101 protein-coding genes, 1 other RNA gene, 5 pseudogenes and 1 other annotated feature (2 of these 108 cut by a window edge) are annotated in these 115,343 nt (G+C 33.9%); of the genes and pseudogenes, 70 read left to right on the top strand and 37 right to left on the bottom strand.

Annotation, left to right across the window (positions count from 1 at the left end; translation table 11 throughout):
• The 4 genes from BW731_RS07585 to BW731_RS07600 form a co-directional block, all read right to left on the bottom strand.
• Window positions 1-98: the 5' end (the start) of a WxL domain-containing protein gene (locus BW731_RS07585; RefSeq protein WP_158080178.1), read on the bottom strand. Its footprint begins 703 nt before the window's first position; 98 of the gene's 801 nt are visible here — the first part of the coding sequence; its start codon is at window positions 96-98; its stop codon lies off the left edge, out of view.
• Window positions 91-378 (bottom strand): LPXTG cell wall anchor domain-containing protein, encoded by a 288-nt coding sequence (locus BW731_RS07590; RefSeq protein ID WP_079347051.1) that lies wholly within the window; start codon window positions 376-378, stop codon window positions 91-93. Before BW731_RS07590 ends, BW731_RS07585 begins: the two co-directional genes overlap by 8 nt.
• A 56-nt stretch (window positions 379-434) precedes the next feature.
• The gene (locus BW731_RS07595) at window positions 435-3,725 is read right to left on the bottom strand and encodes a pectate lyase-like adhesive domain-containing protein (RefSeq protein WP_079347053.1); all 3,291 of its coding nucleotides are present in this window, start codon (window positions 3,723-3,725) and stop codon (window positions 435-437) included.
• A gap of 80 nt (window positions 3,726-3,805) precedes the next feature.
• Window positions 3,806-4,336 (bottom strand): recombinase family protein, encoded by a 531-nt coding sequence (locus BW731_RS07600; protein ID WP_158080179.1) that lies wholly within the window; start codon window positions 4,334-4,336, stop codon window positions 3,806-3,808.
• A gap of 586 nt (window positions 4,337-4,922) precedes the next feature.
• Here BW731_RS07600 and BW731_RS07605 point away from each other — a divergent pair.
• The 4 genes and pseudogenes from BW731_RS07605 to BW731_RS07620 all read left to right on the top strand — a co-directional run bounded on the left by BW731_RS07605 (window position 4,923) and on the right by BW731_RS07620 (window position 9,797).
• Window positions 4,923-5,842: pseudogene (locus BW731_RS07605) on the top strand (tyrosine-type recombinase/integrase).
• A gap of 566 nt (window positions 5,843-6,408) precedes the next feature.
• Entirely contained in the window at window positions 6,409-6,864 is a 456-nt protein-coding gene (gene tnpA / locus BW731_RS07610) for an IS200/IS605 family transposase (protein ID WP_079345029.1), read from the top strand.
• Between the two features lie 195 nt (window positions 6,865-7,059).
• Window positions 7,060-8,336 (top strand): annotated as a pseudogene (locus BW731_RS13015) (ISL3 family transposase).
• A 156-nt stretch (window positions 8,337-8,492) separates the two neighbouring features.
• A pseudogene (locus BW731_RS07620) lies at window positions 8,493-9,797 on the top strand (ISL3 family transposase).
• Window positions 9,798-10,070: 273 nt separating this feature from the next.
• Here BW731_RS07620 and guaA read toward each other — a convergent pair.
• From guaA to BW731_RS07635, 3 genes are all read right to left on the bottom strand, one after another.
• Window positions 10,071-11,597 carry a glutamine-hydrolyzing GMP synthase gene (gene guaA, locus BW731_RS07625; RefSeq protein ID WP_071457884.1) on the bottom strand — a complete coding sequence of 509 codons (1,527 nt, stop codon included), beginning with the start codon at window positions 11,595-11,597 and terminating at the stop codon, window positions 10,071-10,073.
• Window positions 11,598-11,658: 61 nt separating this feature from the next.
• On the bottom strand, window positions 11,659-12,582 hold the full coding sequence (coaA, locus tag BW731_RS07630) for a type I pantothenate kinase (protein ID WP_071457572.1): 924 nt from the start codon (window positions 12,580-12,582) through the stop codon (window positions 11,659-11,661).
• A gap of 12 nt (window positions 12,583-12,594) precedes the next feature.
• The gene (locus BW731_RS07635; protein WP_079347057.1) at window positions 12,595-13,137 is read right to left on the bottom strand and encodes an acyl-CoA thioesterase; all 543 of its coding nucleotides are present in this window, start codon (window positions 13,135-13,137) and stop codon (window positions 12,595-12,597) included.
• Between the two features lie 92 nt (window positions 13,138-13,229).
• Between BW731_RS07635 and BW731_RS07640 the strand changes: the two genes are divergently transcribed.
• The 7 genes from BW731_RS07640 (at window position 13,230) to BW731_RS07670 (ending at window position 25,129) form a co-directional block, all read left to right on the top strand.
• Window positions 13,230-13,793: an SGNH/GDSL hydrolase family protein gene (locus BW731_RS07640; RefSeq protein ID WP_079347058.1), complete on the top strand. Its 564-nt coding sequence runs from the start codon at window positions 13,230-13,232 to the stop codon at window positions 13,791-13,793.
• A gap of 3 nt (window positions 13,794-13,796) precedes the next feature.
• Window positions 13,797-14,399 (top strand): class I SAM-dependent methyltransferase, encoded by a 603-nt coding sequence (locus tag BW731_RS07645; RefSeq protein ID WP_079347060.1) that lies wholly within the window; start codon window positions 13,797-13,799, stop codon window positions 14,397-14,399.
• Window positions 14,400-15,101: 702 nt separating this feature from the next.
• Entirely contained in the window at window positions 15,102-18,677 is a 3,576-nt protein-coding gene (rpoB, locus tag BW731_RS07650; RefSeq protein WP_079347062.1) for a DNA-directed RNA polymerase subunit beta, read from the top strand.
• 45 nt (window positions 18,678-18,722) lie between these two features.
• Entirely contained in the window at window positions 18,723-22,373 is a 3,651-nt protein-coding gene (gene rpoC / locus BW731_RS07655; RefSeq protein WP_079347064.1) for a DNA-directed RNA polymerase subunit beta', read from the top strand.
• Window positions 22,374-22,516: 143 nt separating this feature from the next.
• Entirely contained in the window at window positions 22,517-23,476 is a 960-nt protein-coding gene (locus BW731_RS07660; protein ID WP_079347066.1) for an IS30 family transposase, read from the top strand.
• A 68-nt stretch (window positions 23,477-23,544) separates the two neighbouring features.
• The gene (locus BW731_RS07665) at window positions 23,545-24,222 is read left to right on the top strand and encodes a response regulator transcription factor (protein ID WP_079347068.1); all 678 of its coding nucleotides are present in this window, start codon (window positions 23,545-23,547) and stop codon (window positions 24,220-24,222) included.
• A gap of 10 nt (window positions 24,223-24,232) precedes the next feature.
• A complete protein-coding gene (locus BW731_RS07670; protein ID WP_079347070.1) occupies window positions 24,233-25,129 on the top strand; it encodes a sensor histidine kinase in 897 nt (298 codons plus the stop codon).
• A gap of 20 nt (window positions 25,130-25,149) precedes the next feature.
• On the opposite strand, the gene BW731_RS07675 is transcribed toward BW731_RS07670, so the two are convergent.
• Window positions 25,150-25,935, bottom strand: coding sequence for an ABC transporter permease (locus tag BW731_RS07675; protein ID WP_079347072.1), 786 nt, complete (start codon window positions 25,933-25,935; stop codon window positions 25,150-25,152).
• Window positions 25,936-26,868, bottom strand: coding sequence for an ABC transporter ATP-binding protein (locus BW731_RS07680; protein ID WP_079347074.1), 933 nt, complete (start codon window positions 26,866-26,868; stop codon window positions 25,936-25,938).
• Between the two features lie 182 nt (window positions 26,869-27,050).
• Here BW731_RS07680 and BW731_RS07685 point away from each other — a divergent pair, with 182 nt between their 5' ends.
• Window positions 27,051-27,800 carry a hypothetical protein gene (locus BW731_RS07685; RefSeq protein ID WP_143592756.1) on the top strand — a complete coding sequence of 250 codons (750 nt, stop codon included), beginning with the start codon at window positions 27,051-27,053 and terminating at the stop codon, window positions 27,798-27,800.
• A gap of 48 nt (window positions 27,801-27,848) precedes the next feature.
• On the opposite strand, the gene BW731_RS07690 is transcribed toward BW731_RS07685, so the two are convergent.
• Window positions 27,849-29,663 (bottom strand): M3 family oligoendopeptidase, encoded by a 1,815-nt coding sequence (locus tag BW731_RS07690; protein WP_079347078.1) that lies wholly within the window; start codon window positions 29,661-29,663, stop codon window positions 27,849-27,851.
• A 96-nt stretch (window positions 29,664-29,759) separates the two neighbouring features.
• On the opposite strand from BW731_RS07690, the gene BW731_RS07695 reads away from it, so the two are divergent.
• From BW731_RS07695 to BW731_RS07745, 11 genes are all read left to right on the top strand, one after another.
• Window positions 29,760-30,272 (top strand): VanZ family protein, encoded by a 513-nt coding sequence (locus BW731_RS07695; protein WP_079347080.1) that lies wholly within the window; start codon window positions 29,760-29,762, stop codon window positions 30,270-30,272.
• Window positions 30,273-30,347: 75 nt separating this feature from the next.
• Window positions 30,348-31,070 carry a YebC/PmpR family DNA-binding transcriptional regulator gene (locus BW731_RS07700; protein ID WP_079347082.1) on the top strand — a complete coding sequence of 241 codons (723 nt, stop codon included), beginning with the start codon at window positions 30,348-30,350 and terminating at the stop codon, window positions 31,068-31,070.
• A 97-nt stretch (window positions 31,071-31,167) separates the two neighbouring features.
• Window positions 31,168-32,121 (top strand): competence type IV pilus ATPase ComGA, encoded by a 954-nt coding sequence (gene comGA / locus BW731_RS07705; protein ID WP_158080180.1) that lies wholly within the window; start codon window positions 31,168-31,170, stop codon window positions 32,119-32,121.
• Entirely contained in the window at window positions 32,075-33,124 is a 1,050-nt protein-coding gene (comGB, locus tag BW731_RS07710) for a competence type IV pilus assembly protein ComGB (RefSeq protein WP_158080181.1), read from the top strand. Before comGA ends, comGB begins: the two co-directional genes overlap by 47 nt.
• A gap of 50 nt (window positions 33,125-33,174) precedes the next feature.
• Window positions 33,175-33,420: a competence type IV pilus major pilin ComGC gene (gene comGC / locus BW731_RS07715; RefSeq protein WP_079348591.1), complete on the top strand. Its 246-nt coding sequence runs from the start codon at window positions 33,175-33,177 to the stop codon at window positions 33,418-33,420.
• Complete coding sequence (locus BW731_RS07720) at window positions 33,413-33,856, top strand: type II secretion system protein (RefSeq protein ID WP_158080182.1); 444 nt, start codon at window positions 33,413-33,415, stop codon at window positions 33,854-33,856. The genes comGC and BW731_RS07720 overlap by 8 nt, the downstream gene beginning before the upstream one ends.
• Entirely contained in the window at window positions 33,840-34,142 is a 303-nt protein-coding gene (locus BW731_RS07725; RefSeq protein WP_079347088.1) for a hypothetical protein, read from the top strand. The genes BW731_RS07720 and BW731_RS07725 overlap by 17 nt, the downstream gene beginning before the upstream one ends.
• Before the next feature lie 35 nt (window positions 34,143-34,177).
• On the top strand, window positions 34,178-34,552 hold the full coding sequence (locus BW731_RS07730) for a ComGF family competence protein (RefSeq protein ID WP_079347090.1): 375 nt from the start codon (window positions 34,178-34,180) through the stop codon (window positions 34,550-34,552).
• Window positions 34,530-34,856: a hypothetical protein gene (locus tag BW731_RS07735; RefSeq protein ID WP_079347092.1), complete on the top strand. Its 327-nt coding sequence runs from the start codon at window positions 34,530-34,532 to the stop codon at window positions 34,854-34,856. Before BW731_RS07730 ends, BW731_RS07735 begins: the two co-directional genes overlap by 23 nt.
• Window positions 34,857-34,982: 126 nt before the next feature.
• Window positions 34,983-35,996 carry a class I SAM-dependent methyltransferase gene (locus tag BW731_RS07740; RefSeq protein WP_079347094.1) on the top strand — a complete coding sequence of 338 codons (1,014 nt, stop codon included), beginning with the start codon at window positions 34,983-34,985 and terminating at the stop codon, window positions 35,994-35,996.
• A gap of 13 nt (window positions 35,997-36,009) precedes the next feature.
• Complete coding sequence (locus BW731_RS07745; protein ID WP_079347096.1) at window positions 36,010-37,194, top strand: acetate/propionate family kinase; 1,185 nt, start codon at window positions 36,010-36,012, stop codon at window positions 37,192-37,194.
• Between the two features lie 68 nt (window positions 37,195-37,262).
• On the opposite strand, the gene BW731_RS07750 is transcribed toward BW731_RS07745, so the two are convergent.
• The 4 genes from BW731_RS07750 to BW731_RS07760 form a co-directional block, all read right to left on the bottom strand.
• Window positions 37,263-37,718: a universal stress protein gene (locus tag BW731_RS07750; protein ID WP_079347098.1), complete on the bottom strand. Its 456-nt coding sequence runs from the start codon at window positions 37,716-37,718 to the stop codon at window positions 37,263-37,265.
• Between the two features lie 17 nt (window positions 37,719-37,735).
• On the bottom strand, window positions 37,736-38,035 hold the full coding sequence (locus tag BW731_RS12535) for a hypothetical protein (protein ID WP_143592758.1): 300 nt from the start codon (window positions 38,033-38,035) through the stop codon (window positions 37,736-37,738).
• A gap of 3 nt (window positions 38,036-38,038) precedes the next feature.
• Window positions 38,039-38,228: non-coding RNA, 6S RNA (ssrS, locus tag BW731_RS07755), on the bottom strand.
• 39 nt (window positions 38,229-38,267) lie between these two features.
• Entirely contained in the window at window positions 38,268-39,548 is a 1,281-nt protein-coding gene (locus BW731_RS07760; protein ID WP_079347100.1) for a replication-associated recombination protein A, read from the bottom strand.
• A 112-nt stretch (window positions 39,549-39,660) separates the two neighbouring features.
• Between BW731_RS07760 and BW731_RS07765 the strand changes: the two genes are divergently transcribed.
• The 6 genes from BW731_RS07765 (at window position 39,661) to BW731_RS07790 (ending at window position 45,970) form a co-directional block, all read left to right on the top strand.
• Window positions 39,661-40,134 carry a DUF3013 family protein gene (locus BW731_RS07765; protein WP_233120450.1) on the top strand — a complete coding sequence of 158 codons (474 nt, stop codon included), beginning with the start codon at window positions 39,661-39,663 and terminating at the stop codon, window positions 40,132-40,134.
• Window positions 40,135-40,149: 15 nt separating this feature from the next.
• Window positions 40,150-41,097: a 50S ribosomal protein L11 methyltransferase gene (prmA, locus tag BW731_RS07770; RefSeq protein ID WP_079347102.1), complete on the top strand. Its 948-nt coding sequence runs from the start codon at window positions 40,150-40,152 to the stop codon at window positions 41,095-41,097.
• Between the two features lie 2 nt (window positions 41,098-41,099).
• Window positions 41,100-41,855, top strand: a complete 756-nt coding sequence (locus BW731_RS07775; protein WP_079347104.1) for a 16S rRNA (uracil(1498)-N(3))-methyltransferase — start codon at window positions 41,100-41,102, stop codon at window positions 41,853-41,855.
• A gap of 118 nt (window positions 41,856-41,973) precedes the next feature.
• The gene (locus BW731_RS07780; protein ID WP_079347106.1) at window positions 41,974-44,190 is read left to right on the top strand and encodes a RelA/SpoT family protein; all 2,217 of its coding nucleotides are present in this window, start codon (window positions 41,974-41,976) and stop codon (window positions 44,188-44,190) included.
• 11 nt (window positions 44,191-44,201) lie between these two features.
• Window positions 44,202-44,639: a D-aminoacyl-tRNA deacylase gene (dtd, locus tag BW731_RS07785; protein ID WP_079347107.1), complete on the top strand. Its 438-nt coding sequence runs from the start codon at window positions 44,202-44,204 to the stop codon at window positions 44,637-44,639.
• Window positions 44,640-44,785: 146 nt separating this feature from the next.
• Window positions 44,786-45,970 (top strand): MFS transporter, encoded by a 1,185-nt coding sequence (locus BW731_RS07790; protein ID WP_079347109.1) that lies wholly within the window; start codon window positions 44,786-44,788, stop codon window positions 45,968-45,970.
• A gap of 202 nt (window positions 45,971-46,172) precedes the next feature.
• Here the strand turns inward: BW731_RS07790 and BW731_RS07795 are convergent, their stop codons facing one another.
• Window positions 46,173-46,604 (bottom strand): DUF3995 domain-containing protein, encoded by a 432-nt coding sequence (locus BW731_RS07795; RefSeq protein WP_079347111.1) that lies wholly within the window; start codon window positions 46,602-46,604, stop codon window positions 46,173-46,175.
• Between the two features lie 652 nt (window positions 46,605-47,256).
• Here BW731_RS07795 and BW731_RS07800 point away from each other — a divergent pair.
• Window positions 47,257-47,718: a DUF6891 domain-containing protein gene (locus BW731_RS07800; RefSeq protein WP_408645969.1), complete on the top strand. Its 462-nt coding sequence runs from the start codon at window positions 47,257-47,259 to the stop codon at window positions 47,716-47,718.
• Between the two features lie 301 nt (window positions 47,719-48,019).
• The gene (locus BW731_RS07805; RefSeq protein WP_079344899.1) at window positions 48,020-48,979 is read left to right on the top strand and encodes an IS30 family transposase; all 960 of its coding nucleotides are present in this window, start codon (window positions 48,020-48,022) and stop codon (window positions 48,977-48,979) included.
• A gap of 26 nt (window positions 48,980-49,005) precedes the next feature.
• On the opposite strand, the gene BW731_RS07810 is transcribed toward BW731_RS07805, so the two are convergent.
• Both BW731_RS07810 and trhO read right to left on the bottom strand, forming a co-directional pair.
• Window positions 49,006-49,353 carry a hypothetical protein gene (locus BW731_RS07810; protein WP_079347114.1) on the bottom strand — a complete coding sequence of 116 codons (348 nt, stop codon included), beginning with the start codon at window positions 49,351-49,353 and terminating at the stop codon, window positions 49,006-49,008.
• Between the two features lie 103 nt (window positions 49,354-49,456).
• Window positions 49,457-50,434, bottom strand: coding sequence for an oxygen-dependent tRNA uridine(34) hydroxylase TrhO (trhO, locus tag BW731_RS07815; RefSeq protein WP_079347115.1), 978 nt, complete (start codon window positions 50,432-50,434; stop codon window positions 49,457-49,459).
• 169 nt (window positions 50,435-50,603) lie between these two features.
• Between trhO and BW731_RS07820 the strand changes: the two genes are divergently transcribed.
• The 3 genes from BW731_RS07820 to BW731_RS07830 all read left to right on the top strand — a co-directional run bounded on the left by BW731_RS07820 (window position 50,604) and on the right by BW731_RS07830 (window position 52,376).
• Window positions 50,604-51,035, top strand: a complete 432-nt coding sequence (locus BW731_RS07820) for a NusG domain II-containing protein (protein ID WP_071457540.1) — start codon at window positions 50,604-50,606, stop codon at window positions 51,033-51,035.
• A gap of 41 nt (window positions 51,036-51,076) precedes the next feature.
• Window positions 51,077-51,982 carry an SGNH/GDSL hydrolase family protein gene (locus tag BW731_RS07825; protein ID WP_079347117.1) on the top strand — a complete coding sequence of 302 codons (906 nt, stop codon included), beginning with the start codon at window positions 51,077-51,079 and terminating at the stop codon, window positions 51,980-51,982.
• A 118-nt stretch (window positions 51,983-52,100) separates the two neighbouring features.
• On the top strand, window positions 52,101-52,376 hold the full coding sequence (locus tag BW731_RS07830) for a hypothetical protein (RefSeq protein WP_143592759.1): 276 nt from the start codon (window positions 52,101-52,103) through the stop codon (window positions 52,374-52,376).
• Here the strand turns inward: BW731_RS07830 and BW731_RS07835 are convergent.
• The 6 genes from BW731_RS07835 to BW731_RS07860 all read right to left on the bottom strand — a co-directional run bounded on the left by BW731_RS07835 (window position 52,364) and on the right by BW731_RS07860 (window position 56,121).
• A complete protein-coding gene (locus BW731_RS07835) occupies window positions 52,364-52,810 on the bottom strand; it encodes a GNAT family N-acetyltransferase (RefSeq protein WP_079347121.1) in 447 nt (148 codons plus the stop codon). The genes BW731_RS07830 and BW731_RS07835 overlap by 13 nt on opposite strands.
• Window positions 52,811-52,825: 15 nt before the next feature.
• Window positions 52,826-53,266 (bottom strand): DMT family transporter, encoded by a 441-nt coding sequence (locus tag BW731_RS07840; protein WP_079347123.1) that lies wholly within the window; start codon window positions 53,264-53,266, stop codon window positions 52,826-52,828.
• A gap of 257 nt (window positions 53,267-53,523) precedes the next feature.
• Window positions 53,524-54,156, bottom strand: a complete 633-nt coding sequence (locus BW731_RS07845; RefSeq protein WP_143592760.1) for an ECF transporter S component — start codon at window positions 54,154-54,156, stop codon at window positions 53,524-53,526.
• A gap of 12 nt (window positions 54,157-54,168) precedes the next feature.
• The gene (locus BW731_RS07850) at window positions 54,169-54,711 is read right to left on the bottom strand and encodes a phosphopantothenoylcysteine decarboxylase (RefSeq protein WP_079347126.1); all 543 of its coding nucleotides are present in this window, start codon (window positions 54,709-54,711) and stop codon (window positions 54,169-54,171) included.
• Between the two features lie 4 nt (window positions 54,712-54,715).
• Entirely contained in the window at window positions 54,716-55,474 is a 759-nt protein-coding gene (locus tag BW731_RS07855; RefSeq protein WP_158080183.1) for a phosphopantothenoylcysteine decarboxylase domain-containing protein, read from the bottom strand.
• A gap of 14 nt (window positions 55,475-55,488) precedes the next feature.
• Entirely contained in the window at window positions 55,489-56,121 is a 633-nt protein-coding gene (locus BW731_RS07860) for an NAD-dependent epimerase/dehydratase family protein (RefSeq protein ID WP_079347129.1), read from the bottom strand.
• Between the two features lie 146 nt (window positions 56,122-56,267).
• Here BW731_RS07860 and BW731_RS07865 point away from each other — a divergent pair, with 146 nt between their 5' ends.
• The 14 genes from BW731_RS07865 (at window position 56,268) to BW731_RS07935 (ending at window position 73,906) form a co-directional block, all read left to right on the top strand.
• A complete protein-coding gene (locus BW731_RS07865; protein WP_079347131.1) occupies window positions 56,268-57,068 on the top strand; it encodes a TIGR00282 family metallophosphoesterase in 801 nt (266 codons plus the stop codon).
• 18 nt (window positions 57,069-57,086) lie between these two features.
• A complete protein-coding gene (locus tag BW731_RS07870; protein WP_143592762.1) occupies window positions 57,087-57,473 on the top strand; it encodes a YlbF family regulator in 387 nt (128 codons plus the stop codon).
• A gap of 12 nt (window positions 57,474-57,485) precedes the next feature.
• Window positions 57,486-60,074, top strand: a complete 2,589-nt coding sequence (gene mutS, locus BW731_RS07875; protein WP_079347133.1) for a DNA mismatch repair protein MutS — start codon at window positions 57,486-57,488, stop codon at window positions 60,072-60,074.
• A gap of 15 nt (window positions 60,075-60,089) precedes the next feature.
• Window positions 60,090-62,015 (top strand): DNA mismatch repair endonuclease MutL, encoded by a 1,926-nt coding sequence (gene mutL, locus BW731_RS07880; RefSeq protein ID WP_079347134.1) that lies wholly within the window; start codon window positions 60,090-60,092, stop codon window positions 62,013-62,015.
• A 14-nt stretch (window positions 62,016-62,029) separates the two neighbouring features.
• A complete protein-coding gene (locus tag BW731_RS07885) occupies window positions 62,030-62,581 on the top strand; it encodes a Maf family protein (RefSeq protein ID WP_079347136.1) in 552 nt (183 codons plus the stop codon).
• A 6-nt stretch (window positions 62,582-62,587) separates the two neighbouring features.
• Complete coding sequence (msrB, locus tag BW731_RS07890; RefSeq protein ID WP_079347138.1) at window positions 62,588-63,013, top strand: peptide-methionine (R)-S-oxide reductase MsrB; 426 nt, start codon at window positions 62,588-62,590, stop codon at window positions 63,011-63,013.
• A gap of 111 nt (window positions 63,014-63,124) precedes the next feature.
• Window positions 63,125-63,742, top strand: a complete 618-nt coding sequence (ruvA, locus tag BW731_RS07895) for a Holliday junction branch migration protein RuvA (protein ID WP_079348597.1) — start codon at window positions 63,125-63,127, stop codon at window positions 63,740-63,742.
• Between the two features lie 15 nt (window positions 63,743-63,757).
• On the top strand, window positions 63,758-64,771 hold the full coding sequence (ruvB, locus tag BW731_RS07900; protein WP_079347140.1) for a Holliday junction branch migration DNA helicase RuvB: 1,014 nt from the start codon (window positions 63,758-63,760) through the stop codon (window positions 64,769-64,771).
• Between the two features lie 79 nt (window positions 64,772-64,850).
• Entirely contained in the window at window positions 64,851-65,885 is a 1,035-nt protein-coding gene (gene queA, locus BW731_RS07905; RefSeq protein WP_079347142.1) for a tRNA preQ1(34) S-adenosylmethionine ribosyltransferase-isomerase QueA, read from the top strand.
• Between the two features lie 17 nt (window positions 65,886-65,902).
• Window positions 65,903-67,048 carry a tRNA guanosine(34) transglycosylase Tgt gene (gene tgt / locus BW731_RS07910; protein ID WP_079347144.1) on the top strand — a complete coding sequence of 382 codons (1,146 nt, stop codon included), beginning with the start codon at window positions 65,903-65,905 and terminating at the stop codon, window positions 67,046-67,048.
• 83 nt (window positions 67,049-67,131) lie between these two features.
• Window positions 67,132-67,497, top strand: a complete 366-nt coding sequence (gene yajC / locus BW731_RS07915) for a preprotein translocase subunit YajC (protein WP_079347145.1) — start codon at window positions 67,132-67,134, stop codon at window positions 67,495-67,497.
• Between the two features lie 242 nt (window positions 67,498-67,739).
• Window positions 67,740-68,459 carry an AfsR/SARP family transcriptional regulator gene (locus BW731_RS07920; RefSeq protein WP_079347147.1) on the top strand — a complete coding sequence of 240 codons (720 nt, stop codon included), beginning with the start codon at window positions 67,740-67,742 and terminating at the stop codon, window positions 68,457-68,459.
• A 330-nt stretch (window positions 68,460-68,789) separates the two neighbouring features.
• Entirely contained in the window at window positions 68,790-72,602 is a 3,813-nt protein-coding gene (locus BW731_RS07930; RefSeq protein WP_079347151.1) for a Spy0128 family protein, read from the top strand.
• Window positions 72,603-72,805: 203 nt separating this feature from the next.
• Complete coding sequence (locus BW731_RS07935; RefSeq protein WP_079347152.1) at window positions 72,806-73,906, top strand: iron-containing alcohol dehydrogenase family protein; 1,101 nt, start codon at window positions 72,806-72,808, stop codon at window positions 73,904-73,906.
• Between the two features lie 47 nt (window positions 73,907-73,953).
• Here the strand turns inward: BW731_RS07935 and BW731_RS07940 are convergent.
• From BW731_RS07940 to BW731_RS07960, 5 genes and pseudogenes are all read right to left on the bottom strand, one after another.
• Window positions 73,954-74,190, bottom strand: a pseudogene (locus BW731_RS07940) (ATP-binding cassette domain-containing protein); the annotation flags it as partial.
• The gene (locus tag BW731_RS07945) at window positions 74,183-75,643 is read right to left on the bottom strand and encodes an ABC transporter substrate-binding protein/permease (RefSeq protein WP_079347156.1); all 1,461 of its coding nucleotides are present in this window, start codon (window positions 75,641-75,643) and stop codon (window positions 74,183-74,185) included. The pseudogene BW731_RS07940 and the gene BW731_RS07945, both read right to left, overlap by 8 nt.
• 164 nt (window positions 75,644-75,807) lie before the next feature.
• Complete coding sequence (locus BW731_RS07950; protein ID WP_079348599.1) at window positions 75,808-77,751, bottom strand: heavy metal translocating P-type ATPase; 1,944 nt, start codon at window positions 77,749-77,751, stop codon at window positions 75,808-75,810.
• 126 nt (window positions 77,752-77,877) lie between these two features.
• Window positions 77,878-78,447: a GNAT family N-acetyltransferase gene (locus BW731_RS07955; protein ID WP_079347158.1), complete on the bottom strand. Its 570-nt coding sequence runs from the start codon at window positions 78,445-78,447 to the stop codon at window positions 77,878-77,880.
• A 214-nt stretch (window positions 78,448-78,661) separates the two neighbouring features.
• Window positions 78,662-80,047, bottom strand: a complete 1,386-nt coding sequence (locus tag BW731_RS07960; protein ID WP_079345715.1) for an ISNCY family transposase — start codon at window positions 80,045-80,047, stop codon at window positions 78,662-78,664.
• Between the two features lie 248 nt (window positions 80,048-80,295).
• Between BW731_RS07960 and rplK the strand changes: the two genes are divergently transcribed.
• The 7 genes from rplK (at window position 80,296) to BW731_RS07995 (ending at window position 85,703) form a co-directional block, all read left to right on the top strand.
• Window positions 80,296-80,718: a 50S ribosomal protein L11 gene (gene rplK / locus BW731_RS07965; protein ID WP_071457521.1), complete on the top strand. Its 423-nt coding sequence runs from the start codon at window positions 80,296-80,298 to the stop codon at window positions 80,716-80,718.
• A 105-nt stretch (window positions 80,719-80,823) separates the two neighbouring features.
• Window positions 80,824-81,513 (top strand): 50S ribosomal protein L1, encoded by a 690-nt coding sequence (rplA, locus tag BW731_RS07970; protein WP_071457520.1) that lies wholly within the window; start codon window positions 80,824-80,826, stop codon window positions 81,511-81,513.
• Window positions 81,514-81,558: 45 nt separating this feature from the next.
• Window positions 81,559-81,686, top strand: a sequence feature (ribosomal protein L10 leader region).
• Between the two features lie 36 nt (window positions 81,687-81,722).
• Window positions 81,723-82,226 carry a 50S ribosomal protein L10 gene (gene rplJ, locus BW731_RS07975; protein ID WP_079347162.1) on the top strand — a complete coding sequence of 168 codons (504 nt, stop codon included), beginning with the start codon at window positions 81,723-81,725 and terminating at the stop codon, window positions 82,224-82,226.
• Window positions 82,227-82,292: 66 nt separating this feature from the next.
• Window positions 82,293-82,664: a 50S ribosomal protein L7/L12 gene (gene rplL, locus BW731_RS07980; protein ID WP_071457518.1), complete on the top strand. Its 372-nt coding sequence runs from the start codon at window positions 82,293-82,295 to the stop codon at window positions 82,662-82,664.
• 144 nt (window positions 82,665-82,808) lie between these two features.
• The gene (locus tag BW731_RS07985; RefSeq protein ID WP_079348601.1) at window positions 82,809-84,266 is read left to right on the top strand and encodes a nicotinate phosphoribosyltransferase; all 1,458 of its coding nucleotides are present in this window, start codon (window positions 82,809-82,811) and stop codon (window positions 84,264-84,266) included.
• Between the two features lie 18 nt (window positions 84,267-84,284).
• The gene (locus BW731_RS07990) at window positions 84,285-84,740 is read left to right on the top strand and encodes an ASCH domain-containing protein (protein WP_079347164.1); all 456 of its coding nucleotides are present in this window, start codon (window positions 84,285-84,287) and stop codon (window positions 84,738-84,740) included.
• Between the two features lie 261 nt (window positions 84,741-85,001).
• On the top strand, window positions 85,002-85,703 hold the full coding sequence (locus BW731_RS07995; RefSeq protein WP_079347166.1) for a winged helix-turn-helix domain-containing protein: 702 nt from the start codon (window positions 85,002-85,004) through the stop codon (window positions 85,701-85,703).
• A 140-nt stretch (window positions 85,704-85,843) separates the two neighbouring features.
• Here BW731_RS07995 and pgmB read toward each other — a convergent pair whose 3' ends face one another.
• Together pgmB and BW731_RS08005 are read right to left on the bottom strand one after the other, a co-directional pair.
• Window positions 85,844-86,527, bottom strand: a complete 684-nt coding sequence (gene pgmB, locus BW731_RS08000) for a beta-phosphoglucomutase (RefSeq protein WP_079347167.1) — start codon at window positions 86,525-86,527, stop codon at window positions 85,844-85,846.
• Window positions 86,528-88,807 (bottom strand): glycoside hydrolase family 65 protein, encoded by a 2,280-nt coding sequence (locus tag BW731_RS08005; protein ID WP_079347169.1) that lies wholly within the window; start codon window positions 88,805-88,807, stop codon window positions 86,528-86,530. It lies immediately after the preceding gene.
• Between the two features lie 213 nt (window positions 88,808-89,020).
• Here BW731_RS08005 and BW731_RS08010 point away from each other — a divergent pair, with 213 nt between their 5' ends.
• The 8 genes from BW731_RS08010 (at window position 89,021) to BW731_RS08045 (ending at window position 97,925) form a co-directional block, all read left to right on the top strand.
• On the top strand, window positions 89,021-91,192 hold the full coding sequence (locus BW731_RS08010; RefSeq protein ID WP_079347171.1) for a PTS transporter subunit IIBC: 2,172 nt from the start codon (window positions 89,021-89,023) through the stop codon (window positions 91,190-91,192).
• Between the two features lie 14 nt (window positions 91,193-91,206).
• Entirely contained in the window at window positions 91,207-92,031 is an 825-nt protein-coding gene (locus tag BW731_RS08015; RefSeq protein WP_079347173.1) for an endonuclease/exonuclease/phosphatase family protein, read from the top strand.
• A 21-nt stretch (window positions 92,032-92,052) separates the two neighbouring features.
• A complete protein-coding gene (locus BW731_RS08020) occupies window positions 92,053-93,060 on the top strand; it encodes a LacI family DNA-binding transcriptional regulator (RefSeq protein WP_079347175.1) in 1,008 nt (335 codons plus the stop codon).
• Window positions 93,061-93,152: 92 nt separating this feature from the next.
• Window positions 93,153-94,028 carry an AraC family transcriptional regulator gene (locus BW731_RS08025; RefSeq protein WP_079347176.1) on the top strand — a complete coding sequence of 292 codons (876 nt, stop codon included), beginning with the start codon at window positions 93,153-93,155 and terminating at the stop codon, window positions 94,026-94,028.
• 77 nt (window positions 94,029-94,105) lie between these two features.
• Window positions 94,106-95,185, top strand: coding sequence for a Gfo/Idh/MocA family protein (locus BW731_RS08030; protein WP_079347178.1), 1,080 nt, complete (start codon window positions 94,106-94,108; stop codon window positions 95,183-95,185).
• A gap of 8 nt (window positions 95,186-95,193) precedes the next feature.
• Entirely contained in the window at window positions 95,194-95,904 is a 711-nt protein-coding gene (locus BW731_RS08035) for a ThuA domain-containing protein (protein WP_079347179.1), read from the top strand.
• A gap of 18 nt (window positions 95,905-95,922) precedes the next feature.
• Window positions 95,923-96,891, top strand: coding sequence for a sugar phosphate isomerase/epimerase family protein (locus tag BW731_RS08040; protein WP_079347181.1), 969 nt, complete (start codon window positions 95,923-95,925; stop codon window positions 96,889-96,891).
• Between the two features lie 11 nt (window positions 96,892-96,902).
• On the top strand, window positions 96,903-97,925 hold the full coding sequence (locus tag BW731_RS08045) for a Gfo/Idh/MocA family protein (protein WP_079347183.1): 1,023 nt from the start codon (window positions 96,903-96,905) through the stop codon (window positions 97,923-97,925).
• Between the two features lie 34 nt (window positions 97,926-97,959).
• Here the strand turns inward: BW731_RS08045 and BW731_RS08050 are convergent, their stop codons facing one another.
• The gene (locus BW731_RS08050; RefSeq protein WP_079347184.1) at window positions 97,960-98,916 is read right to left on the bottom strand and encodes a LacI family DNA-binding transcriptional regulator; all 957 of its coding nucleotides are present in this window, start codon (window positions 98,914-98,916) and stop codon (window positions 97,960-97,962) included.
• 189 nt (window positions 98,917-99,105) lie between these two features.
• Here BW731_RS08050 and BW731_RS13120 point away from each other — a divergent pair.
• The 6 genes and pseudogenes from BW731_RS13120 (at window position 99,106) to BW731_RS08080 (ending at window position 106,920) form a co-directional block, all read left to right on the top strand.
• Window positions 99,106-100,745, top strand: a pseudogene (locus BW731_RS13120) (alpha-glucosidase).
• 22 nt (window positions 100,746-100,767) lie between these two features.
• A complete protein-coding gene (locus tag BW731_RS08060; RefSeq protein WP_079347186.1) occupies window positions 100,768-102,540 on the top strand; it encodes a glycoside hydrolase family 13 protein in 1,773 nt (590 codons plus the stop codon).
• Between the two features lie 81 nt (window positions 102,541-102,621).
• Entirely contained in the window at window positions 102,622-103,875 is a 1,254-nt protein-coding gene (locus BW731_RS08065; protein ID WP_079347188.1) for an extracellular solute-binding protein, read from the top strand.
• A 74-nt stretch (window positions 103,876-103,949) separates the two neighbouring features.
• Window positions 103,950-105,251, top strand: coding sequence for a carbohydrate ABC transporter permease (locus BW731_RS08070; RefSeq protein ID WP_079347190.1), 1,302 nt, complete (start codon window positions 103,950-103,952; stop codon window positions 105,249-105,251).
• 2 nt (window positions 105,252-105,253) lie between these two features.
• Window positions 105,254-106,102, top strand: coding sequence for a sugar ABC transporter permease (locus tag BW731_RS08075; protein ID WP_079347192.1), 849 nt, complete (start codon window positions 105,254-105,256; stop codon window positions 106,100-106,102).
• Between the two features lie 8 nt (window positions 106,103-106,110).
• A complete protein-coding gene (locus tag BW731_RS08080) occupies window positions 106,111-106,920 on the top strand; it encodes a DUF1189 family protein (protein ID WP_079347194.1) in 810 nt (269 codons plus the stop codon).
• On the opposite strand, the gene BW731_RS08085 is transcribed toward BW731_RS08080, so the two are convergent.
• The 5 genes from BW731_RS08085 to BW731_RS08105 form a co-directional block, all read right to left on the bottom strand.
• Window positions 106,910-108,271 carry a sensor histidine kinase gene (locus BW731_RS08085; RefSeq protein ID WP_079347196.1) on the bottom strand — a complete coding sequence of 454 codons (1,362 nt, stop codon included), beginning with the start codon at window positions 108,269-108,271 and terminating at the stop codon, window positions 106,910-106,912. The two genes, BW731_RS08080 and BW731_RS08085, sit on opposite strands and share 11 nt — an antisense overlap.
• The gene (locus tag BW731_RS08090; RefSeq protein WP_079347198.1) at window positions 108,268-108,951 is read right to left on the bottom strand and encodes a response regulator transcription factor; all 684 of its coding nucleotides are present in this window, start codon (window positions 108,949-108,951) and stop codon (window positions 108,268-108,270) included. The genes BW731_RS08085 and BW731_RS08090 overlap by 4 nt, the downstream gene beginning before the upstream one ends.
• Window positions 108,952-109,058: 107 nt before the next feature.
• Window positions 109,059-110,915 (bottom strand): carbohydrate-binding domain-containing protein, encoded by a 1,857-nt coding sequence (locus BW731_RS08095; RefSeq protein WP_079347200.1) that lies wholly within the window; start codon window positions 110,913-110,915, stop codon window positions 109,059-109,061.
• Window positions 110,916-110,933: 18 nt separating this feature from the next.
• Window positions 110,934-111,611 (bottom strand): DUF4956 domain-containing protein, encoded by a 678-nt coding sequence (locus BW731_RS08100; RefSeq protein WP_079347202.1) that lies wholly within the window; start codon window positions 111,609-111,611, stop codon window positions 110,934-110,936.
• Window positions 111,601-112,329 carry a polyphosphate polymerase domain-containing protein gene (locus BW731_RS08105; protein WP_079347204.1) on the bottom strand — a complete coding sequence of 243 codons (729 nt, stop codon included), beginning with the start codon at window positions 112,327-112,329 and terminating at the stop codon, window positions 111,601-111,603. The genes BW731_RS08100 and BW731_RS08105 overlap by 11 nt, the downstream gene beginning before the upstream one ends.
• 295 nt (window positions 112,330-112,624) lie before the next feature.
• On the opposite strand from BW731_RS08105, the gene adhE reads away from it, so the two are divergent.
• On the top strand, window positions 112,625-115,225 hold the full coding sequence (adhE, locus tag BW731_RS08110; protein ID WP_079347206.1) for a bifunctional acetaldehyde-CoA/alcohol dehydrogenase: 2,601 nt from the start codon (window positions 112,625-112,627) through the stop codon (window positions 115,223-115,225).
• A 22-nt stretch (window positions 115,226-115,247) separates the two neighbouring features.
• On the opposite strand, the gene BW731_RS08115 is transcribed toward adhE, so the two are convergent.
• A protein-coding gene (locus BW731_RS08115) for a hypothetical protein (protein ID WP_143592764.1) crosses the window boundary here: on the bottom strand, window positions 115,248-115,343 show its 3' portion. 351 nt of this gene lie beyond the right edge of the window; only the last 96 of its 447 coding nucleotides appear in the window; its start codon lies off the right edge, out of view; the stop codon is at window positions 115,248-115,250.

Below are 115,343 nucleotides of genomic sequence, written 5' to 3' on the forward strand. Positions count from 1 at the left end.
TTTCCAGTTGTATTTTTTGCATCTGCTGCATAAGTAAGTTTAGTAGTACTTTGTATTAAAGTTAAGAAGAGTAAGCCTGATATAATTTTTTTATTCAACCCTCTCACCAACTTTCTTCTTTTTGAAAAAGATTAGACCTATTATTACGGTTACGATTGCTCCTCCAAATACAACTGAATATTTAATAACTTTTTCTCCAGTTTTTGGTAATAGCCCTCCACTTTTCTTTTTAGAAGATTCACTCGTTTGTTCTTTTTTTGAAGATGTTTGAGTTGATGAGTCTACCGTCGAATTAAAAAATTCAATATCTGCTGTTACTTTACCTTCATTTGTTTTTGTAGCACCCTCAACTATTATTGGTAGTAATAAACCACACATTATAACAATCGAAATGATATACTTTACTTTTTTTTAATCACCATAATAGTCCCTCCTTAATTAGTTTTGACATCTTCTATTGTCCACTCTAATTTTCCTTTATATTCATTTGCAGTTGGGACTTTATTAGCTTTCATTTTTAATCCATCTTGTTTAGTATTATCTTGATTATTTTGTTGCCAAAAATTCTCTGATATTTTATATTCATCCTTAACTGTGTCATCTTTACTATCAAAAACAGTTACTGGAACATTAAGCCTTAATATATTATTTACATTTTTATAGGTAAAGCTTAAAGAATCAGTTAGCGTGTCGCTTGGTGTACTTTCACCTGGTTTGGTGTAATTCATTTCTTCTATTAAAGTTGCTGTCACTCGCCAATTACTTTTGATACCTCTTGTGTCTTCAACAACAAGTGGTATTACCGGATTTTCGGTCGATTTCATATCAACAGCTTGCACTTTATTAAAATCAGTTAATTTTACTTTACCAAAATCAAATTTTTCTGGAGCAGAAATTAAACTCAATACTCCAAACACAGTCCCTCCAGGATTATCAACGTTAGCATTGTTCTTTATTTCAATATTATTCGACGTATCATCATTAATATTCTCTAATCTTGGTGATTTGCCTATAATACTAGCTGTATTATTAATAACTTTTCCAACACCATCACGATTAACGATAGCTTTTATCGTTAATTTAATAGTATCTTGAGGTTGTAAGTCCTGAGCGGAATATGTCAATTTTCCTTGCTTATTTTTGGTCTGCTTTTCTTCCTCAGAATATTCAGTATATGTTAACGTATCTGTCGGTTGTTCAATATCATTTTTAGTAACCGTTACTTTAGATAAATCAAAAGTTAGTCCCATTGGAATTTCATCCTCTATAACAGTATTCAATAATACTTTGTCACTATTTTCTGGTTCTATATTTTGGGCTGTTATCGTATAAGTTAAGGTACTTCCAACTTGCGTTACTTGTTTATCTTTAGATACATTCTCTGGTGTATCAGATTCAACATCCTTTGTGATATTTGGTGTTCTTGGAATAATATCTTTAACTGTTACTATCAGTGCTGGTTTAAACACAGCATCTCGGTATGACGTTTCTTTATCTGGGTTAATATTCCCATTTTCATTATTTGTAGCTGGCACTTTCGGGTCTAACGGCACTGTGACTTTCCCCTCTACTATTGAATCAGGAGCCTTTCCAGATTTATCCTCCACATAAAACACTAATTTATCATTAAGTTCTAGGTAGCTATCTAGTTGATAACTCCATGATCCATCAGCTTCAACAGTAGCAATTTTCTGTTTTTCTTTACCATTTATTGACATATAAACAGAAGCGCCCGGTTCACCATTTTGGCCTTTAATCTGCCTATCTGAATTAGTTACTATATTGTTACTCTTTAGCTCAGCAGGATTTGGTGGTGTAACATCTATAACTCTTGTTTTCCTTAAAACACCTTCACGATATGTCCCTCCATTATTTCCGTTAACTCGAGAAGGCGTTGCACTCATTATCTCACCTGCTTTTTGAAATCCAGCTACTTTATGATCATTTTTTCTAAAATAAACATAATTATCTGATTCTGATACTCCTATATGCTCATTACCCAAAGTATCAGTAAATTTCACTTGCGCTTTTCTTATTTCATCAGCGTAGACAGGTTTTGTTTTTGCATCTCCGTATTCATCAAACGGGTCACTACCTCCGATTGGTATATCACCTAAAAACACCTTAGCTTTCTGTGTATAATCGGCATCAGTAACTGGATTCCACTCAACCTGAGGCACTGTGTTCATTCCAGATATTCTGCTGAAATCATCTATTTTATAAACTGTTTTTAATTCATCACTAGTTGTTGTAAAGTTTCCTTTTGTATCAACTTGAAATAAGCCTACCTCTGATACATCATAATCTGGGGAATGATTCAAATCTGTGTTGTTTTTCCATAAAGATATATCAGAATTTGAAACCTTAAAAATATGTCCTTCATTTTGATTTGATGCTGCCGTACCATTTGCGCCTACAAACCGATTTTTATTTGTATTTGTAATATCAAATGCTTCCAAACTCTCCAAAGATACAACGGCGTCTGGCACACTCCTATCATAAGCAACTACTCCATACCTATTGTTACCATAGACATATAGTTCCGAATCTTCCAACATAGTAAAGTTTACTTTTTTCATTTGACTAGTAGAAGGAGTTGGACGAGTCGACTGTGTATTGCTCATCAATATAGTTGCGCTTCCCGCTCTAGATAGAAGATTCACCTTAGACCCTTTTTTTCCTAAAAAAGTTGAGTTGTTATGATTAAACGCAACAGCAGTTCCTGGTACATTCACATTAAATGTAGCATACTCACCTACATTAATATTGTTGAAATGTTCATACACTCCAGGGAAAGATTCTCCATTTCCAGTGTTATGTAGATAAACAAAAGAATTGTCACCGATATCGAAATTTTCAGTCATAGTTAAGTTTTCTTCACCCGGAGAGCCATTGTAATTCTCACGTGAATTTAGAAACCATATTGTTGAATAATTATAATGAGCTATTTCGCCAATATAATACGTGAAAGGGTCATATGTTATTCCTCCAGTATAGAAATTTTCAGCAGCTGAAATAACTTTGTTATAACCCCAAATACTAATATGTCCACCATTAGCGTTTATTAAACGTCCGTTTATTTTCTGATTTCTTTGTCCATCACCATTAGTAGGTGTAATAAGATTACCTATACGATATTGCCATATCCCCCGTTGGGTATTACGAACTCCATCGCCTTCTAAACCTCTTCCGCCATTTAAATAAGCCCATCTTGTAGCTGCTTGGGTAGGATCGTTTGCATCATCCTGAACAGGTTTTATATCATGCATATGAAAAACTGGAACAGATGAAAACTTTTTTGTAAAACTCTCTATATTTGGAAGTGAGTCAACATTAATTGTGCCTCGATTCAGATGTAATTCATGACCTTGACCATCAAGCTCCATAGATTCCTGTCTGTCTAATCGTTCTGCGCTATTCGCTTTAATATCATTATTTAAAATAATTTTAGAAACATTATTATCTTGAAAGGCATTCTTAAACTCATTCCATGTTGAAACTGTTTTAACATTCGTTTCGGGTTTAAAATTATACTTAGCATTCCAATCGTCATTTTGTTGTTTGTTGAGTTCGGAATACGTCTTCTGATAATTGTCATTTGTTGTTTTACCTGTTAATTTATATTTTTCTACATATGGCGTATTTAGCTCTTCAGCATATGATATATTTGCTGTAATAAGCATTCCTATAAATATTAAAATTAAATATAAAATATTTTTTTTCATCCTTATCCCCCCATAAAAACTGTACTTATATACATATTGCTTTGGTATAAAATATTAAATGATTTTTTACTTATATTTATTTAAGAAACATATTTATGAACTGTCCCAATTGACACATCACATTTTTCAGCAATCTGACGTAAATTCAATTGTTTGTTTTTTCTGAGGAATTTAATCATATCAATTGTCCCTTGATCGACTGTAGGGCGTCCTAATTGTTTTCCATTTTCTCTAAGTCTCATTAATTGTTGTTTAATCTTTTTGCTAGTAACTTCTTTATTGACCATATCTAATAATTTTAAAACTGTTTGAAAAGAATAAGTCTGCTTCGTATTAATTTTTTCTTTAATACTAATCAGTTCAGCTTTTTTTTGTATGATGGAACTAATAATGTCGTGAAACTCACTACTTGATTTTCCAAATACTAAAAGACTTGATACCACTAATGTATCTCCTTGAGAAAGACGATTCATTAGTATAAATAATTCTTTATCTAATGTTAAATCACTATTTTCTATAAATAACTCATCACATCCATATTCCATGATATTCTTAACTTGTGATAGAGTTTCATCAGGATAATCCTTACGAACATAACCAAATTTTGTCATTTTAGATAACAGTCCCATCCTTTAACATTTTTTTATAATTACAAATAAATCCTTGACATATTACTTACTATAGTTATCGATATCTAGTAACTTATAAAATCATAATTTACTAATGCAGTTACATTAAAAACGTCTACACTAAATAATTAAACTCTAAAAATAATATCTTACAACCCAATACTAATTTCTTGGTATACTGAATACTAAGAAACTAATTTGTTTAACTATTTAAATTATACATAATGTATATTTAAAAAACAAGTATTTTAATAATTTTTTCATTTTTTTATTTATTTGAAGACATATATTACTTTTTAAGTAAAATAATAAAGCAGTTTTAGTCATATTTATTAATCGTCATTTAAGCCGTCAATTATAAAGGAGAAAACAGATGTCAAGAAAAGGAGAAAATATTTATAAACGAAAAGATGGTCGCTGGGAAGGTCGCTATAAAAAGGGACGAAAATCAAATGGGCAGTTGAAATATGGTTATGTATACGGTAAAAGTTATAAAGAAGTAAAATCAAAACTGTATTCTTACTGTTCATACTACGAAGATATTATTCACTCTAAAGGAGATTGTGCAATGGTTTATGAGGAGTGGTCAATGAAGTGGTTAAGGAAAAAAAGGCTTCAACTTAAGTTATCTACTTATAGTTCATATAGTTATAAACTAACACGATATGTGTTTCCTTTATTAGGGGATATCCCATTAAATCAGCTAACATCAGAAAATATTCAAAAGTCAATTAACCAATGGCTAGAGGAAGGATTACAACCATCAACTATTCGTGTATTGTACTATATTTTGAAAAAATCACTAATCGATGCTTGTGAACAAGGCTTGCTGTTACAAATTCCATGTCGCGGTATTATACTACCAAGAATTCCTAAAAAGTCACCACAATCTTTGTCGAGGAAGGAACAAGAACAATTAGAAATAGTAGCTAAAGCTAGCCCGTTATATCAAGGTCTACCAGTGTTGTTAGCACTAGATGCTGGCCTTCGAATTGGAGAAGTTTCCGCTTTACGTTGGAAAGACATTGATTTAGATAAGAAAATGATTTATGTGAGACAAACAGTTCAACGAATTCAACGAAAAAATGGAGGTGCAAAGACCGTTATAATAGTTGACTCCCCTAAAACTGATCAAGCTATTAGAGCTATTCCAATGAGTTTTACACTTTACAAATATTTAAAAAGATGGAAAAAAAATCTACTAGTTCATATGTTTGTTCAAACCATATGGGTCCGTCTGAACCACGCTTGATTACATATTACTTTTCTTGTCTAAAGAAAAAGGCCCAAATTACTCAGACTCATTTTCATAGTTTAAGACATACCTTTGCGACCAGATGTATTGAATCCAGTCCAGATGTTGCTTCTGTTAGCAGACTCTTAGGACACTCTTCTTCAAAGACAACATTAGATGTGTATACCGATTCTTTTTTAGAAGGTCGTCAACGTGTTATTATTCAGATGGAAAAAAATAAAAAAGCTAATTAAAAGAGTTTGTTTATTTCTAAATTGTAATTTAAAAATTTTTTTTAATAAAGTGACAATGTTTAGTTGTTATTTTAAAATGGAAGCGCTATCTTTTTTATGAGGTTTCTATTTACATGATTGTATTTATATCGATTGAAGTTAAAAATATTCCACTAATATAAAATAGTAAATATTTATTAGCCGTCACAATCGTCAAACGAATCAATAAACATTAATAAATAAAACAATAATCTTCTTATCTTAGTATTCAGTATACCAGGAAATAAAGTTCCTCTTATTCGCACAATCATACCAAGTTCTTTTTAATTTTATGAACTATAAATTTAGAAACTAAAAAGGGCTGGTGAATCGAATTTTGAGGCTGTACACTAAATCGTGTTGATAGATTAAATTCTATCAATGCGATTTTTTATTAATGACTTTAGTCAGTTGAGCACGAAATCGTGCGAAACAGAAAAACCACGCGTATTGCGCGTGGAAGAAATAGCTTTAGCGTTAAGAAACTCCTTTCGATATACTAAAAAGTGGCTATCAACCGCAATAAGAGTATCGAAAGGAGTTTCTTTATGTCTAATGACGATAAAAGTTTAGCACACACAAGGTGGAATTGTAAGTATCATTTAGTATTTACCCCCAAATATAGAAGGAAAGTAATTTATGGGGAGTTAAGGAAAGATATAGGAAAAATATTGAGAAAGTTATGCGAGATGAAAGATGTAGAAATAATAGAGGCACACGCAATGCCAGATCATATTCATATGCTAGTAAAAATACCTCCAAAACAATCGGTGTCAGGTTTTATGGGATTTCTTAAAGGAAGAAGTGCTGTCTTAATTCATGAGCAACACGGAAATTTGAAATATAAATATGGAAATAAAAGTTTTTGGTCTAAAGGATATTATGTGAGTACTGTGGGATTGAATCAGAAGACAATCCAAAAATATATTCGAGAACAAGAGTCTGATGATAGAGTAAGAGATAGTATAAGTAAACGTGAATACATGGATCCATTTAAAAAATAGAAAGTTTCTCGAATTGCGGTTGGCGGTCTTTTAAAAGGCTCTCTTTAGAGAGTATGTAGGTAATGAGCCCTTCTAGGGCTATTAAAAAGCCACCCGTTTTCACGGGTGGATATTTACTTTAGGCATAGAAAAAGGGGCATTCTTATTGGTAAAATTAAGTCGACTATAACTAACATTACAAAGGAGAATACCCCTATGGATAATAATACAAGAAAACTACTCAATTTAACAGATGATTCTCTTATTTTTAATGATGATTGGTTGTCTCGCGAAGCGAGAAACAACCGCTCAGTTAACATGATTACAGGAAGATTAGTGAATAAAGATAAGCAATGCCAGAAATGTGGATGTTATCAATCCGTTAAAAATGGAACGTATCAAACCATTAGTCAATTGCCTGAAGTTGAACGTCGCCCAACTTATCTGAAACTTCACAGAGAGCGTTACCTTTGTAGAAACTGTGGATCAACTTTCAGTGCTTCTACTTCTCTAGTAGATGACTATTGTCAAATTTCTAAACAGCTTAAATACCAAATTGCTTTTGACTTAAAAGGTAATCGATCACGTAAAGAAATCGCAGAATGCCACAGTGTCTCTGAAAATACTGTTAAACGTGTGTTAGTATCATTTACCAATAATCAGCAACCGAATTTTAACTTCTTGCCCACGGCTCTTTGTGTAGATGAGTTTAGCTCTACTTCTGATTGTCATGCTGGAATGAGCTTTATTTGTGCTGATGCGACATCTAAAAAATAATCGATATCTTACCTGATAAAAGATTACATAAGTTGGTTTCTTACTTTATGAAGTATTTCAGAAAATCACGTTTAAAAGTAAGATTTTTGGTCATGGACATGAATGCAAGTTACGGTCAACTATTAAAAACAGTCTTTCCAAACGCCGAAATTGTCACAGATCGATTTCATATCATTCAACATATTAACCGCTCTTTCAACACCTTAAGAATAAAAGAAATGAATCAATTAAAACGCCACAATCAAGAGGAAGGAAAGCAGTATCGAAGATTAAAGGGTTATTGGAAACTCCTTTTAAAGGACAGTTCTGAATTAAACTATAAACACTTTTATTATCGTCCTTTATTCAAGAGAAATATGTCATCTACCGAATTGGTAGATGAGTGAGTTTCTTATAGTTCTCTATTAAACAAAGCGTATCATTTTATCCAAGAATTGAAGTATGCTTATAGAACCAATGATTATGTCTTATTTTTAGAGTTATATTCAAAGATACCTGTTGAATTACCAAAGTATTTTAAAGATAAATTCAAGATATTTGGTAAGTTCTCCCAAGGAGTCATGAATGCCTTTAAATACTCCTATTCAAATGGTTTCTTAGAAGGCATTAACAATAAAATTAAAGTGATTAAACGTGTGGCCTATGGCTATCGAAACTTTCTACTATTCAAACGACGTATCTTTTTGATTCAAAATCAAGTTTTTCAGGTTAAATAAAAAAGCGAGAGAAATTTCGGCTCTATAATTTAAAAGACTGATGAATCAAAATTCGATTCATCAGCCCTTTTTAGTTTATTTTATTTAAAAACATGTCGTCTATCTAGTAAAATTTAAGTACCAAACAAAAACATTAGGTAGAAAGGACGACATGTCATGAACAATCATATCAAAAAAATGCTAAGAATAACAGATAATCATTTGAATTTAACTAGTACAGAAGAAGCTAACATTAATGGAAGAAACACTTTAATTATTAAAGGGACTTATTCCCCTATACCTTCGGCTTGTAAAAATTGCCGCTCAGCCGTTGTTGATAGTGATGGAAAAACAAATGTTGTGAGAAATGGGAAAAAAGAAGTCACTATTCGTCTATTACCTTATCAAAACCTACCTACCATTTTAAAGCTAAAGAAACAACGTTTCCATTGTAAAAATTGTAACCACAATTGGACTGCTGAATGCTCAATCGTTGAAAAAAATTGTCATATTAGTAAGTTTATTACTTTGCAAATCTTAGAACTTTTAACTGAAAAAATATCTATGACGTTAATCGCTAAATTATGCTAAGTCTCCTTAACGACTGTTTTAAGGGTTCTTAAATCTGTTGAAACTCAATTCCCTCACCAACTTAAACTCCTGCAGGTTCCTGAAGTTTTAATGGTAGATGAATTTAGATTGCATGCTACTAGTGAAGATAAAATGAGCTTTATATATGCCGATGGAAAAACAGGAGAATTAGTAGATATACTACCTAGTCGGACATTAAACAAACTCACTGTTTATTTTAATCGTACGCCCTTATAGGAACGACAGAAAGTAAAATTTCTAGTCACTGATATGAACGCTTCCTATTTTCAATTGACTAAAAGAGTCTTTCCAACTGCTAATATCATCATCGATCGATTCCATGTTATAAAGCATTTAAATACTGCTTTTAATGAATTTAGGGCACGGGAAATGAAAGTATTGATTCGCCAAAAGAAAAAATCAGAGGCTAATAAACTGAAATCAAATTGGAAATTTCTTTTAAAAAATCAACTTAATATTTCTATTTCTGAATTCAAAACTTGGAGAAGTTTTTCTTCTCCTAAGTATCCTCTTTTAACGGAATCAATGATGATTGATTGGCTACTATCATGCTCTTCAAATCTAAAAGAGGCTTATGATACTTTCCAACTACTAACGTATCATTTTAGGAATAAAGACGGTCAATCATTTTTTGACCTGTAAAAAAACTTACCTAATAACTTAGATAAGCTATTTAAAGACAAATTAGAGAACTTATTTGCCTATGAAACAGGTATTCGTAATGCCCTTCTTTATGATTTTTCCAATGAAAACATTGAAGCCAAGAATACTCCTATAAAAACACTTAAAAAAGTGTCATACGGATTCAAAACATTTCACAATATGAGAATAAGAATTTTCTTGATAAACGGCCTTATAAAAATAAAATAACTAAAAAAGATGATAAATGTGAGATTACTCTCACAATCATCATCTTACAAATTTAACTCATCAGTCCAATTTGACAAAGAGCCGGAATTTCTTCCCTCACTCCAATTAATTTTATTTCATTTTTGAGACTTTTTTATCAATATTATTGTCCATCAACACGATTTGACATAGAGCCAAAGTTTAATGTCATATTATGAAAATGACGTTTTAATTTTCATAAATATTGATATATAATCTATATTTTAATGCTTGTTAATATATAAAATAACAATTCTATTCCCACTCAACAGTTGCAGGTGGTTTACTTGTAATATCATACACGATACGGTTAACGTGATCGACTTCATTTACGATACGAACTGAGATTTTTTGTAATAAGTCCCAATCAATACGAGCAAAGTCAGCAGTCATACCATCAATTGATGTAATGGCACGGATACCGATAGTGTAGTCATACGTACGACCGTCTCCCATAACCCCAACAGAACGGATGCCTGGTAAAACAGTAAAGTATTGCCAAATGTCACGATCTAAACCAGCATTTGCGATTTCTTCGCGTAAGATAGCGTCACTTTCGCGCACGATTTCTAATTTTTCTTCAGTAATTTCACCTAAAACGCGGATTCCTAATCCAGGACCTGGGAATGGTTGACGCCATACGATTGAGTCTGGCATGCCAAGTTCAGTCCCTAACGCACGAACTTCGTCTTTAAATAATGTGTTTAATGGTTCAATTAATTTGAACGCCATATCTTCAGGAAGTCCACCAACGTTATGATGTGATTTGATCACTTCAGCTGTATCAGTTCCACTTTCGATAACATCTGTATAAAGTGTTCCTTGAGCTAAGAATTCAATCCCATCAAGTTTTGCTGCTTCATCATCAAATAAGTAGATAAATTCATTACCAATGATTTTACGTTTTTGTTCAGGATCAGAAACACCTTTTAATTTATCTAAGAAGCGATCTTTTGCATCCACTTTAATGATGTTTAAGCCGAATTTTCCACCTAAACTTTCCATTACTTGGTCTGCTTCACCTTTACGTAATAAACCATGGTCAACAAAGATACAAGTTAATTGATCCCCAATGGCGCGTTGTAATAATACCCCAACAACACTTGAGTCAACCCCACCTGATAAAGCAAGTAAGACTTTTTTGTCTCCAACTTGTTCGCGGATTTTAGCGATTTCGATATCGATAAAGCTATCCATTGACCAATCACCTTTACATCCACAGATGTCAAAAGCAAACTGACGTAGCATATCATTACCATTGATTGAATGACGAACTTCTGGATGGAATTGAACAGCATACATTTTTTTCGCATGATTTTCCATAGCAGAGATTGGACAGTTTTCACTTGTTGCTGTAACGGTGAATCCTTCCGGCACTTCAGTAACTAAGTCACCATGGCTCATCCAAACTTGTTGTTCTTCCGGTAGAGAATCAAATAAAGTTGATTCGTTTGTTAGAGATAATACAGCTTTACCATATTCGCGGCTATCAGCTTCAGAAACAACGCCACCTAATTTGTGTGTCATTAGTTGCATACCGTAACAAATACCTAAAATAGGAATGCCTAATTCAAATATTTCTGGGTCAATATTAAAACTTCCATCATCATACACACTGTTTGGTCCACCAGAGAAAATAATTCCTTTAGGAGCAATTTCTTTGATTTCTTCAGCAGTAATTTTGTGGCTCAATAATTCTGAGAATACACCCAATTCACGAATACGTCGTGTGATTAACTGGTTGTACTGGCTACCAAAATCTAACACTATAATCTTTTCCATATCTTTAAGTTCAGATACTTTCGTCACTTACTTCACCTTTTCTTTCTATATATTAATATTATTAAAACTTACGTAAATAAATTTCATCAATCTCGTGATTTTGTGCTTTGTGCAAGATAACATCTGCACGGCTACGAGTTGGCAAAATGAACTCATTGAGGTTTTTTAGATTGACATCTTTCCACACACGACGAGCCATCGCTAATGCTTCTTCACGCGGACCATTAGCATATTCATAATAATAATTAGTTTTATCATTTTTTGCAAGAACCAATAAATCTTCGAAGCGTTTTAAATACCAACTTTCAATCAGTTGTGGATCAGCATCGACATAGACTGAAAAGTCGAAGAAATCACTGATATAAATGTGTTGGTTAGCTGGAAGTTGTAGGACGTTAATCCCTTCAACTATCAAGATATCAGGTTGCGAAATTGTTTCAAATTCCCCGGGAATAATGTCATAAACTTCATGAGAATAGGTAGGGATTTTTAAATTATCTCCACCGTTTTTAACAGCATTTAAAAAAGATAATAATTTTTCCATATCATAACTTTCAGGGAATCCTTTTTTATTTAAAATACCTCGTTTGGTTAATTCATCAGTAGAATATAAAAAACCATCCGTTGTGATGAGTTGGACATGACGTCGTTTAAAAATACGAGAGAGCATCATTTGTAGTAAACGAGCTGTCGTGCTTTTTCCAACGGCCACACTACCAGCAACCCCAATGATAAATGGAGAAGGAGGTAAAAACTTCTGCATGAATAACCCCTTACTTAGGTGTAGTGATTCATATTCCTTCATATATATATTGATTAAATGAGTCAGTGGAATATAAATGTCCTGTACGTCTTGTAAGGAAATAGTATCGTTGTAACTTTTAATTTGTTGCAGTTCTTCATCCGTTAATGGTGCAGTACCATTACGATAAAAACCTTGCCACTCATCACGAGTTAAATGATAGAAATTTGTTTTTTCATCCATGAGTCGATTCCTCTACTTATCATCTTCAATCAGATTAGGTAATTGTTGAGAGATATATTGACCTAATTCTTTATTAAATGATAGTTCTCTTAGTCTATTTTCTCGTCGCTTATTGTATCCTTTATGAATCATTTTTTCTTCAATAGATTCAGGTATAATCGCAGGAACGCTTGTAAATGTCTCATCCACTTTTACAACAACAAATGTCATAAAACAGGTTGCAGCTAAATAATGTTGTCCTGTGTTTAAGTCTTCACCAGTTACTTTGACAAAAACTTCCATTGATTTTTTACCAGTACCTGAAACATATGCTTCAACCGTTACAGCATCATTTTCATAGATAGGATGTAAAAAATCTAAACTATCAGTTGATGCTGTCATTGTTGGAATACGGCAGTGGCGAGAAACAGCAATAGAAGCTGTGTCATCAATTAAAGACATTAGTTTTCCTCCAAATAAGGCACCGAATGAGTTAAGATCATTAGGAAATACGCGATGAGTTTGAATAGCGTAAGATTCCTTGCATTTTTTTTCATTTGGTAGTGATACAAACACGTTAAAAACTCCTTTTTTCGTGGTATGATATTATAAAGTCTAACTGATTATATCATAGATAAACGCTGAGATAATGAAATGAGGTTTGAAAGATGAAAAAAATAATATTATTTGGTGATAGTATTACTGCAGGTTATAAAAATGGTGAAATTGACATTATTTTAAATACAAAAATCGAACAGTTGTTAAATAAAAAAGTTACGATTATAAATGCGGGAATCCCTGGTGATACCTCTAAGGGTGCGATTAGTCGTTATCAAGATCATGTCGTGTCTTATGAGCCAGATATTGTGACGATTTTCTTTGGGGCAAATGATGCTGAAAAACTTTCAGGTATTTCATTATTACAATATGAAGAGAATTTAACTTACTTAGTGGAACAGATTGGGGCAAAAAAGGTCGTGCTGATTGGCCCACCTTATGCTCATCAAATGATGTATCGCAATGAACGCCCACTAGTTGATTTGATGCAATACAATAATGCGGCCCAACGAGTTGCTAAATTATTTAACATAAGCTACATTGATTTATTGGGAGAAATGATTGCCTCTGAAGCCCCAACACGTTATTTACAATCTGATGGTCTACATTTTTCAGAAGATGGGTATAATTTATTAGCAAAATTAATAGTAGATACAATTAAAGAAAGAGTGTGAAAAATGACAGCACATTATTATACAAACAAACCTGAAACAGCTCATGACAGAAAAACATGGACGTATCCATTATTAGGAAAAACATATCAGTTTATTACCGATAGTAATGTTTTCTCAAGAGATACAGTTGATTTTGGGTCACGCGTTTTAATAGAAGCTTTTTCAGAAGATGATTTGCCAGAGGGAGACATATTAGATGTTGGATGTGGTTATGGTCCTATTGGTTTATCTTTAGCCGATTCAACTAAACGTCATGTCCATATGGTTGATGTAAACGAGCGTGCGATGGAATTAGCAAGAGAAAACGCTGGATTAAATGGTATAAGAAATATTGAAGTGTATGAATCAAGTGTTTATGATTCAGTGACAAAAAAAGATTTTGCAGCTGTTGTAAGTAATCCACCAATACGTGCAGGAAAAAAAATTGTGCATGGAATCATAGAAGGCGCGAAAGAACATTTACAATCAAATGGGACGTTAACGATTGTTATTCAAAAAAAACAAGGGGCACCGAGCGCGAAGAAAAAAATGGAAGAAGTCTTTGGACAAGTTGAGGTGGTAACAAGTTCAAAAGGATACTCCATTTTTAAAAGTTATAAAATATAACGTTAAATCCGAACGATTTGATATATGAACAGCTATTCAAAAAAGATTTAACGAACATATTGCGTATAGATAGGAAAAAAGTGGGATAAAAAGATCAGTAAAAATCATTATAATGAAATAGCGGTTCCGTTTAGAGATGGTTTATTATGAGACTTATATTATGATTATGTATATAAGTCAGAACACGTGTTTAACACACTGTTTTAGTATGAGTAAGGGCATATGAACAACAGGTTCCAATATAATGAAAACAAAATAACATTTAGTTGTTTATCTAATGACTTATCTAGGGGAATAAGATTAGATAAACAGGGAACGCCAGTCCTGATTAATTAACTCATGTGAGTATTTTTTGTAGGGGAAAAATACTTTGCGGGTTAGTTTGTTATGATGGATTGTTTTATGGGGGAGAGGCTAGAAGAAATTCTAGCTTTTTTTTATTGAAAAATATTGACAAATAAGTTTTTTTACGCTAAAATGATTAGTTGCAGAAACCTTTATGTTTTGAATGTTGAAGGCGATGAAATATTGTCCATATGCCTTTCTTTATAGGAAACAAAAATAGAACGACCATATCAAGATATGTTCAACGTCTATTTTTGGTTTTTTTTTACTTTAAAACAGATAAGTAACGAAAATGTTATATGTTTTTAACATTTGTAACATAAGGTATTTTTGAAAAAACTCAGAGGGGTGACTAATTTGGTTGGACACGTAGTGAAATACGGAAAACACCGAGAAAGACGTAGCTATTCTAGGATTAGTGAAGTACTAGAATTGCCAAACTTAATTGAAATTCAAACTGATTCTTATAAGTGGTTTTTAGATGAAGGTTTGCGCGAAATGTTTGAGGACATTATGCCAATTACAGATTTTAGCGATAAATTATCATTAGAATTTGTCGATTATGAAATGAAAGAACCAAAGTATACAGTTGAGGAAGCTCGCGCACATGATGCTAACTACTCAGCTCCTATCCACGTAACATTACGATTGGATAATCAAGTGACAGGAGAAATTAAGTCACAAGAAGTGTTCTTTGGAGATTTCCCACTAATGACAGAGATGGGAACATTTATTATCAATGGTGCTGAGCGTGTAGTGGTATCACAGTTAGTAAGATCACCCGGAGTTTATTTCAATGAGAAGAAAGAAAAAAATGGACATGAGGGATTTGGAACAACTGTTATTCCTAACCGTGGCGCATGGTTAGAGCTTGAAACAGACGCGAAAAACCTTTCTTATGCTCGTATTGATAGAACAAGAAAAATTCCTTTAACAGTATTAGTTAGAGCATTAGGATTTGGTTCAGATACGACTATTACAGAAATCTTTGGTGAAAGCGAAAGTTTACAATTAACAATTGAAAAAGATATTCATAAAAATTCTAGCGATTCTCGTACGGAAGAAGCGTTAAAAGATGTTTATGAAAGACTTCGTCCAGGCGAGCCAAAGACTGCTGAAAGTTCAAGAAACTTATTGAACTCTCGTTTCTTTGACCCAAAACGTTACGACTTAGCAGCAGTTGGTCGTTACAAAGTAAATAAAAAATTAAGCCTTAAAACACGTTTGTTAAACCAAACGTTAGCTGAAACATTAGTTGATCCTGAAACAGGAGAAATCCTTGTAGAAAAAGGAACAGTTATCACGCATACAGTGATGGATGAATTAGAAAAACATTTAGATAATGGTTTAAACAACGAAACATACTATCCAAGTGAAGATGGTGTGGTTACTGAACCAATGACTGTTCAAATCATTAAAGTTGTGTCACCAAAAGATCCTGAACGTGTTGTAAATGTGATTGGTAACGGTCAACTTGATGCAGATGTACGCACAATTCGTTCTGCTGATATTGTGGCAACAATCAGTTACTTCTTAAACTTAATGGAAGATATTGGAAAAGTAGATGATATTGACCATTTAGGAAACCGTCGTATTCGTTCGGTTGGTGAATTATTACAAAATCAATTCCGTATTGGGTTATCTCGTATGGAACGTGTGGTTCGTGAAAGAATGTCTATCCAAGACACTGAGACATTAACTCCGCAACAATTGATTAATATTCGTCCGGTTGTGGCATCTATGAAAGAATTCTTTGGTTCTTCTCAGTTATCACAATTCATGGATCAAACTAATCCATTAGGTGAGTTGACGCATAAACGTCGTCTATCAGCCTTAGGACCTGGCGGTTTAACACGTGATCGTGCTGGATATGAAGTACGTGACGTACATTACTCGCATTATGGTCGTATGTGTCCGATTGAAACACCTGAGGGACCAAACATCGGGTTAATCAATAGTTTGTCAAGTTATGCGAAAGTAAATAAATATGGTTTCATCGAAACACCATATCGTCGTGTTGATCGTGAAACAAGACGTGTTACAGAACATATTGATTACTTAACAGCTGACGAGGAAGACCATTACATGGTAGCGCAAGCGAACTCTCCACTAAATGAAGATGGTACGTTTGCAGAAGACGTAGTTATGGCTCGTATTCAAAGTGAAAACTTAGAAGTGTCAGTTGATAAAGTTGACTACATGGACGTTTCACCTAAACAAGTAGTTGCGGTAGCGACAGCATGTATTCCTTTCTTGGAAAACGATGACTCTAACCGTGCGCTTATGGGAGCGAACATGCAACGTCAGGCAGTACCTTTGATTCAACCACGGTCTCCACTTGTAGGGACTGGTATGGAATACAAAGCTGCACATGACTCAGGGGCAGCACTTTTATGTAAACATGATGGTGTCGTTGAATACGTTGATGCACGTGAAGTACGTGTTCGTCGTAATGACGGTGCTTTAGATAAATATAATGTGATTAAATTCCATCGTTCAAATGCTGGTACAAGTTATAACCAACGCCCTATCGTTAGAAAAGGTGAAATCGTTGAAAAAGGCGATACATTAGCTGACGGTTCTTCTATGGAAGAAGGGGAAATGGCATTAGGACAAAACGTTTTAGTAGCATTCATGACTTGGGAAGGTTACAACTATGAAGATGCGATTATTATGAGTCGCCGATTAGTTAAAGATGATGTGTACACATCTATTCATATTGAAGAATACGAATCAGAAGCACGTGACACAAAATTAGGACCTGAAGAAATTACTCGTGAGTTACCAAACGTTGGGGAAGATGCACTTAAAAACTTAGACGAGATGGGTATTATCCGTATCGGTGCTGAAGTAAAAGATGGTGATTTACTTGTTGGTAAAGTCACTCCTAAAGGGGTAACAGAATTATCAGCAGAAGAACGCCTATTACATGCAATCTTCGGAGAAAAAGCGCGTGAAGTTCGTGACACATCTCTACGTGTTCCACATGGTGGAGGCGGTATTGTTCATGATGTTAAAATCTTTACTCGTGAAGGCGGAGATGAGTTATCTCCAGGTGTTAACATGTTAGTTCGTGTGTACATCGTTCAAAAACGTAAAATTCATGAAGGAGATAAAATGGCCGGTCGTCATGGTAATAAAGGGGTAGTATCTCGTATTATGCCAGAAGAAGATATGCCATTCTTACCAGATGGTACACCAGTTGATATCATGTTAAACCCATTAGGGGTACCTTCTCGTATGAACATTGGACAAGTATTAGAGTTGCATTTAGGTATGGCAGCTCGCTCATTAAACATCCATGTTGCAACACCAGTATTTGATGGGGCAAATGAAGAAGATGTATGGAGTACTGTTGAAGAAGCAGGACTTGCTCGTGACGCTAAGACTGTTCTTTATGACGGACGTACAGGTGAACCATTTGATAACCGTATTTCTGTAGGTGTAATGTACATGCTGAAACTTGCTCACATGGTTGATGATAAGTTACATGCTCGTTCTATTGGACCTTACTCACTAGTTACACAACAACCACTTGGTGGTAAAGCACAATTTGGTGGACAACGTTTTGGAGAGATGGAAGTTTGGGCTCTTGAAGCATACGGAGCTGCTTACACTTTACAAGAAATCTTGACTTATAAATCAGATGACGTTGTTGGTCGTGTGAAAACTTACGAATCTATCGTTAAAGGTGAACCAATTCAAAAACCAGGTGTTCCTGAATCATTCCGCGTACTTGTTAAAGAGTTACAAGCTTTAGGATTAGACATGCGAGTATTAGATGCAGACGATCAAGAGATTGAATTACGTGATATGGATGATGAGGACGATGATTTGATTACTGTTGATGCCTTAGCAAAATATGCTAAAGAGCAAGAAGAAAAAGCATTAGCAGAAAAATCGTTGAAAGATGCACAAGAAAACCAAGAATAATCCAGCTGAATTATTCTGACAGACAAAGAAACGGAGGGACATCTTTTGATCGATGTAAATAAATTTGAAAGTATGCAAATTGGACTAGCTTCTTCTGAAAAAATTAGAAGCTGGTCATATGGTGAAGTGAAAAAACCAGAGACAATAAACTACCGTACTTTAAAACCAGAACGTGATGGTCTTTTCTGTGAGCGTATTTTCGGTCCTACTAAGGACTGGGAATGTGCTTGTGGTAAATATAAACGTATCCGTTATAAGGGAATCGTTTGTGACCGCTGTGGGGTTGAGGTAACACGTTCTAAAGTTCGTCGTGAACGTATGGGTCATATCGAACTTGCAGCTCCAGTAACACATATTTGGTATTTTAAAGGAATTCCTAGTCGTATGGGTCTTGTATTAGATATGAGTCCTAGAGCATTAGAAGAAATCATTTATTTTGCTTCTTATGTGGTAACAGATCCAGGTGATACTAACTTAGAATTAAAACAACTTCTAACTGAACGTGAATACCGTGAAAAACGTCAGCAATATGGCCAAGCATTTAAAGCTGGTATGGGTGCTGAAGCAATCAAACGTTTATTAGAACAAGTTGATTTAGAAAAAGAAGTCGCTGAATTAAAAGAAGAATTGAAAAAAGCGTCTGGACAAAAAAGAACGCGTGCTATTCGTCGTTTAGATATCTTAGAAGCATTCCGTACATCAGGAAATGATCCTGACTGGATGGTAATGGACGTTGTACCAATTATCCCACCAGATTTACGTCCGATGGTTCAATTAGAAGGTGGACGTTTTGCAACAAGTGATTTGAACGACTTATACCGTCGTGTTATTAATCGTAATAACCGTTTGAAACGTTTATTAGACTTAAATGCACCAGGAATTATCGTTCAAAATGAAAAACGTATGCTTCAAGAAGCGGTAGATGCGTTAATTGATAATGGTCGTCGTGGCCGTCCAGTAACTGGACCCGGTAACCGTCCACTTAAATCGTTATCTCATATGTTGAAAGGGAAACAAGGTCGTTTCCGTCAAAACTTATTAGGTAAACGTGTTGACTACTCAGGCCGTTCAGTTATCGTTGTTGGACCTTTCTTAAAAATGTATCAATGTGGGTTGCCAAAAGAGATGGCAATTGAATTATTTAAACCATTTGTGATGCATGAATTAGTTAAGCGTGAAATTGCAAGCAACATTAAAAATGCAAAACGCCAAATCGAACGTCAAGAAGACGCTGTTTGGGATGTATTAGAAGATGTGATTAAAGAACATCCTGTATTACTTAACCGAGCACCTACTCTACATAGACTTGGTATCCAAGCGTTTGAGCCAGTTTTAGTTGAAGGACGCGCGATTCGTCTTCACCCATTAGTATGTGAGGCGTATAATGCCGATTTCGATGGGGACCAAATGGCGGTTCACGTTCCATTAAACGAAGAAGCTCAAGCTGAAGCACGCATGTTAATGCTTGCTGCTCAAAATATCCTTAATCCAAAAGATGGTAAACCAGTTGTTACACCATCTCAAGATATGGTCCTTGGTAACTACTACTTAACAATGGAAGAACCAGGACAAATTGGTGAAGGAATGATTTTCCGTGACTTAGACGAAGTTGTTTTAGCATGGAGAAACGGTTGTGTCCACTTACATACTCGTATTGGTTTACAAACAAGCTCAATGCCTGAGAAACCATTTACAGAGTGGCAACGTGAACGCATTTTAACAACAACTGTTGGTAAAGCAATCTTTAATGAGATTATGCCACCAGAATTCCCTTACTTAAATGAACCAACTGATTATAACTTGACAGTTCAAACACCTGATAAATACTTTGTTGAAGCCGGAGCAGATATTCCTGCATTTATCAAAGAACAACCAGAAATTGGACCATTCAAGAAGAAAAATCTTGGTAATATTATCGCTGAAGTCTTCAAACGTTTCAAAATTACTGAAACATCTAAAATGTTAGATAGAATGAAAGACTTAGGTTACAAACATTCTACTTATGCAGGTATGACTGTAGGGATTGCCGATATCGTTGTTTTACATGAAAAACAAGCAATGATTGAAGAAGCACATGATCAAGTAGAAAAAGTAACAAAACAATTCCGTCGTGGTTTAATAACAGATGACGAGCGTTATGAACGAGTTATTGGTATTTGGAATGCAACAAAAGATGCTATCCAAGAAAAACTGATGGAAAGTTTAGACGCACGTAACCCAATCTTCATGATGAGTGATTCTGGAGCTCGTGGTAACATCTCCAACTTTACTCAGTTAGCTGGTATGCGTGGACTTATGGCCGCTCCTAATGGTCGTATTATGGAGTTACCTATCGTATCTAACTTCCGTGAAGGGTTAACTGTCTTAGAAATGTTTATCTCGACTCACGGTGCTCGTAAAGGTATGACCGATACAGCCCTTAAGACAGCCGATTCAGGTTACTTAACTCGTCGTTTAGTTGACGTGGCCCAAGATGTTATCATTCGTGAAACTGACTGTGGAACTGACCGTGGTTTAGATATTTCAGTGATGAAAGAAGGAAATGAAATCATTGAAACTCTTGAAGAGCGTATGTTAGGTCGTTACACACGTAAATCAGTGATTCATCCTGAAACTAAAGAAGTGATTGTTGGTGCTAATGAAATCATTACAGAAGACATTGCAAGACAAATTGTTGATGCAGGGATTGAACAAATTACGATTCGTTCAGTCTTCACATGTAATACAAAACATGGTGTATGTAAACATTGTTACGGACGTAACTTGGCGACTGGTTCTGAAGTTGAAGTTGGAGAAGCAGTTGGTACAATTGCTGCCCAATCAATCGGTGAGCCTGGTACTCAGTTAACCATGCGTACATTCCATACGGGTGGGGTTGCCGGAGACGATATTACTCAAGGTTTACCTCGTATCCAAGAGATTTTTGAAGCACGTAATCCTAAAGGACAAGCTGTTATTTCTGAAGTAGCTGGTGAAGTCATCGAAATTACAGAAGATCAAGCAGATCGTACAAAAGAAGTAGTTGTAAAAGGAACAACAGATACAAGAACATATTCTGTGCCTTATACTTCTCGTATGAAAGTTGCTGAAGGTGATATTATTGACCGTGGTACTCCATTAACAGAAGGATCAATTGATCCAAAACAATTGTTAACTGTTAAAGATGTATTAGCTGTTGAAAATTATCTGCTTAAAGAAGTACAAAAAGTTTACCGTATGCAAGGGGTAGAAATTGGAGATAAACACGTTGAGGTTATGGTTCGTCAAATGTTACGTAAAGTAAGAGTTATGGATCCAGGTGATTCAGATATCTTACCAGGTACACTAGTTGATATTAGTGAATTTAAAGACCGTAACTACAACACACTTGTTTCTGGAGGAACACCTGCAACTGGTCGTCCAGTCTTGTTAGGTATTACTAAAGCTTCACTTGAAACAAACAGCTTCTTATCTGCTGCATCATTCCAGGAAACAACTCGTGTGTTGACAGATGCTGCGATTAGAGGTAAAAAAGACCACTTACTTGGATTGAAAGAAAATGTTATCATTGGTAAAATCATTCCAGCTGGTACTGGTATGGCGAAATACCGTAACATGGAACCAAAAGAAGTGGGTGTAGCAAGTGAAAATGTGTATAGTATCAGTGATATTGAAGCACAAATGGCTGCTGCAGAAGCGTTAAAAAATCAAGAATAAAATGTATTACTAGCATGAGTCAGATTAGACTTGTGCTAGTTTTTAGTACGCCGATTGTAAAATTAAGCTAGACAACTAAAAAATCATTTGTGATACACTCAAATTGTATTTCCAACCAAAGAAAACAAGGAGAGTGATCACAAATGACCTATACACATCTTACTACAGACGAGCTAGTTTTGATAGAAGCTTATTACCATCAAAATAAAAAAGGAACATACGTTGCGAAACAATTGAAACGAGCAAAACAGACTATCTATAATGTTTACAAAGCTTTTGATGAGGGATTATCTGCACTAGATTACTATAAAAGATACAAAAATAATAAAAAGAATTGTGGCAGGCGTCCTATTTCTTTATCTGATAATGAAACAGAATACATTCAAAAGAAGGTTGTTCAAGGATGGACTCCAGATGTCATTATTGGTCGTGCTGAGTTTCCTATCTCATGTTCTATCAGTACTCTTTATAGATTATTTAAGCAAGGACTGTTTGATTTGACCGCATTACCTATGAAAGGTAAAAGGAAAGCGAATGGTTATAAAGAAAAAAGAGATAAACAAGCCTTTAAAAGAACCATCCATCAACGTAATAAGGACTATCAACTCTTTAATAATGAATTTGGTCACCTTGAAGGTGACACAATTGTTGGAAAAGATCATAAAAGTGCTGTTATCACACTCGTTGAAAGACTATCGAAAGTGATTATTACGTTAAAACCAATAGGCAGACGAGCAATAGATATCGAAAATAGTTTAAATAATTGGTTTAAAAAGTTTCCATGCCATCTATTTAAATCAATCACATTCGATTGTGGTAAAGAATTTTCTAATTGGAAATCAATCAGCAATCTAAATGATATTGATATTTATTTTGCCGATCCAGGAACACCATCACAACGTGGCTTAAATGAAAACTCTAATGGGTTATTACGTAAAGATGGATTACCTAAACAAATGGATTTCAACAAAGTTGAGGAATCTTTTATCCAATCTATCGCTTCTAAAAGAAATAATATTCCTAGAAAATCATTAAACTATAAAACACCATTGGAAGTATTTTTGAGTTATGTAGACAACGATATTTTGTCTAGCTTAATTTGACAAATGAAAGTATAAAATTCTTTTAAAAGAAAAATTAAAAAAGATTAACTTATCTTAGGGAGATGTTCATGAAATGTATATTAATAATTGAAGATGATAGTGAAATTAATCAACTATTACAAGAGTTGTTGACAAGTAACTATGAAGTAGAAGTAGCTTTCTCTGGAACAGAAGGTCTATTATTATTAGAAATAAAACAAATAGATTTAGTTATATTAGATATGATGTTGCCAGGTATGAATGGTGAAGATGTATTAAAAAAAATTAGAATAAATAATCAAGTTCCAGTTATTGTTCTAACAGCTTTGAATGACAAAAAATTAATTAGTGAGACATTACTCAATGGAGCAGATGATTATTTAACGAAGCCATTTGATGTGGATGAATTACTAGCTAGAGTTAATGTCCAGTTAAGAAAGAGTACTCAGACAATTATGGATAATAGTAAAAATATTTTCTATAAAAATATTGAGTTAGATGTAGACTCTTTTAAATTGAAGAGTAACGATAAACAGATTGATTTATCAAGAAAAGAAGCTGAAATATTAAAGTTGTTGTTTTTATTTCCAAATAAGGTTTATACAAAAGAGGATATTTATAATACAGTTTGGGATGAATTATACTTTGGTGATGAGAATACGATAAACGTGCATATTAGTAATTTACGAAAGAAAATAGCAAAATTGGATGCTGATAATACATACATTGACACAGTTTGGGGAATCGGTATAAAATTAGCGGATTAAGGAGAAGGAAATGATTTATGTTTTTATCTTAATAACTATAGTGATATTGGGATATTTAGTTTACATTCATGTCATATTATCAAGACTTACAAAACGTTTAAAATATATTAATTCTATCCAAACCAATTTGATTATTGAATTACCAACTAAAAACTCAGTATTTTTACGATTAATTACACAAATAAATAAAATGATTGAACAAAATAAACAGAATCACCAACAGCTTGTAGAAATTCAAACTCAATTTGATATGGCTATCAACAATATTTCCCATGATATAAGAACTCCTTTAACTGTAGCTAGTGGTTATACCCAAATTTTAGTGAAACAAGTAGATACCAAACAGAAGAATTTGGTAAAAAAGATTTCTACAAATTTAACTGATGTTGAAAAAAAGTTAGATGATTTACTGACATATAATCGTTTGATGGAAGATAGAGTTGAAGTTGAATTAGAGTCTGTTAACGTGTCTTCTTTAATAGAATCAAAGATAGTTACTTATTATGAAGCTTTTAAAAAGAAACAAATCGAATTAGATATTATAATCGAAAAAAATGTACATATGATTAGTGATAAAGACATACTTAGTCGTATTATAGACAATGCACTTGGCAATATATTAAATCATGGAATAGATAAGGGAACAGTTAATTTATCAAAGAATGGACAGGTTGTTAATCTAGTATTTTTTAATCATACTGATCAAGTTATTTCAAATTATGAGAAGTTGTTTGAACGATTTTATACTGAAGATTTATCAAGAGTTAATAAGAATTCAGGTTTGGGTTTATATATCATTAAAGAACTATCAACTCTTCTTGGAGGAACAACTGAAGTTAGTGGAAATAAAGAGTACTTTGAATTGTTAATAAGTTTACCATCTCATAAAAAAACATCTCTTTCCTAGTTGAAAAGAGATGTTTTTAGTTATAGTTCACTTTTATTGAATTGATAAATAGTTAACATAAGAAAAACCAAAATCGTACTAAGAGCTACCAAAATACTCTGATAAAGTTCATTAGACCTACTTAAGATAAATTCAGTATCTCCTAAAATATTTTGGAAGTCGAAGAGACTGACCCATTCGGCATTTTGGAACATAAAACTTAAAAGAGTTAAGATAATTGGTAGTATAATGGCTGTTAGAATCGATAACACATTATTTTTTGTTAAATATGTGACAAAACAACTGATAGTTAAAATAGTCATTATCATGATGAATTGAACACTAGCTGTCATGATCCAATTAAGTAGTTGTTTTTGATTAAAACCACTTCCTACACCATAAAAAAGAGTACCCGTTAAAAATGAAGCCATATAAATATAGAAAACTTGTAATAAAATCATAATAGCAAATGATATGTATTGAGATAAAAAGTATTTTGTTCTAGATACACCTACTGTTAAAATATTCTTGTATGTTTTCTTTGAAAAGTCATGACCAACAATAATCACTAACATTGGTAGCATGGCATATAAAAACATCGTCATCATGGATGTCACTGCTTGTACAGATATAATGCCGGTCCATTCCATAGCATATTGAGATTGAGAGGTTGTTTCTTGCGCAGCATCTCCAAGGTTCACACCTACTTGTCCAACGCTTTGACTGGCAATTGAAATAAATATAAAACCTATAATGAATAACTGTGACAACCAAAATCCTTTTGTCTTAAATAATCGATAGAAATCTGCTCTAAATGTTGCAATCATCTATTTGTCCTCCTTATTTGTTGAAACTGTACCATCCACTAAAGATTTAAAGTGATTTTCTAAATCAATTCCTGTTTTATAAATTCCATTAATCGCTATTTTTTCATTCATTAAAATTTGAATTAACTCTGATACACCGACTTCAGGTTCATAAATATTGATCTCTGAAGATGAAATGATTTTAAAATTATGTATTGAGTGCTCGTGTAATATTGGTGTCACCTTTGCTGTATCTGTTACTTGTAGTGTTATCATTGTTTGAGACATTTTCTCAAATTCCTCTTTAGTAATCTCTTCTACCAAAGTACCATTATTTAATATACCAAATCTGTTAGCCACATGATAAAGCTCGGTAAGAATATGACTTGATATAAGGATAGTGATGTTTAATTCGGTATTTAATTTTTTTAGTAATTCTCTAAATTCAACGATAGCTATTGGGTCAAGGCCGTTAATAGGCTCGTCTAAAATTAAAAAGTCTGGCTTACTTAATAGCGCAATGGCTATGCCTAATTTTTGTTTCATACCAAGAGAAAAGTGTTTAAATTTTTTCTTACCAACATCAGATAAGTCAACTAATTTTAAAGTATCCTCTATATCTTTTTCATCAACAACTCCTCGTAATTTACTATAATAAATTAGATTTTCTTTAGCACTGAGGTTATCATATGCAACAGGTGTTTCAATAACACTCCCTGTGCGTTTTAAAGAGTGAATAAAATCTTTATGTGTATGTGATCCAAATAATTGAATCGTTCCAGAGCTTTGTTTTGATAGGCTAGTAATAATTTTTAGTAGTGTGGTTTTACCTGCACCATTTTTTCCTATTAGGCCGTAGATATCTCCTTTTTTGATAGTTAAGTCTATATCATGTAGTACATTATATTGTTTAAATGATTTTGAAATATTTTTTAATTCTAGAATATTTTCCATGTTACGTGTCTCCTTTGTTTTTATTTATACGTTTAATATACTGTGTATTAATAAACGAAATCTTAAGTTAATTATTAATTAATTCTTAATTGTTTTAATTTACAATAGGCCTCAATTAAAAAAACATCAAATATGCAAAATCATGTTAAACTTAATCTAACAAAATAAAAATAGAGGTGAGTATGATGAAAAAATGGGTAGCATTATGGTCATTATCTTTAGTATTAGTTGGTTGTAGTCAAAATTCAAATAATGATGAGACGAAAATTAGTCAAACTAGTTCTAGTATAGAAGCTAGTCAATCAGCAACAAATCAAAGTTCAACGAAAGAGACATCCGAACAAAGGTCTACTACATCCAAAGAGAATACAGAAAAAGGGTTTGGCGAGTCTACTTTATCAAAAGAGATGTTTTATCAAACAGGCGTATTACAAAACATAAATCAGCAATTTTTAAATTGGGCAAGCGATAGAGCAAAGGTGGGTGGTATGGCTGTTACATCTGAGTTTTTTGATCACGGAGCAGCAGGTCGAGGAGATTGGTTTGCTATAACACCAGATGGACTAGCGATGGCACAAGATCTAGAAAATCCAGGCTATGATTTTTTCCCGCTTCATGTCGTAGGTGGTGTAACATTTTATTATTCGATAAATGGCACTCTTGGAGCCACAAATGAGCATCAACAAAGTTCATTTGCAGCTGGATTTAGTGAAGTAGCTGATACCACTAAACCAATTGTTAAGTATATTCTATGTGATAATGGTATGATTTATGAGTTAAAAAGTGATGTGTCATTATCAACTGGTTTTAATGAAGCAAGTGATGAAGGAACTATTCCAAGAAGTCAAATTAACGTAAAAGAGTTTAGTTATTCAGAAGATACGGATGCAATCAGTGAATTACAACGTATATTATCAATAGTAAATAAATAAAAATAAAACCTCTATGATTGATATTGCTCAATCATAGAGGTTTTTAAATTATTTAACGTAGTCTTCGGTTAATTCTAAGAAAGTATTAACGTCTTGAATCATCATATCAATTCCAGCTTGCCAGAATTCACTTGATGTTAAGTCAACACCTAAATGTTTTTGAGCTAATTCTTCGGTTGTCATTGACGCTGTATCACGTAATAAAGCGATATAGTCATCTTCAAATGATGTTCCTTGTTTTTGAGCGAAGGCATAAATACCTAAGCTGAACAGGTAACCAAATGTGTATGGGAAGTTGTAGAATGGCACATCATCAATATAGAAGTGCAGTTTACTTGCCCAGAAATGTGGATGATAAGAATTCAATGAATCACAGTAGCTTTCTTTTTGAGCAGCTACCATTAAATCAGTGATTTCTGTATCTGTTAAGACTTTTTCTTTGCGTTCAGTATAGAAATTATTTTCAAAAATGAAACGCGCGTGAATGTTCATAAACATCGCTGTGGCATTTTGCATTTTAATATCAAGTAAATTGATTTTTTCTTCTGTTGATTTAGCTTGTTTAAGTGTGGCGTCAGCGACAATTAGTTCGGCAAAAGTACTAGCAGTTTCTGCTACGTTCATTGCGTAATCTTGGCTAACTGATGGTAAATCCCACATCACGTGTGAATGGAAAGCATGTCCTAATTCATGGGCTAATGTAGAGACTTCGTTGATTGATTCACCATATGTCATGAAGATACGAGATTCTTCATTTTCTGGCAATCCAGTACAATAACCACCTGGACGTTTACCTGGTCTATCTTCTGCTTCAATCCAGCTTTTTTCAAAGGCCATTTTAGCAAAATCAGCCATCTTAGGACTAAATTTATTGAAGTTTTCAACAATGAAATTAGCTGCTTCATTGAATGTGTAACGTTTTTCTTCAAACTCACCTAAAATAACAGGTGCATCTTGATCTTGCCAATCCATTTTCTCTTTACCGAATAATTGTGCTTTACGAGTTAAGAAATCAACGAATGGTTGTTTGTTTTCAGCAATGGTTCCCCACATAGCGTCCAATGTTTCTTTTTTCATACGGTTATACTCTAATGGAATTTCCAAATGATCAGTGATACCGTGTAGTTTGTTATTTGTTAATCGGAATCCGTCTAAATGATTTAAGGTATCAGCAAAAAGTGGTGCATAATTTGCCCAAGTTTTTTCCCATGTATCAAACAAACGTTGTCTAACATCTTTATCAGCGTCCCCCATCATACGGTTAAAAGCTTGACCTGCTGAAAGATACGTTGTTTTACCATCTTCTTCAAATGGAAATTGGATGTTTGCTACGATTGTGTCGTAGTGAGAGCTCCAAGCATTGAATCCATCTGTTGATAATTGGTTAATAACTGATTCTTCATTTTCACTTAACAAGCGTTTGCTTTGTTCGCGAGCTTCTGTTAAATTAAAAGCCACGCCTTGTTTTTTGGCAAAGTCAGAATTAAGAAGTGTGTTCCAAGTATCAGTTGACAGGTTAGTTAGTTTCTTATTAAATAAGACATTCGCGTTTTTAAAACCTGTCAATTTAGTAAATAAACCAGCTAATACACTACCAGCTTTTTTATTGTTTACATCTGCAGATTGAATGGCGTTGACAAAACTAATTGTTTGACCAAATCCTTTGGATAGTTTTTCTTGAACAGTCATGATTGCCTCGAATGCTTTAAATTCAGGCGCATCTGTTTCTGGATTCCAGTCTGTGACAAGTGATTGGTATTCTGTAATCTCGTCATCTAGTAATAATAGGCGTTGTTCTAACTCTTTTGAGTCAATGCCTCCGTTAAAAATTGAATCTAAATCCCATGTTATTGAATATGTCATTTTATCTGACTCCTTTCATTATGGTTATATTATACCCTATACTATTAAAAAACAATGATAAAAAAGCAAAAAAATTTAAGATTGGAGAAGTTCATTATGAAAAGTAAATTAAGTCAACCTAAAGTTTATACTGCAATCGCGATTGTGATTATGGTTATTTTATTTTATAGTTCATCAAAAACCTATACAGAGCAAAGTTCTGTTCCGTTACTTCAAAAGTGGTTGCAAAGTGAGCCATTTGCGTCAAAACTTCAAGGAATAATGTTTAATTATGGTGGCAGTGAAGTCAGTATACGAGCAATGGGTTATTTTAAATTTGTTGAATTTTTTATCCGAAAAGCCGCTCATTTTTTTACATTTTTTATTCTAGGAGGAAGTTTGTTTTTAGTGTTACATTCTAAATTAAAGCAATCAATCTGGAGTTTGTTTTTTGCGTGGTTTAGTGCGACAGGTTATGCAGCGATGGATGAATTTCATCAAATGCTAACAGGTGATAGAACACCACTTTTTCAAGATGTGATGCTTGATAGTGTTGGGGCGTTAACAGCATGTGTGATGCTAGTGATTTATTTTGAATTTATTCGTAATAGGTCAAAGAAGGTTAGATAAAGGTCTCATTTTAGAACAACTTATGTTAAACTAAAGTTATGTGTTTTATATTATTTTAGAAAGAGGGGAATTGAAATGGCAGGACATTCAAAGTGGAATAACATTAAGAATAGAAAAGGAGCACAAGATGCTAAACGTGGTAAAGTGTTTCAAAAATTATCACGCGAGATTTATATGGCAGCAAAAAGTGGTGGTCCCGATCCGTCTTCTAACCCTTCACTAAGATTAGTATTAGATAAAGCAAGAACAGCCAATATGCCTAATGATAATATCCAGCGTGCAATCAAAAAAGCAACAAGTGCTGGCGAAGGTGAAAACTATGATGAAGTAGTATATGAAGGATATGGTCCAGCAGGTGTCGCCATTTTGGTTCATACTTTAACAGATAATCGTAATCGTACATCTACTAATGTGCGTGTGGCGTTTAATAAAAATGGTGGTTCTTTAGGAGAATCTGGTTCGGTAGCTTATATGTTTGATCGTAAAGGATATATTGTGATCGAGCGTGAGGGACTAGATGTGGATGAAGATACGATGACATTAAGTGTGCTTGAAGCAGGTGGAGACGACATCGAGGTGTCTGATGAAGTATTTGAAATCTATACTGATCCAAGTGAATTTACAGCGGTGCGAGATGCGTTAGAAAAAGATTACACATTAGCGCAAGCAGAATTAACAATGGTGCCACAAACATTGGTTGAATTGAGTGATAGTGACAAAGAAAAATTAGAAAAAATTGTTGATACGTTAGAAGATGATGATGACGTGTCAGAAGTCTTCACATCAGCTGACATGTAAATAAATAAATGACCAACTAGATAACGTCTAGTTGGTTTTTTTTGTGTTTTTTAGGTCAATTTCAAAAAAATCGCAAATATAAGTTATGAGAAAGGAAATGACAATGAAAAAACTTGCTATGACATTATTAGATTATGGTTTTTCCAATCAAATGAGTGATTTGTATGTCTTACCAAAGTCATCACATTATGAATTATCATTTAGGCACCACCATGACATTCATCGTTACAGTCAGCTCTCTCATAAGACGGCAGAGCAATTGATTTTATATTTTAAATATCTAGCTGGAATGGATATTGCAGAAAAACGAAAAGTACAGATGGGTGGAACGACAATAAAACGCAAACAAGGAAACGTCAGAATACGTTTATCTGTGGTAGGAGATTTTTTAAATAGGGAGACATTGGTGATTCGTTTTTTATACCCGATGTCTTCAAAGACGCTTCATTTCATCAACCCAAAACAGTTAGATAGTATTAACCAACAAGTCACGCGTAATGGCTTGTTTTTATTTTCTGGTCCAACTGGTTCTGGAAAGTCAACGACCATGCATACGTTGATGCAGCACCTGATTCATAAACAAAAGAAACACATTATTACGATTGAAGATCCTGTTGAAATTGAAGACAGTCATCTTATGCAATTTCAAGTGAATGAAAAGATTGGTCTGACATATCAAGAATTAATCAAAGTGTGTTTAAGACATCGTCCAGATTGTTTGATGATTGGTGAAATAAGAGACAGAGAAACAGCCCAGATGGCTATGCGAGCGGCTTTAACTGGACATTTAGTTTTTTCGACCATTCATGCAAAAAATAGGAAAGGAGTTGAAGCAAGATTAATCGAATTAGGGATTCCTAAAGAGGAAATCAATCAAAGTGTACAAGGAATTATCTATCAAGAGATGATTCCACTGACGACAAAAGGAAAATATGGTGTGCTATATGATATATCAGACAAAGAAAACGAAAACAGCTGGGAAAAAAGCTTGCAGAAAGCCTACTATGAAAAAAGAATTACACAAAAAACTTACCAAACCTACCAAAATTAAGGCTTTATCACGTCAAGAGCAATATGAATTTGTATACCTATTAGGGAACCTTTTAGAAAATGGCTTTAGTTTAGAACAAAGCATCAAATTTATGCGGACAATCTCTATCAAACAAGATAAACAATTTAAATACATTGAAAAGAAGTTGTTGAAAGGAGAGACGTTTGCTAATTGTTTGATGGGTGTGGGATTTTCTAAAGAACAATTAGCGCCAATCAAGTTTTCTGAAGTACATGGAGACTTAGTAGGAACGTTAAAGCGAATGTCCACCCAAATGAAAGAACGAGAAAAACAACGAAAAGACATGGTAAAAGTACTAAGTTATCCAGTGTTATTGTTGTTATTTTTATTTGCGATGATAGTTGGAATGAAGTGGTTTATTTTACCTCAATTATCTGATTTATCCCAAGACGATTCACAACCTAGTATGTTTACTTTATTGGATAATGGGCTGAGGTATGGTGGTATTGGATTGATTCTTATTTTTGCTAGTTGTTATTTGATAAATAAGCGATTAAACCGAGAATCACAAATCAAAAAATTACGCCTGTATTGTAAAATACCGCTTGTCGGAAAACTATTAACAAGTTATTACACATCACTATTTGCAACAGAATGGGGAAATTTATTATCCCAAGGAATGGAATTTAAAGAAGTCGTTTTAGTTATGCAACAAAAAGGCTATTCTGACTTGATGCAAGAAATGTCAAAAAAACTTAAAACAAAACTAGAAGCGGGTATTTTTATTGATGAGCCAATCAGTCAGTGGTCGTTCTTAAAACCAGAACTAACCTGGATTATTAGGCAAGGAGAAGTTCACGGAAAGTTAGGTCAAGAGCTAGTGGTATTTGGACAACGAGAGTGGGAAGTATTTATTGCCGAATGTGAGAAGAAAATTCAGTGGCTACAGCCAATCACATTTTTATTAATTGCTGTGCTGATTGTATCAGTTTATGGCTCTTTGTTATTGCCAATATACAGTGGAATGGGGGATTTCTATTGAATACGTTAAAGAAGTTAAGAAAAAAACATGATGGTTTTACGTTACTTGAAATGCTGATTGTGTTATTAGTTATTGCTGTTCTGATTATTTTGTTTGTACCAAATTTGACGAAACAACAAGCCGGTATTAACAAACAAGGAGATGAAGCGCTAGGTAAGGTCATCCAAACACAAACTGAAATGTACTATTTAGATCATTCTGAGCGACCAAAAGATTTAGATGAATTAGTTCAGGGAGGATATATTTCAAAAGAACAAAAAGACAAAGCCGAGAAAATAGGCATTGTGGTTGAATGATGAAGGTTTTACACTCTGGGAATGTTTATGTGTGTTACTTGTCATTAGTATTTTAGCTATCATGCCAATTTTAAAAATAGAGAAGTGGCGGGAAAAACAAACTGCTGCTTCTCAACTTATTTTGTTTGAACGATTGTATGAGAGAAGTCAGCATAGTGCCGTTGTTGAACAGGAACAGAGCAAAGTTAAAGCAATAAGTTCCTCACAGTGTCTCTTCTTTAGTTACACCTTTAAGGGAGAAAAAATAGAAGAGAAGATTGAAATAAAGAGGCCTTTATATATTCAAAAAGACAGTGAAGTAACGCTACAGAGTGGATCAGCTAGTCCAAGTGTTTTAGAAACCTTTGAGTTTTATGATGACTCAACTCAAACGAGCATTCGATATGTGGTTCAGTTAGGTAGTAGTAAGGTGTTTAAATATGTTGAGAAAAAATGATGGGTATTTATTATTAGAAAGTCTTTTAGCTATGCTTGCCTTAACAGTGGGAATCCTTTTTATGTGTGAAACCATCGTTTTTATCAGATATGAACAGGAGAAAAGCCAGAATGATTTAGAGTTAGCGATTTTTGCCAAAGAGTGGGAGTATGCTACCACACAAAAAGATAAGGAAGCCTTACGCCAAAAAGCAGAAAAAGAAAAAATAGTGATAATTGATGGGAGTGATCAACAGATTGTTTTAAAGAAAAATGGTCGCGTGTTAGATATCAGCAGAGATGGCTGACATCACAAAGTGGTTTTACACTGTTCGAGTGTCTTGTGGCACTTAGTTTAACGATGGGATTATTATTATTTGTGACACCATTTATCAAGCAGGTCAATGGCATATGGCAAGTACAAAAAGACGCATCTTATCTGGAAATACAGATTGGAAAACAACAATTAGAGTATGAAATAAAAGAACTGACACTTGTTGAGGTACAACCTAGTCAATTGATTTACAAAAAAAAAGGTCCAGATAAAGAGGATAAAATTATTTTTGACTTATACAAAGACACATTGAGGAAGCAACCTGGCTTTCATCCAATTATTGTAGGACTTAAAACAGCGAACTGTATTGAGCACGACCATGTTATTGAGATGAATTTAGAAACAGAAAAAGGGGATAGTTATGTTTACTTTTTACAAAAATAATGAAGGAGGGATAGCTATCCCTTTTTTGTGTTTATTGGCACTTTTTACGATTAGTACCTTATATTTGATTGATGATTACAAGCAAAAACAGTTGTTGATGAAACAAGCAACAGACTCTTATTTAGCAGATATACTTGAAGAAAAATCTCAAGCAGATATTTTAATAATGGAAAATAATGAAACCAAAATTGTCAATTATTCTGTGGGGCAAGTGACACTGGAGAAAAGCAGATTTGGTAGTTTAGTGAAATTAAAAATAGAACTTCATAGTGGTTTTAAACGACATGTTTTTGTAAATAATTAGTAAAGGCTATCATCAGACGAAAAAAACCCTATCATTTTCAGTTTGAATGCCTTGAAATATCCAAATTCTTTCGATAGAATAGGAAAGTAAGAGATTTGTGAATAAGACAAGGAAGAGGTGACACATTTGTCTCAAACGAATGTTGAGATAGGCTTTCAAGATTTGAATGAATCTGTGAAATTGCTACAGAAGACATTGGACACGTCTTTTTTTGATGCCTATGTTGAAAACGGTGAAAATTTATTGGATGGTGGCAGTGTTCGTGTGATTGATAATGTACCAAGTCAGTCAGAGGTGACACAACTTGAAACATATTATCAAGAATTATTAAATATGGACTTGTCAGTTGAAGAAAAACGAAAAATCACCCAGTTAACATTACTTAGTGGCTTAAAAGTGGAACCACTTCAAGCAAATCATCAACTAACACCAGATAGTATTGGTTTTTTATTTGTTTATATGATTGAACAACTAACCAAACATGAAAAAAGCAATATGGTTGTTGGGGACTTGTCAGTTGGTATGGGTAACTTACTCTATACAATTTTGAGTAATTTGGATTTAGCTGGTTACAAAGATATTCGAGGCGTTGGCGTTGATGCTGATGACTTGCTATTACAAGTAGCTGCAGTAAACAAGAATTGGTTAGGATTAGAGGTTGAATTATTTCACCAAGATTCTTTAGAGCCACTTCTTATCGAACCACTTGATGTGGCAATAGCTGATTTACCGATAGGTTATTATCCTAAAGACGAGGTAGCAAAAGACTTCATGACATCTTTTCCTACTGAACATAGTTATGCTCATCATTTAATCATGGAACAAAGCATGCGATATGTTAAAGAAGGAGGATTTGGTTTATTTTTATTACCAAATAATTTTTTGGAAACAGAGCAGGCGGATGTCCTAAAAAAATGGTTAGTGGAAGAAGTTTACTTACAAGGCATATTACAATTACCAAAAACTCTTTTTAGTCAAAAAAGTTTAGGAAAATCAATAGTCTTGGTTCAAAATAAAGGTGGAGAATCCTCGCAAGCAAAAGAAGTATTACTTGCAGAATTACCATCTTTGAAAGAAAATCAAAGTGTATTAAATTTTGTCAATCAGTTTCGTCAATGGTGCGAATCGAATATAAAATAGAGGAGAAAATAAAATGTCAAAAACAATCGCAATTAACGCTGGAAGTTCAAGTTTAAAATGGCAATTATATACAATGCCAGAAGAAACAGTAGTCGCTAAAGGAATCGTAGAAAGAATTGGTTTAAATGATTCAATCTTTACTATTAAATATGGCGAAGATGAAAAATATGAAGTAATCAAAGACATCGAAGATCATGAAATTGCTATTAACATGTTATTAGAACAATTAACAGCATTAAACATTATTGACTCATTTGATGAAATCACAGGAGCTGGACACCGTATTGTAGCTGGTGGGGAACATTTCAAAGAATCAGCTATTATTGATGATAAAGCACTTGCTTTAGTTGATGAATTAGCAGAATTTGCACCATTACATAACCCAGCAGAAGCAAAAGTTATCCGTGTATTCCAAAAATTATTACCAAACACATTAAACGTTGGAGTATTTGATACATCATTCCATACAACAATGCCAAAAGTAAATTACTTATACAGTATTCCAACTGAGTACTATGAAAAATATGGTGCTAGAAAATATGGTGCACATGGAACAAGTCATCGTTACGTTGCAGAACGTGCAGCTGATATGTTAGGTAAACCAATCGAAGAGTTAAAAATCATTACATGTCATTTAGGTAATGGCGCTTCTATTACAGCGGTTGAAGGTGGAAAATCAATCGATACATCAATGGGATTCACACCACTAGCAGGTGTTACAATGGGAACTCGTTCTGGTGATATTGATGCATCATTATTACAATACTTAATGGGTAAATTAGAATTAACTAACATTAAAGATATGATTGATATCTTAAACAAAAAATCTGGTTTATTAGGTTTATCAGGTATTTCAAGTGACATGCGTGACTTAGAAAACTCTGATACAGAAGCAGCAAAAGTTGCTTTAGAAATCTTTGAAGACCGTGTACGTAAATACATCGGTAGCTACGTTGCAACAATGAATGGTGTAGATGCGATTGTCTTTACAGCAGGAATTGGTGAAAACGCAGTAGATATCCGTAAAAACATTATTGATGGATTAAGCTTCTTCGGTTGTGAAATGGACGCTGAGAAAAACAGCGTTCGTGGAGAAGAACGCATTATTTCAACTGATGATTCAAAAGTAAAAGTATTATTAGTTCCAACTGATGAAGAATTAATGATTGCTAGAGACGTTGAAGCATTAAAAAAATAATTAGATAGATAAAAAGACGAGAGCCAAATGATTGGTTTCTCGTCTTTTTTTGATTTTTAAGGTTTATTTTATTGTTTGTTATCCACGTCGGTGCGAACGACTAAAACATCACTTTTGGCATGAACAGAAACATAGCTAGAGACAGAACCTAATAAAATTCGCTCCATTGTATTTAATCCAGTTGCACCTAACATAATTAAATCAATTCCTAATTCTTTTGGTAAATCTTCAGATAGAACGATTTTAGGTACACCAATACAAATCACTGTTTCTACTTTGTCAAACTTGTGCTCATGAGCGTACTCAATATATTGTTTCAAGGCTTCATCAGCCTCTTTTTTAGCATTTGTTGCAAGTGTCTCGTCATAAGATGAAACAGTTTCAAATGCGCGCATATCAACAATATGAGCGATATAAAGGGTGGCATCGTTTCGTTTGGCTACATGCACTGCTTTTTTTAGTGCACGTTCTGATTCTTTTGATCCATCCATTGCGACCAATATTTTTTTGTATTCTTTTTGCATGATAATCCATACTCCCCTTAGTGAATATTTTGAGATAATATTATACTAAATCCAGCCGATACGCAAAGTACAATAATGATGAAAACTAAGCTAGTTAACTTTGTTGCAAAAAATAACCCAATAACTATACCAATAATCGCTAATACAAGAAGTGATACTGAAAAAGCTTTTAATGTGGGTTGATTTTTTTTAGTAAAAACGACTAACAAAGCCTCTTGCTTTTTTGATAAAAAATAACTAATAACACATAAAATAAAAGCAAAAACTAATAGAATAATTTTATACAACGTATCACAACCTTTTCTTTTTAAACGCACAAAAAAATATCCGTCGATGCCGTTTTGTATCCCTGATGGTTGAACCCGCTAAAAAATGCAGGTGGGAATCGCTGTAAATACCTCAAACTACCAAATGAAAAGGCCTGTTTTTAATAAATACTCGTTGATTCCCAAAGTAAAACGATTTGTTCGGTCAACACTAATGGGGATACTGCGTACATCACAGATATCTTAGTTATATAATAGCACAGGAGTTAAGATTCTTCAATTGTTAGGACTGGCCTTTCTTTTGTGATGTTAGCCATTCCCACTGTTTTCCTAAAGCTATTTCGTATTTTCCAGTTTTTACGGGTTCGTAATAAGAGGTATTTTTAATTTTATTTGGCAAGTACTGTTGTTTGACCCAATGGTTATCAAAACTGTGTGGGTATTTGTAATCGACTCCACGATTTAATTTTTCAGCACCTTTGTAATGTGAATCTTTCAAATGATTAGGAACGTCTCCTGTATTTCCTTGTCTAATGTCACTTAAGGCATTGTCAATCGCGACGATACTTGAATTTGATTTTGGTGATAAACACAAATCAATGACAGCATTGGCTAAAGGAATACGTGCTTCAGGAAAGCCTAATTTTTCAGCTGCTTGAACAGCCGAAACAGTTCTTGCACAAGCTCCAGGATTAGCTAGACCAATGTCTTCATACGCAATCACCATCAGTCGTCTGCAAATCGACATCATATCCCCAGCTTCAACGAGTCTTGCCATATAATGCAAGGCAGCATCGACATCACTTCCACGAATACTTTTTTGAAACGCAGAAATCACATCATAATGCGCATCGCCGTCTTTGTCATGGGTAAGTGATTTTCGTTGCACACATTCTTCTATGATATCTAAAGTAATGATAATCTTTCCATGATCATCAGGTTTAGTTGATTTGACAGCAAGTTCTAAACCATTTAGTGCACTTCTTAAATCACCATTTGTTGCTCGTGTTAAATGAGTCAGGGCTTTATCAGTGACCGTCACATCCAACTCACCTAAACCATCTTGACTGTCAGTTAACGCTCTTTCAATCGCTTGTTTGATATCTTCTTCATTGAGCGGTTTGACTTCAAAAATCTGCGTTCGACTTCGAATCGCTGGGTTAATTGAAATATAAGGATTTTCAGTTGTCGCACCAATCAAAATAACCCGACCGTTTTCTAAATGAGGCAATAAAAAATCTTGTTTTGGTTTATCAAGGCGATGGACTTCATCTAGTAATAAGATAAGGGTGCCACTCATTTTTGCTTCTTCCACAACAATTTGTAAATCTTTTTTACTATCTGTTGCAGCATTCAACATACGAAAAGCATAGTGAGTTGACCCTGCAATCGCACTAGCAATACTTGTTTTTCCAGTTCCAGGTGGACCATATAAAATCATAGAGGATAATTGTTTAGCATCAACCATGCGGCGAATGATTTTTCCTTCACCAACTAAATGGGTTTGGCCAACTACATCATCAATCGTTTTTGGTCTCATACGATAAGCGAGAGGTTTATTCATCTGTCTTCCCCCTTTAATAAACTCATTATAACATAGGATTAGTAATGACAAATGCTAGCAACTTTTGTATGATAGGAGAGACAATACAAAGAAAGTGTAAGTGTGTGAAAAAATGAAAGACAATATGTTAACAGAATTAGAAAAACAACTTGAAAAATCTTTAGGAGACTTTGATTTTGCGATTGATTGGGATGTCAAACAACATCGTATAGAAGTATCTGTTTTGCTATTTGCTGAAAATAAATTAAATGATGTCATTGAAGATGAAGAAGGAACGCAATCTGAAGAAGAAGTGATAGAATTTGAAGATAGTTTAATATTATATGCTGATGATAAAGAAGTTCCTGATGAATTAGAATATTTAACTGTGATTCCATTTAATCGTAAAAAAGGAATGATAAAAGGAGATATCACAGCGTTAGCAAACTATTTAGCAGAAGTATTAGTTAATGGACAAGGTGATTTACTAGATTTCTTAAATGATGAAACCATCGAAACGTTTGAGTTAGTATGGGACGATGCGGCGTTTGAAGAGATGAAAAAAAATAATAACGAGACAGCTATGGTAGCTTATCCAAAGTATTAAAAGGGAGATTAGACAATGAAGTGGAATCAATTATCTGTTATTACTTCCAGTGAGGCAGTAGAAGCAGTATCAAGTATTTTAATGGAAGCAGGAGCTAACGGGGTAGCTATTGAGGACTCAATGGACCTAGTGAATTTTGAGAGTGACCCTTTTGGAGAGATTTTAGATAAAGATACGTTTTCTCATCGAAAAGAGGGGGCAGAAGTGATTGCTTATTTCCCAGAAACATTATTTTTACCAGAAATTATTCCTAGTATTCAACTAAAAGTAGAAGAACTTTCGACATTCGGTTTAGACATTGGTGAACATAGCATCACTGCTTCTGAAGTAGAAGAAAGTGACTGGGCAACTGCTTGGAAAAAATATTATCACCCGGTCAATATTAGCCGTTATTTAACGATTGTACCTGAATGGCAAGAATATACACCAAACAATCCTGATGAGCATATCATTTATCTTGATCCAGGCATGGCATTTGGAACAGGCACACATCCAACCACACGTTTGACGTTACAAGCACTTGAGGTGACATTACGTGGTGGAGAGACAGTGCTAGATGTGGGAACAGGTTCTGGCGTATTAAGTATTGCGAGTAAATTTTTAGGAGCAGAAGACGTGTTTGCTTATGATTTAGACGAGGTTGCGGTTAATTCCGCAAAAGAAAATATGGCATTAAATCCTATCGCAAAAGACGTACATGTTTCAGCTAATGACTTATTAAATGGTGTAGATAAAAAAGCAGACGTCATTGTGGCGAATATTCTGGCTGACATTATTGTACTGATGTTAAAAGACGCACATCGTTGCCTGAAAGATGACGGAACACTGATTATTTCAGGAATTATCGAAGACAAAGTCCCAATGATTTTAGAAGAATTAGAAAAAGAATCATTTGTTGTGGATCAATTATTCAAACAAAAAGATTGGTATGCTATCATTGTTAAAAAACAATTGGAGGATTAAACATGCAACGTTATTTTTTGCCATATGATTATGACGAACAAGCAACGTTTGAATTAAGAGACAGCGATTTTCATCATGCGAGAAATGTGATGCGTATGACAGTAGATGATGAATGCTTTTTAGTCTTTCAAAACCAAGTGGCCATTAAAGCAAGCATTGTGTCCATAGAAGAGTCTGCGATTATATTTAGTGAAGTCTCAAAAGAAGAGATGCAAAAAGAGATGCCAGTCAATGTGACGATCGCTTGTGGGTATACTAAAGGCGATAAACTAGAATTAGTCGCACAAAAAGGCACAGAGCTTGGCATGCATGAATTGATTGGTTTTCCTTCAAAAACGTCTGTCGTCAAATGGGATGAGAAAAAACGAGTTAAGAAAACGCAACGATTGGAAAAAATCGTAAAAGAGGCATCTGAACAATCTCACAGGCAAGTTGTACCCAATATCCAACTATATAGTTCTTTTAAAGAATTATTAGAAAAAGCAAAGGACTTCACGTATTGTTTAGTGGCTTATGAAGAGTCTAGTAAGCAAGGTGAGAAAAGCCAGTTTGTTACCACGTTATCAGCTTGTAAACCTGGTGAGTCTTTACTCATTATTTTTGGTCCAGAAGGTGGTTTAACACCAGATGAGATTAAGGTATTAGAAGAGTATGACGTGAAAAGTTGTGCGTTAGGGCCACGTATTTTACGAGCTGAAACAGCACCACTTTACGCGTTATCAGCTACGAGTTATCAATGGGAATTATGTGGAAAATAAACAAATAAAAAAATCACGATAAATTGAAAATAATGAATTAAGTACGTTATAATAAGAGTAATAGAATTAAGTTAAAAAGTACTATTGTGGTACTTTTTTTTCATAAGGAGGGGAAAACATGCCAAAAGAAAAAGATTTGACCGCTGAAGAAGTAATAAAAATGGTATCGACTTATATGAACCCTCAGCATGTTGCATTTGTTGAAAAAGCAAGTGATTACGCAAAAGAAGCGCATAAAGAACAATTTAGAAAATCAGGGGAGCCATACATTATTCATCCCATCCAAGTAGCAGGGATTTTGGCTGAATTAAACATGGATCCTCATACTGTTGCCACAGGTTTTCTACATGATGTGGTGGAAGACACAGATGTTACCTTAGAAGACTTGGAAAAAGAATTTGGTCCAGACGTTGCCATGCTAGTAGATGGTGTGACAAAACTTGGGAAAATTAAATACAAATCACATGAAGAACAACTCGCTGAAAATCATCGTAAAATGCTTTTAGCCATGTCACAAGATTTACGTGTTATTATGGTAAAACTAGCAGACAGAGTTCATAATATGCGGACGCTAAATCATTTAAGAGAAGATAAACAACGACGCATTGCAAAAGAAACATTGGAAATCTATGCACCACTCGCTCATCGTTTGGGGATTAGTTTGATTAAATGGGAGCTTGAAGATAGATCACTTCATTATTTGAATCCTCGTCAGTATTATCGTATCGTTCATCTGATGAAATCAAAACGTGGTGAACGTGAACAATATGTGGCTCAAGCAGTCGAAGAAATCAGAGAAGCGACAGAAGAGTTAGGTATTTATGGCGAGATTTATGGTCGACCAAAACACATTTATTCGATTTATTGTAAAATGCATGACAAGAAAAAAGAATTCTCTGAAATCTATGATTTATTAGCCATTCGTGTGATTGTTGATTCAATCAAAGATTGTTACGCAGTTCTTGGGGCGATTCATACTAAGTGGAAGCCACTTCCAGGTCGGTTTAAAGATTATATCGCTGTTCCTAAAACAAATATGTATCAGTCGTTACATACCACAATCATTGGACCAAATGGTAGTCCGATTGAAATTCAAATTAGAACCCATGAAATGCATCAAATTGCTGAGTTTGGGGTGGCAGCTCACTGGGCATATAAAGAAGGAAAAACAGACCAACAGACGGATAAAAATGCCAATCAGATTAGTTTATTACGTGAAATTATTGAATTACAAGATGAAAACTATGACGCCTCTGAATTTATGGATAATGTAAAAGGTGAAATCTTTAGTGATAAAGTGTACGTGTTCACACCAAAAGGAGACGTAACGGAATTACCAAAAGGCTCAGGGCCGCTTGATTTTGCTTATAATATCCATACTGAAGTGGGAAATAAAACCACTGGAGCAAAAGTAAATGGCAAGATGGTCCCCCTTGATTATAAATTAAAAAATGGGGATATCATTGAGGTTTTAACTTCTCAAAATTCATTTGGACCTAGTCAAGACTGGGTGAATATGGTGGTGACAAGTAAAGCCAGAAATAAAATCAAACGCTTCTTCAAAATTCGTGATAGAGAAGAAAACATTGATAAAGGAAAACATCAACTTGAAAAAATGTTTGAAGACAATGATTTTGTCGCCAAAGATTTTTTAACAAAAGAAAAAGTGGATGATGCATTAGAAAAATTTGCATTCCAGCAATTAGATGATTTGTATGCAGCTGTTGGTTTTGGTGAAATCACTGCGCAAGTTGTGTTTAATCGTCTGACTGAAAAAGAGCGAAAAGAACGTGGTATCAAGAAACAACAAGAAGAAAATGAAGAATTAATTAAGCAATCAGCTCAGAAAAAAGAAGCCAATCGAATGAAAATTCGCCATGAAGGTGGAATTGTCATTCAAGGAGCAGATAATCTATTAGTGCGAATCAGTCGCTGTTGTAATCCTGTACCTGGTGATGAAATTGTTGGCTACATTACGAAAGGTCGTGGTGTGTCGATCCATCGTAAGGATTGTCCGAATATGAACAGCTCACCTGAAGTAAAAGAGCGTCAAATAGAAGTAGAATGGGAAGATACAGCGGCAAATAGTGAACAAGAATACAATGCGGATTTAGAGATTTACGGCTACAATCGTTCTGGTTTATTAAATGATGTGTTACTCGTTGTTAATGCCAATACAAAAAAATTAATGAGTGTTGAAGCAAAAACAGCTAAAAATAAAATGGGCGTGATTCACTTGACTATTAGTATTCGAAATCTAGCTCACTTGGAACAAATTGTTGATAAGATAAAAAATATACCAGACGTTCATAGCGTGAAGCGAACAAAAGGGTAGGTGAGAATAGTATGCGAGTAGTATTGCAACGTGTATCAGAAGCAAGTGTCTCAATAGATAACAAAAAAGTAGCAAGTATTGAAAAAGGATATGTGCTTTTAGTTGGTATGGCAGAAGAAGATACGAAAGAAGAAGCAGATTATCTGGCAAAAAAAATTAGTAAGCTACGCGTATTTGAAGATGAAGAAGGTAAGATGAACCTAGATATTCATCAAATAGGTGGGAGTATTTTATCTATTTCTCAGTTTACTTTATTAGCTGATACAAAAAAGGGAAATCGTCCAAGTTTTGCTAAAGCTGGACGTCCTGATATGGCTAGTAAGTTATACGATTATTTCAACGAGCAGCTACGTCAAGAAGGCATAGAAGTAAAAGAGGGTGTCTTTGGAGCGGATATGTTAGTTGATATAAAAAATGATGGACCTGTTACTATTATTTATGACAAATAAAAAAGATATCAGACGGCTATTAATAGTCGTTTGATATCTTTTTATTGTAGATTGAAAAAAATGATAAATAAATGACTTTTTTTCTTTCTTTTTGTGAATAATTATGATTTAATAGTAAAAATGGTTAAAAGAAGGAGAGATTGTTCGTGTCTAAGTATCAACGAAAAGTTTTAGTATCAACAGCAGCAGGTATCGGTTTAGAGAACATGGATATCATGTTTTTAGCATTCTCATTATCATCTATTATTTCATCACTACAGGTTACAAGTGCTCAAGCGGGATTTATTTCCACTATTACTAATTTGGGCATGTTGGCAGGTGGTATTTTTTTTGGTCTTTTAGCCGATAAGATAGGACGAGTCAAAGTATTTGCATATACAGTTATTACCTTTTCTATTGCGTCATTATTAATGTTTTTTGCATCGAATATTTACCTAGTTTATTTATTTCGTTTTATAGCTGGAATTGGAGCCGGTGGTGAGTATGGAGCTTGTATGTCACTTGTCTCAGAAACATTTTCAAAGAAAAACTTAGCAAGAGCAACGTCGGTTGTTGCGATTGGTGGACAAGTAGGAGCAATTGTTGCGGCAGTTTTGGCTTCATTGATTATTCCAGTGTTAGGTTGGAAAATGCTGTATGTCATTGGAGTACTACCAATATTTTTCGTTTTATTTATTAGACGAGGTTTAGAAGAACCTGACAGTTTTAAAGAACGTCAGGAAAGTGGTGAAAAGCCAAAATTATCTTTATTATTTAAAGATGGCCAAACGACTTGGCAAACAGTTGGATTAACTCTGATGGTAACCGTTCAAATTGCGGGATATTTCGGGTTGATGAATTGGTTACCATCAATTATGCAGAAGCAACTAGGACTTTCTGTTTCTGGATCGTCATTGTGGATGATTAGTACCATATTTGGAATGAGTTTAGGGATGTTAACATTTGGAACGGTGATGGATAAACTTGGTCCGAAATTATCATTTGCTGTATTTTTAATTTTTTCATCTCTATCAGTTTACTTGATTGTTTTAGCTAAAGGTCAGTGGAGTTTACTCTTTTCAACAATGTTAGTAGGATACTTCATTAACGGTATGTACGGCGGTTACGGTGCAATCATCAGTTCACTTTATCCAACAGAAATTCGGGCGACAGCTAATAACGTCATCATGAATTTAGGAAGAGCTATTGGTGGGTTTTCATCAGTCGTGATAGGATTTTTAATGGATAATTACTCGTTAACAGCTGTTGTAGTTTGCCTATCAGCAATTTACTTAGTGAGCTTATGTATTATGTTGACGATACCAGGATTTAAGTTATACAAAGAAAGCTAGGAAAGATATTTGAAAATTATCTTTATATTTTCTTAAGCAAAAGTTTAGATAAATTAATAAAAAAAAGCATGATTTTGTCATGGGTTGAGACTATTATATAAACATACCAACGAAACAACCCTAACAAACTTTTTCATTTTATTTACTCCTCCAAAGTAAATAAACAACTCCTTTTTGCTACTAGAGAAATCTAGTGGCTTTTTTATTTTAAAATAGTTAATTGAACAATCAATGAAATAAGTAGATACACACATATTGGGATATAAATCATATTATCCATTTTTGCAAAGGTCGTATCTTTTTCACGTTTGAATAAGCCCAAACAGTTAAATTCACCAATGATTCGAGCAGTAAAAACAAAACAAGCTAGTGTTAGTAAAATAGAGACAAATTTTTGATTGCCAATCTGATAATGATAAATAATCTCTAAAAAAGCTAATATGAAAAAGGCTGTAGCAACTAGAGAACACATAAATGATCCAGGTGTTTGATTAAAAAAATGTGGTTTGAGATTATACTTATATTCTGGAAGAACATACTCTCCAAAAAGATTCCCACCAAACGCCCAATACACATGTAAGAGACCTATACTAATAAGTAACACGACAGACAACCAGAAAAAAACAAATGACATACCCCAACATCCTCTCAAATTAGTTAGTTCATTTTTGTAGGTTAAGTATACTCTTGTCTTTTCAGGTTGAAAAGGATTAATAGAAACAGGAAAAAAGTATCTTTACTTTTTCTTAAGTAAAACATCACAAAAATAATAAAAAAGGACATCGTTTTTTCATAAATAGAGGTTATTATATAGTCATACCAACAAAATAACCCTAACAAACTTTTTCATTTTATTTACTCCTCCAAAGTAAATAAACAACTCCTTTTTGCCACTAGTGAGAACTAGTGGCTTTTTTGTGTTATGGCACTTTTTTCAAAAATTGAGATGAGATGAGTGAATAGAAGATAACTCCAACCTATCTTTACTTTTTCTTAAGTAAAACATCACAAAAATAATAAAAAAAGACATCATTTTTTCATAAATAGAGGTTATTATATAGTCATACCAACAAAACAACCCTAACAAAACTTTTTCATTTTATTTACTCCTCCAAAGTAAATAAACAACTCCTTTTTGCCACTAGAGAGATCTAGTGGCTTTTTTATATTCTGTCATATCAAGTCTCCATATTTTTTATTATGGCATAATTATGAAAATAGAGTTGGTAAGAAACAAGAATAAAAGGAATTGATAAAGTGAAATATCACAAGAAATTTCTAATATCATTCAAAGTTTAAAACAAGCTGTACCTAAAACGGATAATTTTAAACGACTACATCAAGTATTTGATCAATTAAACTCAGAAGTTCTCATTGCGATTGATTATGCAGGATTTGATACAAGTGAAGGTCACGAAGACGTGGGCTCAGTTTTTAATGTGATGAAAGAATATGATATACCTAGAAAAGGCTATTGTTTTTTTCATCAACAAGATATAGAAAGATGCTTTGGAAAACCTGGAACGCTATATTTAGCTTTTCATAGTATGACAGGAGATGAGGAGATTGCTATGGAAGTAGGACAACGTATCGTTGAATTATTAAGAGCCAACCATTTTGATGTTTATTGGGAAGAAACATTAGATAGAAAAATAGGTATAAAGAATTTTCATTTGGATAAGCAATATGACGAACAACTATCTAGTGTAGTAAGATCTTTGAGTGTGATTACGAAAAGTCATCAGTAGATAAAATGATAGAAGACCTTTACTTTTTCTTAAGTAAAACATCACAAAAAGAATAAAAAAAGACATCATTTTTTTCATAAATAGAGGTTATTATATAAGCATACCAACAAAACAACCCTAACAAACTTTTTCATTTTATTTACTCCTCCAAAGTAAATAAACAACTCCTTTTTGCCACTAGTGAGAACTAGTGGCTTTTTTTATTACGCCGATTGTAAAATTAAGCTAGACAACTAAAAAATCATTTGTGATACACTCAAATTGTATTTCCAACCAAAGAAAACAAGGAGAGTGATCACAAATGACCTATACACATCTTACTACAGACGAGCTAGTTTTGATAGAAGCTTATTACCATCAAAATAAAAAAGGAACATACGTTGCGAAACAATTGAAACGAGCAAAACAGACTATCTATAATGTTTACAAAGCTTTTGATGAGGGATTATCTGCACTAGATTACTATAAAAGATACAAAAATAATAAAAAGAATTGTGGCAGGCGTCCTATTTCTTTATCTGATAATGAAACAGAATACATTCAAAAGAAGGTTGTTCAAGGATGGACTCCAGATGTCATTATTGGTCGTGCTGAGTTTCCTATCTCATGTTCTATCAGTACTCTTTATAGATTATTTAAGCAAGGACTGTTTGATTTGACCGCATTACCTATGAAAGGTAAAAGGAAAGCGAATGGTTATAAAGAAAAAAGAGGTAAACAAGCCTTTAAAAGAACCATCCATCAACGTAATAAGGACTATCAACTCTTTAATAATGAATTTGGTCACCTTGAAGGTGACACAATTGTTGGAAAAGATCATAAAAGTGCTGTTATCACACTCGTTGAAAGACTATCGAAAGTGATTATTACGTTAAAACCAATAGGCAGACGAGCAATAGATATCGAAAATAGTTTAAATAATTGGTTTAAAAAGTTTCCATGCCATCTATTTAAATCAATCACATTCGATTGTGGTAAAGAATTTTCTAATTGGAAATCAATCAGCAATCTAAATGATATTGATATTTATTTTGCCGATCCAGGAACACCATCACAACGTGGCTTAAATGAAAACTCTAATGGGTTATTACGTAAAGATGGATTACCTAAACAAATGGATTTCAACAAAGTTGAGGAATCTTTTATCCAATCTATCGCTTCTAAAAGAAATAATATTCCTAGAAAATCATTAAACTATAAAACACCATTGGAAGTATTTTTGAGTTATGTAGACAACGATATTTTGTCTAGCTTAATTTGACAAATGAAATTATCATAAATGATCAACTATACTGATGAAATCATCATATGAGGTTCTATGGAATATGGAAAAGGTAAGTTTAATGTGTTGTTTAGATGTTCTGTCACATAGTAGATTTGTTTATCTAATGAAACAGCTAGTCCGAGTTCAAAGAAAGAAGTATGGTCCATGTATCCAGTGATAAAAACTAGAGAACTCTTTTTTATGGTATCAATTGTTTGCTCTAATGAAGAACACATACCAGTCATGACGCAAAAATCATTGAGAAAACCAAATGATGTTATTTCTTCTTTTTCGTAAAAAGAGGATAGAGCACGGCTTTCTATGATAGGATTAGTTGAAATTTGGTAGATATATTTTGCTGTAGTAGACATATCTTTATCTCCTTTATCATTGTTTTAATTATCGTACTATTATATACACTAGATATCAAATAAACCTCTAACAACTATCTTTGTTAGAGGTTTAAAGTAACTATTATTGTACAGTTTCCATTCTTTCAACATCAAATTCTTCACCTAAGTCATGAATTCTTTTAATCCATTCTTCTGGTGTAATGTCATTTTCAGTGATGTAACGATTTCTTTCATGAATACGACAGTCATGAGAACAACCACGTACATATTTTGCTTCGTTTTCTTCAGAGCACAAGATTTGTCTGTTACATTCTGGATTACCACAGTTAACGTAGCGTTCACAAGGTGTACCATCAAACCAATCCACTCCAACGATAACTGGGTCAACATGATTGATAGGAACACTAATACGTTCGTCAAACACATACATTTTTCCATCCCATAATTCACCTTGAACTTCAGGATCACGACCATAAGTAGCGATACCGCCATGTAATTGACCAACATCATTGAAACCTTCACGAACTAACCAACCAGAGAATTTTTCACAACGAATTCCACCAGTACAGTATGTTACAACACGTTTATCCATGAATTTTTCTTTGTTATCACGAATCCATTGAGGTAGTTCTCTAAATGTACGAATATCTGGACGAACAGCTCCTCTAAAGTGACCTAAATCATATTCGTAATCATTTCTTGCATCGATTACAATCGTATCTTCATCTAAAATAGCTTCTTTAAATTCTTGAGGTGATAAATAGTTTCCAGTTAATTCTAATGGGTTAATATCATCTTCTAATTTTAAAGACACTAATTCAGGACGAGGACGGACGAACATTTTTTTGAACGCTTGCTCGTCAGCGGGATCAATTTTAAAGAAAATATCTTTAAATCGTTCGTCAGCATGCATGTAATCCATATAACGTTGTGTATCTTCAGTTAAACCTGAGAGAGTTCCATTGATACCTTCTTTGGCAACTAAGACACGGCCTTTCAAGTTAAAAGATTTACATAATTCTAAATGCTCTTTGGCAAATTCTTCAGGATCTTCAATAGGGACATATAAATAATATAATAATACTTGATACTTTGACACTGTAATTCCTCCTAGAGTTTGTATCAGATAATTATAGAGAAAAGTCTATAAAATAGCAATATTGAAGTTTTTTTCACAAGTATGTAAAAAGAGATTTAAATAAATAAGTTGACGATTTTTGAAATTAACGTTATCTTACTAAGAGTAGTGCTTGAAAGGAAATAAAGAGATGAAGATATGGCATGAACTAAAAAAACAATGGCGGTATATGGATGGTGTAGTAATTATCTGCTTGATAGTTTTATCATTTGTTCCTTATGTGGTATTTGGTATAAATCAAGCAAAACATAAAGAGGATACTAGTGGAAATATTGCAATTGTTACAATAAAAGGTAAAGAAGTTGACCGTTTTGATTTAAATGAAAACACAAAACATTTTGAGAAAACCTACTACCCAGGTGGGGATAAATATAATATTGTTGAAGTCGATGGAACTCGCATACGAGTAAAAGAAGATAATAGTCCAGATCAAATTGCGGTTATGACAAGTTGGATTAGTCGAGTAGGACAAACAAGTATTTGCTTGCCTCATCAATTAGTGATTGAGATAAAGGCTAAAAATCCAGATAATGATGAAGATGAAATGATTATGACGTACTAGGTTAATTGATATTTAGATGTAATCATAGAAAGGGTATTCTAATGAAAAAGAAAATAATGTTAGCTATATTATCATTAATAGTTCTATGTGGTGTAGCACTTATTTATTTATATAAATCTAATGCTGGAATTGCAGTAAAAGATAATGTAATAGACATACAAAAAGAAAAAGTAGATGTAAAACAGGTCACAAAAGAAAAAGATAGTAATCGACCAAAGGTGATTGTTAATTTTGGAGATAGCATATTCGGAAACACTGGAGAAACATCAGAAGATACGTCAATTTCAGCAGAATTAACAAAAATAACACCAAATAAATATATAAATGCAGCCTTTGGAAATACAATGGCTAGTACAAGACAAGATTATATGTATTGGGACTCCCTATCTTTGGTGAGTTTAGTAAATGAAGTTGTGAAAGATGATAGCGATATCAGCAAATGGAATACCCAAGATGCAAGTATTTCAGCTGGAGTTTTTCCAGATAAATTTGCTGATCAACTAGATAAGATTAAGAAAATTGATTTTTTTGATGTTGATGAAATTACTATTGGTTTTGGAACAAACGATTTCACGAAAGAAGCAAGTCTTTTTGGAACGGATGTACATAGCTACAGTTATGCATTAGATAATTCAATAAAAAAATTGAAAAAAGAATATCCTGATATAAAAATTACCGTGATATCACCAGCATATAGATATTGGAAAAATCCAGATGGAACTTTTTTAGAAGATAGTAATACAAGAGAAGTGAACGGTTATAAATTAACAGATTTTGTAGAAGAAAGTAAAAAAATAGCAAAAGAGAATGATGTAACCTTTATTAATAATTATGATGTCATAAATTTTGATAATAAAGAACAATATTTTGATGAATTTGATTCCACACACCAAAATGTTGAAGGAAGACGTTTTCTGGCTAAGTATTTAGCGGAGCAAATGAAATAACAAAAAACTCTTACGAAAAAGTAAGAGTTTTTTTGTTATACTTATATAAGAAATAGGAGGTGTTATGGCAATGAAAAAAATATATTATTTATTGTATATTCTTATAGGAATCTATTGTGTGTCATTGTTAATCTCTGGAAAAATATGGTTTATGATAACATATTTACTGTTGTTAGGTATTACTAAGTATTATTCGGTTAAACGCAATAAAGAATTGAACTATATGTGGCAGCTAGCTAAAGAAAAAAATATTTCTCTAATTACTTTGAGTGAACTGTCTAATATGGGGCAACTCGACTTGAAAGCCACTCAACGTGAAGAATCTGGACGATATTTACCACCTCGTCAGTTAGTCCGACAAACCATCGAAAAGTTAGAAAATTACAAAGGATAGTGAAACATTTTTTCTTTTGTATAGGAGTCAATGCCAAGATAATCGAAATCCAATGAGTTAATAACTGACAGCATAATTTCATTTTCTTCAACACTATTAATTGTCACATAATCATATGTGTTTATTTCTTTTAATAGACTAATCACATATTTAATAATCTTTTTAGCATATCCTTTTCCCTGCTCGTGTTTATCAATGATAAGTCTCCAAATTAAAAGTTCTTTTTTATTTAAATCTTCATCTAGTAGTATGAATCCAATAGGTTTATTATTAAATTCAATCAAAAAAGGAAAAACATCATTATTATCTCGATATATATAGCATTGAGCGATAGAGTATACAACAGAAACAACATAGTTTTGTTGATAGTCATGTAATGAGAGTGAGATTGTATCATTAAAATTCATCTCATTAACTGGTTTTAAAGAGATCAATGGTAATCACGTCCTTTATTTTTTTACTAATACCACGCCAATTATTAAAAGAGCAATACCGATTAATCGTTGTGGTGACATTGGAATTGGGTCATTACCAAAGAAACCAAAGTAATCAATAAGAGCAGCCATGATTAATTGTCCAGCGATAAATGAACCAAAAAATGTTGTGTAACTGATTTTGCTTGGAATAATGATAGTTGCTAGAACAATCACTAAACTAAGAATACCACCAGTCCACATCCACCATTGACTGAGTTGGAATTTTGGAATAGTGATTGGTCCTTTGTGTAAGAAACTCCCTACAATCAACATCAGAGTTGCTCCGATAAAGTTACTAATAGCCCCACTGATATAAGGTGATTTTACTTCTTGTCTTAAACTCGCGTTGACACCGCCTTGAACAGGTTGAGCAATTCCTGCTAACAATGCAATAATTATCCATAAAAATACCATGTTGACTTCCTCCTTAATATTAAAACACTCATAATTTAATCTTTATATATCATTTTAAACCAAAAGTTATACGTAAATTCATAATAACGTTTTCATTTAAATAAATCAAATTTCAATAAAATAAAAAATCCCTACTTTTATTAAAGTAGGGAAGACTGATATAAGAACATAAGCAAGCGTAATTATGATACGGGTTATGCCTTATAGTTAAGTCTATAAATAGTTTATCACAATCGTTCGAAAAAACAACGATAATTTTATGAAGGTTGTCCACCTTTTTGATATATTTTTATTAACACACCGGTTATGGCACTTACTGCGATTCCTGCGACTAAAGCTTCAGGAACACCGTTGATAAAAATAACACTTAAAACGGCTTTATATAGTCCAGATCCAATCGCGACACCTTTTAGTTGAGAATACGCGTCTTGGAATACTAAATAAATTAAGTTCATGACTAAAAGTGTATTGACCATTGATGCAGCAACACCTGATAAAAACAATGATAGTTTATCAGGCACTTTATTAGTAGATTTCAACCACTTGTAAATAAAGTAAGGAACAACCCCAGTTAAAATTCTAGGAATAAGAGCTATGACGATTGCCCATAAACTGCCATTATTTGTTCCAAGAACAGGAATAAATGGTGAAAAGGCAAATGATAAAGCTGAAGGTGTCATGGTATTGATGGTCATACTAAGTAAACCAAATGACAATCCTAGGAAAGCACCTATTCTTGGTCCTAAAACAATTCCACCAATAATAACAGGGATGTGTACCAACGTCGCTTTTATAAAACCTAAGTTGATAAAACCAAGTGGTGTAAATGAAAAGACGATGATAATTGCTAAAAATATAGCAGTGAGTGTTAAACGTTTTGTTTTCACGATGAAACTCCTTTTTTATTTTTTGATTAATTGTTCTTTTACGGTATTAACGATTACATCGACATCAGCTAAAGCACCTTTACCATAATCTCCACAGGCTAGTAAACTTTCTTTTGGTTCGATGATTTGATACCCATCTTCTTCTAGTTGTGTGAGATTACGCTTCATCGCAGGGTTTGTATACATATATGTATTCATAGCTGGTGCGATTATTTTTGGTATATCATGGACAGCTAAGGCAGTTGTCGATAGCATATCATCGGCAATGCCATTTGCCATTTTTCCAATAATATTCGCTGTAGCTGGTGCAACTAAAAATAAATCTGCTCGTTTGACCACGTCTATATGATTGATATCACTTGGTTTATGTTCATACATAACGTCTGTATGGACTGTTTCTTTTGATAAAACTTGAAGTGTCAAAGCTGGAATGATTTTTGTACTATTGTCCGTCATAATCACTTCAACATCAATATTTTGTTTTTTTAGTTGACTGATGATATCCCCTGCTTTATAAGCAGAAATACTAGCAGAAACACCTAATAATACTTTTGGCATATACTTATCCCTCCTGTTTAATCAATGTCAGTAGTGTGTTTGCAATGTCTTGTTTCGTATGGCATCTCTCTTTGATCCCTTGATGATTAATAATTAAGGCTTCGTGTTTATCCGTTGAAATATTTTCTAAGTCATTAGCTACAATGTAGTCAGCCTTATTTTTTTTGATACTGTCTGTTGCAGCAGCTACTAAATCAGCATCACTCACACCTACTAATAACTTAAACCCAACTAATTGAGTTGTTGGCTGCCATTTTTTTATGGAGTGAATTACTTTAGGTGCTTTTTTTAATGCAATAATGAGTTGTTCAGAAGTTGAACGGATTTTTTTCTCACCAGTATTTGATGCTAATGCGTTAGAAGTAAGAGCTGTTTTTATTAATTTTTCTAGTTCATCTTTAGTTGAAGGTGACTTAGTTGATATCATATCGGCTAAGTTTTTTGCTAAGTCAATTTCCGATGTCGTATAGTCTAACTCATAGTCACTGACAGCCATACTATGAACGACAGTATGGATAGGTGTCGTAGTTAAAATTTCTTGCATCGTTTTTTCCAAATCTCTAACAGAAGCAATAGGAAAAAATTTGATAGCTGGATTATTTGGTAGGACTGCTTTTGGTCCATGAACATAAAAAATAGTATCAACCTGTTCAGCAAATGTTTCTGCTATTACTTTTCCTAACGAACCTGTTGCATGATTGGTTAAATTTCTTACCGAATCGATTGCTTCAGATGTTCCTCCTGCCGTAATTAAAATATTCACGTTAACGCGCTCCTTTATTGTGTTAAATCAACATACTTACTTGTTTTATCAGATGACTTGACGACATTTAAAATGGCGCATGCCAAATGATGGACGTCTATTGGGTAAACTTGTTTACACCAATGAGAAAGCACGGGTATCTTAGCACCGAGTTTCAATACAACGCCTTGTGTTTGTTTTAAGAGATGGTTCTTATCTGTTACTAAACCAGAATAAACAATAGTATTTTGATTGTCTTGAGAGATAATCAAAGATTCAGCTTCTTTTTTTGCTTTGATATAGCCTGATGGCCCAAATTTTGCTGAGAGAAACAGATAAGGTATCTTTTTTGTTGTTGCCCAATTACTAATAATATCATTTGGTCTGATAATGCTATTAACATAGGTTTGTTTCGTTGTTTGCTTTAAAATTCCAATTAAATTAATACAATAGTGAATAGAATCTGGGATGTCGTTTTGCCAAGTGTCATGTTTTACTACATCACTTGCAATCCAAGTCATGTTCGCATGATGCACCCAATTTTCATTTATACTAGGTTTGCCGTGCGTTGAAATGCTATAAACGTGATAGCCTTGTTCTATCGCTTTTTGACAAATTTTTTGTCCAATAAAACCGCTTCCTCCAAAGATAAGTAGTGTGTTTGGCACGATGTTTCATCCTTTCAAGAAACACTATTTTTTCCATTCTAACATAAAAAGAACAGAATGAAAGATAGAAAAAACTTTGATTTCTTTTATTTAGGTTTGAAACTTGTTAAAATATATAGGTAGCTAATTAGAAAAGAGGAAAATAAATGCGTTTATTATTTGTTGGAGATGTTGTCGGGTCATTAGGAAGAGAAACCTTAGGCACCTATCTTCCAAAATTAAAGAAAAAATATCGTCCCCAAGTCACGATTGTGAATGGTGAAAATGCCGCAGCAGGTCGTGGAATTACAGAAAAAATATACAAAGAAATCTTACAAGATGGGGCAGATGTGGTGACTTTAGGTAACCATGCTTGGGATAATCGCGATATTTTTGAGTTTATACAGGACGCAAAAAAAATGGTACGACCAGTTAATTTTCCAAAAGACACAACACCAGGGCAAGGCATTGTGTATGTAAAAGTCAATACAATTGAACTGGCGGTAATAAACTTGCAAGCAAGAACGTTTATGACACCAATAGATGATCCATTTGATGTGATAGATAAATTAGTAGAAGAAGCGTCACAACGAACCTCACACATATTTATTGATTTTCATGGTGAAGTGACAAGCGAAAAACAAGCAATGGGTTGGTTTTTAGATGGACGTATTTCAGCGATTGTTGGGACACATACACACGTTCAAACAAATGATGCACGTATTTTGCCAGAAGGAACGGCTTATTTATCTGATGTTGGAATGACAGGACCCTATGATGGTATTTTAGGAATGGAAAGAAGTGCGGTTATTGAAAAGTTCCGTACAGCATTACCACATCGCTTTGAAGTTGTGACAAGTGGACGTACTATCTTATCTTATTGCGTGATCGATATTGATGATAAAACCGGAAAAGCCACCAAAATAGAGGCAAGTACAGTAAGTGCGGATAATCCATTTAGAGAGTAAGCATTGAAAGGAGCTTTTATGACAGAAAAAAGACCAGAGTACGATGATAATATTCAAGCGTCTATGGCAGAGTTGCTTGATGGTTTAAAAAATCATGACACCATAAAAGCCTATAAAAAAATCGAACAACGAATTGATGAGCATGAGGGACTAAAACAATTGGTTGAAGATATCAAAGTGTTACAAAAAGAAGCAGTTAAATTTGCTCACTATGATAAACCTAATGCAGAAAAAGAAGCTATACGCCAAGCAGATGAACTGCAAGAAGCGTTTGATACACATCCATTAGTAGTTGAATATAGAGAGTGTTTAGTTGAAGCGAATGATTTATTACATCACTTGGCTTTGATTTTACAAACTCAAGTGAATGATACATTAGAACAAAAGTTAAATGAAGAAGAGTAGGGAAGTGATGGTATGCCGCAAAAAACAAAACATACACCTATGATGCAACAATATTTTGAGATAAAAGCTCAATATCCAGATGCTTTTTTATTCTATCGTTTGGGTGATTTTTATGAAATGTTTTATGAGGATGCAGAAAAGGTGTCACAGCTATTAGAGTTGACTTTAACCAGTCGAAATAAGAATGCTGAAGATCCTATTCCAATGTGTGGGGTGCCACATCATTCGGCTGCAAATTATATTGATATTTTAGTGGAAAAAGGATATAAAGTAGCTATTTGTGAGCAAGTAGAAGATCCAAAAACAACTAAGGGCATGGTTAAACGTGAAGTTGTCCAACTTGTCACACCAGGAACAGCGTTAGGGAAACAAGAATCAGATGCAAAACAAAATAATTTTTTAACAGCGATAGTTTATGATGATGACACGAAAAACTATGGCTTTTCCTATACAGATTTAAGTACGGGAGAAATCAGTGTGGCCACGTTATTTGATGACGAAACGGTACAAAACGAATGTAGTGCATTGCGCACAAAAGAAATCGTGATTGGTAGTGAGTTGCCAGACGAGTTATTATCATGGTTTGAGGCACAATCTATTGTTCAATCTAAACAAAAGATTGGTGATGTTGAAGCAGAGTTTAGCTACCTAATGGAAAAAGTATCAGATGAACTAGCTAAACAATCTATTCAGACGTTATTGTCTTATCTTTCAGATACTCAAAAAAGACAACTTAGTCACTTACAACAAGCACAAGTTTATGAACCAAGCCATTTTTTAAAGATGGATTATTATTCGAAGTATAATTTGGAATTAACACAATCCATTCGTTCAAAAGATAAAAAAGGTACATTGCTATGGTTACTTGATGAAACACAAACAGCGATGGGGGGACGATTATTAAAACAATGGATTGATCGCCCATTATTAAAATTATCTGAGATTAAAGAGCGACAAGAGATGGTTGAAAGTTTAACGCAAGCTTATTTTGAGCGTATGGATTTAAAAGATTATTTACGTCATGTATATGATTTAGAACGCTTGGCAGGACGAGTAGCTTTTGGAACAGTCAATGGACGAGATTTGTTGCAATTAAAACAATCCTTAGAACAAATTCCGATGATTCAATCCATTATCCAAGGATTAGATAGTGGGCAGTTTGGAACATTGTTAGAAAAATTGACACCAATGGATGACTTAGTCGGGGTTATACGTGAGTCGATTAATGAAGAGGCGCCATTATCTATCACAGAAGGAAATGTTATTAAAGATGGATACAATGATGAATTAGATACGTACCGTGATGCGATGAAAAATGGTAAACAATGGTTAGCAGAAATGGAAGCGAAAGAACGACAAGCAACAGGCATTAAAACATTAAAAATTAAATTTAACCGAGTGTTTGGTTACTTTATTGAAGTGACGAAAAGTAATATTCAAGATGTGCCAGCTGATCGTTATGAAAGAAAGCAAACATTAGCCAATGCAGAGAGATATATTACACCTGAGTTGAAAGAGATGGAAACATTAATTTTAGAGTCACAAGAAAAATCACAAGAATTAGAATACCGATTGTTTTTAGAAGTAAGAGAAACAGTCAAAGAGTCAATAGATCGACTGCAGTCCTTGGCAAAATCTGTGGCAACACTTGATATTTTACAAGGGTTTGCTGATATTAGTGAAACCTATCAATATGTTCGCCCAGAAATGACCACCAATCAATCAGTTATCCAGATAGAAAATGGTCGTCACCCAGTGGTTGAAAAAGTACTAGGCAGTCAAGAATATGTGCCTAATAGTATTGAGATGGATAAAGATACAATGATTTTACTAATCACTGGACCGAACATGTCAGGTAAGAGTACATACATGAGACAATTGGCTTTAACGGTTATTATGGCGCAAATCGGTTGTTTTGTGCCGGCAGAATCTGCGGTCATTCCTATTTTTGATCAAATTTTTACTCGAATTGGTGCGTCAGATGATTTGATATCTGGTCAAAGTACGTTCATGGTCGAAATGATGGAAGCTAATCAGGCGTTGAGATACGCTACACCAAACAGTTTGATTTTATTTGATGAGTTAGGTCGTGGGACAGCTACTTATGACGGAATGGCATTAGCCCAAGCAATCATTGAGTACATTCATGAATATGTTGGTGCTAAAACATTATTTTCTACGCATTATCATGAAATTACAACGCTTGAAGATGAGTTAAAAGGTGTTAGCAATCGTCATGTTGGGGCCGTAGAAGAAAATGGTGAAGTCGTCTTTTTACATAAAATGATGGAAGGTCCAGCTGATAAAAGTTACGGGATTCATGTGGCGAAACTAGCTGGATTACCAGCAAATTTACTCCACCGAGCATCTGATTTATTAGAAAATTTTGAGTCACAAGCTGTTCACACAACAGACGTAACTGAAATCGTTATAGAAAAAGAAAATAAACCGGTAGACGATGTTGGTCAACTATCGTTATTTGGGGAAGAAACATCAGAATCAAGTGAAGTAGTGAATGAGATTAAAAACTTAAACCTATTAAGTGTAACACCACTTGAAGCATTAAATATATTATCTGAGTTACAGAAAAAAGTGAAGTAAAAGGAGGCTAGAAGCATGGCGAAAATTGAAGAATTATCACAGATTTTAGCAAACCAAATTGCTGCTGGTGAAGTAGTTGAACGTCCTGCTTCAGTCGTCAAAGAGTTGCTGGAAAACTCGATTGATGCCGGTAGCACGAAAATTGATATTTTTATTGAAGAATCGGGATTAAAAAAAATTCAAGTGATTGACAATGGGGAAGGAATTTCTTCTGATGATGTCCTAAATGCCTTTAAGCGACACGCGACTAGTAAGATTCATAACCGTGAAGATTTGTTCCGTATTCGCTCACTTGGTTTTCGTGGTGAAGCATTACTAAGTATAGCCTCAGTATCTGAAGTTACACTTGAAACGTCAACTGGTGAGGAAGGAAGTTACCTTTTCTTATCAGGTGGTGTAGTGAAAGAGCACAAAGCTCATTCCTTGCGTAAAGGGACAAGTATCACCGTTGAAAATATCTTTTTTAATACACCAGCGAGACTGAAATATGTGAAGACTCTCCAAACCGAATTAGCCAATATTGGAGATGTCGTCAATCGTTTGGCGATGAGTCACCCTGATATCGCGTTTACTCTGACGAATGATGGGCACAGTATGTTGCGAACAATGGGTAGTGGAGATTTAAAACAAGCGATTGCTGGCGTGTATGGCGTTAATACGGCAAAAAAAATGATAAAAGTTTCTGGTGAGGATTTGGATTTTAAATTAACGGGCTATGTGTCTTTACCAGAAGTCACGCGAGCAAGTCGTAACTATATTTCTCTTATTATAAATGGTCGCTACATCAAAAATTTTATTTTAAATAAAGCGATTGTGTCAGGATATGGCTCAAAACTGATGGTTGGCCGCTTTCCGATTGCCGTGTTATCGATTGAAATGGATCCGTTACTTGTTGATGTGAATGTCCATCCAACTAAACAAGAAGTTCGCTTGAGTAAAGAAAAAGAACTTGTAGTACTCATTGAAACAAGTATTGCTAAAGCATTAGGTGAAGAAGTGCTAATACCAAGAGTCAATGACACTAAGCCATTTATGAAACAAGTTGATACGGTAAAAGTTGAGCAACAACAGCTACCTTTTGAGCATTCAGCTAAACCACTAGAGCGTAAACAACAAATTAAAGACACTAACCTAGCCTATGATTCCTTAACGGGTGAGTTTTATTTAAAAAACAATGAAGAAAAAGAGTTATTTAAAGAAGCAAAAGATTACACGAATGGTGTGTCAGAAAAATTAGATGATGCAGATTACACGCAAGAAAGTGACATAGAATCAAATACTGTTTCTCATGAAGTGGTTGAAGAAGTGGTTGATCTGCCAGAAACTGATACAAAAGACATGCCAACACATGCTTTTCCACATTTAGAGTATTTTGGTCAAATGCATGGCACCTATTTGTTTGCTCAAAGTGATGAGGGACTTTATATTATCGATCAACATGCTGCCCAAGAACGTATCAAGTATGAATACTTTAGAGAAAAAATAGGTGATGTAGGAGAAGACAAACAACAACTCCTTGTGCCGATTATTTTAGAGTACTCAGTGGATGATTACCTAAAAATCAAAGAGAATTTATCAGTATTTGAAAAAGTGGGGATCGAGTTAGAAGATTTTGGACAACAAAGTTTTATCATCCGGTCACACCCAACTTGGTACCCGATTGGCAAAGAAGAAGCAACGATTCGTGAGATGATTGATATTTTTCTTAATGAAGGAAAAATTGACGTGAAAACATTCCGTGAAGATACGGCAATTATGATGAGTTGCAAGCAATCAATTAAAGCCAATCATCATTTAGATGAACGTCAAGCACGAGCATTGTTAGAAGAATTAAAAACATGTGACAACCCATTTAATTGCCCACATGGTCGTCCGGTCTTAATTCATTTTACAAATCAAGACATGGAGAAACTCTTTAAACGAATTCAAGAGCCACATTAGAAAGGAAGACGTACATGATATTAGCGTCAGCATCACCTCGAAGAAAAGAATTATTGTCATTTATGACAAGTCATTTTACGATAAGTCCAGCTGATATAGATGAAACAGTCAATGTAGATGAATCACCAAAAGACTACGTTAGTCGTATGGCTAGAGAAAAAGCTAAAGAAATCGTTAAACTTTATCCTAATGAAACAGTAATTGGGTGTGACACAACGGTTGTGTTAGATAATGATATTATGGGAAAACCAATGGATGAAAAAGATGCCTACAACATGCTAGAAAAACTAAGTGGCACCACACATAAAGTGATGACAGCCGTTTGTGTGATTACACCTGAAAAAATATATGAACATATCGAAGTTGTGGATGTGTTGTTTTATGATTTGGATGAAGAAGACATCACTGGTTACATTAAAACAGGTGAACCAATGGATAAAGCAGGGGCTTATGGTATCCAAGGAAAAGCAAGTGTATTTGTCAAAGAGATAAAAGGGGATTATTTTTCTATCGTTGGCTTACCAGTTGGTTATTTAAATCAATTATTTAAAGAATTAGGAAGGTGAAGAAAGTTGGCAAATAAAGAAGAGTTAAAACAAACATTAACCCCTTTACAGTATCAAGTCACTCAAGAAAATGGCACAGAACGTCCTTTTTCAAGCGAATACGACCAATTTGATAAAGATGGCATTTACGTAGATATCGTTAGTGGAGAACCATTGTTTTCTTCAACTGATAAATATGATGCTGGATGTGGGTGGCCATCATTTACAAAGCCTATAGCAACATTACAAGAACTTGAAGATACAACACTTGCAAGAGTACGAACTGAAGTAAGAAGTTCTCAAGCTGATTCTCACCTAGGCCATGTGTTTCCTGATGGACCACAAGACAAAGGTGGACTAAGATATTGTATTAATGGTGCTGCATTACGTTTTGTACCAGTTGAAGACCTAGAAAAAGAAGGTTACGCTGAGTATTCTACTCTTTTCAAATAATGAAAGCTTCCCATGTTTATGGGGGCTTTTTTTAATAAGGAAAGCATAGGATAATTGTTCGGGATATGGTACAATTTTAGGGAACATGCGTACGTGAAAGGAAGAAAACAAGTGTATGAATACATCAAAGGGACAGTAACATTTACTAGTCCTTATTATATAGTCGTTGAAACAAATGGATTAGGTTATCAAATTGCGGTGGCGAATCCATTTCGCTACTCATCTTATTTAAATCAAGAGGTGACGGTTTACTTGCATCAAGTCATTCGAGATGATGCACATTTACTTTACGGGTTTGCCACACTTGAAGAAAAGCAACTATTTTTAAAATTAATCAGTGTCTCAGGAATTGGACCAAAAAGTGGCTTGGCGATTATGGCGTTAGATGACCATTCAGGTTTAGTTCAAGCAATCGAAGCGCAAGACGCGACGTATCTAACTAAATTCCCAGGTGTTGGAAAGAAAACAGCACAACAAATGATTTTAGATTTACAAGGTAAATTAGATGATGTCGAAATAGATGTATCTGAAACAACGACTATTTCCACACAGCAAGATTTATTTACTGTAGAGCCAACGCAACAATTAGATGAAGCAATCGAAGCACTCAAAGCACTTGGTTATTCTGAAAGAGAGATTAAGAAAATCAAAAAAGAGCTTGAAAGTTATCAAGATAAAACAACAGACGAGTACTTACGTATTGGACTGAAATTATTAATGAAAAAGTAGGGGATGGTAAAGAAGATGTCAGAACAAGAAGAAAGACTTGTCTCTTCTGAAACATTAGACGCGGAAGAAATGGTTGAAAAGTCACTTAGGCCAACACGGTTATCTCAATACATTGGCCAACAAAAAGTGAAAGATGAATTGACAATTTATATCAAGGCAGCCAAACAACGAAATGAAGCACTTGACCATGTCTTACTCTATGGACCACCTGGACTAGGTAAAACAACGATGGCCATGGTGATAGCAAATGAAATGGACGTCAGTATCAAAACAACGAGTGGTCCAGCTATTGAAAAACCTGGAGATTTAGTAGCAATACTAAATGAGTTAGAACCAGGAGATGTGCTATTTATTGATGAAATTCATCGTTTACCACGTGTGGCGGAAGAACTGTTGTACTCAGCTATGGAAGATTTTTATGTCGATATTATGATTGGACAAGGTCCTACCTCTCATCCAGTTCATTTTGAGTTACCTCCATTTACTTTGGTAGGGGCAACGACACGAGCTGGTATGTTATCAGCACCTCTTAGAGATCGTTTCGGGATTATTTGTCATATGGAGTACTATGATGAAGCTGATTTGAAAGAAATTGTCATTCGTTCGTCAGATATTTTTGATGTGATAATTGAGGAAAGTGGTGCTTATGAGATTGCAAGACGTTCACGAGGCACGCCACGTATCGCCAACCGCTTATTAAAACGAGTGAGAGATTTTGCACAAGTCACAGGTGAAGGAATTGTCACAAAACAAATTGCTGATGACGCGTTAAAAATGCTTCAAGTAGATGATAAAGGACTAGATTATGTCGATCAGAAATTACTTCGTGTGATGATTGAGTTATACAATGGTGGACCAGTTGGGTTAACGACCATTGCTGTAAATATCAGTGAAGAACGTGAAACAGTAGAAGACATGTATGAACCTTACCTTATCCAGAAAGGGTTCATCAAACGCACACAACGAGGACGAATTGTAACAGAATATGCGTATCAACACTTAGGTTATCCTTACAATCAAGAGAGTTAAGCTATCAGACTGTTTTTATTTGAGACTAAAAGTGTTAAAATACAACAGGAGAAGGAACAGAAAGGAAATAGGTGAGGATATGACATTAAAAACCTCTGACTTTGATTTTGATTTACCAGAAGAACTGATTGCACAAACGCCACTTGAAAATCGTGCATCATCAAAGTTATTAATATTAGATTCTAAAACAGGAGCGATTGAAGACACTCAATTTCCTGCGATTATAGATGAATTAAACGAAGGAGATGCTCTTGTTATGAATGATACAAGAGTTCTTCCTGCAAGACTTCACGGAGAAAAGCCTGATACAGGTGGACATTTGGAAGTTTTATTGTTAACGAATACAACAGGTGACACATGGGAAACCTTGATTAAACCTGCCAAACGTGCCAAAAAAGGAACGGTGATTTCGTTTGGGGATGGTGCTTTAAAAGCAGTCGTTGATGAAGAATTAGAGCATGGTGGTCGCATGATTACTTTTTCTTATGATGGTGTCTTTTTAGAGATTTTAGAATCACTTGGAGAAATGCCATTGCCACCATATATCAAAGAGAGACTAAGTGATAATGACCGTTATCAAACTGTTTATGCGAAAGAAAATGGGTCAGCCGCCGCTCCAACAGCTGGGTTACATTTCACACCAGATGTCTTGAAAAAAATTGAAGACAAAGGTGTTAAATTAGTATATTTAACCCTTCACGTTGGACTTGGAACATTTAGACCAGTCAGTGTTGATGACGTGGAAAATCATAAAATGCATAGTGAATTTTATCGTTTAACCAAAGACGCCGCAGACACACTTAATGCGGTTAAAGAAAATGGTGGGAAAGTTGTGGCAGTAGGGACAACATCTATCAGAACACTTGAAACCATTGGGACAAAGTTTGACGGCAAATTACAAGAAGACAATGGATGGACAGATATTTTTATTAAACCAGGCTATGAGTTTAAAATAGTCGATGCGTTTTTAACTAACTTCCATTTGCCAATGTCAACATTGATTATGTTAGTCAGTGCTTTTGCCGGAAAAGAAAACGTCCTACATGCCTATGAACATGCCGTAAAAGAAAGATATCGCTTCTTTAGTTTTGGGGATGCGATGTTTGTCAAATAAAGAAAGAGAGAAGAGACATGACAGAACCAGCAATTAAATATCGATTGATTAAAAAAGAAAAGCATACTGGTGCAAGATTGGGTGAAATTATCACACCTCATGGAACATTTCCAACACCAATGTTTATGCCAGTTGGAACACTTGCGACTGTAAAAACAATGGCACCAGAAGAATTAAAAGAGATGGGTGCCGGAATTATTTTAAGTAATACCTATCATCTATGGTTACGCCCTGGTGAGGACATTGTGGCAGGTGCAGGTGGACTGCATAAATTTATGAACTGGGACCAAGGAATTTTAACCGATTCTGGAGGATTCCAGGTCTGGTCATTATCAGATATGCGACAAATTGAAGAATCTGGTGTTCATTTTAGAAACCACCTAAATGGCTCTAAGATGTTTTTATCACCAGAAAAAGCTATTCAAATTCAAAATAAATTAGGACCAGATATCATGATGAGTTTTGATGAGTGTCCACCATTCCAAGAAAGTCATGACTACGTGAAAAAATCTATTGAGAGAACATCACGTTGGGCTGAGCGTGGATTAAAAGCTCACCAAAATCCAGATCGACAAGGATTGTTTGGGATTATTCAAGGAGCTGGGTACAAAGATTTACGTGAACAAAGTGCGCGTGAATTAGTTGGCTTAGACTTCCCTGGTTATTCTATCGGAGGATTGTCAGTAGGAGAACCTAAAGAAGAGATGAACAAAGTGCTTGAATACACGACACCACTGATTCCAGAAAATAAACCTCGTTACTTAATGGGTGTTGGAACGCCAGACTCATTAATCGATGGTGTAATTCGTGGAGTTGATATGTTTGATTGTGTGTTACCAACACGTATTGCAAGAAACGGAACATGTATGACAAGTCAAGGACGTTTGGTCGTTAAAAATGCAAAATACGCAGAAGACTATCGTCCAATTGATGAGAAATGTGATTGCTACACTTGTCGACATTACACACGAGCTTACATTCGCCATTTAATTAAGTGTGATGAAACGTTTGGTATTCGTTTGACGTCGTACCATAATCTATATTTCTTATTAAATACAATGAAACAAGTAAGACAAGCCATTATGGATGATAACTTATTAGAATTCAGACAAGCATTTTTTGAAGAGTATGGATTTAATAAAGAAAATGCCAAAAATTTCTAAAATTTACTGAATTTTTGTAGTTAAACATTTAAAAATTTGTTACAGTTATAGGTGAGTGAAATAAGAAAGAGGTGAACTAAGTTATGCAAACATTGATACCATTGATATTAGTGATGGGTGGGATGATGTTTTTTATGAGTCGTTCTCAAAAGAAACAACAAGCTCAACGTCAACAATTATTAGATAGTATGCAACCAGGTAGTGAAGTTGTAACGATTGGTGGATTATACGGAATCGTTCATGAAGTAGATAAAGAAAAAGGAACAGTTACCCTTGATTGTGAAGGAATTTATTTAGAATTTGAACGTGGTGCAATCAGAACCGTAAAAGCTCCTACAGCTCCAACATCTAACGAACCAGTTGAAAATACTGAACCTGAAGTTGAAGTAACGGAAGTTGAAGTGGTTGAAGAACCAGTAACTGAAGACGAAAAAAAAGATAACGAATAATAAGGAAATAGTACTTTTTAAGTGCTATTTTTTTTATTTTTAAACGAAGGGAGGTTGATATGTTAAAATAGTGTGTATAAAAATCCATAAATGTAATTTTTGATATATATATTTAACTTTAATTATTAGTTCACTATATTATAATTAAAAAACACATATTTAGTGTTTATAAAATGTGTTTTTAGTTATATATAATATTGTATAAATTATATATAAAATAAATATGTTTGGGGTAGGGGATTATGAAAAAAGGTAAAGGTTTAAAAACTAATGTGTTAAATGTGTATACATTGGGTTTTTCTAAAATAACAGATAGAAATAATAGTTTGATTAAATTAAAGAACCAGAGAGTTTATGATGTATTTTTTTATTTGTTTCATCATATGGGTCATCCTGTAAGTCGTGACCAATTAATGTTTGATTTGTTTCCTCATCTAGATATAGAAGAGGCAAAAACAAGTTTTCATACAGTTTTATATCAATTGAGAAAAGATCTCAGAGAATACGGTATGAAAGATGTTATAAAATATGAGGGTGGAGGATATGTTTTAAATGCCTATGTTAAAAGTGATGTAGACATGTTGGAAGGTATCCTTAAAACTGAACAGTCAGATCAATCAATGATTGACCTGTTGGAAATATATCAAGGGCAGTACTTTGAATCGAATTATTATCCATGGGCTTTACAAAAACAACAAGAGATACATTCTAATATAATTTATTGGATTTCAATCGGTCTTGATAGATATGATTTTTCAACATTAGTCATCAATAGAATACTGGCAACGTTTCGCGAGGATTGTTTAGGAAGCTGTGAGATGTTACATAGAATTATTTTAAATTTTAATGAAAAAAAAGACTTGTTTCAAATAAAAAAACTATTAATTAGGACTGAAGAATACTGGAGAGATGAATTAGACATTCAATTTCCTCATAAAGAATTTGAAATATATAGTTATTAAAAATAAAAAAGAGGTTAGCTGTATTGAACCCTAAAATTTAGACTTTTTGGAGTAGAGAAATCTACTCTTTTTTTATGTCTTGATTTATAAGGACTATGATGAGTTTTTACAATCAAGATTAGTGTTAAAAATTAAATTTGGATTTTTATCTAGTAAAAAAGGTATTTAATTTTAACAATTTAAGCATTTTTATTGTGAGGCTATTTGCTATAACAAATAGCGGAGGGGAAACTTATGTTAATAATTTTAAAAGAGGTGATGATTTTGGTTATGTAATAATCATCGCTTTTTTGATGACTAGGTATCAGGATATATTAATTGGAGGGAATTATGAAAAAAAAAGAAAATATGATTACGATTAAAAAAATTAGTAATTTAATACTGGTGTTGTTATTGTTGCTTTCCAATATAGTGAGTATCTTCAGTATTAATGTAGTAGCTAGTGGATTGCCAATGGATATAACATCATTATCAGTTAGTCCAGGTAGTATTGATTATGGAAGAGATTTTACAGTAGATGGTCAGTTTGGTGGAGATGGTTATACAGTAACACCAGGACAACACTTACATATCCCCATCTCTACAAATGGTGTCCAGGTAACTCTACCTAGCCGTACTGAAAAGATTTATCAAGAAGGAGTACACATTGCAGATGTCGTATTTAGTAATCAATCGATCGATATTACCTTCACAGAAGAAGCTTCTCAATTAGAAAATGTAAAGGGAAGATTTACAGTAATGGGACAAGGTCACAATACTAATACGAGTGAGTCCAATATTGGAACAATTACTTTTGGACAAGGGAAGCATTATGAAAAAGATGTGGACGTTGTATACACTCATAGTGAAACAGGAGTGGAAACTGATAATGTATATAGTAAGCAAGGTATTTCGTATGCAGCAGATCCTAAGCATGCAACATGGGTTTTTACATTGAATGCAGCTAAAAAATCTAGTGGTGGTAGTGCATTTTATGTCATTAATGATACTTTAAATGACACGATGAATTGGGATATAGAAAAAAATAAGGCTGAAATGTATGCTGTTAATGTTGAGTATGCTGATGGACATAGTACATGGTTGACATTAGAACAAGCTGCAACACAGGGTATAAATGTTAATTTTAAGAATGACAAAGAAATCGAAATAAATGCAAATGGTAACATTCTTGAAGGAACTAAAGTAGTTATTAATCTGAAAGCTAGTTTAACTCAGGAAGTATTAGATGACTTAGATGTAAAATTTGTTGAAAATAGTTCCTCTGTAAAAATACATGGGGTAAACGAGTCTGAATGGCCAATATCTGAGGATGATTTACATGCTCAAGCAATAGTGTATCACAGTGGCGCTAGTGGAGAAGGAACAATACGTGGATCTTTGAGTATTGTTAAATACGAAAAAGGAAGTACTAAACCTATTCCTAATGTAACATTTAAAATCGAACGAATTGATGGTCGTGAAATTAACATATCGTCAAGTTTAAGTAATAATGATCAATTTGTATTGAGTGATGATAAGAAGAGCATCGAAGCTAAAACAGATAATGATGGAAAAATAAATATAAAAGGATTATCTCCTACAAAATACAAGGTTACAGAAGTAGAAGCACCATCATATGTTAAATTTGACAAAGATAATGCTTTGTCATCAGAATTCATAGTAGATGAAAATAACACTGTAATAAATAAAGTATTTGAAAATGAAGTTAAGTCAACTGATGTTTCCGTTGAAAAGATTTGGGTAGGTGGAGATGAAAAAAATAGACCTAATGTTTATTTCCAATTAATGAATGAAGGAGAGAAAATTGGACAACCAAAACAATTAGAGTCTAGTAAAGTAGTTTGGAAAGATCTTCCAGAATATGAAAACGGTAAAAAAGTTAATTATACAGTCGAAGAAGTTAATGAAGATGGAACTCCTTGGGAAGCAAAGGGGTACACTAGAGGAAAAGTTGAAGGAAGTATCGAACAAGGATTTAAAGTAATTAATAAATATGACTCTCAACCTGGCTCTATTGTCTTATCAGCTAAGAAGAGTTTATCAGGCCGAGACTTAGTAGATGGCGAGTTTAAGTTTGAATTACGCGATGAAGCAGGCAAAGTATTACAAACGCAAACAAACCAAGCTGGTCAAGTAAACTTTGACGAAATCAGTTACGACAAAGTGGGAACTTACATTTATAGTATTCACGAAGTGAAAGGGAATGCCCCTGGAGTTACCTATGATAGTAAGGCGTTAAAGGTCACGGTGAAGGTAACCGATAAAGGTGGTAAATTAGAAGCAGAAGCGTTGTATGACGGTGGCGCAGAATTTAAGAATAGTTATGCCCCATCAAATGGGTCAGTGGTTTTATCAGCTAAGAAGAGTTTATCAGGCCGTGACTTAGTAGATGGCGAGTTTAAGTTTGAATTACGCGATGAAGCAGGCAAAGTATTACAAACGCAAACAAACCAAGCTGGTCAAGTAAACTTTGACGAAATCAGTTACGACAAAGTGGGAACTTACATTTATAGTATTCACGAAGTGAAAGGGAATGCCCCTGGAGTTACCTATGATAGTAAGGCGTTAAAGGTCACGGTGAAGGTAACCGATAAAGGTGGTAAATTAGAAGCAGAAGCGTTGTATGACGGTGGCGCAGAATTTAAGAATAGTTATGCCCCATCAAATGGGTCAGTGGTTTTATCAGCTAAGAAGAGTTTATCAGGCCGTGACTTAGTAGATGGCGAGTTTAAGTTTGAATTACGCGATGAAGCAGGCAAAGTATTACAAACGCAAACAAACCAAGCTGGTCAAGTAAACTTTGACGAAATCAGTTACGACAAAGCGGGAACGTATACTTACAGCATTCACGAAGTGAAAGGGAATGCCCCTGGAGTTACCTATGATAATAAGGCGTTAAAGGTCACGGTGAAGGTAACCGATAAAGGTGGTAAATTAGAAGCAGAAGCGTTATATGACGGTGGCGCAGAATTTAAGAATAGTTATGCCCCGTCAAACGGTTCAGTGGTCCTATCAGTTAAGAAGAGTTTATTAGGCCGAGACTTAGTGGATGGCGAGTTTAAGTTTGAATTACGCGATGAAGCAGGCAAAGTATTACAAACGCAAACAAACCAAGCTGGTCAAGTAAACTTTGACGAAATCAGTTACGACAAAGTGGGAACGTATACTTACAGCATTCACGAAGTGAAAGGGAATGCCCCTGGAGTTACCTATGATAATAAGGCGTTAAAGGTCACGGTGAAGGTAACCGATAAAGGTGGTAAATTAGAAGCAGAAGCGTTATATGACGGTGGCGCAGAATTTAAGAATAGTTATGCCCCGTCAAACGGTTCAGTGGTCCTATCAGTTAAGAAGAGTTTATTAGGCCGAGGCTTAGTGGATGGCGAGTTTAAGTTTGAATTACGCGATGAAGCAGGCAAAGTATTACAAACGCAAACAAACCAAGCTGGTCAAGTAAACTTTGACGAAATCAGTTACGACAAAGCGGGAACGTATACTTACAGCATTCACGAAGTGAAAGGGAATGCCCCTGGAGTTACCTATGATAGTAAGGCGTTAAAGGTCACGGTGAAGGTAACCGATAAAGGTGGTAAATTAGAAGTAGAAGCGTTATATGACGGTGGCGCAGAATTTAAGAATAGTTATGCCCCATCAAATGGGTCAGTGGTTTTATCAGCTAAGAAGAGTTTATCAGGCCGAGACTTAGTAGATGGCGAGTTTAAGTTTGAATTACGCGATGAAGCAGGCAAAGTATTACAAACGCAAACAAACCAAGCTGGTCAAGTAAACTTTGACGAAATCAGTTACGACAAAGTGGGAACTTACATTTATAGTATTCACGAAGTGAAAGGGAATGCCCCTGGAGTTACCTATGATAGTAAGGCGTTAAAGGTCACGGTGAAGGTAACCGATAAAGGTGGTAAATTAGAAGCAGAATCGTTATATGACGGTGGCGCAGAATTTAATAATCACTATAAAAAATTTGGAAAGCCGAATAACAAACCAAGTAACAAACCTAATACCTCACAGAATACTTTACCTCAAACAGGCGAAGTGAGAATGAATTTTAATGAGTTAATAGGACTGCTAGTTTTATCGACTGTATCAGTATCTTGGTTAAATAGAAAAAAACGTAGCGAATAACAATTAACATTTTTATAGGCTATATTTTAAACACATTGAATCTAGTAAGTTATGACTTTATATAAAGGGATTAGCTTACCATGATCTATGTGTTTTTTATTTATAAAAATTTCTTCTATTCCAAATATAAAAAAAATAGCGTAAAATGAACCATAACAAATAGTTCGAAAATATAACGTATAAAAATGAGTGGAGGTAGTATTATGTTAACAGATTTAGCAGTTAAACCAGGGCCGCAGTTTTATCGTTATCATATTGGAGCGATTGATTATGTATCCGATGTGTTACGTGATTTTAAGGCTAAAAATATTTTGATTGTTCATGGAGATGTATCGTTTAAAAAAGCTAAGCCGAAATTATCATTTTTAAAAAATGATGAGTTCACTTATTTTTATCATCAATATGGTGGGGAATGTAGTTATAATGGGATAGAAAAAGTCATTGAACAGATAGAGTTACACGACATTGATTTTATTATCGGTGTTGGTGGAGGAAAATTGGTCGATTTGGTTGGGGTATCTGCCTATAAAGCTAATGTTAATTTTGGCGTTATCCCTACTTTAGCCAGCAATTGTGCACCATGGACTGCTCTATCAGTTATGTATAAAGATAGTGGTGAATCAGAAGGTATTCTTGAATACTATTATAGGCAAGCAGCTTTCTTTATCACAGACCCTGAACTAGTTATTGATGCACCAGTTGAATTTTTTATAGCAGGATTAGCTGACACTATTGCAAAATGGTATGAAACGATTACTATTTTAGAACAAGATTCTTTAAATCAAGAACCATTTCTAAATATTGCAAAACACATCTCGACTTTATGTAAAGACGAAATCATGGCAAATAGTAGTAAAGCGATTGAGGATATGAAAAATAAGCGAGTAACAGATGAGTTTCTGCGTTTGTCAGAGATTGTTTTTGCTATTGCAGGGATGGTTGGCGGATTCGGTGATAAATATGCTAGATCTGCTGCAGCACACGCGATACATGATGCTGTTAGTCAATGTATTCCGAAAAGTCATACGTATTTACATGGAGAGAAAGTAGCCTATGGTATTTTATATCAATTAGCTTTAGAAAAAAATTGGACACAGATAGACGACTTATTGCCATTTTATAGTGAACTGGGACTACCTTTGTCTTTAACAACTATGTCATTGATGCCAACCGATATAAAGGTAATAGATGATATTGTTGAGATTATTTATTCAATGGATGAAGTTCACCTGTTACCGATTGAGGTGACAAAAGAAAAATTGAAACAAGCAATTTATGATCTAGAAGATTATATTAACAAATAAAACAGTCGTTTAATCTCTTTTATGGGATTAAACGACTGTTTTATTCATATTTTTTGACGTAGTTGATTGATGTCTATTTTTGGATCAAGTAGGTTGGTTCCCTCAAATTCAATCACACCACTTGTCGGTGTTTCGAGTAAGTTTAAACAACGTAGAAACGTACTTTTTCCGCTACCAGAAGGACCAATCACCACAACTACTTCACCGGCTTTTATATCTAAATTAATTCCTTTTAGGACATCATTATCACCAAAGAATTTTTTTAAATCATGTATTTTAATCATTGGCACCAATTCTCCTTTCAGCTACACCTAATGCACGAGATAAGGTGAAGGTTAATACAAAATAAATCAATGATGCAATTAAAATCGGCAAGAATGGTTTGAAACTTGCACCACGTACCACACCTGCTTGGAACATCAATTCAGATACCCCAATCACTGATACGACAGAGGATTCTTTAATAACTGTCACAAACTCGTTACCTAAAGCAGGTAAAATATTTTTAATCGCTTGTGGCATGATAATGTATCGCATCGCTTTTTTCTGACTCATACCTAGAGAACGAGCCGCTTCAGCTTGCCCTTTGTCAACGGCGTTTAACCCGGCACGAATAATTTCAGCCACGTAAGCGCCACTATTTAGAGATAGTGCCACACAACTTGAAGCGAGTGCGCTTAAATTAATTCCTAACACATTTAAACCAAAGAACACTAAAAAGATTTGAACTAGTAGGGGAGTCCCACGCACGTATTCGATGTAGATGACTGAAATCCATTTAAATAATTTATTTTTAGAGCGTTTCATTAATGCAAGTAGTGTTCCCAATACACTACCACATAACACGCCAACAAATGCTAAGAAAATTGTATATCCTGTCCCTTTAATGTAGTAGGGAGCATATTTTTTCATAAAAGACTCATCTTGGAACATATAAGGAATGACTTCTTGCTTATAGTCTTTCATTAAATCTTTATCATTAATTTCTTTGATAGACGTATTCACGAGATTAAGAAAATCAGGAGCATTTTTTTGTAGTGCAACGGCTGTTCCTTTGTTAGCATTATCTAGTTTAATGTCAGCAAACATTAAAGAGTCATCCTGTGTTAAGTAAGCTTCAGCAACAGGTTCTTCGATTACAGCCGCATCAATTTTCTTTTGTTGAAGTTGTAGGATAATGTCAGGTACGTTTTGCAAAGATACCGTGTCAGCTTGTAGTTCTTCATTTGCCAGTTCTTCTTGTTTAGTTTGAACTTGTGCCCCAACCTTGACACCTTTTAAAGAATCTAGAGACGTAAATTTTTCTTTATCGCTTTTACGAATCACGATTTTTTGTTGAACGGTCATATAAGAATCCGAAAAATCAACTTCTTTTAAACGCTCTGGAGTAGGGGTCATTCCTGAGATGATTAAATCAATTTTCCCAGTTTTTAAGGCTCCTAGTAAAGCATCAAAACTGTATTCTTCAATTTTTAGTTTAACTCCCATATCTTTTGCGATTTTTTCAGCAATTAGAATGTCTGTTCCAACAATGGTATCTTTTCCATCAACCGTAGCATGAAATTCATACGGTGCATAAAAAGCCGACAACCCAACGACTAAATCCTTTTTGTCTTGAACTTTTTTGAGATACGGATCAGGTGTTTCAGCTAAACTAATAATAGGGATAAGTAAAGAAAAGATAATAATAACAATAGAAATAAAATGCTTAGTTTTTTGAACAATGTTCTCTTTCATAAAATCACTCCTTTTGGTTGAGAGTATTATATTACTAAATAAATAATTATGCAATATAATAAGAATAATTGCATAAAATATCTTTTTATTCATAGTATTCGTGTTATTTATACAAAAAAACAGGAGATAGAATTTAATCTATCTCCTGAATATGATGATATGTTTTAATTTTTAAGTGATGTTAAAAGTCTTAATCCATTGAATAAGACAACTAATGTAGAACCTTCATGAGCTAAAATACCAATAGGTAAGTTCATTTGACCAAAAATATTTAATACAACAAGTAATGCGACAACACCCATAGAGAAAATAATGTTTTGTTTAACCACTTTATCTAATTTTTTGGATAAGCGGTAAGCGTAACCTAGTTTGTCTAAGTCGTTTTGCATTAAAACAACATCTGCTACATCAATGGCAACGTCCGTCCCATCACCCATAGCCACACCAATATCAGCTTTTACAAGAGCTGGTGCATCATTGACCCCATCACCAACCATGGCTGTTAAACCATATTTGTCTTGAAGTGAGCTAACAATTTGTGATTTGTTTTCAGGTAGAACATTTCCTGCAACTTCGTCAATTTTAAGTGTATTTGCTACAGCACGACCAGTACGTTCAGCATCACCGGTGATCATTGTCGTGTGAATATTATGTTCTTTGAAATATGCAACAAGTTGTTGTGCTTTTGGATTTGGTAAGTCCATCATGGCGATTAAGCCAATGACCACCTCATCTTCAGAAAATAGTACGACTGTTTTTCCTTCTTCAGCATATTTTCTTTCAAATGATTCAATGTCAGAAGACACGTTAGTAAATTGAGAAGATTTCCCGATTTTGTATGTATGTCCTTTATAAGTTGATACGAGTCCTTTCCCAATTTGATTTTCAATCGTTAATGGAATGTCATTGACGATTTCAATTGATTCGACAATCGCATTAGCTAATGGATGATTGGCTTGTTTTTCCATGGCTATAATTAAATCAGTATAGAATGTTTCTTCGTTTGTGATGTGATCAATAAAGTGAACATCAGTCACTTTTGGTTTTCCTTCGGTTAATGTACCAGTTTTATCAAATGCGATAGCTTTAATTTCTGAAAGGTTTGAAAGGTAAGAGCCGCCTTTGAATAGAACCCCGCGTTTAGCTAAGTTTGAAATGGCAGATAGCGTCGCTGGAATATCACTTGCAGCAAGGGCACAAGGAGACGCAACTGTTAAGAAGACCATGCCTTTGTAAAAACTATCATACCAAGCCATATTGAAAACAAGTGGCATTAATACAATATATAAGAATACAAGAACCATAACACTCGTTACATATTTGGGTTCTAAACGTTTAATCTTTGTGGCAGTTTTAGATAAGTTTGATTGAGATTCATTGACTAACTGTAAAATTTTAGCAAATACAGTGTCTGTACTATCTTTTGTTACAACCATTGTAATGGTTCCATCACCATTGATTGTACTACCAAAAACATTGTCACCAACTGTTTTTTCAGAAGGAATACTTTCACCGTTGATTGATGATTCATCAATTGATGTGTATCCAGTTAGAATGGTTCCGTCAGTTGGAATTTGTTCCCCATTCAATACTTTCAAATGATCGCCAATTTTTAGTTGAGCAACATCTACTGTCTTAGTAGAACCGTCTGAAAGTATTAATTTAGCATCAGTTGGATTCATTTTCATTAAAGAAGTAATTTCTTTTTTACTTTTATTTTCCACATAATGTTCTAAAAAGTGAGCGGCAGCAAAGATAAGAATTAGAAGAGCCCCCTCAGTATAATCTCCGATAAGTGCTGCACCGATTGCTGCAAGAGACATTAAAACATGGACATTTGGCATAAATTTTTTAAGCCGTTTGGTTTCTTTAATGGTATCTTCAAACCCTTCAATCATAATGTGGTATCCAGAAAGAACAATAGTTGAAACGGAAAGAATGGTTTTCGAAGTTCCAACTGGTAAAAATAAACTAATCAAAAATGTTGCTAAACCTATAAAGAATAGAACGACTGGTAGATTACCATGGTCGTGATCGTGATTATGTGCGTGGCTGCATTTTTTATGATCATGTTCAATGGCATGTTGTGATTGTGACATGTGGTTCATCTCCTTTTTATATAAGTAAATAGTCATATGAATATTTGTTCATATTTAAATTATATATCCTTATACAAGAAAAAGCAAATAAAACCTCGATTATTTTTTTGAATAATCAAGGTTTTATAATTTTAGCTAAATATGTTTCTGTAAATGCTCGTATCTATGACCGGCAATATCAATTTCACCAGATTTTTCAAAGCCATTGTTCAAATAAATTCTTTTGGCATTGTCATTAACTAAATCACAATTCAAACCTATAATAGAAAGATTTGATTGTATTGCTAATTCAGAAAGAGAGTTAAGTAACTCTTTTGCGACACCTTTACCACGATGATTAGGAGAGGTTACTAATGTATCTAAATACCATTCATTATCAAAGGCTTCTTCTTCAGTAAATAAACGATATTTTTCTATTGGTAAGTTGTTTTGTTCAAGAATTTCAAAGAATCCTTCATCAATATTTTTTTCTAAATGATGTGGGTAGCCAAAAGCCACACCAGCGACTTCACCATCAATTTCTTTTACTAGTGCATTTTCGTATCCATAACGATGAGTTGGTTTTTCTATAAAACCTGTAACGAGTAAATTTTTCACTTCATCTTCAGATAATTTATCAAAGATGTCTAGCTCCATATCTTTTAAGACAATCATAACTAAATCAATTGCTTGACTAGCATCTTTTTTTTCTGCAAAACGAATCATTTTGTACGGTTCCTCCTTTTTGGTATAAATTAAGTACTGTTACTATATCATGCGTATAATATAGTAGCAACTTGCAAAAAAGTAAAAATATAAAAAAGAGTATGTCAATCGAAAATAAAAATGTCCCAAAATGAGGGCTCACATTAGCGCAATCTTTACTGCGTAAAACTTGCACTAATGTGACCATTATTGGTAAAATAAGGTACTTTTTGTTTCAGGCTGTTTTTTCAGCCTCATATTCTTCGATAGTACGGTCAATACTTTGAAGATACCTTTTGAAAGACTCAAGTTTCCACGGATGTGACTGTGGTGGAATGTACTTGCGTCTTTCTTTTTTTATATCTGAAGAAACCCCATCAAACTCTTTTGAATAGGTCTCGTGGTTTTTTAATCGTCTAGTAGGATAAATTTTTTCTGCTATATTAACATAAATCTCCCCGTTAAAAGCTTTTATAATTAATGCTTTCGTTTTCCTTGTAAAATATTTGTCGCTACCACCTTCCGTTGGAAGATAAAATTTATTTTGATACTTAATATGATGGCCATTATCGACTATACGATGAGAGACAGTAGCTAGTAATAAATTAATTTCAGCTGTTGTAGGAGAAGTTTCATAAACACTTTCTGCAGTTTTGTGACCAAATTGTCGATTAAACTTTCGAATCCATACAGATAGAAATTGATTAGCCTCCTCTATAGAATGTATATTTGCTATCTCAAGATCAACAGGCAATCTTGATTGCACTGTCCCATTTAAACGTTCTACACGACCTTTTGCTTGAGGAATAGAGGATGTTTTTATGTCAATACCTAATTGATGACAAGCAAACCCAAACTGCGTGAACGTATCTTCTTCTACAGCTTTTGTTGATTTTCTGTTGTACTCAAAGACGGTTCGTTTATCTGTTAGAAAAGTGGCAGGAATCCCTTGTTTTGTCAGAATTTGATGAAGAACATGGTAATAACCATTGAGCGTTTCCTGTTGGTCAAAATAAGCGCCAACAATATTACCTGATGCGTCGTCAATAGCTAAATGAAGATGAGTTATTTGATTTCCAAACCAATTATATGAACTAGCATCTAATTGAATTAATTCTCCTTTGTATTTTTTTCTAGGTCGACTAGGATGGGTCTTTTCAGGGAGTTCTAGGTAGTCTTCAGCTCTTGGAACCAATAGGTTCTCTGATTGTTTGGTTTGTTGACCTTCTTGCTTTATTAATTGTTTGAGTCTTCTTTTTGTCTTTTTTTGAGCCTTTGGTGAAAGTATTTTTTCTTTGTACAGGATGCTTCTAATTGTAGTATCTGTATAACAGATATGATGGTCGTTTTTCAGTATTTCAGTAAAATGCTTAATATTTGGTTTAATACTAAACGATTGATAACTAGTGATTATTTGTTGTTTTACTTTTTCAGGCACAGAGTGCTTATTTTTTCTCCCTCGATTTTTATGGACAAATGCTGATTTACCATTTTCCCTGTATGATTTCACTAAACGGTTAATTTGTCGTATAGATAAATTAAGTTCAACACTAGCTCTCTTTTTTTGTTTTTTATTTTCAGCGACAGCTTTAATAACTTGATACTTTTTGGTTTCATTCATTGTTAGATTTATCCTTTTCATAAAGTTATTTTATCATTTTGGGACATTTTGTCTTTCGACCTACTTAGGACATTATCACTTTCGAATGATAAAAAAGTAAAAATATAAAAAAGAGTATTGATTATTTTAAAAATGATAGTATAATATGAAGGTGCGTGTAATACACGTATTTCTTTTTTATTTACAGTGTGGGAGGAGAAATTTACATCTCCATTAAACCACATCACGGACTTAAGGAGGTATGTCTCGTGGCAAAGAAAGTTGAAAAATTAGTTAAATTACAAATTCCTGCAGGGAAAGCAACACCAGCTCCACCGGTAGGTCCAGCATTAGGTCAAGCGGGTATTAACATTATGGGGTTCACAAAAGAATTCAACGCTCGTACAGCAGATCAAGCTGGTTTAATTATTCCAGTTGTAATTTCTGTATATGAAGACCGTTCATTTACATTTATTACAAAAACACCACCAGCTGCAGTTTTACTTAAAAAAGCAGCTAACATTGAAAAAGGTTCAGGAGAGCCTAACTCTAAAAAAGTAGCAACTGTTACTAAAGATCAAGTAAAAGAAATCGCTGAAACTAAAATGCAAGACCTAAACGCAGCTGATATTGAAGCAGCTATGCGCATGGTAGAAGGTACTGCACGAAGCATGGGTATCACTGTAGAGTAATCTTCTACAGCGACTCTTGAAGTAGCTTCTCAGTCGAATTTATATTGAAAAATATAAATACGTGGGAGGTACAACCGTTATAACCACAATCAAGGAGGAAACAAAATGGCTAAGAAAAGTAAAAAAATGCAAGAAGCATTGAAAAAAGTAGATGTAACAAAAGAATACTCTGTAGCAGAAGCAGTAGCTTTAGCTAAAGAAACAAACATTGCTAAATTCGACGCAACTGTAGAAGTTGCTTACCGTCTAAATGTAGACCCTAAAAAAGCTGATCAACAAATCCGTGGAGCTATGGTATTACCTAATGGAACTGGTAAAACTCAATCTGTATTAGTTTTCGCTAAAGGTGAAAAAGCTAAAGAAGCAGAAGCTGCTGGAGCTGACTTTGTTGGTGAAGCTGACATGGTAGAAAAAATTAAAGGTGGATGGTTTGGTTTCGACGTTGTCGTAGCAACTCCAGACATGATGGCGCAAGTTGGTCAATTAGGACGTGTATTAGGACCTAAAGGATTAATGCCTAACCCTAAAACAGGAACTGTTACTATGGACGTAACGAAAGCTGTTGAAGAAGTTAAAGCAGGTAAAGTAACTTACCGTGTAGACAAACAAGGAAACATTCATGTTCCGATTGGTAAAGTATCATTCGACGATGCTAAATTAATTGAAAACTTTGAAGCGTTAAATGATGTTATCTTAAAAGCTAAACCAGCTGCTACAAAAGGTGCTTACATCCAAAACTTAACAATTACAACAACTTTTGGACCTGGTGTCAAAGTTGATAAATTTTCATTCTAATTAATAAAAACAGTTGACCTAGATAACTGTAGATGTTATAGTTATCTAGGTTAAAATATTATGCCGAAGACAGTAGGTGGTTCTAGAACCTTAATTTCCTACCGAGGACAATGATTAATACAATCAATAGTCCCTCTATGTCAACGGTGGCATGGAGTTTTTTTATATAAAAAATTCCACCATCTATTAATTAACGGAGGTGAAAATAAATGAGTGAAGCATCAATTGCAAAAAAAGCACAAGAAGTTGAAGTGATTTCTGCTAAACTAAAAGAAGCTGCATCTGTTGTTGTAGTGGATTACCGTGGTTTAACTGTAGAAGAAGTTACTGAATTACGTAAACAATTACGTGAAGCAAACGTTGAGATGAAAGTTATCAAAAATGGTATCTTACGTCGTGCAGCTGAAAAAGCTGGCTTAGAAGGTATGGAAGATGTATTTTTCGGACCTACTGCAGTAGCATTCAGTAACGAAGACGTTGTAGCACCTGCTAAAATCATGAATGATTTTGCAAAAGAAGCAGAAGCATTAGAAATTAAAGGTGGTATTATCGAAGGAAACGTTTCTTCTAAAGAAGAAATTATTGCTTTGGCAAAATTACCAAGTCGCGAAGGCTTACTTTCTATGTTACTATCTGTACTTCAAGCTCCTGTCAGAAACGTGGCTTATGCAGTCAACGCAGTAGCAGAAGCAAAAGAAGAAGAAGTTGCGTAATGGCAGCTTAATATCAAAAAAATAAAAAATAAAACAATCGAGAGATTTAAAATGGAGGAAAAAATAATGGCATTAAACGTTGAACAAATTATTGCTGATTTAAAAGAATCAACTATTTTAGAATTAAATGATTTAGTTAAAGCTATCGAAGAAGAATTTGGTGTATCTGCTGCTGCTCCTGTAGCTGTAGCTGGTGGCGCTGCTGAAGGTGGATCTGCTGCTGAACAAACTGAATTCACTGTAGAATTAACTTCTGCTGGAGATTCAAAAGTTAAAGTAATCAAAGCAGTTCGTGAAGTAACTGGATTAGGATTAAAAGAAGCTAAAGCATTAGTTGATGGAGCTCCATCTCCACTTAAAGAAGGCGCATCTAAAGAAGAAGCTGAAGAAATTAAAGCAAAATTAGAAGAAGTTGGCGCTGCAATTACATTAAAATAATCAGTTATTTTAATGAAAGAGAGGAAGAGAAATCTTCCTCTTTTTTGTTTGCCTAAAATCAAATAAGGATAAGAGTTGAGAATTTTGTATAGAAGACGTAAAATAAAAGGGATAGTAGAAAAGGAAAAAGAATTGGAGAGTAAAATGATTAATCGATTACATGACGATAGTTTAGCATTACACACAGATTTATATCAATTAAATATGATGAAAACATATTGGGAATTAGGTAGAGACGATAGACACGCTGTTTTCGAATGTTATTTCCGTGATATGCCATTTAGGAATGGTTATGCCATTTTTGCGGGCTTAGAACGAATTGTAGATTATTTCGATAATCTAGCTTTTTCTGATTCAGATATTGATTATCTACGTAAGGTGACAGACTATCCCGAAGAATTTTTGACTTATCTGAAAGAATTTAAATTTAAATGTACAGTGAGATCAGCTTTAGAAGGAGAATTAGTTTTCAATAATGAACCTATTTTCCAAGTTGAAGGTCCACTAGCTCAATGTCAGTTAGTTGAAACAGCTGTATTAAATATTATTAATTATCAAACGTTGATTGCAACAAAAGCTGCAAGAATTCGTGCAGTATGTGATGATGATTTGATTATGGAATTTGGGACAAGAAGAGCGCAAGAATTAGATGCATCAATATGGGGGACAAGAGCAGCGTATATTGGTGGTTTTGATTCAACAAGTAATGTTCGAGCTGGTAAAATGTTTGGTATTCCTATTGCAGGAACTCATGCACATAGTTTGATACAATCTTACTTAAATGATTATGACGGATTTAAAGCATATGCTCAAACGCATAAAGACTGTGTTTTTTTAGTAGATACATATGATACGTTACGTTCAGGTGTACCAAGCGCAATTCGAGTTGCTAATGAAATGGGTGATAAAATTAATTTCGTTGGTGTGAGAATTGATAGTGGGGACATGGCTTATATTTCTAAAAAAGTAAGAAAACAACTTGATGAAGCAGGTTATCCTGATGTTAAAATCTATGCATCAAACGATTTAGATGAATCAACCATTCTAAACTTAAAAATGCAACGGGCAAAAATTGATGTTTGGGGAATCGGAACAAAACTCATTACAGCTTATGATCAACCAGCACTTGGTGCGGTTTATAAAATAGTTTCTATTGAGAATGATGATGGAAAAATGGTGGATACAATCAAGTTATCAAGTAATGCAGAAAAAGTGTCAACTCCTGGTAAAAAACAAGTTTGGCGAATTACTGGTGAAGATGGGAAATCTGAAGGAGATTACATCACACTTTGGACAGAAGATCCACGAAATCAAGAAGAGTTATACATGTTCCACCCAGTTCATACTTATATTAATAAAACAGTGAAAAACTTTACAGCACGTCCAGTCTTACAAGATATCTACATAGACGGTAAACGAGTGTATGAGTTGCCGACATTAGAAGAAATCAAAAAATTATCTAAAAATAATCAAGACTCATTGTGGGAAGAATATAAACGTAATTTAAACCCTCAAAAATATCCAGTTGATTTATCAACAGAGTGTTGGGAACATAAAATGTCGACCATTAAAAAAGTTCATGATATCACACGCAATCAATAATGATTATAGGAGTTCTAGATGAATGAAAAAGAGGTTGTTTTTTGGAAAAGATTTTTAAAAGACACGGAGATAAAGACACCTGTTTTTGGTGAGTCATGGGCGTTTGGTGGATCGCCTGACGAGTTAGCTCATTTAGTTTTACAAGGTAAGAAGACAGCGACTGCTAGTGCCAAAATAGAATATGAATGGTGCAATGAAGCACTACCTAAAGCTAATGAATACTATGATATTTTATTAGATGGTAATGGTAATCCAGTGGCTATTCTCATGACAACTAAAGTCTATGTGACACCGTTTAATCAAGTTTCATCAGAACATGCTCATAAAGAAGGAGAAGGAGATTTATCTCTAGCGTACTGGCGAGACGCACATTATAAGTTTTGGAAAGACTTGTTCCAAAATCATTATCATAAACAAGTAGATATTGAGAATATGGATGTTGTTTGCGAAGAATTTAAAGTTGTATACCAATAAGTGAGAAGAGATAGTTTCTTTTAATTGAGCTATCTTTTTTTGCTGTTTAAAGTTAGAATGTTTACTATTAGTTCATCATTGATTTATTGCTACTTTAGTATAATATAATTGTTGTTTTGTACAAAAAAATTCATTTATTAGTTATTTTACGAAATAGTAGATTAATTTTTCATTAAAAGTTTATTAATGTGGTATATGTTGATTATATGAGTATACCATATGATAAACTATCGAGTATTATATTAAAAGAAGGGGTAAGTAATGGTGGAACAAAAAAGTATATATGTAAATAGTTTTGGTAGAGGACGTTTACTAGATGATAAAGGCGAACGTATTTTACTTCGTACGAAAAAAGCGTATGAACTGTTTTTTTATCTTTTTCATTATAGAGATGAGTTGGTAACAAAGGATGATTTAGTGAATGTGTTATTTCCAAATATGACGACTGAAAAAGGTGGCAGTAATTTACACACAACTATTTATCAAATAAGAAAAGAATTTGATAAACATGGCTACTCAGATATTATAGTCTATAAATCAGGAACGTATTTTATTAATGCTCCAGTTGAAAATGATTATGATCAAGTTAGAGATATCCTAAAAGTGGGCTTAACGGAAGAGTCATTAATAAAAATATTAAATGTTTATGATGGTCAATACTTTGAAAAAGATGGCTATGCATGGAGTGAGTATTTAAGAAATGATATGCATAGTAAAATCATTTTAAGTGTTAAAGAGGCTATTTCTTCTCAACGTATTTCAAATATTGTATTAATGCAGTTTTTATTAGTATTTAGAGATGATTGTTTAAGTGACTTAGAGCTTTTAAGTACTATCTTAGATTGTTTTGTTCAGAGTAGAGATAAACTTAAAGTAAAGAAAATATTAACAGATGCTCAACAATATTGGGTATCAGAATTATCATGTGATTTACCAGAAGAGTTTATCAGTAAATATGAATAGAGTTTATATATTGTTAGGGAAGTAAAAAAGAAGCTGAACTAGAAGTCTTAAAATAGAAAAAATCCCATGAAATCAGTTTATTAAAATATTGATTTCATGGGATTTCTGTTTTATTAGTTTAGTGATTTTTACTGAATAAATTACTTTTGTGACAGCTTCTTTTTATTATTTTCCCAAGTTGAGGTGAGGAAATCATAGGTTAAATCATTTGTATTACTAACTAGTGATATATCTGTTCCTAAATCATTACTGCGTCCAACGCCAATAGGTAAAGCGCTACTTTTTTTAATTGCCGTAATTCCTGCTTGTGAATCCTCAATCCCAATACAACTTGAAATAGGACAATCAATTGCATCTGCTGCAGCAATAAAAATATCAGGAGCAGGCTTTCCTAAAGCTACACTACTTGGATCGACTATAGCATCGAAATAGTGTGTTAAATTCATTTTTTCTAACAACAAAGGCCCGTTCTTACTTGCAGAAGCAAGGGCGATTTTTATATGATGTTGCTTTAATTCTTTTAGTAAAGAAAGAATTCCTGGGAAGATATCTTCTTCAGAAAAAGATTGAATCATTTTGATATAAACATCATTTTTCTTTTCAGCTAGTTTTCTAAATTCATCATCATCGACAGTGTTTCTTTTCTTTCCGTGCTTTAAAATTAAATCTAAAGAATCTTCTCTACTAACGCCTTTGAGTTGTTCGTTGAATTCTCTATCAATCTCAATATCTAACTCTTCAGCTAAACTTTTCCATGCTTTGTAATGATAATCAGCCGTGTCAGTTATGACACCGTCTAAATCAAATAGAACTCCCTTAAACATTTAATTAACTCCTTTGTTTTTTAAATCGATAGTTAATGTATTTTTTAATGTATAATTTTTTTCATAAACTGATAAATCCAGAGGTTCGCCACTCAATAAATTGATTTTAATATCAGTTGAGATATTAATATGAAGTAGTCGATTACGGTAGTTAATATGGAAAGCATATCCATTCCAGTTAGTTGGCAAGAACGGTGAAAAACTTAAAGACTCATTGAATACTTTCATTTGTGCGAATCCTTGAACGATTGTTAACCAACTTCCTGTCATAGAGGTAATGTGTAATCCATCTTCTGTATCATTGTTATAATTATCTAAGTCTAATCTAGCTGTTCTTTGGTACATTTCAATTGCTTTTTCTTCCATACCTAATTCAGCCGCTAATATGGAGTGGATACATGGTGAAAGTGATGATTCGTGAACAGTCATTGGTTCGTAAAATTCGAAATTTTTACGTTTTTCATTTAGAGTAAATTGGTCGTTGAAGAAATAGATTCCCTGTAAAACGTCAGCTTGCTTAATAAAGCAAGAGCGAAGTATTTTATCCCAAGACCAATTTTGGTTTAAAGGAACCTCTTTTTTATTTAAGTCAGAGACAGGCATTAAATCTTTATCCAAAAAGGTATCATGCTGTACAAAGACATCAAGTTTCTCATCTTTTGGTAAATACATATGATTTATAATATCTTCCCATTTTTCTATTTCAGTTTCCGAAATAGAGACAGGTGTTTCATTTTTGTATTTATCATAGTTTTCTAGTGTGTAGCTTAATACCCATCTGGCAATATAATTTGTATACCAGTTATTATTGACATTGTTTTCATATTCATTAGGTCCTGTAACACCATGTATCATATAAGCGTTGTTACGTTTTGAAAAATGAACTCTATCTGCCCAAAAACGTGAAATTTCAGTTAATACTTCTAAACCTTCTTTTTTTATGTAGGAATTATCGCCTGTGTAGTTAGTATAGTTATAAATAGCGTAGGCAATGGCTCCGTTACGATGGATTTCTTCAAAAGTAATTTCCCACTCATTATGACACTCGACACCGGTGAAGGTTACCATTGGGTAAAGAGCACCTTTTAATCCTTGCTGTCTAGCGTTATGTTGTGCTTGTGGTAATTGGTTGTGACGATATTTTAATAAATTCTTTGTGACACTAGAATCAGCAAGAGATAAGTATAGTGGAACAGCATATGCTTCAGTATCCCAATAAGTAGCACCGCCATACTTTTCGCCAGTAAACCCTTTAGGGCCGATATTTAATCGTTCATCTTCTCCATAATATGTTGAGAATAATTGGAATAGATTAAAACGAATACCTTGCTGTGCTTCATCATCTCCTGAAATCACAACATCAGCTAGTTCCCAACGTTTTAACCACGCTTTTTTATGTTGTTCAACAAGTTCTTCTGTTGAGTAATAATTGACTTGTTCCATTAGTTCTATTGCTTTAGATAATTGATTTTCTTCAGGAATATCACGACTTGTTATAATAACTACTTTTTTATCGAGTGCTAATTTATCACCTGAAGATAGTGTAGTAGAAAAGGTTTCTGTTGCTTCAAATTCTTTGAAAGATTTATTAGATGTAATCGTGGAGTTAGAAACGTCATTTTGCATCATAGTTGTCACACAAAATTGATCTACACCAAATGGATTACTAATTGTTTTAGCTGTAACGGTGTTTTCGCTACTTTGACGGTGTTCCCAGAACATATCATCATAATTACTGTCTTCGTTATGAACATGGTTATCTAATTTGGAAACAAAAGTCACCTCCCCCGTACCTTCTAACATTTCAACAGTAACATTTATCAATGCTAATTCTTTAATTGTTAGACTTAATAATCGTTTAAATGAACATTTAAATTTACAGTTATCAACTGATAAAATAAATGAACGTGATAAAATACCATGCTGCATATCTAGTTCTTGATAAAAATTTGTTGGTTCATAATGATTCAAATCTATTTTTTTATCATTTAAATAAATATCGACAGCAATAAAATCAACAGCGTTAATTACTTTGCCAAAATAATCAGGATAACCGTTTTTCCACCATCCAACACGTGTTTTATCGGGATACCAAACACCAGCCAAATAAGTCCCTTTATGGTTATTTCCGGAATACCCTTCTTCAAAGTTTCCTCTTAGTCCCATATAGCCGTTTCCAATACTTGTTAAAGATTCTTGTAAACGGATATCTTCTTTGTTTAGTGAGTGAGTTGTTAATTTGAATGGATCAATGTCAAATAATCTTTTTAAGTGTGTCATCTATAATACCCTCCATGAATTTTAATGATTAATTATATGATATACGCAAACGATTGCGAAATCAATAAAAAATAAAATTATGTTACTGTAACATTGTTTTAAAGATAAATAAAAAGATGTTTACTTTTCGAAAACTGATACGTATAATATTAATTACGCAAACGATTTCGTTTAAAACAATAATTAATAATGACAGAAAGAGGTATAGAAACAATGAAAAAATTGCTAAGTTTTGAGTTTTGGCAAAAGTTTGGTAAGGCATTAATGGTGGTTGTTGCTGTTATGCCAGCAGCAGGATTAATGATTAGTATCGGAAAAACGATTCCGATGATGTCACCAGATATGGCATTTTTAGTAACAACTGGTGGAGTAATTGAAAATATAGGATGGGGAATTATTGGAAATCTTCATTTATTATTTGCACTAGCAATTGGTGGTAGTTGGGCTAAAGAACGTGCAGGAGGAGCTTTTGCTGCAGGTATTTCATTTATTTTGATTAATCGTATTACGGGCTCAATTTTTGGTGTGACTTCAGAAATGCTAACAAACGATGAAGCATTTACTCACACATTATTTGGAACTAAAATTATGGTTAAAGGATTTTTCACGAGCGTATTAGAAGCACCTGCTTTAAATATGGGAGTGTTTGTTGGGATTATAGCTGGTTTTGTTGGGGCGATGGCATATAACAAATATTATAATTATAGAAAATTGCCAGATGCTTTGTCTTTCTTCAATGGTAAGCGCTTTGTTCCGTTTGTTGTCATACTTTGGTCAACGCTAGTTTCTATTGGTTTAGCTATTGTATGGCCAGTTATTCAATCAGGAATTAATAATTTTGGTTTGTGGATTGCTCAATCACAAGAATCTGCACCAATTTTGGCACCATTTTTATATGGAACACTTGAGAGATTATTACTACCATTTGGATTGCATCATATGTTGACCATACCAATCAACTATACTCAACTAGGTGGAACCTATGAGATTTTATCTGGGGCACAAGCTGGAACGCTTGTCTACGGACAAGATCCTCTATGGCTTGCTTGGGCAACTGATTTATTTAATTTAAAAAATGCAGGAAATATCGAACAATATAATTATGTATTATCAAACTGGACACCAGCTAGATTTAAAGTAGGGCAGATGATTGGAGCATCAGGTATTTTGATGGGATTCACTTTGGCAATGTATAAAAATGTGGATAGTGATAAAAGAAAACAATATAAATCAATGTATGTATCTGCTGCATTGGCAGTGTTTTTAACAGGAGTAACTGAACCATTAGAATTTATGTTTATGTTTGCAGCAGTTCCCTTATACTTAGTTTACGCTGTGATACAAGGGGCTGCCTTTGCAATGGCAGATATTATTTCACTAAGAGTGCATTCTTTTGGTAATATTGAATTGTTAACGAGAACACCACTTGCAATAAAAGCAGGATTAACACAAGATTTGATTAACTTTGTGATTTGTATTATCGTATTTTCCATTGTTTCTTATTTTATTGCTGGATTTATGATCAAGAAATTTAATTTAGCAACACCAGGTAGAAATGGAAACTATGATGTGGATACGTCAGATAATACATCTTCAACAGGAAGTTTTGAAGGAATCTCCCCACAAATCGTATCAATCATCCAACTACTTGGTGGAAAATCAAATATTTCTGAAGTGGATGCCTGTATGACACGTCTAAGAGTGAGTGTGAAAGATGCTAATTTAGTAGGAAACGAACAAGAATGGAAAAAAGCAGGGGCGCTTGGATTAGTCTTAAAAGATAATGGAGTACAAGCCATTTATGGACCTAAAGCAGATGTTATTAAATCTGATGTACAAGATGCGTTAGATAGTGGGGTTGACATTGACTCTCTTACTATTGATACTGTTATTGATGAGCCAAACGAACAAGCAACTGTTCAAAAAAATATGACCATTCCATTTGTTTCTGTAGCAGACGGAGAAGTCATTCCGATAGAAACTGTTTCAGATGATGTGTTTTCGCAAAAAATGATGGGCGATGGTTTTGCGGTAAAACCATCGAATAGTCAAGTGGTGTCACCAGTATCTGGCGTGGTTCAGTCTATTTTTCCAACAAAACATGCCATAGGATTATTAACACCTGAAGGATTAGAAGTGTTAGTACATATGGGACTAGATACTGTAGAGATGACTAAACAAGTATTTGACGTATCAGTTAAAGAAGGTGATACTGTAAAAGCGGGTCAATTGTTAGCAACAGTCGATTGGAAAACAGTTGAGAAGGAAGGAAAGGGTACCACGATTGTAGTCGTTTTTACAAATACACAAGAAATTAAAACGCTCGAGTTATCAACTGTTGGTGAACATAAATCATCAGAAAAAATTGGTCAAGTATCATTATAAAGTGAGGAAAAAAGATGAAGTGGTTAACACTAAATGTACATAGTTGGATGGAAGAAGATACTGAAGAAAAGATGGATATATTGGCGCACTATATTATATCTAGTGGGTTAGATGGAGTGTCTTTACAAGAAGTCAATCAACGAATTGATGCGTTACCAGAGGAAAATCCACTTCATTTTGTGCCATCAATCAATGAAAAGACAATCATTAAACAGGACAATTATGCATTATGCTTAGTTAAACGATTAGCTGAGTTAGGGGAAGAGTATCATTGGAGTTGGACATATAGTCATATAGGATATGATATCTATGAAGAAGGAGTTGCTATATTATCTAAAGTACCAATAAAACCATATGCTGTTCTAGTTTCTAATGTTGATGATAAGAAATCTGTTCAAAGGCGAATGATGTTATGTGCAGAGCTTATAGTATCAAGTAAACCAATACTTGTTACTAGTAATCACTATTCATGGTGGGATGCAAATAGTCAAAAAGGATTTCAGATTGAATGGAAGTTAAGTAAACAATATTTAGATAAGTTTTCTGGTGTTAAACTATTATTTGGTGATTTTAATGGACCAGATACTATAAAAAATGAAACCTATGATTTAGTGAATGAAACCTTTATTGATACGTATAAATTAGCAGATAAAGTAATAGGTCATTACACTATTCCTGAAGAAATAGATGGATGGGAAGGGACGAAAGAACAGTTGAGAATAGACTATGCGTTCATATCTGAAAAACATCGAGTAAGGTTACATCAAGTTGTTTTTGATGGTGATATTTATCCGTGTGTGAGTGATCATTATGGTATTATGGTGTTAATTGATTTGTGATAAAGAGTGGGAGATAAAACTATGGGAGTTACAATAAAGGATGTTGCAAAAGAAGTTGGTGTTGCACCATCAACTGTATCGCGTGTTTTGAAAGATCATCCAAGTATTTCAGCAGAAACCAAAGAGCGCGTAAGAAAAGCAATGGATAAGTTAGGCTATGTTCCAAATATTTCAGCAAGAAACTTAGTTAGTAAACTATCTAATGCTATTGGGGTAGTCTTGCCAATTATTGAATCTAAAGAGCGAGCAAGTGAACCATTCTATTTAGAAGCGATTACGGCAATGAATGAAGAAGCAAGTAAACATCAAGTGAGTCTTGCTATAGCATCAGGTAATACTGAAACAGAATTACTGGAAGCAGTGACACTACTTTATTTACAAAGACGAGTGGACTCTTTTATCTTGATGTATGTAAAAGAAAATGACCTCATTTTAGACTTTTTAATTGAGAAAAATATTCCATTTACCATTATTGGACACCCATATCGTTATTATAATGACACTAGCTGTGTTGATAATGACAATCAGCTACTAGGTAGGAGTGTCACACAGTACCTCATTGATAAGGGACACAAGGATATTTTATTTGTAACAAATAATTCAACTGAAAACTTCTTTAAGGAACGTTTTTATGGGTATGAAATGTGTTTGAAAGATAATCACTTACCTTGCTATCCGGTATGTGATTTAGAAAAAAACAATGAATTTATTCAGTTAGATACCTTGTTAAGTGAAAGGAAAATCTCGGCATGCATTGCGCTTGATGATATGTTCGCTTTAAAAGTGATTCAGTTTATCCAATTGATTGGTCTAACAGTTCCTGATGATGTGTCTGTTATTAGTTTCAATAATTCTATTTTTTCAACATTGATTCACCCTTATATTACGTCAGTTGATATTAATACACGTGAACTAGCAAAGTCAGCTGTACTGGAGTGTCTAAACCAAGTCAATTATCCGGATGAGTTGAAAAAAAGAGTGATTATTCCACACCAATTAATTGAACGAGAAAGTGTCATAGACTATTAATAAAAAAATTCACCAAATTCTTTTTAGAATATTGGTGGATTTTTTTATATAATACAAGAAAGACAACTTGAGATAATTAAGGAGGGAAGATAATGAGTTTATATTTAGAAATACCAGAATGGGATAATAGCCTACCTTTTAGGGCATTTGAAAACCAAGGAGAGATTGTTGTACCACCACATTGGCACAAAGAAATTGAGATGATATATGTGACAAAAGGGCTAGTCAATATTGGTTATGATAATCAATTATTTCAAGTGCAAGAAGGGGAAATTTTTATTTTTGGTAGTGGTGAGTCTCATTATTTTTTAGCATCTCCTGGCAGTACACGGATTGTCTATCAATTTGATTTAACAGTTTTTCAAAATTATTTAGTAAATCAATCAGATTATAAAGACATTGTCATGTTATTTGAAAAAGCAGAAAATCTTAGTCGGTTTTGGGGGAAAGATGTCGAGCAAGAGATGAGAAGTCTTGTAGAAAAATTATTTAAAGAAGTACAGCAAAAAAAGTTGGGCTATGATTATGCTATATTAAGTCTGTTACACCAACTATTGGTATTCTATTATCGTGAGATTCCTCAAAAAAATCGTACACTCAAAGAAGGAAATTTTGTTGAATCAGCTCATCAAAAACAGACGTTAGAAAGACTGAATGATGTGTTTATTTACATAGAAAATCATTTTCAAGAGGTGATTACACTAGAGGATGTTGCCAAATATGTGGGATTTAGCCCATATTATTTTTCACGTTTTTTTAAGAAAAATACAGGGCAAAATTTTAGTCAATTTCTGACAGAGTACCGATTAAATCAAGCTAAATATATTCTTTCTCATGAAAATATTCCAATGATTGAAGTGGCAGAACGCTCAGGATTTAATAGTGTTAAAACCTTTCATCATGTATTCAAAGAACATGTTGGACTATCCCCTTTAAAATACCATAAGACAATATATGGGAATAATTGACCAAAATAACAGGAAGAAAACCTTATCATTTTTTTGTATGATGAATGTATCAACAAGAAAACGATGGAGGTTTTTTTATGACATTAAAAGTAGGGATTATTGGATGCGGTGGTATTGCTAATGGAAAACATATGCCAGCGCTAAGTAAAGTAGAAGAAGTCGAAATGGTGGCATTTTGTGATGTCATTGTTGAACGAGCTGAAAAAGCAAAAGAAGAGTTTGGTACAACCAAATCAGCTATTTATCAAGATTATAAAAAGTTATTAGCAGATAAAACAATTGACGTTGTTCATGTGTGTACACCGAATAACTCACATGCAGAAATTTCAATCGCTTCAATGAAAGCGGATAAACACGTGATGTGTGAAAAACCAATGGCTAAAACAAGTCAGGACGCAAGAGCGATGTTAGAAGCTGCGAAAGAAACAGGAAAAAAATTAACGATAGGGTACCAAAATCGTTTTACAACTGCTGCGAATTACTTGCATCAGGTATGTGAAGAAGGGGAATTAGGAGACATCTATTACGGAAAAGCACATGCGATTCGCCGTCGTGCTGTGCCAACTTGGGGAGTCTTTCTTGATGAAGAAGCACAAGGCGGTGGTCCGCTGATTGATATAGGAACACACGCTTTGGATTTAACATTATGGATGATGGATAACTACAAACCAAAATATGTGGTAGGAAATACCTATCATAAATTGTCACCAACAAAAAACGCAGCAAATGCGTGGGGACCTTGGGATCCAGAAAAATTCACTGTAGAAGATTCGGCTTTTGGTTTCATTACAATGGAAAATGGCGCAACGATTTCTTTAGAGTCAAGTTGGGCATTAAATAGCCGTCAAGTTGGAGAAGCGAAAACTAGTTTGTCAGGGACAAAAGGTGGCGCGGATATGTTTGATGGCCTAACAATTAATGGTGAAGATCATGGTTTACTGTATGAAAAACATATTGAACTAGAAACAGGTGGCGTTGATTTTTATGATGGTGAAGGAAATGACCCGGCATTGTTAGAAGCACAGTCCTTCGTTCAAGCAATTTTAAATGATACTGATCCAGTTGTTCTACCCGAGCAAGCCTTAGTTGTCACAGAAATTTTAGAAGCGATTTATCAGTCATCAAAAACTGGCGAGCCAGTATATTTTAATAAGTAGGTGAAAAGATGATTCACGTAACAGTGTGGAATGAATACAGACATGAAAAAATCGATAAAAAGGTACAAGAAGTTTATCCTCATGGTATTCACGAGCAGTTAGCGTCTTTTTTAACAGAAGAGTTTGAGGTTAAAACAGCTACCCTAGATGAAGTAGAACATGGTTTAACAGAAGATGTACTGAACAATACAGATGTATTGATTTGGTGGGGACATATTGCTCATAATGAAGTGAGTGATGAGATTGTCCAACGTGTGCATCAACGTGTCCTACAAGGAATGGGACTTATTGTGTTGCATTCTGGTCACATGTCTAAACTATTTATGTCATTGATGGGGACATCATGTGATTTGAAGTGGCGTGAAGCGGATGAAACTTGTCGCATATGGAATGTAAATCCAAGTCATCCAATTGTAGAAGGGGTTGGCGAATACATTGAGTTAGAAAAAGAAGAAATGTATGGCGAACACTTCGATATCCCAGCACCCGATGAATTGATTTTTGTGAATTGGTACAAAGGTGGCGAGGTATTTAGAGGTGGTTGTACCTTTAGACGAGGAAATGGTAAGATTTTTTATTTCCAACCAGGTCACGAAACCTATCCATCTTACTATAATAAACAAGTTCAGTTAGTAATTAAAAATGCAGTGAAGTGGTGTCGACCGATTGATAGTACCTATCCAACATATGGACATCATAAACCATTAGAAGACTTATAATATTAGGAGGAAACAAAGATGAAATTAGGTGTTTTTACCCCATTATTTAATAACCTATCATTTGATGACATGATTGAAAAAGTAGCGGAACAAGGGTTACAAATGGTTGAGATTGGAACAGGTGGCTCTCCAGGAAGTGCTCACTGTGATGTGGACGCGTTACTCGCCAGCAGTGATAAACGAAGAGAATACCAAGCAAAATTAAATGATAAAGGATTAGAAATTAGTGCCTTTAGTGCACATCATAATCCTATTTCACCAAAACCTGCAGAAGCAAAAGAAGCGGACGAACTATTAAGAAAAACAATTAAGTTGGCATCTCTAATGAATGTGCCAGTGGTAAATGGATTCTCTGGTGTTGGTGGAGGAAATGAAACTGATACATCTGTGAACTGGCCTGTTTTACCATGGCCAACAGATTACACAGATATCTATCATTATCAGTGGGAGAATAAATTAATCCCTTACTGGAAAGATATCAATCACGAATGCCAAGTAGCTGGAGTGAAAATTGGGATTGAACTTCATGGAGGTTTTTTAGCTCATACACCATATACTATGTTGAAATTACGTGATGCTGCGGGAGATAATATCGGGTGTAACTTGGATCCTTCTCATTTATGGTGGCAAGGAATTGAACCAGTTGGTGCGATTAAAATTTTAGGAAAAGAAAATGCGATTCATCATTTCCATGCTAAAGATACCTATTTAGATCAAGATAACATGAATATGTATGGTGTGACGGATATGCAACCTTATACAAATGTTCAGTCAAGAGCGTGGACATTTAGATCAGTTGGCTGTGGACATAGCTTACAAGATTGGTCAGATATTATTAGTGCATTGCGATTATATGGATATGATTACGTATTAAGTATCGAGCATGAAGATCCATTGATGTCAATCGATGAAGGGTTTTCTCGTGCAGTAACTAATTTAAAATCAATCATGATTAATGACAAACCAACAGATATGTGGTGGGCATAGGAGGTCATCAAATGCTTAATATAGGAATTATTGGTTACGGTGGTATGGGAAGCTATCACCACCGTGAATTAATAAAAAAAGAAGACGGGGTACAAGTGGTCGGTGTATATGATATAAAAAAAGATCGTTTGGATGCAGCAAAAAATGCGGGACTAAAAACGTATGAATCGTTAGAAGCGTTATTATCAGATAATGTGATTGACGCAGTATTGATTGCGACACCTAATGATGTCCATAAAGAGTTGGCTATTTGTGCAATGAACAATGGAAAACACGTGATTTGTGAAAAACCGGCGATGATGTCAACAAAAGAATTAGATGATGTCATCAAAGTATCAAAAGAAACAGGACAAGTGTTGATGGTGCATCAAAATAGACGATGGGATAATGACTTTTTAATCATTCAAGATATGTATCGAAAGAAACCGATTGGTGAGTTATTTCAAATTGAGTCACGTGTTCATGGAGCGAATGGCATTCCAGGAGACTGGCGCCATTTAGAGAAACATGGTGGGGGAATGTTGCTTGATTGGGGCGTTCACTTACTGGATCAACTTCTTTTTATGGTAGATAGTCCAGTAAAAGAGGTGTCCGCTGATTTAAGCTATGTATTAGGTGATGAAGTGGATGATGGCTTTATTGCGTACATCACATTTGAAAATGGTGTCAAAGCGTTAGTTGAAGTTGGTACAACCAATTTTGTTAAATTACCACGTTGGTATGTCAAAGGTTTGGAAGGAACAGCTGTCATTGATGATTGGGACCTATCTGGAAAAGTAGTGAAACAAACAGGCGTGATTGATCATCATAACTTAGTACCAATTAAAGCAGGACAAGGATTAACTAAAACAATGTCCCCGCCTTCAGAAGATGCGACTACAACCTTACCAATCGTTGAAGTTGAGGCAGATTATGATGGATTTTATCAAAATTTCCATGATGTCGTAGAAAATGGAGCAGTCCCTATTGTAAAAAACGAAGAAGTAAGAGATGTATTGGCATTGATTGAAAGAATATTTGAAGTGGCAAAATAAGGGAGTAACAAACAGGAAGATATCATCCTGTTTGTTACTCTCTATTTATTGTCGTACCTCTAACAACAAGAGTTGGATTGAAAAGTTCATTTCCTTGAGGTGCTCCATCTTGTTTGATTTTATTAAGAATCATTGTCGCACACGCCATTCCCATCTCAATGACAGGCTGCTTAATAGTAGTTAGTTGTGGATGAGCAATTTGATCTAAGAATACGCCATCAAAACCGATGATACCATAGTCATCAGGTAATTTTTCTCCTTTATTTTGTATTCCTCTTTCAATTCCAATAGCTAATCTATCCGAGCTACAAATAAAGGCAGTTTTTTTAGGAAACCGGTGAATATTTTTTGTAATAAAGTCAAATGTATATCGTGAGCGATTATCGAAACGATATATTTTAGGTACCATTTTGTATTTTTGCATAGTATTGATGTATCCTGCCTCACGAGAATATTCAAATGATTCTTTTACATCAATTCCGATATAAACAATATTGGTATATCCAGAATCTATCGCATGTTGAGTGGCGTAAGAGGTACCTAAGGCATTATCAGTATCAACATAATCATACCCGTATCGGTTTTCTCCAAATAAGACAAACGGTTTTTCAAGTCGTTCAATCCACTCTGCATGCTTTTCTCTCATACCAGTGATAATGTAGCCATCACTTTGTCCTAAGTCAAAACTGTTTTGTGTAATCAACTGGAGAGAGTATTGATATTGATCGAGTGTTTTTGATATGCCCATCAAGAGGTTCATATAGTAGGGTTCAGTTGTATCAATTTCTTCTAAAATAAAAAATTTTATAATTTGAGTTTTGTTATTTACAAGTGCTTTAGCTGCAGCATTTGGTTTATAATTTAAGTCTTTCATTGCTTGAAAGACAAGTTCTTTTAATTCGTCTGTTACTTTTTCTGGGTGATTTATGACTCTTGAAACTGTCATTTTTGAAACATTTGCTTTTCGAGCAACATCAGATAAAGTTACCATAAACGTCGTACACTCCTTTACAAGGTTCTCTTAATTATAATTATACCTGTATTCGTATAATTTTCATCATATATTTTAAATATCCTTAGCCTAGTGTTACTATACCAATAATGTTAACGCTAACACTATTTTTGTGCTTGTATGTTAGTGTAACATTTTCTAGACTGATGTTAGATAAGGAGGGAGAGCATGCAAAAAAATTGGTGGCAGGAAGCAATTATTTATCAGGTGTATCCCAAGAGCTTTAAAGATACTAATGGAGATGGTATAGGTGATATTAAAGGGATTACTTCAACATTAGATTATATTAAAAGTATTGGGATTAATACAATTTGGATAAATCCAATATTTGTTTCACCACAAATTGATAACGGTTACGATATTTCTAACTTTTATGCGATTGATGATATTTTTGGAAATGTCGATGATGTCGAAACGTTAATAGAAGAAGCGCATAAACGAGAAATAAAAATAATTTTTGATTTGGTATTAAATCATACATCATCAAAGCACCCATGGTTTCAAGAAGCTTTAAAAGGAAAAGATAATATTTACCGGGATTATTATATATGGGAAGATGCAGTTATCAATGGTGAAGAGCCAAATAATTGGGCCTCTTTTTTTGGCGGATCAGTATGGGAAAAGGATAAATTGAGTCATCAATATTATTTTCATCTTTTTGATAAAGAAATGCCCGATTTAAACTGGGAAAACCTAGAAGTTCAAAAAGCAATGTTAGATATAGCTAAGTATTGGATAAGTAAAGGCATAGATGGTTTTAGGTTAGATGCGTTTATTCATATAGCTAAAGCTGATTTTAATCAACAAAAAGAAACTAATAGTTGCGAACCAGTGATAGCCGAAGAATACTATGCAAATTTGCCAAAGGTTAAACACTATTTATCTCATTTTATTAGAGAAATAAAAAAATAAAACCAGATGTTTTTATTTTAGGTGAAGCAGCATCAGCAACGCCAACTATAGGTAAAGATTATATTTCGGAAAACTTATGCAGCACCATTATCTCATTTGATCATTTTAGAGAAAAAAGTCATTTCGAGAAAGAGAGTCATTTAACTACTTCCTTAGATGTTATTTCCTTTAAAAAATCAATTTATAAATGGCAAAATGAATTATCGAATGAGCAAAAGCCTACTCTTTATTGGAATAATCACGATATGCCCCGTGTGTTGTCACGATTTGGTAATACTAGTTTTTATAGGCATGAAAGTGCTAAGTCGTTTGCAACAGTAATGTATTTATTAAAAGGGATACCTATTATTTATTATGGGGAAGAAATAGGGATGAAAAATTTAGACATTCAAACAATTGATTTCTTTGAAGATAAAAAAATAGTTGAAGAGTATCAGTCCCTGATAACACAAGGATATAATCCAGAGGAAGTATTAAGAAGTTTAGCCAAAAAACATAAAGAAGTTAGTCGAGGTTGTATGCAATGGGATTCAACAGAATATGCTGGTTTTTCATCAGTTTCTCCGTGGAACAGTATTAATCAGGAAGACGGTTTTAACGTGTCGGAGCAAGAAAAAGATGAACATAGTATATTAAATTTTTACAGACAGTTACTTGAATTAAAAAAGACCCCGCTATTCCAAGAAGGACACGTAAATTTTTTGGATACACCTCCTGAGATTATAGCTTATAAAAGATTTTACAAAAGTGAAGAAGCAATAGTTATAGCTAATTTATCAGATAAACAAATAAACGATATCGATATCGTTATTCCAAGTACATCAAAGATTTTATTAGGTAGTTTGGAGAATGAAAAACAGATAGCACCGTATGAATTTGTTGTATATAAAACTTAAAACATATAGGAGAGATTATAAGATGGAAAAAGCAGCTTTATATCACAGACCTGAAAGTGAGTATGCTTATTTATATGATAAAGATACTATGCATATTCGGTTAAGAACCAAAAGAAACGATATATCTAATGTAAAACTTATTAGTGGAGACCCATATTTAATTCATGAAACTAAATGGTATAACCATTCAGAAAACATGCAAATAATTGCGCAAACAGAAGACTATGATTATTGGTTTATTGAAAAAATAGCCGATTTTAAGCGGTTACAGTATGCGTTTGAGCTAACTGATAATAAAGAGCGTGTATTTTACGGTGATAGAGGGTTATTTGAAATGACTGAGCAGGCACGTATGAAAGCGGAGAATTATTTTAGGTTACCGTATTTTCATGATATAGATAGAGTTAAGACGCCAGAATGGGTTAAGAAAACTGTTTGGTATCAAATATTCCCTGAACGATTTGATAATGGTGATACAACAAATGATCCAGATAATGTTTTGAAATGGGGCTCAAAAAATCCTGATCGTGATGATTTTTTTGGAGGAGACTTACAAGGTGTGATTAATCGCTTGGACCATTTAGCTGACCTAGGAATTAATGGTATTTATTTCTGTCCAATTTTTAAAGCAAGCTCAAATCACAAATATGATACAATCGACTATTTTGAGATTGACCCTCAATTTGGTACAAAAGAACTTTTTAAAGAATTAGTTGAAAAAGCACACGAAAAAGGAATAAAAATTATGTTGGATGCTGTGTTTAATCACACAGGATATTATTCAAAAGAATGGTTGGATGTTGTAGAAAATGGAGAAAAGTCTAAATATAAAGATTGGTTCCATATTAATCGTTATCCGGTAGAATTCGGAAAAAATGGTAATTTTGAGGGAGCAACAACAATTGCTTATGACACTTTTGCTTTTACACCTCGCATGCCAAAATTAAATACAGCTAATCCAGAAGTAAGAGAGTATCTGTTAAAAATAGCTAAGTATTGGATAGAAAAATTTGACATTGATGCATGGCGATTAGATGTTGCTAATGAGGTAGATCATCATTTTTGGAAAGCTTTCTATCATGAAACAACTTCTTTAAAAGAAGATTTCTATATACTAGGAGAGATTTGGCATTCTTCTCAAAGTTGGTTAAATGGTGATGAATTCCATGCTGTAATGAATTATGCCTATACGGAAACAATTATAAATTATTTTGTTAAAAAAGATATTAGTTCAACTAAGTTAGCAAGTGGATTGTACGAACAATTGATGTTATATCGAAATCAAACTAATCAAGTAATGTTTAATTGTTTAGATTCACATGATACGACAAGACTGTTGACATTATGTAATGGCGATAAAGATTTAGCAAAAATGACATTAGCTTTTACGTTTTTGCAACAAGGCTCACCATGTATTTATTATGGAACAGAGTATGCGATGGAAGGAGAAAATGACCCTGATTGCCGTCGATGTATGGTTTGGGAAGAGGACAAACAGGATAAAGAGTTTTATGAGTTTATAAAAGAGTTGATACAACTTAGACATAACGAGCAACATATTATAAGTTATGGTTCCTTAGATTTTAATCTATTGGATAATGATAAAAATATTGTTGGTTTCAAACGAGTATTAGATAATCAAGAACTGATTGCAATTTTTAATAACAGTTTGACAGAAAACATTGATTTAGATAATAAAGAAAATGTGGTATTTAGTCAGAATATTGTATTAGATTCAGAAAAAGTCATCATTAAACCAAAAGGGTTTGTTTTGTATAAAAAATGTTATCGATAACAACAAAAAAGCGTTTGCAATGAAATGTGTAACAACATAATCTTAGAGTGTAGTTAGTTGATATATAGGGGGATAATTTAGATGAACAAGATGAAAAAAATAGGTATTGGTTTATTAACACTTAGTGCAGTTGTTGCACTAACAGCATGTGGTGGAAATAAAACAAGTAAAGAAGAAAGTGGAAATAATACATTAACCGTTTCAGTCGATAAGGGTTACATTAAATACTTAGAGGAAGTAAAAGGTGATTTTGAAAAAGAAAACAATATCAAGATTAAATTAGTTGAAAAAGACATGTTTGATCAATTAGATGCACTTTCTTTAGATGGGCCAGCTGGAAAAGCACCAGATGTGATGATGTCAGCATATGATAGATTAGGACCTTTGGGACAGCAAGGTCATATTGCAGAAGTTAAGTTATCAGAAGACAGTCATTACAATGATAAAGATAAACAACAAGTAACTGTAGATGGTAAATATTTTGGTTCTCCAGCTGTTATTGAAACGTTAATTATGTACTATAATAAAGCACTTATTAACGAAGCTCCAACAACGTTTGAACAATTAGAAGAAATGTCAAAAGATGAAAAATATGCATTTGAAGGTGAAAAAGAAAAAAATGTTGCTTTCTTAGCAAAATGGACAGATTTTTATAGTGCGTATGGTTTATTAGCTGGTTATGGCGGGTATGTATTCGGAGATGATGGTACTAATCCTCAAGATGTTGGGTTAGCAAGTAAAGGATCGATTGAAGGGATTGAGTATGCAACAAAATGGTATCAAGATGTATGGCCTAAAGGGATGATGGACATAAAAAGTGCTGGGGATTTTATTGACAATCAATTTATCAATGGTAAAACAGCCGTTGTAATTAATGGTCCGTGGGCTGCTCAAGGTTATTCAGAATCAAATGTTGATTATGGGGCAGCTAAAATCGCCACTTTACCTAATGGAAAAGAATACGAACCATTTGGTGGAGGAAAAGCTTGGGTAGTAAGTAATTATTCAAAAAATAAAGAACTCAGTCAAAAATTTGTTGATTATTTAACAAATGTAGACAATCAAAAAGTTTTCTATGATATGACAAAAGAAGTTCCAGCGAACAACGAAGCAAGAGAATATGCAAAATCTAAAAATGATTCTATTACCACTGCTGTTATTGATCAATATGAATCAGCAAGTCCAATGCCTAATATTCCTGAAATGGCTGAGGTTTGGGCAGGTGGAGAAAACTTAATGTTTGATGCAGCCTCAGGGGAAATGTCTCCTAAAGAAGCAGCACAAGCAGCTGTTAAGATTATTAATGATAATATTTCACAAAAATATAGTGAATAAACAATGACTATTATAAACAGCGAAAGACATTCTTTTGCTGTTTTATTTATACTAAAGAAGGTAGGGGAGACGCCATGAAGGATGTAGAAAATCAATCCACAGTAAAAAAAGCAATGTTACTGTCTTTAATTCCAGGACTCGGGCAGTTCAAAAACAAACAAGCATTTAAAGGAATTATCTTTTTAGGTATTTTTTTAGTATTTGTGTTTGAATTCATATTTTTTGGATTTAGTGCATTACAAGGATTTATTACATTAGGAACAGAGCCTATAGTAGATCATTCATTATTTATGTTAATAGAAGGAACCTTACAATTAATTATAACGTTTCTATTTATTGTATTTTATGTTTTAAATATAAAGGATGCTAAAACTATTGCTATGCGTTGGCAAAGAGGAGAAAAAGTTCATACAACAGCAAAATCAATTATGTTAAATGTCTTTGATGAAGGCTTTGCATATATTTTAACTTTTCCAGCTTATATTGTTATGACTGTTTCAATTATTTTCCCTGTTTTAGTGACCTTGTTTATGGCATTTACTAATTATGATTTTAAGCATATTCCACCTGCAGGGTTGATTGATTGGGTAGGATTTAAAAATTTCTTTAGTATCTTCTTTTTAAGTTCTTATCGAGATACATTTATTTCCGTATTAGGTTGGACGTTAATTTGGACAATTTGTGCGTCAACGTTACAAATTGTGTTAGGCGTTGCAACAGCAGTAATAAGTAATCAGTCATTTATCAAAGGCAAAAGGCTGTTTGGGGTTATTTTCTTATTACCATGGGCAGTTCCGGCATTTATCACGATTATGAGTTTTTCAAATATTTTTAACGATAGTATAGGAGCGGTTAACACACAAATTTTACCCTTATTAAATCACTTACCTCTGATTGATATTTCACCCATAGCGTGGAAAACAGACCCTTTTTGGACTAAGACAGCTATCATTATGATTCAAGGTTGGTTAGGATTTCCTTATATATATGTCATGACAACAGGAATATTACAATCTATTCCTGAAGAGTTATATGAAGCGGCTAAAATTGATGGTGCAAATGCCTTGCAACGTTTCAGAACCATAACCTTACCAATGATTTTATATGTTGCGGCTCCAATTTTTGTTACACAATACACTGGTAATTTCAATAACTTCTCAATGATTTACTTGTTCAATAATGGTGGTCCTGGAAGTGTTGGTGGTGGAGCAGGTTCAACTGATATTTTAATTTCTTGGATTTATAAATTAACAACCGGAAATGCGCCACAATATTCAGTTGCAGCAGCTATTACCTTGATTATTTCATTTATTGTGATTGGTGTATCTTTAATGGTATTTAAGAAAACAAAAGCCTTTGATATGGAGGGGATGTAATTATGAAAAAAAATCATTCAGTAAAACGCGCAAGATTTATGAGCCATTTTTTCACATATTTATTTTTAGTTATCCTATCCATTATCGTAATATATCCTCTTTTAATTACAGCGAGTACAGCATTTAAAACTGGGAATGTTGGTGCGTTTACTTTAGATTTTTCGAGCGGATGGACATTGTCGAATTTTTCTAGATTATTTTCCGAAACGATGTATGGCACATGGTATAAAAATACATTGATTATTGCCATTTCAACTATGATTTTTCAAGTGTTGATTATTACTTTGGCAGGGTATACATATAGTAGATATCGTTTTGTTGGTAGAAAGAAAAGCTTGAAATTCTTTTTAGTTATTCAAATGGTTCCTACTATGGCAGCATTAACAGCCTTTTATGTTATGGCGCTTTTATTAAATGCCTTGGATCAACCATGGTTCTTAACCTTGATTTATATTGGTGGAGGGATTCCTATGAATACTTGGCTAATGAAAGGTTATTTTGATACTGTACCAATTGATTTAGACGAGTCAGCTAAACTTGATGGAGCAGGTCATTTTAGAATTTTTTGGCAAATTATTTTACCATTGGTTAAACCAATGATAGCTGTGCAGGCTCTTTGGGCATTTATGGGTCCTTTTGGAGATTTCATGTTAGCCAAGTTCTTACTTAGAAGTCCTGAAAGTATCACGGTTGCAGTAGGATTACAAACATTTATTAATAATTCTAGAGATCAAAAAATTGCCTTGTTTTCAGCAGGAGCTATACTAATCGCTTTACCAATTTCTGTTTTATTCTTCTTCTTACAGAAAAACTTTGTATCAGGGCTGTTATCAGGTGGAACGAAAGGATGATCTAATTCATGATAGAAAATAAATTTCCGATGAATTATTTTAGTCAGGCAATCAATCCTAAAAAAATGTTTTTAGGAAGAACCAGTTTACGTTGGTATCAAAAGATACTTATCACGTTGTTTTTATTGTCGCTTATGCTAATTCCTATTTCGATTCAGTCTAAAAATGTTCCGTCAATAAAAATAGATGCGCTATATCCGAAACTAGTCGAACAATTAAAAAGTGATGAATCTAATAAAGAGATGTTGCAAACTATTCATATTGAAGATGGTAATCTTGTTAACCAACAGACATCGAAACATAGTAACAACGTTATGATAAATCCGACTAAAAGTGAACTGAAGAATAGAAAAAATATGGTGGTATTTTATCCAGATAAATTAATACTTAATGATTCTGATAAGTCGATAAATATAGGCTTTGATAAAAATCTATCTATTGCAGGATTTCAATCCATTGACGACTTAATAACATTCGTAGAAGAGAAATGGAATGAACAAACTATTTTCTATCGTACAATAGGTTATACAGTCATTATTGGCATGTTGGTTCTAGTTAGTAGTTTATTATTAGTCTTTGGGACAAGTCTTTTTATTTATTTAACTAGAAAAAACCATTTATCTAATGTTAAAACCTATGGAGAAGCAACAAATATTGTCATAAATGCATTATTCATTCCAACAGTCATCGCATCGGTTCTTGGTATGTTTCATTATGATGTATCATTAATGTTGACAATCCAAGCGTTAGGGGTAGCTGTTAATATCCTGTTAATATTTGTTAAAACAAAATTCAATGATAGTTTAATCACAACATAAACAAAAAACCAAAACATGATTTAGTGTTTTGGTTTTTTTGATTAGTAAGAGGCAATTTGAACATAAACTCAACACCAACAGGCGAGATGTTTTTTGCTTGAATTGCGCCTCCATGCTCTTCAATTATCTGTTTAGCAATTGATAAACCTAAGCCATTTCCACCAGTTTCCTTGTTTCGTGAATCATCTTCTCTAAAGAATCGGGTGAAAATATGATTTAGTTTATCATCTTGGATATGTGGTCCCGTATTTTTTATCGAGACTTCCCATTGTTTTTTAGTTGTAAGACTAGATATAACAGTAATCTCGTCACCAGTTTTTGTGTATTTAAAGGCATTATCTAAAAGAATTAGGAGGACCTGATGCAACTTAGCAACATCAATATAGGCTTCGAAAGAATCATGCTCTTTAAATGATAAGTTTTTTTCTTGTTCATCTGCTAGTAATTGGAAGGGATCAAGCACTCTATGGATAAAATCATTTGTATCAATGGTTTCCTTATCCAGTACTAGTGTGTTAGAATCCCCCTTCGCTAAAAGTAGCAAATCATCTGTGAGTTTTGTTAAACGTTGTGATTCGTTTAAGGCTTGGGCAATGTGTTCGGACTCATCGATAATTGTATTGTTTGGATGAGTAAATAGTTTTTCTAAATTTAATCGAATAATGGTAAGTGGTGTCCGCAACTCATGAGAGGCATTCTCAACAAACTCTTGTTGTTTTTTCCAAGAGTTTAAAATAGGGCGCATTGCCAATTCTGATAAACCATAACTAATCGCTAATGATAGTAGCCAAAAAATAAACATACAGATTAGAATAATCACACGAGATTGTTTAACCGCTTCGTCGATTTGATTAACATTGACTAATACTTGAATATAGGCAATATTCAAGTTGTTTTCGCCTGGTGAGATGGTAATGCTGCGGAATGAAAATTTAGAATCATTATTTTTATTTTTTAAAGATAAAGTTGAAATAATATCAGTATTTTTTTTATCCAATGTCGGTTCTTCTAAGTTTTCTAGTTTATCTTCCACTGTTGAATCATTTAATATATTACCATTTTTATCCCATAGAACAACCACTGTATTAAATTGATTATTTGGTCCGTCAAAGTTAAATTTTGGCATTCCAATGTGCCCGTCGTTTTCATCTTTATTCAACATTCGTATTTCTCTATCCAATAAACTTGGGTCACTGGCCATTCTTTCCAAAGTAGAGTCAGTTTCAGTATAGGCAGAATTTTGAATCACTTGAATGGTTATAAAAGACAATAAAGAAAAAAGAATGGCAAAAGCAGTACAGTTGATTAAGAAAAATTTTAACCGTTGTTTTTTTGAGGCAGTTGATTTCATACAGCGTCCTCTTTTTGTAGAATATAACCAACGTTACGAATAGTAGTTAGTTGTTTATTCAAATTGGTTTCTTTTAAATGCTTTCTTAAATGACTCATATAGACTTCAACGACAGATAAAGCAGTGTCAGAATCATATCCCCAAATTCGGTTGAATATTTGTTCTTTCGTTAGTATTATGCCTTTGTTTTGTAGTAAGTACACAAGCAAATCATATTCTTTTCCTTGAATTGGTAGAACATTGTCTTGGTATTTGACTTCTCGTTGCAATAGAAGACAGGTCAAATCGCCATAACTAAGGGTATTGTCTTCATATAATTCGAAGGTCCGTTTTAAGATGGCTTTACTTCTCATTAGTAATTCTTCACGGTGAAATGGCTTGGTCAAATAATCATCGGCACCGACTTCAAATCCTTCCAGTTTATTATCAAGACTGTCTTTGGCTGTTAGTATTAAAATAGGAATATTATTTTTATCGTTTCTAAGTTTTTTTAATATAGATAACCCATCCATATTTGGTAACATCAAATCAAGAATAACAAAGTCATACTCGCCTGATTCTACCTCATAAAGGGCTTCCTCTCCATCATAGACTTGAGTGACATTGCCTAACTCTACTAAAATATCTCGGATATGTTGAGAAATCTCTTTTTCATCTTCTATTACTAAAATATTAATCATCATCTCACTCCTTTATTTACACTTCTTTTGTACCTTAAATACACAAAAAAAACAAACATTAACTAACGAGTTTGGGATAAACTAGCTAGTTAATTCGTTTTTAGTTATTATCTAGGACCACCTGGTGAACCACCACCCATACCCATTCCACCTTGAACAGCATTTCCATCTTGATCAATATTTAGGATATTTGATCCATCAAATGTAATGGGACTAATTTTTTCTCCATTGATTTTTGTTCCTGAAGCATACAAGCCACTAGATGAGTCTTCTGATGTTGAACTACCTGATAGTAAAGAGTATGTGCCATCATTTTTTAAATCAGGACTAGAGATAACAACATGTTGAAACTCTTTCTTTGATTTAAATGTTACTACAGGCGTACCATCACTGTTAGTTAAACTGTATAAAGTGTCAGCTGATTGACTAGAGTTGAAATAAATACCGACACTTGCTTGTGAACTATCATCGCTAACATTCATCGCCATATCAGATGTACCAGTAGCGACTAGGGTTCCACCAGTAAGATTAAATGTTCCATCATAATCAAGTGCGCTATTTCCGCCAGTTGTTGGTCCGTATACGACAACATCACCGCCTGACATTGTAATAGAACCATTACTATCTAAACCGTCACCTGAAGCATCAATGGTGATGGAACCACCTGTTATTTCTAAAGATTTGCTATCATCTGCTTGACCTGGAGGATTTCCTCCTTGACCGAATGAATCTGCACCAAATTGTCCTGTTCCGTCATCTTCACTACTACCGCCAGCGTTGATGCCATCATCTGATGCTGTCACATTTATTGTTCCACCGTTTAACTTGATAACACTTGATTCAATTCCTTCATAACTATGATTAATGGTGATGTTTCCGTCATTTATAGTCAGGGTATTATCAGCATGAATCGCATCATCTCCAGTATCAATCTTATAGTCACCACCCTTGATAGTTAAAGTGTCATTACTGTGAATGGCGTCGTCTAAAGTATTTAGGGTATAGGTGCCACTAAGTAATGTAACAGATTTTGCTTTAAGCCCTTTGTAACTTTCATTTGTATCAAACTGTTGTGTATTGTACTCATCACTTGTTTTGATGTTAAATGTAGCTTGTTGGATAGAGAGTGCTGTTTCCGCTTGAATCCCATCACGACCACTATTTATTGTAAAATCACCGCCATCAATAGTAACAAATCCTTTATCCTCTTCAGTTGAATTATTTGCTTGAATCCCATCTCCTTCACTTGTTGTTAAGTTATAGATACCATCTTTTATAGAAACAGAATCTTTTCCTTTTAACGCATTATTTTTTGCCTTAACGGTATAATTGCCAGAAACAAAGGTTAGATCGTCTTTACTTCTGATACCATTATTGTAGTTTGCCTCAACTTCAAGACTACCTTTACCATTTAAAGTTAAATCATCTTTGCTAAAAATAGTTGCATCTGGTTCTGTTTCATTATTCTCTAAGGTGTAATTATCACCATCAGTTACATTATTTTTTGACCCTTCGGCTAGAGTAATGACAGTTTTATCTGCTTGTTCTACTAGTATTGCTGGCCCATCTTCATGATGAATGGAAGCATTATTTAAAACCAATTGAACTTTTTCTGTTTTATCAGTATTAACAATTAGTTGACCGTCAGTTAATTCGCCATTAATAATATACGTTCCACCTTTTGTAATTGTAACGGTTTGTCCATCAGCTGTTGCACCTTCTCCTTTAATAGTGACAGAATCTGCTAAAGAGATAGTTGTTGCACTTGATTCATCATAGTCAGCGTTCAAATCAGTATCAGAATACTTTCCTAATAAATCAGTTGAACTTTCAGAAGAGCTAGAAGAAACAGTGCTTGTTTGAGTGGTTGATACCTTTGTACTTGAACTAGTTGTGTTACTTTGGCAAGCAGTTAATAGAAAACTAGGACTTAATAGTAAGATAAATAAAAATGATTTTTTCATATAAGTGATCCTCTCATGTTATAGGGTGTCATTGTGTGTCTTACATCGACCAAGAACAACTGGTAAATTTCCATTTCTCACACGAATAGCATCAAGTAATTCTTTTTCGTTCGTGCCTTCTTTTAAAATCAAATGGTATCTTAGTTCATATAAACTTCCCATTGTAGTCGTTCTGACAGAATCAAGTTGTTGGCTTGTTACATACGAATCAAAAATATCTTGGAATAAGTCAGGATAGTCTAAGTCTTCTGAAATCGTAATTTTTAATTCTCTTTCAGTTAATTTTTGTTTACTACCAAAAGGTGTGAGATAAAGAGCTATCAAGATGATTGTCACAAATAGTGAAAAAATAATAGCATACATGATAAATCCCATACCTGTTGCTAAACCAATTCCCATCGACCAAAAGATACTTGTTATTTCTCTAGAACCACCAGCAACTGATCTAAATCTAACCAAACTAAATGCCCCAACAACTGCCATCCCAGTACCTAAATTACCATTGACTAACATAATCACAGATTGTACCAATACAGGTAAGATAGCTAAGGTGACGATGAAGTTTTTTGTGTAGATATTATTAAGTGTGTGAATATAAGAAACAACCATACCTAAACCTATTGAGGTGAGTGTACATAAAATTAATTGTGTGATTTCAATGGTTGAACTACCGTCTGGAAAAATACTAGCTAACATGTGTCATCACCTCAGCTACTGGTTTATGAATATATCGAGTATACGTTTGTGAGTATTTTGAAAAACTAGCTTTTCGTAAACCATATTTATTTAATAAATCAACAAACCATAGAGGATAAGCACCTAGCACTTTAACTTCCATTAGAACACCAATTTCAGGTGCGATGATTTTACCGTAACTTCCATTTTTTAGTGATAAATCATGTGTTCTGAATCGAATATTATGGTCAAATGTCACACGGAAATTTGGATCATTTGGTTCAAAGAGAGAAAGGCGATCATAGGAAATTAACACTCTAGGTTTTAAATTTTTATATCGTTTGCGAACCCAATTGATTTCTTTGTAAGTTTGGGAAGTCGTAATCTCTTTTGATAACTCATCAGGTGATTCCAAATTCAAATAGTCTTTATATGGTAACTCAATTCGACTTTTATAAACTGTACCTCGAATTTTCTTTTTTAATTCAAGAAAAACAGGGAATGAGTCATTGGGTGTTTGATAACATCTGACACGTAACTTTTCTTTGTAGTCAGGTTTTTCCATTGAATGTTTAATTAATTGAAAGTCATCTGTGTCATAGTAGAGAGACATAATAGTATGTAAACCATATTTATCAACAGACATATAATGTTGTAAGTCTGACATAAATGTTTCATATAAATCTTCTGGTATCAGATATTTGTGTTCTTTTCGTTTAAATTCTTTTTTTGATTTCATCGTAATCTGCTCCTTTAAAAATGATATGAACACAGTGTAAGATATTAAACTTAAATAGAGCTTAAGCAAAAATAAAAAAGTGATATAAGTCACAATATCGTAATTATTAAGAAAAATATTACTCGATTAAAGAAAGAAATCAGATTAAAATGTTTATTTTAAGGTTTTATTAAGAGAAAACGTATTCATTTAAATAAAGTGAAAAAAATCACATAAAAGTATTTACAAGGCGAAAAAAGTGTTGTATATTATATTTGTGAAATACATAACGAATTTAATTCAGGAGGGTATTACTTTGAAAGATAAAAATAAAAAAGCTGAAGTAAAAGAACAATCAGTAACAGAAACAATTGACCATTTAGTCGCTAATGCTCAAGAAGCATTAAAAGAAATGAAAACTTTTGATCAAGAAAAAGTGGATCATATCGTTCACCAAATGGCTATGGCTGCCTTGAATGAACATATGCCTTTAGCCAAATTAGCAGTAGAAGAAACTGGCCGTGGTATTTATGAAGATAAAGCAATCAAAAACATGTTTGCTTCTGAAAGTATTTGGAACAACATTAAAAATGATAAAACTGTTGGAGTTATCAATGAAGATGAACAAAAACAAATCATCGAAATTGCTGACCCAGTCGGAGTTGTGTGTGGGGTAACACCAACAACAAACCCAACATCAACAACCATTTTCAAAGCAATGATTGCGATTAAAACACGTAACCCAATTATTTTTGCTTTCCATCCAAGCGCACAAAAATCATCTGCAGCAGCGGCAAAAGTTGTAAGAGATGCAGCAGTTAAAGCTGGCGCTCCTGAAAACTGTATTCAATGGATTGATACACCATCTATTGAAGCAACAAATACATTAATGAACCATGAAGGTGTAGCAATTGTTCTTGCAACTGGTGGTTCTGGAATGGTTAAAGCAGCTTACTCAACTGGTAAACCAGCTCTTGGAGTAGGTCCTGGTAACACGCCTGCTTATGTTGAAAAATCAGCTAAGATCAAACGTGCGGTAAACGACTTAATTACATCTAAATCATTCGATAATGGTATGATTTGTGCGTCAGAGCAAGGTGTCATTGTTGATAAAGAAATCTACGATGCAGTGAAAAAAGAATTTGAAGCTCATCAAGTATACTTTGTAAAACCAAATGAACTAGAAAAATTAGAAAAAGCCGTGATGAATGAAACAAAAACAGCTGTTAATCCTAAAATTGTTGGACATTCAGCAGTATCTATCGCTAAAGATGCTGGAATTAAAGTACCAGAAGGAACTAAAATTTTAGTAGCTGAATTAGAAGATGCTGGTCCAGATTATCCATTATCACGTGAAAAATTATCTCCAGTATTAGCAATGTTTAAAGCTAACAATACTGAGCATGGTTTAGAATTATGTGAAAAAATGTTAAAACTTAATGGTGAAGGACATACAGCTGTTCTACATTCTGAAGATGAAGACTTACAATTAGCATTTGGTTTAAGAATGAATGCTTGTCGTATTTTAATTAACTCTCCAGCGGCTCAAGGTGGTATTGGTGATATCTACAACGAAATGATTCCGTCATTAACTTTAGGTTGTGGCTCTTATGGTAAAAACTCAGTATCTAAAAACGTTTCAGCAGTTAATTTGATTAACACTAAAACTTTAACGAAACGGAGAAATAACATGCAATGGTTTAAATTACCTGAAAAAATCTACTTTGAATTAAACTCAATTCAATACTTACAAAAAATGAAAGACGTTGAACGTGTATTCATCGTTTGTGACCCAGGTATGGTTGAATTTGGTTATGCTCAAAAAGTTATTGACGAATTAATGAAACGTCAAAATAAAGTGAAATTCGAAATGTTCTCAGATGTTGAACCTAACCCTTCAACAGATACAGTTTATGCTGGTACAGAACAAATGATGAAATTCCAACCTGATACAGTTATTGCTATTGGTGGTGGATCTGCAATTGATGCGGCTAAAGGTATGTGGTTATTCTACGAACATCCAGAAACAGAATTCTTTGGCGCTAAACAAAAATTTTTAGATATTCGTAAACGTGCTTACAAAATTCCTGAAGCAAGAAAAGCAAAAATGGTTGCTATTCCAACAACATCAGGTACTGGTGCGGAAGTAACACCATTTGCGGTTATTACAGATAGTGAAACACATGTTAAATACCCATTAGCAGACTATGCATTAACTCCAGACGTGGCAATTATTGACCCACAATTTGTTATGAGTGTTCCTGCTTCAGTTACAGCTGATACTGGTATGGACGTATTAACTCATGCAATCGAGTCATATGTATCTGTTATGGCAAGTGATTACACGAGAGGTTTAAGCTTACAAGCTATTAAATTAGTCTTTGAAAACTTAGAAGACTCAGTTAAAAATCCTAACTTAGAAAATCGTGAAAAAATGCATAATGCTTCTACAATGGCTGGTATGGCATTTGCCAATGCATTCTTAGGTATTTGTCACTCAATCGCTCATAAAATTGGTGGAGAATACGGTATTCCTCATGGACGTACTAATGCGATTCTTTTACCACACATTATTCGCTACAATGCAAAAGATCCTTCAAAACATGCATTGTTCCCTAAATATGATTACTTTAGAGCTGACACAGATTACGCAGACATCGCCCGTTTCTTAGGACTTAAAGGCAACACAACAGAAGAATTAGTAGATGCTTTAGCTAAAGCTGTTGATGACTTAGGAAAACGTGTTGGAATCGACATGAACTTATCAGCACAAGGATTAAGCAAAAAAACATTGGATGAAACAGTTGATCGCATGGCTGAACTTGCTTACGAAGATCAATGTACAACTGCTAACCCTAAAGAACCATTAATTAGTGAATTAAAACAAATCATTATTGATTCTTATGAAGGTAACTAATGATAAATTAAAAAAGGTCGTCCTAATATGGGACGGCCTTTTTTAATTTATCATTAGTTATGACATTTGGTTTATAGAGTAAATCTCGCTTGGATTCTGGCACGATAATAGATGAAAT

Origin of the sequence: Vagococcus martis (assembly GCF_002026305.1) — a bacterium.
GTDB lineage: Bacteria > Bacillota > Bacilli > Lactobacillales > Vagococcaceae > Vagococcus > Vagococcus martis.

What these genes read in the sequence shown, in the direction of transcription:
- BW731_RS07590 (WP_079347051.1), bottom strand. Translation starts at nt 378, where the DNA reads ATGTGTGGTTTATTACTACCAATAATAGTTGAGGGTGCTACAAAAACA.
- BW731_RS07595 (WP_079347053.1), bottom strand. Translation starts at nt 3,725, where the DNA reads ATGAAAAAAAATATTTTATATTTAATTTTAATATTTATAGGAATGCTT.
- BW731_RS07600 (WP_158080179.1), bottom strand. Translation starts at nt 4,336, where the DNA reads ATGACAAAATTTGGTTATGTTCGTAAGGATTATCCTGATGAAACTCTA.
- tnpA (WP_079345029.1), top strand. Translation starts at nt 6,409, where the DNA reads ATGTCTAATGACGATAAAAGTTTAGCACACACAAGGTGGAATTGTAAG.
- guaA (WP_071457884.1), bottom strand. Translation starts at nt 11,597, where the DNA reads ATGGAAAAGATTATAGTGTTAGATTTTGGTAGCCAGTACAACCAGTTA.
- coaA (WP_071457572.1), bottom strand. Translation starts at nt 12,582, where the DNA reads ATGGATGAAAAAACAAATTTCTATCATTTAACTCGTGATGAGTGGCAA.
- BW731_RS07640 (WP_079347058.1), top strand. Translation starts at nt 13,230, where the DNA reads ATGAAAAAAATAATATTATTTGGTGATAGTATTACTGCAGGTTATAAA.
- BW731_RS07645 (WP_079347060.1), top strand. Translation starts at nt 13,797, where the DNA reads ATGACAGCACATTATTATACAAACAAACCTGAAACAGCTCATGACAGA.
- BW731_RS07660 (WP_079347066.1), top strand. Translation starts at nt 22,517, where the DNA reads ATGACCTATACACATCTTACTACAGACGAGCTAGTTTTGATAGAAGCT.
- BW731_RS07665 (WP_079347068.1), top strand. Translation starts at nt 23,545, where the DNA reads ATGAAATGTATATTAATAATTGAAGATGATAGTGAAATTAATCAACTA.
- BW731_RS07670 (WP_079347070.1), top strand. Translation starts at nt 24,233, where the DNA reads ATGATTTATGTTTTTATCTTAATAACTATAGTGATATTGGGATATTTA.
- BW731_RS07675 (WP_079347072.1), bottom strand. Translation starts at nt 25,935, where the DNA reads ATGATTGCAACATTTAGAGCAGATTTCTATCGATTATTTAAGACAAAA.
- BW731_RS07680 (WP_079347074.1), bottom strand. Translation starts at nt 26,868, where the DNA reads ATGGAAAATATTCTAGAATTAAAAAATATTTCAAAATCATTTAAACAA.
- BW731_RS07685 (WP_143592756.1), top strand. Translation starts at nt 27,051, where the DNA reads ATGATGAAAAAATGGGTAGCATTATGGTCATTATCTTTAGTATTAGTT.
- BW731_RS07690 (WP_079347078.1), bottom strand. Translation starts at nt 29,663, where the DNA reads ATGACATATTCAATAACATGGGATTTAGATTCAATTTTTAACGGAGGC.
- BW731_RS07695 (WP_079347080.1), top strand. Translation starts at nt 29,760, where the DNA reads ATGAAAAGTAAATTAAGTCAACCTAAAGTTTATACTGCAATCGCGATT.
- BW731_RS07700 (WP_079347082.1), top strand. Translation starts at nt 30,348, where the DNA reads ATGGCAGGACATTCAAAGTGGAATAACATTAAGAATAGAAAAGGAGCA.
- comGA (WP_158080180.1), top strand. Translation starts at nt 31,168, where the DNA reads ATGACAATGAAAAAACTTGCTATGACATTATTAGATTATGGTTTTTCC.
- comGB (WP_158080181.1), top strand. Translation starts at nt 32,075, where the DNA reads ATGAAAAAAGAATTACACAAAAAACTTACCAAACCTACCAAAATTAAG.
- comGC (WP_079348591.1), top strand. Translation starts at nt 33,175, where the DNA reads ATGCTGATTGTGTTATTAGTTATTGCTGTTCTGATTATTTTGTTTGTA.
- BW731_RS07725 (WP_079347088.1), top strand. Translation starts at nt 33,840, where the DNA reads ATGTTGAGAAAAAATGATGGGTATTTATTATTAGAAAGTCTTTTAGCT.
- BW731_RS07735 (WP_079347092.1), top strand. Translation starts at nt 34,530, where the DNA reads ATGTTTACTTTTTACAAAAATAATGAAGGAGGGATAGCTATCCCTTTT.
- BW731_RS07745 (WP_079347096.1), top strand. Translation starts at nt 36,010, where the DNA reads ATGTCAAAAACAATCGCAATTAACGCTGGAAGTTCAAGTTTAAAATGG.
- BW731_RS07750 (WP_079347098.1), bottom strand. Translation starts at nt 37,718, where the DNA reads ATGCAAAAAGAATACAAAAAAATATTGGTCGCAATGGATGGATCAAAA.
- BW731_RS07760 (WP_079347100.1), bottom strand. Translation starts at nt 39,548, where the DNA reads ATGAATAAACCTCTCGCTTATCGTATGAGACCAAAAACGATTGATGAT.
- BW731_RS07765 (WP_233120450.1), top strand. Translation starts at nt 39,661, where the DNA reads ATGAAAGACAATATGTTAACAGAATTAGAAAAACAACTTGAAAAATCT.
- prmA (WP_079347102.1), top strand. Translation starts at nt 40,150, where the DNA reads ATGAAGTGGAATCAATTATCTGTTATTACTTCCAGTGAGGCAGTAGAA.
- BW731_RS07775 (WP_079347104.1), top strand. Translation starts at nt 41,100, where the DNA reads ATGCAACGTTATTTTTTGCCATATGATTATGACGAACAAGCAACGTTT.
- BW731_RS07780 (WP_079347106.1), top strand. Translation starts at nt 41,974, where the DNA reads ATGCCAAAAGAAAAAGATTTGACCGCTGAAGAAGTAATAAAAATGGTA.
- dtd (WP_079347107.1), top strand. Translation starts at nt 44,202, where the DNA reads ATGCGAGTAGTATTGCAACGTGTATCAGAAGCAAGTGTCTCAATAGAT.
- BW731_RS07795 (WP_079347111.1), bottom strand. Translation starts at nt 46,604, where the DNA reads ATGTCATTTGTTTTTTTCTGGTTGTCTGTCGTGTTACTTATTAGTATA.
- BW731_RS07805 (WP_079344899.1), top strand. Translation starts at nt 48,020, where the DNA reads ATGACCTATACACATCTTACTACAGACGAGCTAGTTTTGATAGAAGCT.
- BW731_RS07810 (WP_079347114.1), bottom strand. Translation starts at nt 49,353, where the DNA reads ATGTCTACTACAGCAAAATATATCTACCAAATTTCAACTAATCCTATC.
- BW731_RS07820 (WP_071457540.1), top strand. Translation starts at nt 50,604, where the DNA reads ATGAAGATATGGCATGAACTAAAAAAACAATGGCGGTATATGGATGGT.
- BW731_RS07825 (WP_079347117.1), top strand. Translation starts at nt 51,077, where the DNA reads ATGAAAAAGAAAATAATGTTAGCTATATTATCATTAATAGTTCTATGT.
- BW731_RS07840 (WP_079347123.1), bottom strand. Translation starts at nt 53,266, where the DNA reads ATGGTATTTTTATGGATAATTATTGCATTGTTAGCAGGAATTGCTCAA.
- BW731_RS07850 (WP_079347126.1), bottom strand. Translation starts at nt 54,711, where the DNA reads ATGCCAAAAGTATTATTAGGTGTTTCTGCTAGTATTTCTGCTTATAAA.
- BW731_RS07865 (WP_079347131.1), top strand. Translation starts at nt 56,268, where the DNA reads ATGCGTTTATTATTTGTTGGAGATGTTGTCGGGTCATTAGGAAGAGAA.
- BW731_RS07870 (WP_143592762.1), top strand. Translation starts at nt 57,087, where the DNA reads ATGACAGAAAAAAGACCAGAGTACGATGATAATATTCAAGCGTCTATG.
- mutS (WP_079347133.1), top strand. Translation starts at nt 57,486, where the DNA reads ATGCCGCAAAAAACAAAACATACACCTATGATGCAACAATATTTTGAG.
- mutL (WP_079347134.1), top strand. Translation starts at nt 60,090, where the DNA reads ATGGCGAAAATTGAAGAATTATCACAGATTTTAGCAAACCAAATTGCT.
- BW731_RS07885 (WP_079347136.1), top strand. Translation starts at nt 62,030, where the DNA reads ATGATATTAGCGTCAGCATCACCTCGAAGAAAAGAATTATTGTCATTT.
- ruvB (WP_079347140.1), top strand. Translation starts at nt 63,758, where the DNA reads ATGTCAGAACAAGAAGAAAGACTTGTCTCTTCTGAAACATTAGACGCG.
- queA (WP_079347142.1), top strand. Translation starts at nt 64,851, where the DNA reads ATGACATTAAAAACCTCTGACTTTGATTTTGATTTACCAGAAGAACTG.
- tgt (WP_079347144.1), top strand. Translation starts at nt 65,903, where the DNA reads ATGACAGAACCAGCAATTAAATATCGATTGATTAAAAAAGAAAAGCAT.
- yajC (WP_079347145.1), top strand. Translation starts at nt 67,132, where the DNA reads ATGCAAACATTGATACCATTGATATTAGTGATGGGTGGGATGATGTTT.
- BW731_RS07920 (WP_079347147.1), top strand. Translation starts at nt 67,740, where the DNA reads ATGAAAAAAGGTAAAGGTTTAAAAACTAATGTGTTAAATGTGTATACA.
- BW731_RS07930 (WP_079347151.1), top strand. Translation starts at nt 68,790, where the DNA reads ATGAAAAAAAAAGAAAATATGATTACGATTAAAAAAATTAGTAATTTA.
- BW731_RS07935 (WP_079347152.1), top strand. Translation starts at nt 72,806, where the DNA reads ATGTTAACAGATTTAGCAGTTAAACCAGGGCCGCAGTTTTATCGTTAT.
- BW731_RS07945 (WP_079347156.1), bottom strand. Translation starts at nt 75,643, where the DNA reads ATGAAAGAGAACATTGTTCAAAAAACTAAGCATTTTATTTCTATTGTT.
- BW731_RS07950 (WP_079348599.1), bottom strand. Translation starts at nt 77,751, where the DNA reads ATGAACCACATGTCACAATCACAACATGCCATTGAACATGATCATAAA.
- BW731_RS07955 (WP_079347158.1), bottom strand. Translation starts at nt 78,447, where the DNA reads ATGATTCGTTTTGCAGAAAAAAAAGATGCTAGTCAAGCAATTGATTTA.
- BW731_RS07960 (WP_079345715.1), bottom strand. Translation starts at nt 80,047, where the DNA reads ATGAATGAAACCAAAAAGTATCAAGTTATTAAAGCTGTCGCTGAAAAT.
- rplA (WP_071457520.1), top strand. Translation starts at nt 80,824, where the DNA reads ATGGCTAAGAAAAGTAAAAAAATGCAAGAAGCATTGAAAAAAGTAGAT.
- rplJ (WP_079347162.1), top strand. Translation starts at nt 81,723, where the DNA reads ATGAGTGAAGCATCAATTGCAAAAAAAGCACAAGAAGTTGAAGTGATT.
- rplL (WP_071457518.1), top strand. Translation starts at nt 82,293, where the DNA reads ATGGCATTAAACGTTGAACAAATTATTGCTGATTTAAAAGAATCAACT.
- BW731_RS07985 (WP_079348601.1), top strand. Translation starts at nt 82,809, where the DNA reads ATGATTAATCGATTACATGACGATAGTTTAGCATTACACACAGATTTA.
- BW731_RS07990 (WP_079347164.1), top strand. Translation starts at nt 84,285, where the DNA reads ATGAATGAAAAAGAGGTTGTTTTTTGGAAAAGATTTTTAAAAGACACG.
- BW731_RS07995 (WP_079347166.1), top strand. Translation starts at nt 85,002, where the DNA reads ATGGTGGAACAAAAAAGTATATATGTAAATAGTTTTGGTAGAGGACGT.
- pgmB (WP_079347167.1), bottom strand. Translation starts at nt 86,527, where the DNA reads ATGTTTAAGGGAGTTCTATTTGATTTAGACGGTGTCATAACTGACACG.
- BW731_RS08005 (WP_079347169.1), bottom strand. Translation starts at nt 88,807, where the DNA reads ATGACACACTTAAAAAGATTATTTGACATTGATCCATTCAAATTAACA.
- BW731_RS08010 (WP_079347171.1), top strand. Translation starts at nt 89,021, where the DNA reads ATGAAAAAATTGCTAAGTTTTGAGTTTTGGCAAAAGTTTGGTAAGGCA.
- BW731_RS08015 (WP_079347173.1), top strand. Translation starts at nt 91,207, where the DNA reads ATGAAGTGGTTAACACTAAATGTACATAGTTGGATGGAAGAAGATACT.
- BW731_RS08020 (WP_079347175.1), top strand. Translation starts at nt 92,053, where the DNA reads ATGGGAGTTACAATAAAGGATGTTGCAAAAGAAGTTGGTGTTGCACCA.
- BW731_RS08025 (WP_079347176.1), top strand. Translation starts at nt 93,153, where the DNA reads ATGAGTTTATATTTAGAAATACCAGAATGGGATAATAGCCTACCTTTT.
- BW731_RS08030 (WP_079347178.1), top strand. Translation starts at nt 94,106, where the DNA reads ATGACATTAAAAGTAGGGATTATTGGATGCGGTGGTATTGCTAATGGA.
- BW731_RS08035 (WP_079347179.1), top strand. Translation starts at nt 95,194, where the DNA reads ATGATTCACGTAACAGTGTGGAATGAATACAGACATGAAAAAATCGAT.
- BW731_RS08040 (WP_079347181.1), top strand. Translation starts at nt 95,923, where the DNA reads ATGAAATTAGGTGTTTTTACCCCATTATTTAATAACCTATCATTTGAT.
- BW731_RS08045 (WP_079347183.1), top strand. Translation starts at nt 96,903, where the DNA reads ATGCTTAATATAGGAATTATTGGTTACGGTGGTATGGGAAGCTATCAC.
- BW731_RS08050 (WP_079347184.1), bottom strand. Translation starts at nt 98,916, where the DNA reads ATGGTAACTTTATCTGATGTTGCTCGAAAAGCAAATGTTTCAAAAATG.
- BW731_RS08060 (WP_079347186.1), top strand. Translation starts at nt 100,768, where the DNA reads ATGGAAAAAGCAGCTTTATATCACAGACCTGAAAGTGAGTATGCTTAT.
- BW731_RS08065 (WP_079347188.1), top strand. Translation starts at nt 102,622, where the DNA reads ATGAACAAGATGAAAAAAATAGGTATTGGTTTATTAACACTTAGTGCA.
- BW731_RS08070 (WP_079347190.1), top strand. Translation starts at nt 103,950, where the DNA reads ATGAAGGATGTAGAAAATCAATCCACAGTAAAAAAAGCAATGTTACTG.
- BW731_RS08075 (WP_079347192.1), top strand. Translation starts at nt 105,254, where the DNA reads ATGAAAAAAAATCATTCAGTAAAACGCGCAAGATTTATGAGCCATTTT.
- BW731_RS08080 (WP_079347194.1), top strand. Translation starts at nt 106,111, where the DNA reads ATGATAGAAAATAAATTTCCGATGAATTATTTTAGTCAGGCAATCAAT.
- BW731_RS08085 (WP_079347196.1), bottom strand. Translation starts at nt 108,271, where the DNA reads ATGAAATCAACTGCCTCAAAAAAACAACGGTTAAAATTTTTCTTAATC.
- BW731_RS08090 (WP_079347198.1), bottom strand. Translation starts at nt 108,951, where the DNA reads ATGATTAATATTTTAGTAATAGAAGATGAAAAAGAGATTTCTCAACAT.
- BW731_RS08095 (WP_079347200.1), bottom strand. Translation starts at nt 110,915, where the DNA reads ATGAAAAAATCATTTTTATTTATCTTACTATTAAGTCCTAGTTTTCTA.
- BW731_RS08100 (WP_079347202.1), bottom strand. Translation starts at nt 111,611, where the DNA reads ATGTTAGCTAGTATTTTTCCAGACGGTAGTTCAACCATTGAAATCACA.
- BW731_RS08105 (WP_079347204.1), bottom strand. Translation starts at nt 112,329, where the DNA reads ATGAAATCAAAAAAAGAATTTAAACGAAAAGAACACAAATATCTGATA.